Genomic DNA, 86,512 nt, shown 5'->3' with positions numbered 1-86,512 from the left:
CCCATCATGGATCGACCTCGCCGAGATTCGCGTCAACACAACGGAATCACGGTTCGTGACTTGTCTCAACCGACTTTTGCAACAAAATCGGCCAACAGCCGAAATGCGGGTGGAGACGTGTCAGGTCGGCTGTCAGAGGCAAATCAGACGCCGAGCCCGCTTTAAGTTCACCGCCTCCTCTGGCCCATTGCAGACGTTCTCGGAGGGATCAGGCGACGCCATACGTGGTGCGCCATGCGCTTTGCTCAACGGACAGCGCAAAGGCCCGGTGTGATGGGGTTCTCTCCGGGCCTCTGGCTCCGCTTCGTCGCGCGCCGGTTCGGGATCGAGAACCGTCACAGACGAGACGCCGGCACAAATACAACCACAGCCTGAGTCGGATGGTGAAATTGAGGCGCAGACAGCGCCGCGCTCTGCACTGCGATCCGCGATGGCGTGCGGAGCACCTGAGTGGGACCTGAACACTGCTACACTTGGCAGATCTAAGGTTGGGCATTCCCTTCGCATTAACGATGCGAATGGGAATTGATAACAACGAACGCGGCTGAAACTCCAATTTCAGCAGCCACGTCTATCCTGTTTTGCGAACAGGACATTCGCACCGTGCCGAAGTTGGTAAAGTCTCCCTTAACGATCATTGTCGTGCTGCTCGGATTCACGTTAGCGAGCTTTTGGGCGCTGATCGCTTGGAAGGCCACGCAGCAACGAGCGCTCGCGTTCGCCAAGGCGGGATCCGAGACCCAGGGGCTCACCCATTCGCTTGCGCAACACGCGTCCAAAAGCTTCAATGCCGTATCGCTCGCCTTGTTTGGAACGGGCCAGTACATCCAGCACTCAGACAAGTCCGCGCGAGCGTCCGCGGAGATCAACGACCTGCTCGCCCAATATGCCAAGAACATCCCTCAGGCTCGCGAACTAGGCGTGCTTGGGGAGAACGGCGACTGGTTGTTTTCGTCGTTCGAAACCGTGCCGGCGGTCAACAACCGTGATCGAGAGTATTTTCGGTACCATCGATCACACCCTGAAGACGCAACGCCCCGCATCAGCGAGCCTCTCATTTCCCGCGTCACCGGAAGACCGACTCTGCTCATGACCCAACGACTGCCGAATCCCGACGGCTCGTTCGGAGGCGTCGTATTCGCGGCGATCGATCTTGCCTATTTCAGATCGTTCTACCAAGGCTTCGAAGCCGAGCAGGACCGCACCGTTACCCTCATGACAACGAGCGGCAAAGTTCTGGTCCATCGCCGAGACGACCAGGTCGGCAAGGACGTAGCGCGAAGCTCGTTTCTGAACCACCTGAAGGATTCTGGAGCGGGCCTGTATTCTATCGTGTCGCCGTTCGATGGCCGCACTAAGCAATTTGCCTATGAAGCGGCGTCGGATTTTCCCATCGTCGTCACCGTCGCAGTCCCGGAGGACGCGATCCTCGACGGCTGGCGCAGGGACCGGAACTTCGATGTGCTACTGGGTGGCACTGTGTCATCGATCCTGATCGGGTTGGGAATTGTACTGGCCGTCCAGATCCGCAAGCGCTCGGCCATGGCCAGAATGCTGCGTGAACGGGAGCGCGGCTACCGTTTGCTGGCCGAGAACGTAGAGGATGTCGTCACCCGTTTCGACAGGACCGGTCACCGGTTGTACATCTCGCCCTCGGTCGAGAAGCTTTTCGGGTGGAGCCCCTCAGAGCTTCTGCAGCAGCCTGCATATTCAAATATGCACCCGGCCCATCGGGATCTCGTGAAGGGTTTGATAGAGGAGCTAGGACCCGAGAGACCCACGGGGACCGTCGAGTATCTGACGCGCTGCCGCGACGGCAAGTACGTCTGGGTCGAAACCCAGATGAACTATGTCGACGATCCGGAAGAGCCCGGTCCGGAAATCGTCGGCGTGATCCGCGACATCTCCAAGCGCAAGGCTGCCGAGGAGCAACTCGTCGCAGCAAACGAGCAGCTCAAGGCGCTCTCCGAAACGGACCCGCTCACCGGGATCGCGAACCGGCGACGTTTCGACCGAATGTTAGATCTCGAGTTCAAGCGGTGCCAGCGCTCAAATTCGCGCATTTCCGTGTTGTTCATCGACATAGACAAATTCAAATCTTACAACGACACCTACGGTCACTCCGCGGGCGACGACTGCATTCGGCAGGTTGCAGGGGCCGTCGCATCCTGCCTCAAAAGGCCGGCCGATCTGGTCGCGCGCTATGGGGGTGAGGAGTTCGCGGTCCTGCTGCCTGAGACGCCATCCGGCCATGCGGAGATTGTCGCCGAGAAAATCCGGAAATCGGTCGCCAACCTTTCCATCGCGCATCAGGGAAGCCCTGTCGGGAGCGTCACGATCAGCGTAGGGGCTGCAGGCGGCAAGTGCGATGCGAGAACGTCGCCGGCTTCGCTGTTAGCTGCCGCAGACGGCGCGCTGTATGTGGCAAAGGAACACGGGCGCAACCGTGTCTGCGCTGCAGCCGAAACACCCAGCGTTACGTTAGTAAGGCCTGCCGGTTGAGGTAGGACCGACCGGTTTGGCGGAGTTGGTTGCGCTGCAGCACTTAGCTTAGAAGGCCGCGCCCCCGTAGTTTCACGCTCCCTATGCTTAACCGTTTCTAAGCAAGGGAGTGCAACCATTCGTTTGAAAGTACACAATCATTTTGCATAGATAAAAATTGCGCGGAGGGAATGCATGTTCAGCTCGCCCCGTAAGAAACAGGTTGACCGCGCGTCGGCGTTGGCCGCGGCCATCGACAGGTCCCAGGCGATGATCGAGTTCAAGCTGGACGGCACCATCGTCACAGCGAACCGCAACTTTTTGGATGCGATGGGCTACTCGCTCGGCGAGATCGAGGGCAAGCACCACAGCATCTTCTTCGAGCCCGCCGAGCGCGAGAGCGCTGCCTATCGCGAGTTCTGGGCCAAGCTAGGCCGTGGCGAATTCCAGGCAGCTCAGTACAAGCGCATCGGGAAGGGCGGTAAAGAGATCTGGATCCAGGCGTCTTACAACCCAATCGTCGATGCAAACGGCAGGACGGTGGGCGTCATCAAATTGGCCACCGACGTCACCCAGCAGAAGATCAAGTCTCTTGAAGACGCGGGCAAGATAGACGCGATCAGTCGTGCCCAGGCCGTGATCGAGTTCAAGATGGATGGCACCATCGTCACTGCCAACCAAAACTTCCTTGACGCCATGGACTACTCGCTCGACCAGATTGCCGGGAAGCACCACAGCATTTTTGTGACGCCGTCCGACCGAGAGAGCGCGGCGTATGCTGATTTCTGGTCGCGGCTCAATCGGGGGCAATATGCTGCAGGCGAATACAAGCGGGTCACCAAGGACGGTCGCGAAGTCTGGATCCTCGCCACCTACAATCCGATTTTTGATGAGGCTGGAAAGCCATTCAAGGTGGTCAAATTCGCAACTGATATCACCGAGCAGAAGCTAAAGGCTGCCGACGGTAGCGGCCAGATGGCCGCAATCACGAAGTCGCAGGCCGTGATCGAGTTCAACATGGACGGCACTATCCGCTCCGCCAATCAGAACTTCCTCGATGCGATGGGCTATACGCTCCACGAGATCAAGGGCCAGCATCACTCCATGTTCGTGGAGCCCAAAGAGCGCGATTCGGCGGCATATCGTGAATTCTGGCAGAACCTCAACCGAGGCCAATTCCAGGCCGCCGAATACAAGCGCATTGCAAAGGGCGGCCGGGAAATCTGGATCCAAGCGTCGTACAATCCCATTCACGACCTCAACGGCAAGCCGTTCAAAGTCGTAAAATACGCCACTGACATCACCGCTCAGGCGATTGGACGAAAGAAGGCTGAGGCGGCGCGGGGCCTTATCGATGCGGTCGCCGCCGGTAGCGAAGAGATGAGCGCCTCCATCCGAGAGATTTCTGAGACCATGAGCAAGTCGCGCCAGACGGCGGGCACGGCGACCTCCAGGGTGGAAGCAGCCGATCAGCAGGCGGAGCGGCTCAATGCGGCAGCTCAGGCTATGAGCGGCATCGTCGAGATGATCGGCAATATCACTGGCCAAATCAATATGCTCGCGCTCAATGCGACCATTGAGTCAGCTCGTGCAGGCGAAGCCGGACGCGGCTTTGCTGTGGTTGCGTCCGAGGTGAAGAACTTGGCCAATCAGGCCAAGACCGCGACCGACACGATATCTCGCGAAATCGCATCGCTGAACAGCATCGCGGGCGATGTCTCGGGTTCACTCACTGCCATCAAGGCCGCGATAGAAAGCGTCAACGAGTTCATCGCTTCCACGGCCGCTGCAGTGGAAGAACAGAGCATTGTCACATCTGACATGGCTTCCAACATGCAGCGTGCATCCGCCGAGTTGGCTGCCTGATCCACGGGATGGCGGCGTTTCTTGCAGGGCGGACCGCTTGAGCAGGCTGCTTCCTTGCTTCTCGCGGGCCCGTACTGAATGACTGCAAGTAAGCAAAATCATCATAATTTTTGCGGACGCGGCTTGCGTTGACCTCATTCATGACTCCGACGCTAACCCCGGATTCAACACTCCAAGCAAACTCCAATCCTGTACTTCAGGACCAAGTTCGAAGGCTGAATTGCAGTTTTATTGTCTCGTCAGCGGCGCCCCCAAACGCCGTGACACCAACCCAGCCCCCCCCCATGCCGCCCCAGTTTCCCAAACGTTGGGGCGGCACCCCCTTCTTTTTGGCTGTGCGCATAATCTTGGACGTTGCGCTTCCTACGCCCCGGCGCGTTGACGTCATTAGATCATTTGTCTGTCAATCGTCTGGTGGAGCCGTTATGATTTCTTAGGGAGATCGGAGCGCGGAGTAGGATGGGGGCGACCGTACTATCCCGAGCTATTTCGGCGCGGATCTTCAGCGCCGCGCTCGTCATCGCATTGTTGCTGGCGGCGCCTGGTCAAAGTCGGGCGGCCGGTCCGGAGCCTAAGCGCGTTCTGGTGCTGCAATCATTCGGCCTCCGCTTCAAGCCGTGGACCGATTTCGCAGAGTACCTTCGGTCGGAAATGAGCAAGCAATCGAAAGTCCCAATAGACTTTCAGGACCACTCGCTCGTAAGCGCTCGGCTGGATGATGACATAGCGCTAGCGCCATTTGTGGATTACCTACGCGCATTGTACGGAGTAAGGCCTCCTGACCTCATTCTCGCCCTTGGCGCGCCAGCCGCGGAGTTCGTCCAGCGGTATCGGTCCCAGCTTTTCCCCAAAACGCCAATGATGTTTACTTCCGTCGAGGCGCGCCGGGTCCAATACGATAAGCTGACGGAATACGACACCGTGGCTGCTGCGGCACATGATTTTCCAGCAGCTATCCAAACTATCCTGAATGTTTTGCCCGACACGAAAGTGATCGCGGTGGTAAATGGGGCCTCTCCCAATGAAGCTTTTTGGCAGCGGGTATTCGAACAAGAACTCGCGCAGTTCAGCGGGCGTGTTGAACTGCGCTGGTATAACAAGCTGTCGTTTGAGGACATTCTGAAGGACGCGGCCCATCTTCCACCTCACAGCGCCATCTTCTGGCACTTAATGAGCGTCGATGCAGCCGGTGTTACGCACGAGGGCACAGCGTCCTTGCACAGGCTCTCAGCTGCTACGAATGCCCCGATTTTTTCTTATCTTGATGGATTTTTCGATGGCTCGATTATTGGCGGCTCGATGCATTCTATTGAGAAGGGGATGGCCAACGCCGCCGCAGCGGCAATTCGTATTTTGAACGGGGAAAAGGCAGGTGACGTGAAGGTCGCGCCGAGCCGATTTGAATTACCAAGATTCGACTGGAGCCAGATGCAGAAGTTTGGAATCAGCGACAGCCAATTGCCGCCGGGTAGCACGGTCTACTTCCGCGAACCATCGGTGTGGGAACGATATTCCTGGCAACTTGCGTTCATTCTTGCAGTTATCCTGACACAAGCCGGGCTCATCTCAGTGCTTTTGCGCGAGCACCGGAAGCGTCAATTCGCGGAAGTGCAGTCGCGGCAGCGCATGACAGAGCTTGCTCACGTCAACCGCTTCTCGACGGCAGGCGAACTGACGGCTTCAATCGCGCACGAAATCAACCAGCCGCTCGGTGCTATTCTCACCAATACCGAAACCGCGCGGGCGATCTTGAAATCTCCAGACCCAGACATGACCGAACTTGACGAGATTTTGAGCGATATTCTACAGGATGATCAGCGCGCCTCGGAAGTTATCCGGCGGATGAAAAGCCTCTTGAAAAAGGCCCCGTTCGAGCTGAAGCAATTCGACCTTAACGAAATCGTTCGAGAGACCATCAGATTTCTTTCGGCGCTGACCGCTAGCCGAAAGTTCGAAATGGAGAGCGTGATCACAACGGAAGCGCTGCCGGTTCTCGGTGACCGCGTTCAGCTTCAGCAAGTCCTTCTGAACCTTGTGATGAACGGGGTCGACGCGATGAAGGATATGCCTGCGGAAACTCGCGTCATCAGCATTCGGACTTCGCGCATGGAGAACTTCGCCCAGGTATCCGTGTCTGATCGCGGCCATGGCATTCCCGAAAACAAATTGAAGGCGGTCTTCGAGCCATTCTACACGAGCAAAACGGAAGGGATGGGCATGGGACTGTCCATTGCGCGCACTATTGTCGAGGCGCACAACGGGCAGATCTGGGCAGAAAATCGGGATCACGGCGGCGCAAGGTTCAGAATTAAGCTTCCGCTGCAACAGTAATTCCGGCCGTCGTCGCGTTCTGGCCCATAGTTGACCGCCGTGCAGAGCCGGTCGACCACTGCTTTGTGAGCCAGAAGCGGACTCCAGCGCATCGCACTGCCCCCTGAAGGCGGGCCATACTTGGGCGGCGGCAGCGGCAGCGCACCCGCTTAGGAGGTCTTATCGTCTGTATCGGGGGGGGGGAATTGGTTGGGCAAATACAATTCCAGCAGGAGCTTTTGCTGCTTTGCTGCGGCCATCTGATCTCGCGTGTCTTCGCGGAGGGAGATTGCGTCTTCTATGGCGCGCTGCGCGCGATCCAAGAGTTCCCGAGTTTCCGGGCTGAATTGTTCTGGCACGAGAGGCGCTCCGGGCTGAGGCGGGAGCGCTGTGGCGTCTCTCAGTCATCGACGCCCTGAATACGTGGCCGGTGATAGAAGGCAACCGACAACGGGCGAGGCAGGTCCTAAATAAGATAGGTTATGCTGGCCGGGGAAAACGCGCTAATCGTCGGCAGGCAGTTGGCTTCTCCTTAAGCGGTCGTTCTCGTCTAACTCAGCGAGTGTAATGACCTGTTCGGCGCGCCGAGCCAGCTCGGCATAGTTATTTTGCAATTTGGCGAAGCGTTTCTTTTGTCTGCGGAAATTGGCAGTTGTCGGCTTTGATCCGAGATTCTTCCTCCCGCATTTGCCAGTACTTGGAGGAGAGCAATCGCTCGATGCCCATCGCCGATCCTCACCTGAACGGTTCATGGTGATTAAGGACATTCAGGCAGGCTGGTTCCAGAAACGCAGGCGGTTATTGCAGAGGGGCGACTACTGTGACGGCCTCACTCTTGCTCTGGTTCGCAATGGAGGGCTGCCTTTTTTGCAAGCGCTTGCTCTATCAATTCGGCTATGCCGTCGAGTGCAATTCGGTCGTTGATACGTGATGCAATGAATTTGTAGCGCGCAATACGGAGGTCGATCTCGTCACACTTCTCACACATAGCTCACCGCGAATCTTGAGGCGGGAGCGTGCAGAACTCTCAGTCGCCGACAAAGGCCAAGGTGCGCGCGGCGATCAGGCGGTAAGGTGAAGCCACGGGAACCGAATCAGGCTATCTCTACAGGGAGGCCTAGGCTCCACGCCAGACGCGCAACACGCCTTCGCGAAAGCCGCCCACGAAATGATCTGCCACGTCCGCTGGCAGCATTTGGCTGAGGTCGTCGAACGAGCCGCTCACCATGGTGGCCAGCTCGTGTGCCGAAGCGTGCTCCGCCCACCGGCGGCCCAACTCCAAACCACGTTGCCGCTCAGCCTCAGCGTCCATCGTCTTGAGCTATCCTGCGTTGACCGGCCCCGGCGAAGCTGACCACGCCGGGGCCATCGACGCGCTCGCCAATCGTCGGAAGCTTGGGGGCTTTGAAAGACTGGCAAGGCGCAACTTAGACAAACAGACCGCCCGTGTTTGGCTAGTGCACTATGTGCCAATGCCGGTCATGCTCCCGCCGAGCGAGAGAGGTACATCAATCTTTCACCGCCGCCGCCTTGACTCAATGTTCTCTCTTTGTTCTAAGTGTGGAAAATTCAGGTCTGTCCATGCCCACACTCGAATATCTCCGCTCGGAAATCGAGCGGATGCGCTCGCAGGTAAGCCGCCAGCGCAAGGAAATCCTCCAGCTTCAACGGGCTGGGTTGTCGACCGCGTCGGCTGAGACCTTGCTTCAAAGGATGCTGAGTAAGGTTGATGACCTGTGCGCTGAGCGAGACCGGCAGGTGCGGGCGGCTAAGGAAGGCCCGACCTATGAGTCCGGCAAGCCGATAAGGGGCACTCCGGCAAACCGAAGGATGTAATGGACAACCTTCGGCGGTTTCCTGCGCCGTGGGTGATGGTGGAGGAGGGGCAATGTTTTCGCGTGAAGGACGCAAACGGCTTTTCCGTCTGCTCTGTGCCCCACCGCGAAGACCTTCACCAGCGCCCCGTACCAATACGCGGAGCAATTCCTTACCCGTGACGAGGCGAGGCGGATCGCGAAGGCAATCTCACGGCTGCCGGAGCTTTTGAAGAGGCCGCATTACTGAGGACGCTGCTTTATCGCACCGCGTTCCCCGGCTGTTCAGCTGCTATTCTAGTTGACGTTGAAAATACAACCTGGAATCTCAATTGCGGTTGTATGTGAGAACGCCTGGGAACGGAGCATGAGCCTTGCGGTTGGAGAGTCCTAAATAAGGTAGGTAGACTGCCCCGCCGTCGGCTCCCCCACCGACGGCGGGCTTTTTGTGAGTTGCGTGAGTGGCAAAGCGTACCCGAGCACCGGCCAAGAAGCCGCGCGTTTCCATGCCGGGCTTTATCAGCCCCCAGCTTGCGACCCTGAAGATGAAAGCTCCTTCGGGGGCTCAGTGGATTCACGAAGTCAAATACGACGGTTACCGCATTCAGCTCCACATCGACGGGGACAGCCGCAAGGCCTTCACCAGGAACGGCCATAACTGGATCAACCGGTTCGCTGTCATCGCCGGCGCGTTCGACATCAACGGGCAAGCCATCGTGGATGGTGAGGTAGTCGTCATACACGAAGGCCGCACCAACTTCTCTGAGCTGCAGTCCGACCTCGGCAGAGGCGACCAGGACCGCCTCGTTTTCTTTGCCTTCGATCTCCTGTGGCTGGACGGCGTAGACCTGCGCAAACATGCGCAGCTTGCCCGCAAGGAGCTGCTGAAGCAGCTGATAGATGAGAACGGACTGGAAGCACCCATCTTCTACAGCGAGCACCATGAAGGCGACGGGCAGGCACTGTTCGAGGCGGCGAGCAAGCTCAACTACGAGGGCATCGTGTCCAAGCGGGTCGATGCGCTGTACCGCTCGGATCGGGTTGAGGCCTGGCAGAAGATCAAGACGGTGCAGCGCGAAAAATTCCCTGTCGTTGGTTTCGTCAAGGACCCGTCCGGCGTTGCCGCGCTCTACCTCGGCAAGCAGGAGGGGAAGGAGCTGCGCTACATGGGCAAGGTTGGCACGGGCTGGAGCCGGACGAAATCGGCGGAGATCCGCAAGGCTCTCGATACCGTCGTCAGCCCGAAGCAGAAGCTCACCAAGCCTGTCAGGAAACCGAAGGCCACCTGGGTCGAGCCGAAGTTCTATGCCGACATCGAATATCGGGACATCACCTCCGAAGGCCTGCTGCGGGCCAGCTCATTCAAGGGGCTTAGCAAAGGAACGCGGCGTTCCTGACAGCGTTTTCTCCACCAGTGAGTGGAGTACCGGCATGCCGGATCGCGTAACCCGAGCGGTAAAAGAAGCCCAGGCCATCCTGGCTCGCTATGTCGAGCCTGGGCCAAGGGACTCCGAAAACAAGATCAATGACCTGTTGGCCGTTCTCGATGATGAGCGGCTTGTACAGGCGATGGAAGAGGAAGATGAGCGACAGTCTCACCAAACGGGACCAGCGCGACCGTAGCAAGATCAACATGCATGAAGACTTCGAGGTCAAGTATTGGACCAAGGCGCTTGGTGTCTCCAGAGACGAGCTGCAAAAGGCCGTCGACAAGGTAGGCAATTCGGCCGCCGCCGTTCGCAAAAAATTGGCGGTGTAACCGAGGCGCGCGGTATGCTTGCGATCTTTGGAGCAAGGCCCGCGCGCTTTTTCACGCCATGATCAATCCCAACTGTCCCATCTGCGATAGTCCTTCATCAGCAGGTGTCACCGGGTTCGTTCGAATCATCCACCTGCTTGAAGAAGTCGCGGACCACGGGCACCGCGTCTTTGATCTGATAGCAACAGAAGCTGTCGACAGATGTTTTGGTGCTGTGATCGATCAGCTCCAGCCAAAACAGCGGCGTACTATCAACATCAGCCGCCGGATTCGCCAACATCCGGATCTCATAGCTGCCAATCGAAGCGACCGAGACCGAAGCTTGAGAACCACCCTCGGGAAGGGAGCAGAGTCTGACGTAGGCTTGGGAAATTCTCAACTCAATCAGCGTCGACGCGGACGTGTTGCAATCTGTCAAAACTCAAGATCCCTAAAAGTTGGCGTTGCGCATTGGATGCATATGTGCGGGCCGCGCCGATGCCGCGGCGCTGCACTTCGCCGGAATAGGCGTTTGCAAAGAGATGTGCTTGTTAAAGGGGGCCAATTATTTGTTAGGGTGAGCCACCTTCACGGCACATGACCGAACTTCGGCCCGGTTCGATCACGTCCGCTTTTTGTAATTCCGGTTACGCTCCCACTCGTCGGGCTTGAGGCCGTCCAGCCAGTTCAGGAACGGAGCCTGCGCAAGACTAATCTGGCCCGGCTGCTCGCGCGCCGCGTTGACGGCATCCACCTCGCGCCGTTTGAACCAGGCGAGGTCGGGCCAGACCTATCCGTCATACTTGCAAGCTCGGCCTGGAGGGTCTGGTGTCGAAACATCGCGACAGCTGGTACCGCACTGGTCGCAGCGAGCAATGGATCAAGGTGAAGAGTCGATCTCATCCGGCGTTCAGCCGGGTGATGGAGCCCTAGGTAGCGGCGGTTTCGATTCCGAAGGATCGCCCGTGAAGGCGTTCCGGGACGTTGCGCTAACCCACCAAAGACGCGCGGTCCGTCCTTAACAAGCGATGAGCGCCCAAGCTAAAATTCATCAAGAAGGGGCGAAGCGCCCCGAGTTTGGCACCCGTTTTCTTAACCCGCAGCACGTAATGTTTTCGCTATCCGCTGACTTTTTGGCGGTCCTAGAAATGAGCCCCGCCACATTCCCAGGGTGGCGGGGCCTCATCCTGATGGAGGCTAATCCGGCCGATGGACGACAAAGTCAAGATTAGGTGCCCGGGCTGCACCCGCGTTTTTGGGGAGAAGATGAACCGAGTCCGAGATGGATTGCAGGTTAACTGCCCGAATTGTTGCAAGCTGATTACACTGTCCAAAGAGACCGAAGACCCGTTCCTTCGGCGGGCATTGAAGACGGCGCGAGAGATGCGAGCCGCAGAGCAGGACCGGATAGCCAGTCAGGTTTACAAGGGTACAGCTTCCGAGCCGCCCCGCGAAAGGTAACGGGTGAAGAGCGACACTTCTGCTCTTAGGTGTACAATGAGACGAAACGCATTTCGGAGAACAGCTCGATTTCGTGAGCCAACTGTTCGGGAGTTGGCACCTTCGGTTTCACTCAGCCCCAGCGCGCTTAAAACGCATTGGCGTCTCGACCTCATCTGCAAGCTGGTTCAGAGCGTCGCCAGCTCGTCGAACACGTCTCGCTTGAGCATAGCCAGTCGTCCCGTCGTCCCAGAATATATTGGCAGCCTTGGGTGCCATCATCCGCAGGCTCAATGGGCAGCCGTTGAACTGATCGCCACGGTCCTTCCAGCCTCGACAATTGGCTCGCCAAGCCGCTGAAGAGTTCTTCATGATGCCTGCCGTTCGCGCCGGGGTACCTGATGCAGCGGCCTTGCATCGGAACGCAGCCGCGAATTTCCGGCACGAGCGTACTGCGGTGGCTCTCTTGGAGGTCTCTGCTTCGAAAATAGCGCATTGGCTGTTCCTCGCCATTTGCACGCGGGAGCTGAACGTAAATTGTTTCATGCTGATGGTCATCTGCAAGGGTGAACTAAAAACCTCCGAGCTTCTGTATCGGCGCAGACGAGCCTGCGCTCTTGAGGGGCCGGTCGTGGGACACGCCGCCCAAAGATGGACGATCAGTGTTTGTCGGGGACGGGGGACAGCAGGAAATTGATGAGAGGTTTAGTCGGCATCGTTTTGGGCTGGTGCCTAGTCGTTGGTGCCAACCTTTCCGCCACGTCGGCAGTGGCCGCCGTCCCGAACATGACGTGTAGAGCCGAGGGGAAGGCCGTGGGAGGACCGGTGCTGCAACAGTACGACGCCACCGATGTCTTCCGTTTCACAGCGGGAAAGCTGTACCATCGGTGGAGCGGCCGAGAAGAATACTTTTACAACGACGTCTCGGAAGTCCAACTCGGCCGCTACGTCTCGGGCCATATGACGTTCGTGCTGGATTACGACAATCGCAGTGGCTACGTCGTCATCGCAGGCAATCCCGATTGGACGGTTTACAACCTGAACTGCAAGCCCTAACCGGTCCCCATCTTCGCCGGTTCGTAGTTCGGCCTGATCTCGGCACCGGGCCGGGCGTATCGACAGCACAAAGGCCCGGCTGGCTGGGGGGCTGATCCGGGCCTTTGAAACTCCGCTCGCGAAGGTGGCTAGTGGGTCAGGTCGCCACCCGGCGAGACGCCGGCTGCACGTCAGAAGAAGCACCTGAGTCGGATGTCGGAATTGAGTCAACATGGCGAACAGTTCACGGCGGGGCACGGTCACGGCTTGTCGCGCAGGTTCATAGCAACAGGCCGCCTCTGTGGGTATGGGCATATCAAGTCGCTTATGGAGTTCTGATGAGGGCGAGCATTTTTTTATGTGTAGCAAGTCGTTCAGCTCCTCCTGATTCCAGTAAGCCTCGAATTGAGGAGGGCTGCGGATGTCGTGGCTTGCCGCAAACGGGTTTCGAAGCTTAACCGCCGGTCCCCATCTTAGCAGGTTCGAAGTTCGGCCCTCATTTCGGCGCCGCGCCGACCGCAGCGTTGGCACACGAAACGCGGCTCGATGTCGGAGAGCCTGACGTCATCGGCCCAGCCGTCGGCGCTGATCTCGGCGTGGTGGCCACAGCGGTGACGGGAGTAGACCAGGACGCCGCGCACGCCCGTCTCGCGCATCTCGCCGAGTCGAGTGGCTTTAAGAATTAATTCGGAGGGCAATATTCCTTTGATTTCAGCAAAACCGCCCTTGGACGTATCCGAGGGCAATTTGTGTATTTAGCGCCTGGAGTTTTTCACCTTCTTCTTCGGCATCATCTTCTTGACGGCCACCTTGGCTGATTTCGCAGCCGACTTTGCAGCGCCGACAACGCGCTTCGTGACTGACTTCTTTGCCTTCTTTGCCTTCTTAGCCATGCTTCTCTCCCTAGCGTTTGGATTTCTTCTTTGCGGTGTTCTTCCCTGCCTTCTTCGCGGTCTTCTTTGCCGATTTCTTAGAAGTTTTCTTCGGGCTCTTCTTCGCGGACTTCTTTGGGCTCTTCTTGGCTGCGGATTTCTTGCTCTTTGCAGCGGCTTTTTGAACGGTCTTGGCAACCTTCTTTGCCGATTTCGGCATCCGCTTAGCAATCGCTGCAGTGGCTGCTTTCGCTGTCGTCTTCACGGCGCTCTCCGCGAGCACACCGGCGGCGCCCGCCAGCATGTCCGTCATTTGCTCGATGACTGGCTTTTGACTATCAGTTTTTTCAGTATCCATAGCGTCCTCCAGAAAATGCCCTGGGAAGGCTAGCCGATTCGGCCATGGTGCCAAGTGCAAAAACCCCAAACTCAGGCTATTTTCGGCGTTGGCCCTCCAGCGGGGCGAAGCTGTTCACCTCTCCGGTCCCTTCGAAGCGCGGGCAAGGACCAAAGCTTAGAAGGCGCTGGCGGTTACCAGGACGCCGTAGACGGCCTGACAGTACCCAAGGTCCACCAGCGTGGTGTAGATCCCCGCTCCTGCCAAAGAGAGGGCTACCAGAGAGTAGGGTCTCGAATTCAATGGTGGGGCCTTATGCTTCCTTGAGACTGCCCCGAACTGTACGGCGCCAAGAAGGTCATCGGCTTCAGCAATGAGATCGTCAGGCCTTCGAGAATAGTCGCGTTGCCTGCGCGCCCCTCAGCCACAGCCTCTCTCCCCCGCGAATCACGGCGCTTGCGGTGACACAATGCAGAGTAGCAACGCGACGATTGGGACCTTTGTCCCGGTTATCACAGGGCTGTTTGAACCCTCACTGCATCATCGGTCGCGCCCGGCTGCTCGACCCCGATCTTCTCCGACCGGCGGTAGTAGAAAAGCGATGCGGATCTTGCCTGTGGCGCGGCGCAAGGATCAGGCCATTTGTTTGAATGCCTCGAAAGACACACGCGCCTGTGCCAAGGCTTTCGTCATGCGAGCGCGGTGTCCGTCGGTGAAATGAATATTTGGACGGCCTTGGGTCGTCGTGAGAAATTCGAAGAGGTTTAGTGCAATCGGCATGATGTCCAGCATGTAGTTGAGTTCAATCCCCCAACCAGTCGGATGGAAGTGGGCGAATTGACGTCGCAGGTTATCGTTCAGTCGTTGAAGGTTCCGATGATCCTCCGCCGACAGCTCGGGCACAGGGCCCTCCATCAGTTCAGGTTTTCCGATCCGCTCAAGTAAAACATTATAGTCGGCCATGATCGTGCGTGGTCGATCCGAGGTTGGGTTGTCCAGCCACACACGATTCTGTCGTCGAGATTTATCGGTTAGCGCGCCACAACCATCTGTGCCGCTGAGTGCGATCACCATTGCACCCTGTACGGCGTTTTGCATGGCAGTGATAACCCACTTCCACTGCGACGGCCGTTTCTGAAGGTCGATAGATTGTGAGGCAACTAGCTCGATGGCGGCTACTGCGTCCTCATACTCGTCGAAGTGGATGAACTCGTTTCCTTGTGTCGCGTCATCCAGCAACCAATCGTCGCCGCGGCCGCAATCGTCTTCATCTTCACTCATCGGTCTGTCCCCATTCGCGAGTCTGAAAACATCGACCGGACATTGCACCGCAGAGCGAGAGCGACATCCCAGTCAGGTCTCATAGATCGCTCGCCCTGTGTTCATAATGAGCGGGTCGTCCGCGGCCTGGATTGCGCGACGCGCAATCGTGAAGATCGCGTCAACATCAGCTTCAGTGAACTGATCGGCATGCAGCGATGCATCCGTCAGCCAGTCGTCGCGGTAAAGGCCGATCTGCTTCGCCTTGTCGAGGGCACCTACGTGAACATTGGACATGAACTGTCCTTCGCCGCTCCGCCTGAAGGCCTCAGCGACGCGATGGACAAGCTCTTCATTGTCGACTTCGGCGCTAAACTCTCGGGCCGCGACTGAAGCGAGCAGCAGTGAACTGACGGCAGCCTGCTTTCGGATGTGCGCGCTACGCCGAGCAACGGGCTTTGAGAGCGGCGCAGTGCTCGCCCAAATATCGAGGATCACCTTTCCGATTTCTTCGACGCCCAGCACGGCAAGCGCAAAGGCGCTGGCGAAGCGGGTATGGTCGAACAACAGTTTTGCATCCTGCAAGAGCCGCGCAGCATTTGCGATGACCGCCGTGCGTTCGTTTGCTTCCATACTGCAATATCGCAGCACATCAAGGACCGCGCCAAGCGAAGTCGCCCGTTGCGGGCGTATTTTCCACCGCTTGCTCGTGCGCGCAGGAAAGCCCTGCAGCGCGCCGCCAGCGCCGGGCTATAGACAAGGGGGCAGGGTCGAGCCAACTCACGGGCAGCGCCCACCTCTTGCAAGATGGGCGCTTCGCTTAAAAATCAGTCTTTCTTGGGTGGGTTTGGAGCTGCTGTCAGCATTCGCACCTTCCATTTGCCGTCTTCCTTGACATAGACGCCGGTCCAAGTACCTGCTGCATCCAGCGCATCGCCCTTGTCGTTCTTGCCGGTGATGTGGAATTTGCCCATCGCGGCCGGGGTATCATTATCGACCTGCCACACCTCATCGACCGTGGCATCGAGCTTGTTAAAGCCTGCCTTGAAAGCACCGGCATAAGCGGTCGCAATGTCATGCTTCCCGGCCGGGTTGATAAAAACGCCGTCCTTGGTGTAGAGCGCCGCGACGCATGCCGGGTCCTGCTTGGTGTAACAATCCGCGTAGGACAGGACGATCCTGCTGACTTCCTGCTTGAAGTCATCCGCAGACGCTGGAGCCGTAAACATAAAGGGGATGAACAACGCCATTAAAACTGGACGTTTCATTTCCATTCCCTCCTTTAGTGGTGCTTAATTGCACCGTGACGACCACCGCAATGGGCGCTGCGTTGCAATCCTGTAGTTTTTTAGCCGACTTCACGGGTACGCCGGTTGGTGTCGGAGAAAGGTCCCGACCGACCGTCACTATGATGTTCGCCGTGCGTGGACTTGAGGCAGGTCAAGACAATGGGAAGTCAGGGGTAATGGCGTGTTGAAAAGTTCGATGGTAGCAATTCAGTGACGGCCGAAGGCTATCGCATCCCTACCTTGACGTAGACGAAGACTGCGGATGCCTCGAACTGCGGTTCGCGGACGGCCCGAAATCGGTCAGGTTCTAGCCTCGACTGGCGTCGATTAAGCGAGCCCACGGACAGCAGGCCACCGAAAAAGCCACGTCGCTGGCGAGAGCGAGATCGACAAGCTCCGAACTAAGCCCCGGACAGGCACACGGGGTCGCCGTCGCCCCGCCTGTGCCTTTTTCAAGGTGGAATTGCCATACACCCGGCACCCGCATCGCACCCAAGGGATTAGTTGCTGAAAAGCTAAGCGCGCCGATCGCGACACAAATGTAGAAACGCCGGCGTCAGTACATTGATATATCTACGGTTTTACCCCTATACTCCCTGCGCAGGGGATAGCCTAGCCCGCGGGACATGTGATTGGGTTCAGGGTGCTCGGAATGGCAGCCGTTGCACTTCATGCTCCAAGGCGTTGGCGGCAGGCGCGCCGACGATCCGCCGCAGATCGGCAGCGACGCCCTCCAACACGTTGCGCTTCTCCTTCATGCGCTTGGAGTGGTTGTAGACCTTGCCCGTGACGGTCGGCACGATGGTGTCACCCTTCTTTGTCACGGCGTGGTCAAGGCATTTAGCAATGGCAGCATCGTCAAAGCCGAGATCGCCAGCCAGCGTCGCGGCTGTTCGGCGGAGGTCGTGGGGTGTGAACGGCTTCAGGCCCAACAGCTCACAGAGGCCAGCCGTCTTAGTCTTGTCCTCGTTCTTCTCGTGTTTGGTGCCGCGCAGCGCGTCGGCCATCGCTTTGCGGTGGATCGGCCGGCCCTTGTATATCGGGCTCTCGAATACGAACTGCTGATCATCCGAGGTCAGCGCCTCCTTGATGATCTCGAGAGCCAGATCCGACAGCGGCTGCTGGATCACCCTCCGCTTCTTGACCCGCTTGAGAGGCACGTCCAAGCGCGCATGTTTGCCGTCGAGGTCGAACAGCTCATTCCGATGCGCACCGAGCAGTTCGCGTGAGCGCAGCATGGTGACCAGCTCGAACTTGAGGGCGAGGCGGGTGCGGCGGTCATAGGGCAGATCATTGCGGCCGAGACCACGCCAGAAGATCCTGATCTCGTCCTCAGACAGGACCCGCGTGCGGGGATGCTCAGGGTCGAGCTTCGGCAGGTTGACGCAGGGGCTGGCGGTCACGTAATCGCGGCCTGCCTCGGCCGCCCATTTGAACAGGCCTGAGGCCGCTTTGCGCATATGACGTGCGTTGCTGACGGAGGGCTTGCCGAACTTTCCCTCGACGATGTCGTTCGACAGCGTCGCGATGTCGTGCTTGGTGACGTCTCTCGCGAGCGTTTTGCCAAGCCTCGCACCGAGGAAACGGCGCAGGTGGCTCTCCGTATTTTCCCAAGCCTCCAGCCGGGGCCGCATCTCGCCATCCGGCTTCTTGACTGGCGTCTTCATCCAGTCGATCCGCTCCTCAATGATCTCGGCGACTGTCTTGCCGCGCTTTGCCGCCTTGGCCTTCTGGTCCCGGAAATTCTCGGCGAGGGCCCCGGCAGCCAGTCCCTTGAGACCGTAGACCTTGCTGCGGGCGTCCTCGACCGTAAAAGTCTCGGGATTGTAGACGCCGAGCCAGCCGGTGCGCTGCTTTCCGGTCTGCCGGTCGGTGAACTTGAACGAGAAGGTCGCCACGGCTGCCGTGGTGATGCTGACGTAGAGGCCGGGGCATTTGCGGTCGTAGAACTTGGTACGCTTGGCAACCCGCTTCTCGCACAGGCGGTCTGTCAGGATGACGCTGCTGTTGCGGCCGCGCTTGTCAGCGGGGTCTGCGATGATGGTAGTATCCATGTGGTTTCGGCTCCTAAGGCTTGGGACCAAAGGGCTCGGCTTTGAGGCTTTCAGTTTGTCGTGCGGACGCTGAAAGACTTAGGGCCGGGCCCTTAATTTGGTGAAGCCCGCTGAAACAGCCTGCATCAGGGTAGTAGAAAAGCGCTTGTTTTAAAGTCTTTTGTTAGTTTCGGCGTGTTTCACCGTGTACCAAAATATAGACGTGTGGTCCTGGCCGTCGTTGCTACGGTCAAGCTTTCGCGGAGGTGTGTGCGAGCCCAACCGGGCAGACAGCATCATCCAATTCGCGAGGCGAGGGAGGCCAGAAGGAAAGTTCGGCTCCCGGGAGAGCACGGCATAAGCCGTCCAACCATCGCGCAGGGAAGGCCGAGTGATTGGCTACACCTGTATGCTGCTGTGCGGTTTCCTTGCGCTACATCTTCGCGCAGCGGACCGCGGGTGCCAGCCGGCACCCGGCCTTCCCTGCGCCCTCTTGGATAAGAGGGTGGAATGACGAAGCAAAACTCGGGCGAAATGCGCCGCGAGGCTGCGAAGGTGTGTCTGCGGCTACACACTCCCTGTCATCGCCCGGCTTGACCGGGCGATCCAGTACTCCGAGACAGTTATGATTGAACCGCGAAGCCGCGGCGTACTGGATTCCCCGCTTTCGCGGGGAATGACAGTGGTGCTGGAGGACGAAGCCGTCACTTCATACTCCGTCATTGCGAGCGCAGCGAAGCAATCCAGTCTGCCGCCGCGGAGGGATTCCGGATTGCTTCGCTGCGCTCGCAATGACGATGTAGAGAGAGTGTCCGCCAAACCCACCCTGGGGTAATGGGTCCTGGCCTTCGCCAGGACGACGCTGGAGTTGGTGGCGATCAGTTCGACCCAAACCCCATCACAACCAAGTGTCTTTCGACGGTCTTTATTCGGGAACAATCATTCCCTATTATCCCGCAATGCAAAAAGCCGCCCGCAAATCCCGTTCCGTCGTCCGTCCGCCCGGCCGTCCCCGGGAGTTCGACATGGACACTGCGCTCGACAGGGCGGTCCGCGTGTTTTCCGAGCGGGGTTATCATGCCACCTCGATCGGCGATCTCACCGCGGCGATGCGGCTGGCGACCGGCAGCGTCTACAAGGCGTTTCGCGACAAGCATGCGGTGTTTCTCGCCGCCTTCGAGCGCTACGTCGCGTTGCGCCAGGAGCAGACCCGCAGCGCCGCGGCGCAAGGCGGCACTGGCCGCGAGCGGCTCCGCAACCTGCTGCTGTCGTATGTGGAGCACTCCCAGGGCAGCGAGGGGCGGCGCGGCTGCCTCGTGGTCGGCAGCGCGGTCGAATTGTCCGCGGTCGATCCGGTGGTCGCCGCGCTCGTCAGCGCGCGGCTCGAGACCAACGAAGGCTTCATCGCCGGGCTCATTCGCGAGGGGCAGGCCGACGGATCGATTCCCCGCCATGTCGCCGCCGACGACACCGCGCGGCTGATGATCTGCATCACGCAGGGCCTGCGCGTCGTCGGCAAGGCGCGCCTTTCGCTCGACGGCAAGCGCCTGGTCGCCGTGGCGATGAAGCTGCTCGCCTGAATTTTTTGTAATATTAGGGAACAATCGTTTCCTATATCTGGAGACCGTGTGAATGACGATGAATGCCACGATCGAGACCGCGCCCGAGCCGGATGCGGTGTCGCAGCGACTGACCTTTGTGCTTGCCGCGGCCTGTGGCATGGTCGCCGCCAACATCTATTACGCCCAGCCGCTGATCGCTCCGATCAGCGTCGCGCTCGGCCTGTCGCATGCGGCAGCGGGGCTGATCGTCACCATGACGCAGATCGGCTACGGCGTGGGGCTTCTCTTCATCGTGCCGCTCGGCGACCTCCTCGAGAACCGTACCCTGATCTGCTCCGTCATCACGCTCGGCGCGGCAGCCCTGCTCGCTGCGGGGTTCTCGTCCCACGCGCTGCCGTTCCTGATCGCCGCGCTGTTCATCGGGCTCGGCTCGGTCGCGGTGCAGATCATCATTCCCTATGCGGCGCATCTCGCGCCGGCAGCCATTCGCGGCCGCGTCGTCGGTAACGTCTCGACCGGCCTGATGCTCGGCATTATGCTGGCGCGGCCGGTGTCGAGCTTCGTTACGGCGATGCTGTCCTGGCACGCGGTGTTCTTCTGCTCGGCCGCGCTGATGATCGTGCTCGCAGCCGTGCTCTGGATGACGCTGCCGAAACGCAAGCCGGTCGCGCGCATGCACTATGGCGAGTTGCTGCTGTCGATGCCGCATCTGGTGCGGACCACGCCGCTGCTGCGCCGCCGCGCGCTGTACCAGGCCAGCCTGTTCGGCGCCTTCAGCCTGTTCTGGACCGTGACACCGCTGCTGCTCGCGAGCGAATTCAGATTCACGCAGGGTGGCATCGCGCTGTTCGCGCTTGCCGGTGTCGCCGGCGTGTTCGCGGCCCCGATCGCCGGGCGGCTTGCCGATCGCGGCCATAGCCGCATGGCAACATTGGTCGCGCTGCTGCTCGCGGCCGTTGGCTTCCTGATCACGCATGTCGGCGCGGCTGGATCGGTGTTGAACCTCGCCTGCCTGGTCGTGGCCGCGATCGCGATCGACATCGGCGTGCAGGGCAACGTCGTGCTCGGCTTCCGCGCGATCTTCGCGCTGGGGCATGAGCATCGCAGCCGCCTCAACGGCCTCTACATGGCGACGTTCTTCACCGCGGGCGCGGCGGGCTCGGCGGTCGGCGCCTGGGCGTTTGCGCAAGGCGGCTGGACGCTCGCATCGGCCATTGGCCTCGCGCTGCCCATCGCAGGCCTGATCTATGCGGCCACCGAGTAGGGGGCGCGGTGGTCCAAATTGTGCGATCCGGCCCGTTTACCACGGCCGTCCGGCCCGCAATTTCCGCCTCGCAGTTTCGCTGCCGGTGTAGTACTTTGGTCGCAAGCGAGCCTGATTAACGGGCGGCAGGGGGAGGCTGATGAGGCGTGCGGGGCTGGTTGGCGTAGCGCGGGTACGACCGTGGTCGTGGCAGGCGTTCCTGCTTGGATTCGTCGTTGTCGCAATGTCGGCTGCGCTCCAGGGCGTCTGTGTCTCGCTCGGCGCAAAACTCTATTTCGCGGCGTTCCTGCCCGGCCTCTTTGTGCTCGGTCTTGTCGCGGGCGCACCGGCGGCGGCGTTCGCCACGGTGCTCACCATTCCGCTGGTGTGGTGGGCGTTCATGCCGCCTTTCTTCGAGTTCAATTTGCTGACCAGCGCGCATGCCGATTCCATCAAGCTGTTCTGCCTGCTCGCCGTGCTGGTGATCGGCCTTGCCGATCTCTGCCGCGCGACGATGGCGATCATCAGCCGCGGCGGGTTGAAGCCGCGAAGCGAAAGCGCGGCAACGAATTCGCAATAGATCGGCACTGCGCGGCCGCGCGCGTTGCGCGCGGGCAACAGTCCGGAAACCATTCGCGCGCTTGCTGTGCGGCGCTAACTTTTCGAAAAAGATTTGGCCGCAATTTCTCCCCCGGGAATGACGAGGGAGTTTTCGGACATGAACGGCCAAATCACCGGCCACGCCATCTTGGAGAACGTGCGCCGCTACCGCGGCATCGCATCGCTCTATCGCCAGACCGCTGCATTCCGCCCGGACCAGAGCTGGTCGCTGCTGGAGCAGGCGAGGGATTGGGAAGCGCGGGCGCTGCTGGAGCTGGAAGCCTATTTCGCCGCGCGGATGGATTACGCCGCGACGCGTGCGGCCTGATCGTTAACCATCGGCGCGGCCTTGGGCAGGCCCGCCGAAGGCTCGGTCGTGGGGGCGTGCACGGAAAACACGGGGCGATTACGGAGTTATCTCGACGCCCGCTTATGCTAGCAACGTCCCGACCGAGACATCCCAATTCGGCCGGGGCAAGCGATGACCACCTTCAACCGCATCTTCACGACCGAGCGCCTGCTCCAGATCATCGTCATTCTGGCGGCCACGGTCGCGATGAAGCTGATGGGCTGAATCTCGACGGGCTATCGCGCGCCGAATTCGGGCAATTCGGGCAGATAGTTCGCCCCCTCCGAGCCCAGAAAATCGAACATCGCCTGCGCCGGCGGCAACAGCACCTTGTCGCTGCGGCGGATCACGTACCATTGCCGCACGATCGGCAGGCCCGCGACGTCGAGCACGACGAGCCGGCCCTCGGTGAGCTCGTGCGCCACCGTGTGGGCCGAGATGAAGGCGATGCCGAGCCCGGCGATCACCGCCTGCTTGATGGTCTCGTTGCTGCTCATCTCCATGCCGATGATCGGCTCGAGATCCGACCTCTGGAACATGCCTTCCATCAATGTCCGCGTGCCCGAGCCGGGCTCGCGGGTGAGGAAGGTCTCGTGCACGAGGTCGGTCAGGTTGAGGCCGGAATCCTTCTCCAGCCAGTGCCCCTTGCGTGCGACGATGATATGCGGATTACGCCCGAGCTGACGGACGTCGACGCTGACATCGGCCGGTGGCCGACCCATCACCGCGAAGTCGAGGTCGTAGCCGTGCATGGCCTCGCGGATCTCCTCGCGATTGCCGATGGTGAGCTTGAGCTCGATGTTCGGATACCGCTTCGAGAACGCCGCGATCGCGTGCGGCACGAAATATTTTGCGGTCGAGACCGCGCCGAGATGCACCGTGCCGCCGGTCCGCCCCGCAAGCAGGTCGAGCGCGCCCTGGCAGTCGGCAATTGCGGCTTCGACGCGCTCGGCGAGGGTAAGCACCTCCTTGCCCGCCTCCGTCAGCAGCATGCCATCGCCGGTCCGCTGCAGCAGCGGCAGTCCGGCGAGATCCTGAAGCTGGCGCAGTTGCTGGGTCACGGCCGGCTGCGTCAGGCCGAGCTGGGTCGAGGCTGCCGTGACGCTGCCCTTCGCCGCTAGCGCCGCAAGCGATCGAAGCTGCCGGATCGTCAGATGCCGGAGCTGTGCCGCTGAATGGGCATTATAAGACATTTCTTTGGCGCTCATTATGAATAGAAATTTTCCTTATTAAACCGCCCCTGTCAATCTCGTCGTTGTTGGCACTGACCGCACCGACCTCCAGCGAGGAGGGAACTGGATACGGCACCAGCAAAGGGATGGACGCAGATGACCGGGCAATTCAGGCTGGACGACCACCTTCAACGGTATTCGGAGACGGCGCCGCATGCGCTGGCCGTGGCAGCCGCGGTCGACGCCATCGCGGCGGCCGCGATCGAGATCGCCGATCTCATCGCCACGGGAGATCTCGCCGACGCATCGGGCCTGACCACCGGCCGCAATAGCGACGGTGACGTCCAGCGCGATCTCGACGTGCAGGCGGATGCGATCCTGCGCCGCTGCCTCGGCAAGCTGCCCATCGCGGCACTGGCGTCGGAAGAGATGCGCGAACCCCAAATCGGTGACCGCGCGGCGAAGATCTGCGTTGCGATCGATCCGCTCGACGGCTCCTCCAACATCGACATCAACATGACCGTGGGCACGATCTTCTCGATCCTGCCTGCGCCCGATGATCTCGCGCTCGCCTTCCACCAGCGCGGCTCGGCGCAGCTCGCGGCGGGGTTCGTCACCTACGGCCCGCAGACCTCGCTGGTGCTGACGCTCGGCGACGGCGTCGACATCTTCACGCTTGACCGCAAGTCCGGTTGCTTCCGTCTCGCCCGCAGCGCTGTGCAGATCTCCGAGACCTGCGAGGAGTTCGCGATCAACGCCTCGAACCGCCGGCATTGGGAACAGCCGGTGCGCGCCTTCGTCGACGAATGCCTCGCCGGTGTGGAGGGGCAGGCCAACCACAATTTCAACATGCGCTGGGTCGGCTCGCTGGTTGCCGAGGCCTATCGCATCCTCACCCGCGGTGGCGTCTTCCTCTATCCCTCCGATGCACGGCCCGGATATGGCGACGGCCGCCTGCGCCTCGTCTACGAGGCGCACCCGATGGCTTACATCATCGAGCAGGCCGGCGGCTCTGCTTCGACCGGGCGCGAACGCATCCTCGAACTCTCGGCGCAGAGCCTGCATCAGCGCGTGCCGCTGATCATGGGTTCGAGCAACGAGGTGCAGCGCGTCGAGGAACTGCATTGCGATCCCTTGCTGGTCGCCAGCGTCTCAGCACCGCTGTTTGCGCGGCGCGGCTTCTTCCGGCTGTAAGCGAGGCATCCCATGTCCAGGAAGCATCCGATCATCTCCATCACCGGCTCCTCCGGCGCCGGCACGACCTCGGTCAAGAAGACCTTCGAACAGATCTTCTTCCGCGAGAAGGTCAACGCCGCCTACATCGAAGGCGATGCCTTCCATCGCTACGATCGCGCCGAAATGCGCACGCAGATGGCCAAGGAGGCCGATCGCGGCAACAGGCATTTCAGCCATTTCAGCCCCGAGACCAACCTGTTCGAGGAGCTGGAGCGGGCGTTCCGCGACTATGGCGAGACCGGCACGGCGACGACGCGACACTATGTCCACGATGCCGAGGAATCTGCGCTGCATGGCGCCGCACCCGGCACCTTCACCGAATGGAAACGGCTGCCGGAGAGCTCCGACCTGCTGTTCTACGAGGGCCTGCACGGCGCTGTCGTTACCGACAAGGTCAACGTCGCACGCTACGCCGACCTCAAGATCGGCGTCGTGCCCGTCATCAATCTCGAATGGATCCAGAAGCTGCACCGCGACCGCAGTGCGCGAGGCTACTCGACCGAGGCCGTCACCGACACCGTTCTGCGGCGGATGCCCGACTACATCCACTACATCTGCCCGCAGTTCTCCGAGACCGACATCAACTTCCAGCGCGTGCCGACGGTGGACACCTCCAATCCGTTCATCGCGCGCTGGATCCCGACGCCGGACGAATCGATGGTCGTGATCCGCTTCAAGAACCCGCGCGGCATCGACTTCCCGTATCTGCTCTCGATGCTGCCGCAAAGCTGGATGTCCCGCGCCAATTCGATCGTGTGTCCCGGCGCGAAGCTCGATCTTGCCATGCAGCTCATCCTGACGCCGCTGATCATGCAGCTGATCGAGCGCAAGCGAAACCTGAAGTGAACAAGGAGAGTATCCGATGAACATCTCCGTCCACGCCGAAGCCGACCTTACCGCGGTCACGCACAACGATCTCGCCAACGCCGTCCGCTTCCTCGCGGTCGACGCCATCGAGACCTCGCAATCCGGCCATCCCGGCCTGCCCATGGGCATGGCCGATGTCGCGACCGTGCTGTTCTCGCGCTTCCTGAAGTTCGACTCGGCTCACCCCAATTGGCCGGATCGCGATCGATTCGTGCTGTCGGCGGGCCATGGCTCGATGCTGCTCTATGCATTGCTCCATCTCACCGGCGGCGACCTCAGCCTCGATGACATCAAGGCCTTCAGGCAATGGGGCTCGAAGACGCCGGGCCATCCGGAATATGGCCATACGCCGGGCGTCGAGACGACGACCGGTCCGCTGGGGCAGGGGATTGCGACCGCGGTGGGCATGGCGCTCGCTGAGCGGATGGGCAATGCGCGGCATGGCGACGGCCTCGTCGATCACTTTACGTATGTGATCGCCGGCGACGGCTGCCTGATGGAAGGCATCAGCCAGGAAGCGATTTCGCTCGCCGGCCATCTCGGGCTCGGCCGCCTGATCGTGCTGTTCGACGACAACGGCATCTCCATTGACGGGCCGACGTCGCTTGCGACCTCCGACGACCAGCTCGCGCGCTTCGCTGCCTCCGGCTGGTCGGTGCGCCGTGTCGATGGGCACGATCCCGAAGCAGTTGCGCAGGCGCTAGCCGAGGAGCGTGAGAGCGCAAGACCGTCGCTGATCGCCTGCCGCACCATCATCGGCTATGGCGCGCCGGATCGTCAGGGCACGGAGAAGGCGCATGGCGCGCCGCTCGGCATCGAGCAGACGGCGGCGGCGCGGCGAACTCTCGGCTGGGACTATCAGCCCTTCGTGGTGCCCGTCACGATCATGAAAGCATGGCGGATGATCGGGCAGCGCGGTCAGGTCGCGCGTCTTGCCTGGCTCGATCGCTATGAATGCGCGACGCCCGAGCAGCGCGATCTGTTTGTCGAGGGCAAGGCGGTTGCCCTGCCGAACGCCTATGCCCAGGCCTCGGCAAAATTGCGCGAACGCTTTGCCACCGAGCGTCCCAAGCTTGCGACGCGGCAGGCTTCGCAACAGGTGCTCGACGGCATCGCAGGAACGATTCCGGGATTTGTCGGTGGCTCGGCGGACCTGACGCATTCAAACCTGACGCATGCCAAGGCGCAGATCCCGGTCAAGCGCGACGCGTTCGCCGGCGATTACATCCATTACGGGATCCGCGAGCACGGCATGGCGGCCGCGATGAACGGCCTCGCGCTGCACGGGGGCTTCATTCCTTATGGCGGCACCTTCCTCGCCTTCTCCGATTACAGCCGGCCGGCGATCCGCCTTGCGGCCTTGATGCGGATCCGCGTCATTCATGTGATGACCCATGATTCCATTGGGCTGGGTGAGGATGGCCCCACGCACCAACCGGTCGAGCATCTCGCAGCGCTCCGCGTCATTCCGAACCTGCTTGTGTTCCGGCCGGCCGACGCGGTCGAGACGCTGGAAGCATGGGACTGCGCGCTCCAAGCTGAAAATCGTCCCTCCGTGCTGTGCCTGTCCCGCCAGGCCCTGGCGACTTTCCGCAGCGATGTGCGCGGTAGAAACCGGGTCGCGCGCGGCGCCTACCTCATCGTCTCGCCCGAGGGCGGCCGCGACGTGACGCTCATCGCAACGGGTTCGGAAGTGTCCATCGCGCTGGAGGCGGCCCGCCTGCTCGCCACCGAGCACGTCCGCGCGGCCGTGGTCTCCGCGCCGTGCTTCGCGTTGTTCGAGGAGCAGCCGGAGGACTACCGCGCTGCCGTGCTCGGCACGGTGCCACGGGTAGGTATCGAGGCGGCTGTCGCCGGCGATTGGCATCGATGGATCGGCACTGACGGCGAGTTCGTCGGCATGCGCGGCTTCGGTGCTTCGGCGCCCGCGCCAGTGCTGTACCGCGAATTCGGCATCACGCCGCAAAGCGTTGCGGAAGCCGCCCGGCGGGCGATTGCCCGCACAGGCAAGCAATAACAGGAGGATTTGTCGTGGCCCGTATCACCCTTCGCCAACTGCTCGACCACGCCGCCAGTCACGGCTACGCGGTGCCGGCGTTCAACATCAACAACATGGAGCAGGGCATCGCCATCATGCAGGCGGCGGCCGAGGTCGATGCACCCGTCATCATCCAGGCTTCGCGCGGCGCGCGCAGCTATGCCGGCGACCTCATGCTCTCGCACATGATCGACGCGTTGGAGCGGACCTATCCGGACATCCCGCTCTGCATGCACCAGGACCATGGCAATGACGAGGCGACCTGCGCGTCCGCGATCGCCCATGGTTTCACCTCGGTGATGATGGACGGCTCGCTCAAGGCCGACGCCAAGACCGCGGCCGATTACGACTACAACGTTGCGATCACCCGCCGCGTCGTCGATCTCGCGCATTGGGTCGGTGCCTCCGTCGAAGGCGAGCTCGGCGTGCTCGGCTCACTCGAGCATGGCGGTGGCGAGCAGGAAGACGGTCACGGCGTCGAAGGCACGGTCAGTCACGACCAGCTGTTGACTGATCCCGACCAAGCGGTCGACTTTGTCCGCGCCACCAAGGTCGATGCGCTCGCGATCGCGATGGGCACCTCGCACGGCGCCTACAAGTTCAGCCGCAGGCCGGACGGTGACATTCTGGCGATGCGGGTGGTCGAGGAGATTCATCGCCGGCTGCCGAACACGCATCTCGTGATGCACGGCTCTTCCTCTGTGCCGCAGCCGCTCCAGGACATGTTCAACCAGTTCGGCGGAGAGATGCCGCAGACCTGGGGCGTGCCGGTCGAGGAGATCGTCCGTGGCATCAAGAGCGGCGTGCGCAAGGTCAATATCGACACTGACTGCCGGCTGGCAATGACCGCGGTGTTCCGCAAGGTCGCCGCGCAAACGCGATCCGAGTTCGATCCGCGCAAATTCCTCAAGCCCGCGATGGATGCGATGCGCGAGCTCTGCCGCGACCGCTTCGAGCAGTTCGGCACCGCTGGCCACGCCAGCAAGATCAAGGTCATTCCCTTGAGCGAGATGGCGCGGCGCTACCGCGCCGGAGAACTCGATCCGCGCGTCGACGCCCGCGAGCCCGTCGCAGCCTAATCATTCAGAGAGAGAAGAGCAGGAGAGAGCCATGAATGCACATGCAGGAACCGTCCGCGGCAAGGAAAGATATCGCTCGGGCGTCATGGAATACAAGCGCATGGGCTATTGGGAGCCTGACTATGTGCCAAAGGACACCGATGTCATCGCGTTGTTCCGCGTCACGCCGCAAGAGGGCGTCGACCCGATCGAGGCGTCGGCCGCAGTCGCCGGCGAATCCTCGACCGCAACCTGGACGGTGGTGTGGACCGACCGCCTGACCGCCGCCGAGAAGTATCGTGCGAAATGCTACCGCGTCGATCCGGTGCCGGGCACGCCGGGCTCGTATTTTGCCTACATCGCCTATGACCTCGACCTGTTCGAGCCTGGCTCGATCGCCAACCTCTCGGCCTCGATCATCGGCAACGTGTTCGGCTTCAAGCCGCTCAAGGCGCTGCGGCTGGAGGATATGCGCTTCCCGGTCGCTTATGTGAAGACGTTCCAGGGACCGGCAACCGGCATCGTCGTCGAGCGCGAGCGGCTCGACAAATTCGGCAGGCCACTGCTCGGCGCGACCGTGAAGCCGAAGCTCGGGCTTTCCGGCCGCAATTACGGTCGCGTGGTCTACGAGGCGCTGAAGGGCGGGCTCGACTTCACCAAGGACGACGAGAACATCAACTCGCAGCCCTTCATGCACTGGCGCGACCGCTTCCTCTATTGCATGGAGGCGGTGAACCGCGCGCAGGCGGCTTCCGGTGAGGCGAAGGGCACCTACCTGAACATCACCGCGGGAACGATGGAGGACATGTACGAGCGCGCCGAGTTCGCGAAGGAGCTCGGATCGTGCATCGTCATGATCGATCTCGTGATCGGCTACACCGCAATCCAGTCGATGGCGAAATGGGCGCGGCGTAACGACATGATCCTGCATCTGCATCGCGCCGGTCACTCGACCTACACGCGGCAGAAAAGCCATGGCGTGTCGTTCCGCGTCATCGCAAAGTGGATGCGGCTCGCCGGCGTCGATCACATCCACGCCGGCACGGTTGTCGGCAAGCTCGAAGGCGACCCCAACACCACGCGCGGCTATTACGATGTCTGCCGCGAGGACTTCAACCCGACCAAGCTCGAACACGGCCTGTTCTTCGACCAGTCCTGGGCGAGCCTGAACAAGATGATGCCGGTCGCTTCCGGCGGCATCCACGCCGGCCAGATGCACCAGCTGCTCGACCTGCTCGGCGAGGACGTCGTGCTCCAGTTCGGCGGCGGCACCATCGGCCATCCCATGGGCATCGCGGCCGGCGCGATCGCCAACCGCGTGGCGCTGGAAGCGATGATCCTCGCCCGCAACGAGGGCCGCGACTACGTCCATGAAGGTCCCGAAATTCTGGCCAGGGCGGCCGAGACCTGCACGCCGCTAAAGGCTGCGCTCGAGGTCTGGAAGGACGTCACCTTCAACTATGAATCCACCGACACGCCGGACTTCGTGCCGACCGCGCTCGAAACCGTTTGAGGAGATTTGTCATGAAGCTGACCCAAGGCTGCTTCTCGTTCCTGCCGGATCTGACCGACGATCAGATCACCAAGCAGGTGCAGTATTGCCTGACCAACGGCTGGGCGGTGAACATCGAGTTCACCGACGATCCGCATCCCCGCAACACTTATTGGGAGATGTGGGGCCTGCCGATGTTCGATCTCCAGGACGCCGCCGGCGTGATGATGGAGCTCGCCGAATGCCGCAGAGTGTATGGCGACCGCTACATCCGCCTCAGCGGCTTCGACTCCAGCCATGGCTGGGAATCGGTGCGGATCTCGTTCATCGTGAACCGCCCGCCGCAGGAGGCCGAGTTCGAGCTGGTGCGGCAGGAGGTGGGCGGACGCGCGATCCGCTACACCACCGTGCGCCGGCAGCCCGCGCACGCGCCAACCTAAGTCATTCTCCTCCGCGCGGAGCACTCCCTGCTCCGTTTCCTTGGCGGACCACTGCTTCGCCGCTCCCCCGCGGCGAAGCCCTTTTCTTCGAGGTGCCGATGCTGGATGTCCCCCACCCCTTGACCACTGAACCCGGCGAGACCAGTTTCGATCTCCGCAAGGAGGCCGAAGCGGCTGGAATTACCGGCACGCTGCAGCAGCTCGAGCTGGAGCTGATCGGATTGAAGCCGGTGAAGAACCGCGTGCGCCAGATCACGTCGCTCCTGCTGATCGAACGTATCCGGCAGCGTGCGGGATTGGCTTCCTCGCCGCCGACGCTGCATATGTCGTTTACCGGAAATCCCGGCACCGGCAAGACGACCGTCGCGCTGCGCATGGCAAAGATCCTGCACGGCCTCGGCTTCGTGCGGCGTGGGCAGGTGATCTCGGTGACGCGCGACGATTTGGTCGGCCAGTATATCGGCCACACCGCGCCGAAGACCAAGGAGATACTGAAGAAGGCCATGGGCGGCGTGCTGTTCATCGACGAGGCCTATTATCTGCACCGTCCGGACAACGAGCGCGACTATGGCCAGGAGGCGATCGAGATTCTGCTTCAGGTGATGGAAAACCAGCGCGAGGACCTCGTCGTGATCCTTGCCGGCTATGGCGAGCGGATGACGAACTTCTTCGCCTCCAATCCCGGCTTCCGTTCGCGGATCGCCCACCACATCGACTTTCCGGACTATGCGGAAGCCGAGCTGCTCGTCATCGCCGAGCTGATGCTGAAGGAACGGGGTTATCGCCTCTCGGCGGCGGCGCGTGAGGCGTTCGAGAAATACATCGCGCTGCGCCGGACCCAGCCGTTCTTCTCCAATGCGCGCTCGATCCGCAACGCCGTCGACCGCATCCGCCTGCGGCAGGCCGATCGCCTGGTGTCCGATCTCGATCGCATGCTCGAGATCGCCGACCTCGAAACGATCGATCCCATGGACGTCCTGGCGAGCCGCGTGTTCAGCGGCGGTGCGGACGCGCAGAGGAGTGCGAAGCCATGACGAGAGAAATCCTCATCGCGCCGTCGATCCTGGCCGCGGATTTCGCGCGCCTCGGCGAGGAGATCGTAGCGATCGACGCTGCGGGCGCCGACTGGATTCATTGCGACGTCATGGATGGGCATTTCGTCCCGAACATCAGTTACGGCGCGGACGTCATCAAGGCGATCCGGCCCCTGACGAATAAGATGTTCGACGTGCATCTCATGATCGCGCCGGCCGATCCCTATCTGGAGGCGTTCGCGAAGGCCGGCGCGGATGTGATCACGGTTCATGCCGAAGCCGGTCCGCACCTCGATCGCTCGCTCCAGGCCATCCGCGCGCTCGGCAAGAAAGCCGGCGTCAGCCTGTGTCCCGCTACTCCCGAAAGCGCGATCGAGTATGTGCTCGATCGTCTCGACCTCGTCCTGGTGATGACGGTCAATCCGGGTTTTGGCGGCCAGTCCTTCCTCGAGTCCCAACTCGAGAAGATCGGGCGCATCCGAAGCATGATCGGCGACCGGCCGATCCGGCTCGAGGTTGACGGCGGCATCACCCGCGACAATGCCGCTGCCGTGGCCGCTGCGGGCGCCGATACGCTTGTGGCGGGGTCCGCCGTGTTTCGCGGCAGGGGCAGCGCGGACTATGCCGGCAACATCGCGGCCATCCGCGCTGCTGCGGAGGCCGGCAGGGTTCGAAACCTGCAACATAGTTCGGCGCGGACGCTCCGAGCCGGTGAGCCCGCGCTCATCCGATGACCCACAACGCCTGGCCATTTGGTCCGCGGTAAGGTTCCCAAGCGTTGAGTCCGCGCTGATTGGAACTTTCCCCTGAATGCGCGTTTGCCTAAAAACAGGCGAGTCGAGGCGCGTGGCGGGCGCAGCAAATCTTTTGCATAGCCGCCATCGCCCTGACGCAAATAAGGGCAATAAGCTCTCTGTGAATGCGAGGGAGGGTCTCATGGATAACGTACGTCGCTACCGTGCGCTGGCGTCCCTCTGTCGTCAGCAGGCCGCCTATCGGCCGCTCCAGAGCTGGGAACTGCTCGGCCAGGCCGAACATTTCGAATATCTCGCCGAAGTCGAACTCAAGGCGCATTTCGACGCGTGCAATGCGCCACACGACAACGACGGCGTCGAGGCCACGGCGTGGGAGAGGCCCGCCGCGGCGTGACGGTGCAAATTGTTCGAATATGACCTGAACTTGCCGATCCGGCACCGCTCAAGGACGGGGTTGTCAGCCCGAACGACAGGGCTTGTGGCCGGCCCGACCTGGGTCAGCCCTCGATTAATGCGACATCAGCGTCGGGACGGTCATGGCTTCCAGCATGGCGCGGGTGACGCCGCCGAGGAACCGCTCCTGCAATCGCGAATGGCCGTAACCGCCCATGACCAGAAGATCGAGGCTCTCATCGGCTGCCAGCGACAGCATGGTCGGCTGAATGTGAGAGCGCGCGGCCCACAGGTTGACCGTGCGGGTCGATAGTCCACGCCGACCGAGATGCCTTGCCAGATTGCGCGTCGAGACCTCGTCGGGAATCGTGTCTGTTTCGTTGATCGCAATGATCACGATCTCCTCGGCGCGAGCCAGGAATGGTGCGGCGTCGCGCATGGCGCGCGCGGCGAGGCGGCTGCCATCCCAGCAGATGCCGATCCGTTTCGCCTTGAACGCTCCATGGAAAGTGTAGGGCAGGAAAAGCACCGGCCCGCCCGCCTGAAACAGGATCTCGCGAGGCACATCGTTGTCGAGTGAGCCTTGCGCCGGGTCCGGCTGAAGCACGATGCTGAGATCGTGCAGCCGCGCCATCTCGCCAAGCAAGCCGACCGCATCCCCCGGCATCGCCCCGAGCGAGTGGCATGTGTAGGAAATGCCGGCGTTCATCGCTTCGATCTTGAACACCGCGAGCGCCGCCTCGGCGCGCTCCACTGCGCTTTCGCGCTCCATCTCGAACACCGCCGCCACGGCAGCGCCGCCCTCCATCACGTAGGCCGCACTGGTTGCCACATAACCAACCGCGACTGCGTCGAGGTGGGCGTTGAGGCCCGCTGCGAGCGAGATCGAGCCATCGATCACCGGTCGCATCGGGCGCTCAGTGGGGATGTGGACGAGAATATCTTTGTACATGACGTGCCTCCGATGGACATCATCCGGTGGCCGCAGTCTTTCACGGTGCGCAGGGCTCGCGTTGAGCTGCATCAAATGTGCAGCCTCGACTTTTGTCGACGGCCCCGGCCACTTTGCCAAGATTTACAAGATTTAATCGTATGGACGGGACGCTGTAAGGTGGCGACCGCCATGTTGGGTGCAAGGCGACTTACCCGACATGGACATATCGACATGAACGATCGCGTCAATTCCGACACCACCGCGTCCCGCAAGATCCTGAGACCGCGCCGGCTCGCGCTGCTCGGCACCGTGGCCGCGCTTGGCCTGGCCGTGCTGGCGACTGCCCCCGGCTCTTCGCCGTTCAGCGCGACCTCGTTCATCGCGCCCGCCCAAGCCGCAGAGAGCGCCGCGACACCGCCGGGCTTCGGCGACCTCGTCAGCAAGGTCAAACCCGCCGTCATCTCGGTGCGGGTCAGGATCGACCAGGACAACGACAAGAGCGCGATGCTGCAACAGAACCGGATGGATTCCGACGAAGCATCGCCGTTCGACCAGTTCTCGCGGCAATTCGGCTTCCGTGGCCCGGGCGGCATGGACGGCATGCCGCGCCAGCGCCGCCAGATGATCACGGGTGAGGGCTCCGGCTTCTTCATCTCCGCCGACGGCTATGCCGTGACCAACAATCACGTCGTCGATCACGCCGAGTCGGTGCAAGTGACGATGGACGACGGCACGATCTACAGCGCGAAAGTGGTCGGTACCGATCCGAAAACGGATCTCGCGCTGATCAAGGTCGAGGGCAAGAAGGATTTTCCGTTCGTCAAATTCTCTGACCAGAAACCGCGCATCGGCGACTGGGTGGTCGCGGTCGGCAATCCCTTCGGGCTCGGCGGCACCGTGACCGCCGGCATCGTCTCGGCCAGCGGCCGCGATATCGGCAACGGTCCCTATGACGACTTCATCCAGATCGACGCGCCGATCAACAAGGGCAATTCCGGCGGTCCGGCCTTCGACATGAACGGCAACGTGATCGGCGTGAACACCGCCATCTTCTCGCCCTCCGGCGGCTCGGTCGGCATCGGCTTCGACGTTCCGGCCTCGACTGCAAAGCTCGTCATCGCACAGCTGAAGGACAAGGGTGCGGTCACACGCGGCTGGCTCGGCGTGCAGGTGCAGCCGGTGACGTCGGATATCGCCGACAGCCTCGGCCTCAAGGAAGCGCGTGGCGCGATCGTCGACAATCCGCAGGACGGCAGCCCGGCGGCGAAAGCGGGCATCGAGGCGGGCGACGTCATCATCGCCGTCAACGGCACCGCGATCAAGGATTCCCGCGATCTCGCCCGCACTATCGCCACCCTGGCGCCGGGCACGTCCGTGAAGCTCGATGTCGTCCACAAGGGCGACAGCAAGACGGTGACACTGGCGCTCGGCGAGTTGCCGAATGAGCGGCAGGTGAGAGCCGACGAGGGCAAGTCGCAGCCAGATGCCGGCATGCCGCCGCGTCTCGGGCTCAGCCTGGCTCCGGCCAGCGACGTGCAGGGCGCCGGCCAGAAGGGCGTCGTCGTCACTGAAGTCGATCCGCAAGGGCCGGCCGCGCAACGCGGCATCCAGACCGGCGACGTCATCCTCAACGTGGGCGGCAAGGCCGTCGCCAATATCGGCGATGTCCGTTCGGAGCTGGCGCAGGCGAAATCGTCCGGCAAGCGCAGCGTGCTGCTGCAGGTCAGAAGCGCACAGGCGACCCGGTTCGTGGCGGTGCCGCTCGCATAGGGCGAACGTCGATCGGCGCAGATCCAAAAAGGCGGCCCACGGGCCGCCCTTCCTGTTCGCCTTCAGGATTCCGGATGCCCGCCGATAACATTCTCGTTAACGGCAGGGAGGATGACCCGGTTCGTCCGAAAAAGCCGTGTTCGCTCGTCACAGTTGCGGATGTTGTGGACTCGACGGCAATGAAGCCGCCGGGACGATTGCAAGCGTGGAACTTCGAACTTGCCGCCGCTGAGCCGGCCGGCAATTCGTATTTGATCGGTGCCGACATGGATCGATTGAAGCTCTCGCTGAGGACTGCGCTGCTCGTGGCGCCCCTCGTGCTATGGGGTGGAAACGCTCTCGGGCGCGACGACGGCCGCTACGCGGACTCACCTCTCAAGCCGTGGTTCGACGGCCTGCGCAGCCATCTCGGTCCGTGCTGCTCGGATGCGGATGGGTTTGCCGTCGCCGATCCCGACTGGGACTCGCACAATGGACATTATCGCGTACGGCTCGACGGCGAATGGGTCGAGGTGCCGGACGAAGCCGTGATCACTGAGCCGAACCGAGCCGGCCGCACCATGGTGTGGCCGGTGAAGACCGCGTTCGGCGTTTCGATCCGCTGCTTCATGCCGGGCAGCATGATCTGACGGAGGTCAGCGCGACCGTTTGGAGGATTTGCGCTTCGACGTTTTCTTCGAACTCTTCTTTGAAGTCTTCTTGGATGTTTTCCGAGTTGTCTTCTTGGACGATTTCTTCGACGTTTTCTTTGACGTTTTCTTGGACGTCTTCCGCTTTGCGGCTTTCTTCGGGACCTTCTTGCCCTTCTTGCGCGCTTTCGACAGGCCGATCGCGATTGCCTGCTTGCGGCTCTTCACGCGTCCGCCTCGACCGCCCGGTCCGCTTTTCGCGGTACCCTTCTTGTAGCGCTTCATCTCGCTTTCGACATCGCTGCCGGAGCTGCGCGAGTAGCGGCGCTTCTTTGCCTTGCGTGCCATGCATGTTCTCCCTTGGCCGGGGAAAACCATCCGGGACAGGCATAGTTCCGAAGCGCGCATGCAACGGGGATACGCGACCTACCTAGAACGAATCCGCCAACTCGATCTCCGCTTCCAGCACCTGAATGCGCCGTGCTGCCTCGCTGGAGGACAGATCCCGCGCATATTGCGCGGGTTGATACGCCTCTTCGCTCAGCCGTTTCAGCCGGAGGCCCTGCGCCCGCGTCATCTGCTCGGTGAGGAAAGCCTTGGCGGTGAGGGAAGTCTTGTCGGTTAGGAAAGTCTTGGCGTCGTATTTACCTTGAACCTGCATGTCGCTTCTCCCTTCTGAAATCGTGACTTGACTATATGTTCTTATTTTGTTCTAACAAGTCATGGACAACAGAATTAATGAAATTCGACGTAAAATCAGCGCCTTGAGGCTGGAAATGGCCGATATCGAGGTGTCCGTCCGCGAACTCGTCGACCGCGAGCACGACTGCACAGAGAAGGCCCTGGCGCAGATGGATCTGCGCCGGAAAATCAATCTGCTGATCTGCGAATGGAAGGCTGCGGGTGGCGGCGATGTCTTGCCGAATGTCCGCGACAGGATGCGCCTTCGTTCCGCGAAGACGTCAGGTAGTCCTCTGCGCGTGATCGCGCGCCGCTGAGAGCTTTGGGAGCGCACGGTGGAGGAAGACCCGGATGCGTACCGGATTCTCAAGCTGCGCGCCGAGATTCTCGAACTGGGCTCTGCGATCCGGCAGCTGCAACGCGAGGGGCTCGACGACGCCGCGGCCCAGCTCTTGATCGCGCGCAAGCGAGCGCGACTCGATCATCTGGTGAAATCCGATCCCGCCGGCGTTCATCCTGACATCCTGGGCAGCCATCGTAGCTGAAGCCTGCGCGCAGCGCGACATGCGGGGCTCCTCGATACCGCATGTTGACGAACCGGCCCGAGAAAAGTTCGTTCGAACGCCAAAGCAAAAAGGCCCCGCGGTAGCGGGGCCTCCATGAGTTCGACGAACAACACCTACTTGGTGTTGCTCATGCCGCTCTTGTTGTTCGTCATGGTGCCGCCCTGGTCGGAGCCGGGGCCAGAGCCGCCCTGACCGGAGGGGTCAGCCCCCTTGGAGGACTTGGTGTTGGCGCCCGTGGTGGTCTGCGACGATGACATCGAGGATCCGTGTTTCGCCTTGTGCGACTTGGCCTGCACGGCGAACGGTGCGGCGGCGAGGCCGGTTGCCAACATCACGGCAAGAGCGAGCTTGGTGTTCTTCATGCGCGGGAACTCCCTGAGTTGAATTGACGCAGGCAGCCAACCGCTATTCGTCGCAGGAGTTCCGAACAAAGGAGTTCCGGCAAATCACCAGACTTCAAGATTGCTTGTCTTCTGTGAGGATGAATACGAGGCCGGTGAGTGTCGCGCCGATCGCGAACGTCGTCACCAATGTGAAGGCGAAAACGGCAACGGCCTGTCTTCCGCCGTGGCTCAGCAAATTGGCGACGTCTGGATTAGACAGCACGAGCAAGAGACTGAAAGCCAGCCCTAAGGCTGCGCCCATCATCGCGTGCGTCATCAGCTGGACGAGCCCGCTGGGAGAGATCAGGTCCGACGACTTTTTCGTGCGCATGGAACTCTATCCCGATCTCGCATCCAACGCGTGCGACACGCACCGGTTCCACCCGCATGAAGGAATTGTCATCGCCCGCTTCATCCGACGTTCATGCCGGGCCTGCAAGAATGAGCGCGCAACACGGGAACATTCGATATGGGTAAGGTGGTCTTTCTCTATCGCTCTCTGGCTTATCGCAACGCAGCCGCGGACATCCTCCGCAAAGCGCGCAAGCTGCCCCGCGGCGCGGAGCGAAGCGCGGCGCGCCGCTATGCCAAGGCGCTGCGCGATCTCGCCCAAACGGAAGCCTGGCTCGAAGGACGCGTCGCGCGCGAAGCACGAACGACGCAACGCAGGAAGAGTGTGGCGTCCGCTTAACCGGATGCGCGCTGCAATTCGGCGGAGCTGGCGGCTTCAAAGTTGCCGGGCCCGGTTGTCGCGGCAGTCTTGCGGACCAACGGCACCTCGAGCCGGCACAACAGACCCTCGGCGCGCCAATCGAATCGCGCCTGCCCGCCGAGCTGGGACTCGACGCTCGCAAGCAGGCTCCGCGTACCAAAGCCGCGGGATTTCGGCGTCATCACGAGCGGGCCGCCGGATTCCTCCCAGGTCAGCGTGAGCAGCTCTTCCTCGACCTGCCAGCCGATCGCGAGCCGTCCCGTCCGCGTCGAGAGCGCGCCATACTTCGCCGAGTTGGTGAAAAGCTCATGCAGCGCCAGCGCGAGCGTCTGGGCCGTTGCCGGCAGCAACTGAACTTCGGACCCCGCCAATTTGATCTGGCCGCCGAGGGAATAGGGCGCTAGCTCCTCGTCGATCAGCTTTGAGAGTTCGGCACCCTGCCAGCTCGACAGCGACAGGATCGTATGCACGCGCGCCAGTGCATTGATGCGTCCCTCGACGGCGCTGACATAGGCTTTGACCTCGTCGGCGCGGGTGAGGCGCACGATCGATTGCGCCAGCGCCAGCGCATTCTTGGCGCGATGATCGACTTCCCGCGCCAGGAGAGTCTGCCGTTCCTCGGCGCGCTTGCGTTCGGTGATGTCCACCGTCACGCCGCTGACGCGCATGACCCGACCGCTATCGTCAACCGTGGCGGCGGCCGTGCCGACACACCAGCGCACGTCGCCGTCGGGCCGCACGATCCGGAACTCCGTTTCATAGGAGCGTGTGCCCTTGTTGAATTCGGCGATCGCCTTGCGCAACTGATCGACGTCATCCGGATGCAACAGCGCCTGAACGTTGGGCGGATTCACCTCGAAGCTCTCCGGGCCAACACCAAAGATGCGGTATTGTCCCTCGTCCCACATCCAGTCGCCGGTGATCCAGTCCCAGTCCCAGGAGCCCATCTTGCCGGCGGCGATCGCCATGCTGCGCCGCTCTTCGCTCTCGCGCAGCTTTGCGGTGGAATTCTCCAGCTCGGCAGTACGTGCACGCACGCGGTCCTCGAGATCCTGGTTCAGCCGTTCGAGTTCGCGCGTCTTGCGATAGAGCTCTGCAAACACCTTGACCTTGGCGCGCAGCACCTCCGGCACGACCGGGACCGGGACGTAGTCGACCGCGCCCATCTCGTAGCCGCGCAGACGGTCGATGTCGCTGACTTGAATGGCCGAGATGAAGATCATCGCGGTCTTCTGGAAGCGCGGGTGCTCGCGGATCATCGCGGCGAGCTCGAAGCCGTCGAGCTCGGGCATGCAGACGTCGACCAGGATCACCGCGATCTCGGTCTTGAGCAGCACCTCCAGAGCCTCGCGACCCGACGAGGCGATCACGAGGTTCTGGCCGAGATCCTTCAGGATCACCTCATAGGCGAGCAGCTTGGCCGGCTGGTCGTCGACGAGGAGGATGTTGACCTTTTCGTGGTCCATACGGGCATCCAACTCAGCGGTGCAGCCACATGCGGATTGCAAGCAGCAGTTGATCGGTGTTGACGGGTTTGGCGAGGTAGTCGGACGCGCCGGCCTCGAGGCATTTCTCGCGGTCGCCCTTCATGGCCTTGGCTGTCAACGCGATGATCGGAAGACGGGCGAAGGTCGGATTTTCACGAATGACGCCGATGGTCTGATAGCCATCCATCTGCGGCATCATAATGTCCATCAGCACGATGGCGATCTCCGGGTTGGATTCGACCAAGGTCACCGCCTCGTTGCCGGTCGTGGCCGTCAGCACCTTCATGCCGCGCCGCTCCAGCACGCTCGACAGCGCGAAGATGTTGCGGGCGTCGTCGTCGACGAGCAGGGCGGTCTTGCCGATCAGGTCCTCGTCGGAACTGTTCAGCTTCTCGAGCATGCGCTGCTTCTCCACCGGCAATTCCGTGATCACGCGATGCAGGAACAGCGCGGTCTCGTCAAGCAGGCGCTCCGGCGATTCCACGCCCTTGACGACAATGCTCCGCGCCATGGTGTGGAGTTCCGCATCTTCCTCGGCCGACAGCTCGCGGCCGGTGAAGACGACGACCGGGACATTCGACAGCGCGTCGTCGTTGCGGATCTGGTCCAGCACCTCGAAGCCGGTCATGTCGGGCAGGCGCAGGTCGAGCACAACGCAATCACAGGGGTTCTCACGCAGCATCGAGAGTGCGTCGGCACCGGTGCCGGTCGTCACGATCTCGATGTCGTCGTGGTGCAGGAGCTCACGGATCGAGAGTTGCTCGGCCTCGTTGTCCTCGACGATCAGCAGCCGCTTGCGCCGCGGCCGCGCATATTCCTTGATCTGCGTCAGCGCGGCCGAGACGCCCTCGGTCGTCGTCGGCTTGTTGACGAAGGAGAAGGCGCCGCGCGCCAGCGCATGCTGGCGGTCCTCATCGAGCGTGATGATCTGCACGGGGATGTGGCGTGTCAGCGGATTGTGCTTGAGCTGGCTCAGCACGGTCCAGCCGAGCATATCAGGCAGGAACACGTCGAGCGAGACGGCCCTCGGCTGGTACTGCTTTGCAAGCTCCAGCGCCTCCGCGCCGCGGGCGGCGACCAGCACCTTGAATCCCTTGTCGCGGGCGAGGTCGACCAGCACGCGCGCGTAGTGCGGGTCGTCCTCGACGATGAGGAGGATGCTGTCGCCGGGTTCGAGGTTGAGCCGGTCGTCGGGGAGCTGCTCGATGACGCGCTGCGGTTCGGCTGTCGCGGGCTGCAGCGCCGGCGGCTGGCTCTGTTGTTGGGGCGCCGCGCGGGGCGCGAGCGTCGGGCCGGAATATTTCAGCGGCAGGTAAAGCGTGAAGCACGAGCCTTTGCCCGGCAAGCTGCGCAGGTGGATCTCGCCGCCGAGCAGGCTTGCGAGCTCGCGGCTGATCGCAAGGCCGAGGCCGGTGCCGCCATATTTGCGGCTAGTGCCGGCATCCGCTTGCTGGAACGCCTCGAAGATCAGCTTCTGCTTCTCCAGGGGGATGCCGATGCCGGTATCGGACACTTCGAATGCGATGACGGCCGGCGCCGAGTTGAGCACGGGATGATCCGTGCCCCAGCCGCCGACCGCGGCGGCGACCTTCAGGCGCACCTCGCCTTCGGCGGTGAACTTGAAGGCGTTGGAGAGCAGGTTCTTCAAAACCTGCTGTAGTCGCTTGGAGTCGGTGACGAGGCTGCGTGCGAGATTCGGATCGACGTCGATCTTGAACGAAAGGTTGCGGTTCTCCGCCTCGTGACGGAACGGTCGCCCGACCGTATCGAGCAGGTTCGCGGTCAGGATTTCCTCGGCGTCGACCGTCACCGTACCGGACTCGATCTTGGAGAGATCGAGAATGTCGCTGATGAGATTGAGCAGGTCGGTGCCGGCGCCATGGATGGTGCGGGCGAATTCGACCTGCTTACCGGTAAGATTGCCGTCCGGGTTGTCGGTGAGCTGCTGGCCGAGGATCAGGATCGAGTTCAGCGGCGTGCGCAGCTCGTGGCTCATATTGGCCAGGAATTCGGACTTGTACTTCGAGGTCAGCGCGAGCTCGGTCGCCTTTTCCTCCAGTGCGCGGCGGGCCTGCTCGATCTCCTGGTTCTTGCGCTCGACTTCGACGTTGCGCTCGGCGAGCTGCTGGGCCTTCTGCTCGAGCTGGTCGTTGGTCTGCTGCAATTCGCGCTGCTGGGTCTGGAGTTCGCCGGCGAGCTGCTGCGACTGCTTGAGCAGGCCCTCGGTCTGCATCGTCGCCTCGATCGAGTTGAGCACGATGCCGATCGAGTCCGTAAGCTGCTCCAGGAAGGTCATCTGCGAGGTCGTGAAGGAGGTGAGCGAGGCGAGCTCGATGACCGCCTTGACCTGGCCTTCGAACAGCACCGGCAGCACCACGAGGTTCTTCGGCGCGACGCGAAGCAATGCCGAATTGATCGGCACCACGTCGGGCGGAATGTCCGCAATCACGCGCGGGCGCCGGTCGAGCGCACATTGGCCGATCAGGCCGTCGCCGAATGGCAGCACCCGCGGGTACGGATAGACGCCGTCGCCGGCATAGGAGGCAAGCAGCAGGAGCCGCGGACTGTCTTCGTTCTCGACCTGATAGATCACGCCGGTATGCGCGTTCACCAGCGGCGACAATTCGGTCAGCAGCAGGCGACCGACGGTGGTGAGGTCGCGCTGGCCCTGAAGCATGTTGGTGAATTTCGCCAGATTGGTCTTCAGCCAGTCCTGCTCGGTGTTCACGTCCGTCGTGAGGCGGAGGTTCGTGATCATCGTGTTGATGTTGTCTTTCAGCTCGGCGACCTCGCCGCGGGCGTCGACCTGGATCGACCGCGTCAGGTCGCCCTTGGTCACGGCGGTCGCCACTTCCGCGATCGCGCGCACCTGCGAGGTGAGGTTGGCTGCCAGCAAATTGACGTTGCCGGTGAGATCCTTCCAGGTGCCCGCGGCGCCGGGCACGTCGGCCTGACCGCCGAGCCGGCCCTCGACGCCGACCTCGCGCGCCACCGACGTCACCTGGTCGGCGAAGGTCGCGAGCGTCTCGGTCATGTTGTTGATGGTGTCGGCGAGCGCCGCGACCTCGCCCTTCGATTTCACGGTGAGGTTCTGCTTGAGGTCGCCGTTGGCGACCGCGGTCACCACCTTGACGATGCCGCGGACCTGCTCGGTCAGGTTCGCCGCCATGAAGTTGACGGTGTCGGTGAGATCCTTCCAGGTGCCGGCGACGCCGGGCACCTGGGCCTGGCCGCCGAGTTCGCCTTCGGTGCCGACCTCGCGGGCAACGCGCGTGACTTCGCCGGCGAACGCATTGAGCTGGTCCACCATGGTGTTGATGGTATTCTTGAGCTCGAGGATTTCGCCCTTCACGTCGACGGTGATCTTGCGCGACAGGTCGCCGCGCGCGACGGCGGTGGTGACTTCGGCGATGTTGCGGACCTGGGTGGTGAGGTTCGCGGCCAGCAGGTTGACGTTGTCGGTGAGGTCCTTCCAGGTGCCGCCGACGCCGGGCACGACGGCTTGGCCGCCGAGCCGCCCCTCGGTGCCGACCTCGCGCGCGACGCGCGTCACTTCCGCGGCGAAGGAGCGGAGCTGCTCGACCATGGTGTTCAAGGTGTCCTTGAGCAGCAGAATTTCACCGCGCACGTCCACCGTGATCTTCTTCGACAGGTCGCCGCCGGCGATCGCGGTCGCGACCTCGGCGATGTTGCGGACCTGCGCGGTGAGGTTCGAGGCCATGAAATTGACGTTGTCGGTGAGGTCCTTCCAGGTGCCGGCAACGCCGGGCACCTCGGCCTGGCCGCCGAGCTTGCCTTCGGTGCCGACCTCGCGCGCGACGCGGGTGACTTCACCGGCAAAGCCGTTGAGCTGGTCCACCATGGTGTTGATGGTATTCTTCAGCTCCAAAATCTCGCCACGGACGTCGACGGTGATCTTGCGCGAGAGGTCGCCGCGCGCCACGGCGGTGGTCACTTCGGCGATGTTGCGGACTTGGGCGGTGAGGTTGCCCGCCATCGAGTTGACGCTGTCGGTGAGGTCTTTCCAGGTGCCGGCGACGCCGGGCACGTTGGCTTGGCCGCCGAGCCGACCTTCGGTGCCGACCTCGCGCGCGACGCGCGTCACCTCGCCCGCGAAGCGGTTGAGCTGGTCGACCATCGTGTTCAGCGTGTCCTTGAGCTGAAGGATCTCGCCGCGCACGTCCACGGTGATCTTGCGTGACAAGTCGCCACCGGCGATCGCGGTCGCGACTTCGGCGATGTTGCGGACCTGGGCGGTGAGGTTGCCCGCCATCGAGTTGACGCTGTCGGTGAGGTCCTTCCAGGTGCCGGCGACGCCGGGGACTTCGGCCTGGCCGCCGAGCTTGCCTTCGGTGCCGACTTCGCGCGCGACGCGCGTGACTTCGCCGGCGAAGGCATTGAGCTGGTCCACCATGGTGTTGAGCGTTTCCTTCAGCTGAAGGATTTCGCCTGATACGTTGACGGTGATCTTCTTCGACAAATCGCCCTTGGCCACCGCGGTCGCGACTTCGGCGATGTTGCGGACCTGGCCGGTCAGGTTCGAGGCCATCGAGTTGACGCTGTCGGTGAGATCCTTCCAGGTGCCGGCCACGCCGCGCACCTGGGCCTGGCCGCCGAGCTTGCCTTCGGTGCCGACCTCGCGTGCGACGCGCGTGACCTCGCCGGCAAAGGCGTTGAGCTGGTCCACCATGGTGTTGATGGTGTCTTTCAGCTCCAGGATTTCGCCGCGGACGTCGACCGTGATCTTCTTCGACAAATCGCCGCCGGCGACCGCGGTCGTCACCTCGGCGATGTTGCGGACCTGCGCGGTGAGGTTCGAGGCCATCGAGTTGACGCTCTCGGTCAGGTCCTTCCAGGTGCCGGCGACGCCGAGCACGTTGGCCTGGCCGCCGAGCCGGCCCTCGGTGCCGACTTCGCGCGCGACGCGCGTGACCTCGCCGGCGAAGGCGTTGAGCTGGTCGACCATGGTGTTGAGCGTTTCCTTCAATTGAAGGATTTCGCCCGAGACGTTCACCGTGATCTTTTTCGAGAGGTCGCCGCTCGCGATGGCGGTGGCGACATCGGCGATGTTGCGGACCTGCGCGGTGAGGTTCGAGGCCATGAAGTTGACGTTGTCGGTGAGGTCCTTCCAGGTACCGGCGACGCCCGGCACCTGGGCCTGGCCGCCGAGCTTGCCTTCGGTGCCGACCTCGCGCGCGACGCGCGTCACTTCCGAGGCGAACGAGTTGAGCTGGTCCACCATGGTGTTGATGGTGTCCTTCAGCTCCAGGATTTCGCCGCGCACGTCCACCGTGATCTTGCGCGAAAGGTCGCCGCGCGCCACGGCGGTGGTGACGTTGGCGATGTTGCGCACCTGCGCGGTGAGGTTGCCGCACATCGCGTTGACGCTGTCGGTGAGATCTTTCCAGGTGCCGGCGACGCCGGGCACGATGGCCTGGCCGCCAAGCTTGCCGTCAGTGCCGACCTCGCGCGCCACCCGCGTCACTTCCGAGGCAAAGGAGCGGAGCTGGTCCACCATCGTGTTGATGGCTTCCTTGAGCTGAAGGATCTCGCCGCGGACGTCGACCGTGATCTTCTTCGAGAGGTCGCCGTTCGCAACCGCGATCGTCACCTCGGCGATGTTGCGAACCTGGTTGGTCAGGTTGTTCGCCATCGAGTTGACGCTCTCGGTCAGATCCTTCCAGACGCCGGTCACTTCCGGCACCTGGGCCTGGCCGCCGAGCTTGCCTTCGGTACCGACCTCGCGCGCCACGCGCGTCACCTCGGAGGTGAACACGCCGAGCTGCTTGATCATGGTGTTGACGATGGTCGCCGACTGCAGGAATTCGCCGCGCAGGGGGCGGCCATCGACGTCGAGCTTGACGGTCTGGAGCAGGTCGCCCTGCGCCACGGCTGCGACCGCGCGCGTCACCTCGCGGGTCGGCCACAGCAAATCGTCGATCAGCGTGTTGACCGAGCCTTCCATGTCAGCCCAGGAGCCGGAGGCGAGCCCAAACTTCACGCGCTGGCGCGTCTTGCCCTCGCGGCCCACGACTTGGCCGACCAGCTCGAGCTGCTGCGCCATGCGCTGATTGGCGGCGATGATGTCGTTGAAAGTGTCGGCGAGCTTGCCGTCGATGCCGAGATAGTCGCCGCTCATGCGCACGGAGAAATCGCCGTTTCGCATGGCCTGCAGGGCGAGCAGCAATTCTGCCCGGGAATCCGGCTCCGACATGCCGTTGGTCTTTGGCTTTGGAACGCGACGACCGGAGCGTGATGCAGATCCGGGATCGAGGTCGCTCATACTGATTCCCCCGCAGGCGTCGGCCGAATCCCAGGCAAGACGCGATTATCAAAATAGAGCGTCAGCCAAATTCGAAATCAAGCGCCAACGTCGAGGCGCCCGGAAGTGGAACCTGCTTTGCTCAGCCCGATTAACATAATCGCGACTGTCCGGAATGGTTCCATCGGGTTCCTTTTTTTCCCGGGCGGGAGATGCGTCGGGGGGCTCTTGTGGACCTCGGTCATCGCCTTCCGGAACGGACCGCCAGGCCTGCTGTTAAGCCCGCAAGTACAGGGAGAGCGCACATGAAAGCAGGATTTGCCGTCATCGGGACCGTGATGTTGTTGGCCGGATCGGCGTTCGCGCAGGGCGGGGCCCCCAGCGGCCGCGGGGCCGTCACCGGCGATCCCGCCGCAAGCTCCGCGACCCCACGCGCGGACACACCAACCACGGGTACGTCAGCCCGGTCCAATCCCAGCGGTAGCGGCACGTCGAGTTCGGGCGGCAAGGATGACAATGGGGATGCCGGCCGCGACAAGATGCTGGAGGGCAGCCGCAGCGCGCAGCCGGAGAGCCGACAAAAGTAAGGGATTGCTTGGCAGCCCTACTTGTCCGCCATGGTGCGCTCGGCGTCCTTGACCTGCGAGCGCAACATCGGGAGCTGCTCACGCGCGAACGCTGCAAGCGCGGCATTGTCTGGCGCCTTGAGATAGCGTTCGAGCAGGTCGATCACCGCTTCATACTCGGGGATCTGCGCGGCATAGAAGCTTCTGACGAAAGTGGGTCCGTCCGAGGTTTCGGGCTCGACCAAGCTCGCGCTCGCCGGGGTCGTCTTGGTGACGCGCGGTTCGGTACCGATCGCCTCCTGAATCTCCTTTAAGGCCTTGTCCCGGCGGGCCGCTTCTTCGGCGCGCAGGGCGGCGAGGTTCTTGACCTCGGCATTGCCCTTGAGGTCGGTGCTCTCCAGCAGGCCCTGCTGGAAGCGGCTGAAGGTGTAGAGTTCGCTGATGGCCTCGGTTGCGGTCGGCGTGCGGCCGGCCGGCCGTCGCTCCCCGGTGCTGTCGGCAAGCGCTGCCGTGCTGATGAACGCCAAAACGATCGCGAGATGAATCCGCATGGATATCCAATGGCGGACGGAGGTGGAAAGTTCCGCAGAGGTTACGATCCGGTAAGGCCGGTTGCGACGTGACGGTTCCGTCCCCAATTCATCTTCATGAAACAGTCTGAGATCTTCAGGGATAACGCCGACAACTGCCTCCAGCTCGCCGAGCGGTCCGAAGGACAGCCGGCGCACAAGCGTTTTCTGCGCATGGCAAACGCGTGGACGGCACTCGCCAACGAGCAGGATTGGCTCGACGGCGAGGTCCCGCCCGTTCCAGCCCGCGTCCTTCAAAAGCAGGATGCGTAACGCTCTCGTTTCGTGGATCTGCGTGTGAGACTGCTCACGGACGGCAAGCAGGATCATTCGTAACAGTCGATCGCGTTGATTTCCTATCCAGGAGGTTTTTGCAATGGCTCCACGTCTGGCTCTTCTTTCGCTCATTCTTGCCTTTGGCGTGTCGGTCGCGTTCGCCACGGTGACGACGGTGCGGCAGGTGCATCATGAGAACGCATCGGCCCCGGTGCACTCGGCGCACAGTTAGCCGCAGTCTCGTCTCGCGCGTCCGGAACCTTCGACGCTCCGGCGCGTAAGCGCTTCGAGACAGCAAAGAGGCGAGAGATATCATGGCGCATTCCGACCAAGGCATCATCAGAGATCAGCGCGGTGAACAGCAGCCGCGGGACAAGCAGCGCGCGCAGACCGTGCACAAGTCGGAGCCAAAGGGCTCGTCCTCTCGTGAGGCCACGCGCGATCCCAAACTGAACGACAACAGCAAGACGCCCGGCTCCGGCATGGCGCCCGATGATTCCGGCGACGCCCCGAGCGGCTAATTCCATCAGGAACGAATCGGCGCGCAAAGAGTCGAGGGATTGCTTCCGGTTGTCATGCCCCCGGTGATCCGGAAGTAATCTCCAAGGACGGCCCTGGCACCCGTGCCGGGGCCGTTTTGTTGAGCATCAGGCTGGACTAATCTTCTGTGTCGCGCTGCGGATGCGGTTGTGTGTGGCCGTCCGGGCCGCGTCCGAAAACCCCGAACCTGCTCGATTTGACATTAGGCCCTGCATCGACAGCGGCGGTGGCCAGTCCGAGCTTGAGGAGCTCGCGCACAGCCGCGGCTCGCGTCGGCATGCGATGTTTGAACCGGAAGTCGTCGACCGCCGCCAGTTCTTCCGGTGACAGCATGACCTGGAGCCGCTCGGCGCGAAGGTCGTTCATGATCAATCATCCAAATGAGCAAGTTGAGTAGTTTACTCAACGAACTCATTCCACCGCGGTTCCATAAGATGCTTCTATGGCGCCAAGTGAGTAAAATAATAGAATGAAATTAATAAGTTATATGATGCAGAGGTCGTTGGGCAGGTGTATGCTTCCCGCAAATGGGAGAGACGTCATGACCAACGAAGTCAGATTGCCCCGCAAACATGTCGAAGAGAGCGACGCACCCAAACCGGTGCGCCCGAGCCACCAGAAGGTCATCGAGCAGGTCGAGCGCTGGGCCAACAGCCCGGGCCTTCAACCGCCGAGATTGCAGCCGTCGACGCAGGCCAAAGCGGGCTAGCGCTTCGCCAGGGGAGAGCCTTTTGCCGATAGCGAATGAGCTGATCGGTGCGGTTTGCGGGAGACGCTGCGCAGCTTGCGCCTGAGCCACCAGGCCGATACCGAAACGACGGCCCAGGCTATCAACGCGGCAGCGAAAGCGCCCGTAACGCTGGCAGCCACGGTGAAATGAAAGACGGTGGCGAATGCCAGGAGACCGATGCTTCCCCAGGCGGCACCCGCTGCGTCGAGCCCGGCGGCCTCTTGCCCGCGGCGCGTGCCGCTGAGGCCGGCCTTCTCCTTGGTGCGGCGTTCATGGCTTTCGACCAGCGTGGCGCTGGCGCAGAAGATGGCGGGAAGCGCAAGGAAAAGTCCGCCGACGGACACACCGAAGCGCGCTCCCAGAACCCCCGTGAGCACGGTCGCCAGGCCGCCGAGCAGGAAACGAATGCCGTATTCGTACCAGCGTGTCTGCTTGAGTGCGGAGAGCGACAGCTTGACCGGCATCAGGCCGCACCTCCGAAGCCGGCGAGCAGGCCGAAGGCGACCGCAAGCCACACGATGAGAGCGAGGACGGTCGCGGGCAGCGCGGACACACGGTATCTGATCAGCAGATGGCAGACGACGACGCTGTAGCAGCCGAGCGCGACCGCGCCATAGATCATCGTCCAGCTTTCGGCCGCGGCATATTGCGGTCCGTGCTGGACGACGGCGATGCCGAGCGTCGCCAATGCGACTGACGGTGCTGCGCCGAGCAACCCCGCAAAGCTTTTGGGTTTGAGCATATCGCCCAGGATCGCAAAAGCGGAGACGATGATGCCACCGGCGATGAAGCGCACGATATATTCGGTCACGGCTTTTCCCGCCGATTGACTTGCTTGCGGAACGATTGCGTCAGTGTCCATGGCCGCAAGAGTCTCTCTACGGCCGCGCCAAGCGCAAAGCCTGCGATCACGTCGCTTGCCCAATGCGCGAGTACTGCGATCCGGGTCAGCGACAGCGCGATCGCGACCGTGCGCAGCAATCGGCGCGGCGTCTTCGGCAGCAAGCCCGCCGCCGAGGCAAGGGCGCCCATATGGACGGCGTGACCGGACGGGAAGGCGTCGCGCGCCCGTCCTGAGACGGGTACTCCATGCCCGTGCCCGCGTACGGTCAGCCGGTCTGGCCTGGTCTGATCGAACACGGATTTCAGGAGATGCGGCAGGACGGCCGTTGCCAGCGACACGGCCAGCATGTGATTTGCCACGGGCCGCTGTTGCGGCTGCCGAATGTGAGTATAGAGCCACCCTATTGCGGCCAGCACGAGCAGCACGTGCTCGTCGGCGGCCCAGGTTAATGTCTGCGCCGTGTGCTCGACGCCTGAATTGGTGTGATCAGCGATCGTATCCGCGATCGCGGTGTCGATCCGGCTGGGTTTGACCTCTACCAATGCCATCTGTCTGCAAGCGTGATGTCCTTTGTGACAGTTTTGTAAAGCCCGGAGACTAAGAAGGTTCCTGGGCTCAACTTTGCGGCATCAGCCTGCGGCCAGACCAAAGCGCCGTTTACGGCTGTCCCGAACCGCCAGCGGACCCATACACTTGGCCGGTCGCATAGCTCGCGTCGGCCGCGGCAAGCTGCACGTAAATGGAGGCCAGTTCGGCGGGCTGGCCGGGACGGCCGAGCGGCGTCATGCCGCCGAATTTTTCGAGCTTCTCCATCGTGGCGCCGCCGGAGACCTGGAGCGGCGTCCAGATCGGTCCCGGTGCGACGCCGTTGACCCGGATGCCCTTGGAGGCGAGCTGCTTCGCCAGCGACTTCACGTAGTTCATCGTCGCCGCCTTGGTCTGCGCATAATCGTAGAGATCGGGCGAGGGGTCGTAAGCCTGCTCCGACGTCGTGCCGATAATGCACGAGCCGGGCTTCAAATGCGACAGCGCCGCCCTGATGATCCAGAACGGCGCGTAGATGTTGGTCTTCATGGTCGCGTCGAAGTCTTCCGAGGAGACGTCGAGAATGGACGCACGTGTCTGCTGCCGCGCCGCGTTGCAGACGACTATGTCGAGTCCGCCGAGACCTTGGACGGCCTGCTCGACCAGCGTCTTGCAGAAAGCCTCATCCTTGAGGTCGCCGGGAATGGCGAGCCCGGTACGCCCTTCCTTCTTGATCAGCGCGATGACGTCCTGCGCATCCGGCTCTTCCGCCGGCAGATAGTTGATGGCGACGTCGGCGCCTTCGCGTGCGTACGCTATCGCGGCGGCGCGGCCCATGCCGGAATCGCCTCCGGTGATCAGCGCCTTGCGTCCGGCGAGCCGGCCGGAGCCCTTGTAGCTGGTCTCGCCGTGATCCGGAGGCGGCTCCATCTTGCCGGCGAGGCCAGGCCAGGGCTGCGACTGTTTTTTGAACGGCGGCTTTGGAAAACGGCTGACGGGATCGACGAGTTTCTGCTCGGCCATGGATGTGTCTCCTTTCGCTGTCGAAGAGGCCAGCGAAGCAGCAGCAAGCGTTGCGCTCGCCGCTTGGACGACGTGCCGGCGGGATATGGAAGCCTTGTCTTGATGTGTCATGACGGTCTCCGCGATCTCGCGATCCCAATGCGCGGAGAGAGGCATCGTTGCAAAACGGGAGGACGCCGACCCACGAGCCGGCGTCCTCGGAAGATGTTTACTTGGTCTGACCGACGCTCGGCGCCTTGCCGAGCTCCTTGGCCATGTCGAGGTGGTGCTTGAGCGCCGGCAGCGTCTTGCCGGCCCAATCCTTCAGGTCGGAATTGTCGCCGCCCTTGGCGTAACGCTCGAACAGCGAGACCGCGTCCTCATGGGCGCTGACCTGGTACGAATTGTAGTCCGAGCTGAAGTCCTTGCCGTTCGCGCTCTTGAGCTTGTCGAGCTTGCTCTGATGCGAGCTGTCGAGTGCTGTCGGCAGGGTCGCCTGCACCTTGCCGCCGCTGACGAGGCCCTTGAGTTCGCTGCTGGTCTTGGTGTGGTCGGTCACCATTTGCTGCGCAAAGGTCTTCTCCTGCGCGTTGCCTTTCTGCTGGGCGAGCTTGCTCGACTCGATTTCGAACATGTCGCTGATGGCGACTTCCTTGACGAAGTCGGCGGTAGCGGGCGCGACGCCGAGCGCCGAGTTGACGCCGGTCTTCTCGCCAAGCGACTGGGCGAGCGCGGGGCCTGCGAGAAGCACGCAAGCAGCTGCGATGATGGTACGTTTCATGGTCCGATCCCTCCGAATGGGCGCGCAGCCTCTCGCCGCGCGACGTTGCGCCCACCAACACGTTGCAGCGGCCGGAGTTCCTAACGGCTAATCCGTCGGTCTCCTCCCGCTCCGTGGGTTGATTGGATCGGTCGGCTTGCGCCGAAGCCGTTCAGGCATGAACGGCTCGGTCGGCGTGGCGGTGGCCTCGGCACGTACGTCTGCATGGCGTTGTGCCCGCTCGTGCGGCGTCCGGTTGTCGTTGATCTGCCGCTTCACGTCGAGGCCATCGACGGGATCGTTCACGCCATGCTGGATATCGCGGAAATCGCTCATGCTTCACCTCATTCACTTCCAGGCAGGATCTTTTCCAACACCTGCCGCGCCGCGCCCTTGATTACTCCGCTCTCGTTGGGGTCGCCCTTCAGCAGCGCAAGAGAGAAGTTCTTGGCCTGCTGCAAGGTGATGTGCGGCGGCAGCGGCGGCACTTCGGGGTCGGTCTTGACCTCCAGTACCACCGGCATTTCGCTCGCCAGCGCCTGCTCCCAGGCCGAGCCCAGTAGCCGCGGGTTGTCGACGTAGATGCCGGAGAGGCCGATCAGTTCGGCAAAGCGCGAATAGGACACGTTTGGGATGCGCTGCGATGCCTCGAATTTCGGATCGCCGTTGATGACGCGCTGCTCCCAGGTCACCTGGTTGAGGTCTTCGTTGTTGAAGACGCAGACGATGAAGCGCGGATCCTTCCAGTCGCGCCAATACTTCGCGGCGGTGATCAGTTCGGCCATGTTGTTCATCTGCATCGCGCCGTCGCCGACGAGGGCAATCACCGGGCGGTCGGAATGGGCGTATTTCGCGGCGAGTGCATAGGGCACCGCCGCACCCATCGAGGCGAGGCCGCCTGAGAGCGAGGCCGTCATGCCGCGGCGCATCTTCAGGTCGCGCGCGAACCAGTTGGCGCAGGAGCCGGAATCGCTGGTGATGATGGCACGGTCCGGCAGGCGCGGAGACAGCTCCCAGGCGACGAGCTGCGGATTGACCGGTGCTGCGGGCTGATGTGCCCGATCATCTAGCGTCTTCCACCATTTCGCGACGTCGTCCTGGATGCCCTGGCGCCAGGCGCCGTCGGTCTTGGGTGCGAGCCGCGGCAGCAGGGCGCGCAGCGTCTCGGCGGCATCGCCGACCAGGCCAACCTCCATGGGGAAGCGGATCGACATCATGCTGGCGTCGATGTCGATCTGCACGCCGCGCGCCGCGCCTTCCTTCGGCAGGAATTCGGCATAGGGAAAGGCGGAGCCGACCATCAGCAGCGTGTCGCATTCCATCATCATGTTGTAGCTGGGTTCGGTGCCGAGCAGGCCGATCGAGCCGGTGACCCAGGGCAGATCGTCGGGGAGCGCTGCCTTGCCGAGCAGCGCCTTGGCGCAGCCGGCTGACAAGCGGTCGGCGACCGCGATCACCTCCTCGGTGGCGTGGAGCGCGCCGGCGCCGACGAGCATCGCGACCTTTTTGCCAGCATTGAGCACTTCGGCGGCACGGTCGAGGTCAGCGTCACGAGGCCTGATGCTTGGCGCGCTATAGCCGATGCCGGAGTGCAGGGTACCATGAGCACGCGGCGGATCCTCGTACGGCTCCTCCTGGATGTCGTTAGGCAGGATGATCACCGTTGGCGTCCGCCGTGCCAGCGCGATCCGGATCGACCGATCGATCAGATGCCGGATCTGCGCCGGCGAGGAGGCCTGCATGACATAGGCGCCAGCCACATCCTTGAACATCGAGACCAGATCGAGTTCCTGCTGATAGTGTCCGCCCAGTGCATTGCGCGCCTGCTGACCGACGATCGCGAGCACGGGCTGGTGATCGAGCAGGGCATCATAGAGCCCGGTGATCAGATGCGAGGCGCCGGGGCCCGAAGTTGCGATACAGACCCCGAGTTGGCCGGAGAACTTCGCATAGGCGGTCGCCATGAAGGCGGCCATCTCCTCATGCCGCGCCTGGACAAAGCCGATCTTGCCCTCAGCGCGCTGAAGGGCCCCGAACACGCCGTTGATGCCGTCGCCGGGATAGCCAAAGAGGTGGCGCACGCCCCATTGATGCAGACGTTGAACGATGAAGTCGGAGACGGTCTGGGACATCGAGGGCGGCCCTTCGTTTTCCGGTATTTGGTTTCCGGGATTTGAATTTGAGAGAACCGCCCGTTTCCGGCGATGTTCCTCAAGTCTGGCGGAACATGCCGGAACGATCGAGCACCTCTTCGGGTTGTCTCCACACTGGCTGAGTGGAGAATTGAGATGTTGAATCAGGGTGAACTGGACAGAGACGAGATGGGTCGGTTGATCGGCAGCGACAAGGTCGAGGGAACATCGGTCTATGGCGCCGATCGCAACAAAATCGGCTCGATCGAACGCGTGATGATCGACAAGATCAGCGGCAAGGTGTCCTACGCCGTGCTCGGCTTCGGCGGATTTCTGGGCCTCGGCAACGACCATTACCCGCTGCCGTGGCAGTCGCTGAAATACGACACGGAGCTCGGCGGCTATGTCACCGGCATCACCACCAAGGAGCTGGAAGGCGCGCCGAAATACGGCGAACGGAGCGATTGGAACTGGGGTGATGACGCCGCGGTTCGCGGCATCAACTCCTATTACGGCGTCCCCTTCGCGTAAGCGTTTCCACCGAAAGGAAGCTCGATGAGCAAGGAACGGCCTAACGACGATCCCCGGCAGCAGAGCGACTGGGGTTCGCACAAGCAGACGGACAAGCCCTGGAAGGGCACTCCGGAAAAAGAGCAGGGATCGGACGAGGTGAAGCCCGATCTCGAGAAATGGCAAGCGACGAAGACGCACTAACTCCAGGTGCACTTCCCATGAGATATCGATGCGGGCGCGGCACGTATTGTGCCGCGCTTCCTTTTTGGGCAGGGCGTTCACGAACGCGATGGTGCTCGCAACAAGCGGAACCATGATCAGGAGTTGCAGTTGGGCTCGCGGCGCGTGTGCCGGCTTTGGCGGCTCTGCCGCCAGTTTGATCCCCGAGAAAGGTGTTCACCGTGGATGCTCAAACACGGGAGCGTGGACCGTCCGCGGAGCAGCCGCAGAGGGCAAAGCAAGCTCCGAAGACATCTCCTGATCAGGCCCGTGACGCCGAGGACTCGAGGCCGGCGAAGGCGCCGTCACTGCGAGACCGGATTCGCGAGCATTGGTTGCTGGCAACCGTTGGCGCCATCCTCTTGCTCGCGGCCCTGATCGGCGGAGTGCTCTATTGGCTCCAGGTGCGCCACTATGAATCCACCGACGATGCCTTCGTCGCGGCGCGCAGCTTTTCCGTGGCCTCGAAGGTCGGCGGCTACGTGACCGACATCCCCGTCACGGACAACCAGCATGTCAACGCCGGGGACATTCTTGCCAAGATCGACGAGCGCGACTATCGCATCGCCATCGATCAGGCCAATGCTCAGGTCGCGGTCGCCAGGGCGAACATCGCCAATGTCGAGGCGCAGATCGTTTCGCAGCAGGAGCAGATCAAGCAGGCGGAGGCGCAGCTCGAACAGGCCCAGGCCCAGCTCCAGTTCTCGCAGGAAGAATTCGCGCGCGCCCAGGATCTGGTCGAGAAAGGTGCCGGCACCGTGCAGCGCCAGCAGCAGACCCGCTCCGATCTTCAGGCGCAGCAGGCCAACACCGAGCGCGCGAAGACCGCGGTGACGGCCGCGCAAGTCGGCATCAAGACGCTGCAAGCGCAGCTCGAGGGTGCCCAGGCGCAGCTCGAGCAGTCGCAGGCGCAGCTCGATCAGGCCAAGCTGAACCTGCAATATACCAGCGTCGTTGCGGCGCAGTCCGGCCGCGTCGTCAAGCTCAGCGGCGCCAAGGGCACCTTCGTCAACGCGGGCCAGAGCTTGATGATGTTCGTGCCCGACGAAGTCTGGATCGTCGCCAATTACAAGGAGACGCAGCTCAATGACATGCGGCCTGGCCAGCCGGTCGAGATCCGCATCGACGCCTATCCCGGGCGCAAGCTGACCGGCCATGTCGAGTCCGTTCAGCCGGGCTCCGGCACTGCGTTCAGCCTGCTGCCGGCAGAGAACGCCACCGGCAATTACGTCAAGGTGGTGCAGCGCGTGCCGGTGAAGATCGTGGTCGACAGCTGGCCGGCCGATTTGCCCGTTGGTCCCGGCATGTCGGTCGTGCCCTGGACCAGGGTGCGATGACCGACACGGCGCAAGGCGGCGCGTCCGCAGGCGGCTGGTCGCCGGAGCGCTCGGCGGCGGGCGGTCATAATCCCTATCTCATCGCGTTCGTCGTCTCGATCGCCACCTTCATGGAGGTGCTCGACACCACCATCGCCAACGTCGCCTTGCGCCACATCGCCGGTGGGCTAGCCGTCGGCATCGACGAGAGCACCTACGTCATCACCAGCTATCTCGTCGCCAACGCCATCGTGCTGTCGATCTCGGGATGGCTGTCGACCGTGATCGGCCGCAAGCGCTTCTACATGATCTGCGTTGCGATCTTCACGGTCTCCTCGCTTTTGTGCGGCTTTGCCTGGAATTTGCAGTCGCTGGTGCTGTTCCGCATCCTTCAGGGCCTTGGTGGCGGCGGCATGGCGACCAGCGAGCAGGCGATCCTCGCCGACTCCTTCCCGCCGCACAAGCGCGGCCAGGCCTTCGCAATCTATGGCGTGGCCGTCGTGGTCGCGCCCGTGGTCGGTCCGACGCTCGGCGGCTGGATCACCGACACCTACACGTGGCACTGGGTGTTCCTGATCAACGTCCCCATGGGATTGCTGTCGCTGTTCCTGGTCGGCACGCTGGTCAAGGAGCCCTCGGGTGCGGAGGAGGAGAGGGAGAAGCTGCTGAGCAAGGGCCTGCGCGTCGACTATGTCGGCTTCCTGCTGGTCGCGAGCGGGCTTGGCTCGCTCGAATACGTGCTCGACGAGGGCCAGCGCAACGACTGGTTCGGCTCGAACATGATCGTGTTCTTCGCGGTGCTTTCGGCCGTCTCGCTGGTTGCGCTGATCCCGTGGGAGCTGACGCGCGAGGATCCCATCGTCGATCTCCGCCTGCTCGGCCGCCGTCAGTTCGCCGCTTGCTTCCTGGTCATGCTTGCGACCGGCGCGGTGCTGATCTCGACGACGCAGCTCTTGCCGCAACTCCTCCAGAGCGACTTGAACTACACCGCCATGCTGGCGGGGCTCGCGTTGTCACCGGGCGGAATCGCGACCCTGGTGCTGATGCCGGTGGTCGGCCGTCTCGTCAGCAGCGTGCAGCCGAAATACCTCATCATGCTTGGCGCCACCATCGTCGCGTTCTCGATGTGGCATCTCACGGGCCTCACCGGCGATATCACCTACGGCTATGCCGCGATGTCGCGCATCTTCCTCGCGCTGGGTCTGCCTTTCCTGTTCCTGCCTGTCACGACCGCGTCCTATGACGGTGTGCCGCCCGACAAGACCAACCAGGCCTCGGCGCTGATCAACGTCGCCCGCAATATCGGCGGCTCCATGGGCGTCGCATTGGCGCAGACCATTCTGGCGCAGCGCCAGCAATTCCATCAGAGCCGCCTGATCGAGCACGCCGCGCCGTCGGACCTCGGCTACCAGCAGACCATCGAGACGATGACCCGCTTCTTCCAGGCTCAGGGCTCGAATGCGAGCGATGCGGCCGCGCAGGCGGTCGCCTGGGTCGGCCGCACCTTGCAGCATCAGGTCGATTTGCTCGCCTATATCGACGTGTTCTGGACGCTCGCGATCATCGCGGTGCTGATGATCCCGACCGCCGCGGTGCTGCGCCCGATCAAGCTGGGCGCCCCCGCGCGGGGGCATTGAGCCAACGGCCGTTCGGAGAGAAATGGTGACCGCGGCGCAAAAGTCCGGCTAGACTGGGTCCGAACGTCAAGCAAAAGCCCGGGAGGTAATTTAAGTGAAGACCGCGATCACCGAACTGTTCGGCATCGAGCACCCCATCATCCAGGGCGGCATGCATTTCGTCGGCTTTGCCGAGCTGGCGGCTGCCGTCTCCAATGCCGGCGGGCTCGGCATCATCACCGGTCTCACGCAGAAGACGCCGGAGCTGTTGGCCAAAGAGATCGCGCGCTGCCGTGACATGACCGACAAGCCGTTCGGCGTGAACCTCACCTTTCTGCCGACCTTCGCCGCGCCGCCTTATCCGGAATACATCGCCGCCATCGTCGAAGGCGGCATCAAGTCCGTGGAGACCGCGGGCCGCAGCCCGGAAGCCTACATGCCAGCGCTGAAGGCCGCCGGGATCAAGGTCATTCACAAATGCACCTCGGTGCGCCACTCCCTCAAGGCCGAGCGCATCGGATGCGACGCCGTCAGCGTCGATGGTTTTGAGTGCGGCGGCCATCCCGGCGAGGACGACATTCCCAACATGATTCTGCTGCCGCGCGCGGCAGAGGAATTGAAGATTCCGTTCGTTGCCTCCGGCGGCATGGCCGACGGCCGCAGCCTCGTCGCGGCACTGTCGCTGGGGGCGGCCGGCATGAACATGGGCACGCGCTTCATCGCCACCAAGGAAGCCCCAGTGCATCAGAACGTCAAGAACGCGCTGGTCGCCGCGACCGAGCTCGACACCCGCCTGATCATGCGGAGCCTGCGCAACACCGAGCGCGTGCTGAAGAACGCCAATGTCGACCGTCTGCTCGAGATCGAACGCGAGAAGGGCGACAAGCTGAAGATCGACGACATCCACGACCAGGTCGCGGGCGTCTATCCCAGGATCATGCTGGATGGTCAAATGGACGCGGGCGCGTGGAGCTGCGGCATGGTCGCAGGCCTCATCCACGACATCCCCACCTGCAAGGAACTCGTCGACAGGATCATGGCTGAGGCGGAAACCATCATCCGTACCCGCCTGATGGGGTTTCTTGAAGGGGCGGGTGCACCGCGAAAGGTCGCCTGACACCGCCAAACTTCTTAACCACGGCGGCAGTTGACCGCTGGAATTGCGCGCGACGCCTCCTAAATAGAGGTAAATTACCTCTTAACAATCAATTTCAGGAGGCGTCCGTGATTCCAAAGAGCGCTCCTTTTGCAATTGCCGTTGCCCTCGTGCTCGCATGGGCCGGCGTCGCGCGCGCTGACGACTACAAGCCCGACGAATATCTCGGCCTCGATCTTTCCAAGGCGGTGCTGTCGCCGAAGCGGCTCGGGCCCGAAACCCAATTCGCGCCGGTCGCGCTGGAGGCGCGCGGCAGCAACGAGGCGCAGGCGCGCGCCGAGCCGGTCGACGTGCCGAAGAAGGTCGCCGCCGAACGCGTGCGCGTGCCGGTGCCGAAGGTCGCGCACGCCAAGCCCGCGCAGCCACGCGGTGCGGCACGCACCAAGCTCGCGCATCGCCACGGCAATCCGCTCGACGCGCAGGCGATGGACACCCGCATCCAGACCTGGCCCTGTCGCACCGGCGGCATCTGCAACTGGAAGCATTAGCTCAGTTCCGAGCCGTCATCCGTACGTCGCAAAACCGTAGGCCCGCGGTCAAGAAACCGTAAGCCGGGGGTCAAACGACGCAGGCACCTTCCGTCGCGATTCGACGAAGGTTTCCTGAATGGTAGCGCTCCGCGCCTCGCGCGCCTGGACCCGGCGGCAATTCCTGGTCCGTTCCACCTCGAGCCTCGCCGTCGCCGCGCTCGCAACGCCACATCTCAGCCGTGCCGCGGATCGTCCGCAGATCGCAGGCGGCATCCAGTCCGGCGACGTCTCGGCTGGCTCCGCCGTGATCTGGGCGCGCGCCGACCGGCCGGCGCGGATGCAGGTCGACTATTCGACCGTGGAAAGTTTCAAGACCGTCATCGCGTCGGCTTCGCGCGATGCGTCGCCCGATGCCGACTTCACCTCGAAATTGCTGCTGGAAGATCTGCCGCCCGGGCAGGACATCTTCTATCGTGTGCGCTTCGACGACATCGCGACCGGCATCGCCGGCGAAAGCCGCGTTGGCCATTTCCGCACTGCGCCGGCTGCCGGCCGCTCGATTTCGTTCCTGTGGTCCGGCGATACCGCGGGGCAGGGCTGGGGCATCGACACATCGCGCGGTGGCTACCGCAGCTATCGCACCATGCTCGAAAATCGCCCGGACTTCTTCATCCACTCCGGCGACCACATCTATGCCGACTGCACGATTCCCTCCGAGCAGACGCTGCCGAACGGCGAGATCTGGCGCAATGTCGTGACCGAGGAGAAATCCGAGGTCGCGCACACGCTGGCGCAGTTCCGCGGCAATTACAAATACAACCATCTCGACGAGCACTTCCGGTCCTTCCATGCCGAGGTGCCGATGTTTGCACAATGGGATGATCACGAGGTCACCAACGACTGGTCGCCGACCGGCAGCTATGACGGGGCCGGCCATGAGGATGACGGCACCCCGCGCCTGGTCTCGCGCGCCCGCCGCGCCTTCTTCGACTTCATGCCCATCCGCGACATCGGCGCGCGAAAGGGGCGGGTCTATCGCAAGATCGCTTATGGTCCGTTGCTCGACGTGTTCATGATCGACATGCGCAGCTATCGCGATGAAAACTGGAACAAGGGCGACGATCACCGCGGCTGGATCCTCGGTGCCGAACAGCTCGCCTGGGTGAAGCGTGAGCTCGCCGCCTCGCGCGCGACCTGGAAGGTGATCGCGGCCGATCTGCCGATCGGGCTGGTCAGCCTCGATGCGGTCGCGCTGGGTGATGGGCCGCCCGACCGGCGTGAGCACGAGATCGCCGATCTTCTCGCCTCCATCAAGCGCGCCGGACTCCGCAACATCGTCTGGCTCACCGCCGACATGCACTACACCGCCGCGCACTATTACGATCCGAACAGGGCGCAATTCCAAGACTTCGAACCGTTCTGGGAGTTCGTCTCGGGGCCCTTGCATGCCGGCACCTGGGGGCCGGGCGAGCTCGACAACACCTTTGGTCCGGTCGCGATATACCAGAACGGATGCAGTGAAGCGCAGGGCGAGAATTTGGCCCCCTGTTTCGGACTCCAGTTCTTCGGCAAGGTCGACATTGAAGGCCGAACCGGCGTGATGACAGTGACGCTGAAGGACGTCGACAACCGGGACCTCTGGTCGGTCGATATCGTGCCGCAACCGCAGGTGCGTCCAGCCGTGGTGGCGCAGCATTCGTAGGTCGCTAACCCGATCTTGATTGGCCGCCGTGCACCTGCCGCGCTATGCTGTCCATTCCCGCCACCTCTTTTCCATCCCCGAAGAGTCTGCTCACGCAGCATCGCTGCTGGCCTCCGGCGGGCTGAACGACGTCAGGAGCCTTTTCATGGATACTCTCAAGACACAGGGCATCAGCATGCCCAAGCTCGGCCTCGGGACCTTCCGCATGCAGGGCGATGCCTGCCGCGCGGCGGTCGAGAGCGCGCTCTCGATCGGCTATCGCCATATCGATACCGCTGAGATGTACGGCAACGAAGAGCCGATCGGCGCGGCGCTCGCTGCGGCCCGGCTGCCGCGCGGCGAGCTGCACGTCACGACAAAAGTCTGGCACGAGAACCTCAGCCCCGACGCCATCCGCCGCGCCTTCGACACCAGCCTGAACAAGCTGCGGCTCGACCATGTTGACCTCTATCTCGTGCACTGGCCGTCCAGGGCCGCGAACTGGGGTGCGGTGTTCGAGACCTTGATGACGCTGAAGGAGGAGGGGCGCACGCGGGCGATCGGCGTTGCCAACTTCACCACGGCGCTGCTCAAGATCGCGGTCGAGGACATCAAGGCGCCGATCGCCTGCAATCAGATCGAATATCACGCCATGCTCGATCAATCGAAGGTGCTGGCCTATCTCAACGCCAAGTCGATCCCGCTGGTCGCCTATTGCCCGCTGGCACAGGGGCGCGTCGCCTCCGATCCGGTGCTGGCCGAGATCGGCGCCAAGCACAATGCAAGCGCCGCGCAGGTCGCGCTGAAATGGCTGCTCGACCAAGACGGTGTCGCCGCGATCCCGAAAGCCTCACGCCGCGAGAGCCAGCAGGCCAATCTCGACGCGCTGAAGATCACGCTCGACGATGCCGACCGCAACAAGATCGCCGCGCTGCCGAAGGACAGGCGCTGCGTCAATCCCGGCTTTGCGCCGGCATGGGACTGACCTCGCCGACCGTTTCGTACACGCAAAGAAATGGCCCCGTGAGGGGCCATTTCCGTATTGCGTTGCGCATTAGTCCCAATGATGGCGGTGACCACGCTTGATCACGACGACTCGGTCGCGATGGCGCCAGCCGCGATGCCAGCCGTGATCGCGATGCATGCCGTATTCGGCGCGGGCGCCGTACGCGCCGTGATGATGACCTCCGCGCTTGATCACCACCGTCTCCGCGCTGGCGAGCGTCGGCAATGCAACCGCGAGCGCGCCGACAGCGGCAAGCACATAACCAAACTTCTTCATGATGTCCTCCTCCAATGGAATGCAAATCTAAACGGCGCATTCGCGTGAACGTTCCGGAGGAATCGCAGGAGAATTCTGAACGCCTGTTCAGGTGGGTTAATCGCAGCGCTGTTGTGCGGGTGTTGGCGCGCCTGTCGCGACGTATTTGCCGTCCCTGATCGTGTACTCGCCGCGCTCACTGCGATTGTAGATTGCGCGCAAGCTGCCTTGCTTTGAGAGTAGCAGACCGAACTCGCGCGTCTGCTGCAGCAAGGGGAAGTACACCATCACATTGAGCAGGCCGTCGGCGTTGACCATCGCCGATACCACTTCGTTTTCGTCCTTGGCCTCGCCGAAATTGCGCCGGTACATCACCCTTCCGTCCTTCCGGATCTCGTAAGTCAAGAGCGCGCCCTTGTCGCGGTCGGGCCGGGCCGCGCAATTGACCGCCCATGAGCCGAGCAGTCCCCATTGCTCGATGGTCGCCGCGAGCGACTCGGCACCGGCTGCGGGCGCGAACGCAGCCCACAGCACTGCTGCCGCGATCCAGCGGCTCAAACAACTCGTCATGTCCTGAAAAGCCCCACCTCCGAATAATTCCGAAGTGTAGCATCCCGCGCGCGATCGTCCACGCTGGCCGCCATTCGCGCGCGAATTTGATCCGCGTCAATGAGGCAGCCGGTTTCCCCGGTAGGATGGCGCTCCCGAAGGCGAAATTGGATAGACCGATGCTGAATCAAGTCAGGGATTTCGCAGGCGAGGTGCTGCCGGGGAGCTGTGCCGTGCCGCCTTATTCCGAGACCGCGTTTTTGGCCGAGCTGGGCGACCGCTTGAAGTCCTCACGCATGCGCTGCGTCCTGTCGCGCCGGGAGCTTGCCCGCCGCTCCGGGATATCCGAGCGCTACATCGCCCAGATCGAGGCCGGCAAGGGCAATGTCTCGATCGTGCTGCTGCTGCGGCTGGCCTCCGCGATCCACGGCAGCCAGCCCCAGGCGGCTTGACGCTTGAGGTGAGCACGATGGGGCAACTCGTACTGGCAGCCAAGGTCACGCATGTCCCATCGCTGATGCTCTCGGAAAAGCCCGGCAGTCATTTGCGCTCGGCGCGCGAGGCGGCCGTGGACTCCTTGCGCGAACTCGGTCGGCGGGCGAAAGCGCGCGGCGTCACCACCTTCGTGGTGTTCGACACCCACTGGCTCTCCAATTTCGGCTATCACATCAACGCCAACGCGCGGCATCGCGCCTCGTTCACCAGCCACGAGGCGCCGCACATGATTCAGGATTTGAGTTATGATCTGCCGGGCGACACGAGGCTCTCCGAAGCGATCGCCGCCGAAGCCGGCGTTGCAGGGCTCGATGTCAACGCGCATCAAGTGCCGAGCCTCGGGCTTGAATATGGCACGATCGTGCCGATGCACTACATGAATTCGGACGGCTTCGCGAGGGTGGTTTCGATCGCCTCGCCGCTGTTCACGTCGTTCGAGGAAAGCCGGACTCTCGGCGAGGCGACGCGACGTGCCATCGAGAAATCCGGCGAACGGGTTGCGATCTTGGCCAGCGGCTCGCTCTCACATCGGCTCTGGCCCAACAAGAAGCTGGGCCCAGAGGCGTGGACGAGCGTTGCCAGCGAGTTCAACCGCCAGGTCGACCTGCGCGTGCTCGAGCTTTGGCAGAGCCGTCGCTACCGCGAATTCCTCGACATGCTTCCGGATTACGCAACCAAGTGCAACGGTGAGGGCGGTATGGCCGACACCATCATGCTGTTCGCCGCGCTTGGCTGGTACGAGTACCATGACAGGGCCGAGCAGCTCTGTGAGTACTTTCCGTCATCCGGCAGCGGCCAGGTGAACGTGGAGTTTCACGTCGCGGCTTAAGGCATCGCCCTCACATTTGCGCCTTCTCCACATTGGCGCTGCGGGCCGGCACACCGAACTCTTTGCGGCAGATCTCGGCCAGCACGGCGACGCCCTCGCGGATCTGCTGATGTGAGGGGCTCGCAAAGCACAGCCGCAGGCGCGATCTGGAATGATTCTTGTCGGTCGACCATTCCGGCCCCGGATTGATCGAGACGCCGGCGGCAAGCGCGGCCTGGTACAGCTTCAGCGTATCCACCTGATCGGGCAGTTTCATCCACAGGAATATGCCGCCCTTGGGCTCCTCGAACTCGGCGGCCGTCCCGAACTGCTCGTTGAGAGCTTCCATCAGCGTGTCGAGCTTGGTCCGCAGCGCCTTCGTCAGCGCCGGCACGTGGGTTGAAAAATGCGGCTTGCAATAGGCGGCAAGCACCATCTGCTCCAGCGCGCCCGAGCCGGCGTCCGTCTTCAGCGCCAGCATCCGCGACATCACATCCCACGGCGCGACGATGAAGCCGACGCGCAGCGCGGGCGCGATCGACTTCGAGAACGAGCCGATATGGATCACGCCGCCGTTCGGGCTCATCGCGTGGATCGCCGGCGGCCGCTGTCCTGACCAGACCAGATCGGCATAGCAATCGTCCTCGAATACAGGCACGCCGTAGTCTGCCGACAGCCGCAACAGCTCGGTGCGGCGACCCTCCGGCATGATGCTGCCGGTCGGGTTCTGCACGGTCGGAATGGTGTAGATGTATTTCGGCCGGACGCCGCGAACCTTGAGGTCGGCCAGCGTCGTGGCCAGCACGTCCATGCGCATGCCGTCCTTGTCGAGCGGGATGCCGACCACGTTGACGCCGAGCCGTGCCAGGCGGGTGAGCGAACCCTGATAGCTATCCTGCTCGAAGATCACGGTATCGCCGCGCGTCAGCAGCGTGGCGTTGACGAGGTCGAGCGCCTGCAGCGAGCCGGACACGATCAGGAGATCGTCGACCGTGCAGTTGATGCCGGCATCGCGCTTCAGTTTCGTCACCAGGAATTCGCGCAAGGGCAGATAGCCCTGCGGACCATGTGCCAGCCCGTAGGTGGCGAGCGAGCGGCCTTCGCGTTGCAGAGCCAGGTTGGCGGCCTCGATCAGATGAGCGAGCGGCAGCTGTTCGGAGTCGTTGTTGCCACCGACAAAACTGTATTTGGCGAGGCCCGTCCAGCGCGCAGAAGGGGCCGGCAGCCCTGCGGGAAACAGGGGCGCAAAATCGAAGCTGGACGTCATGGGAGCGTTCCTCGTTCTATTCTTGTGAGGCTGCCGGCTTTGCGCCGGTCAGTCGTATTTCTTGCTTATTTCTTGCCGACCGTCCGAGTCGGACGCCCCTGGCTGATGAAAGCGTAATGCGCATTGGCGACGCCGCCAACCATCAAGGCCTCGACAGCAGGCTCGGCGATTTCGCTTGTTGCAGCCCAATCGACGAGGAAATTGGCTCCGGTCCCGCCGCGTACGTCGTCGGTCGGAATGAAGATCGAGACGGTGGCGAGGGGCTTCAACGCGACCGGTGCCTTCAGATAGCTCTCGACTTGCTTGCCCGCGGTATCGAAATAGGCGATGCGTTTGACCACCAGCGGCTGGGTCTCGGAGGCGTTGTGCACGCTCAGGGTCACCGAGAAGTCGACGCGCAGCTTGCCCTGGCTCATCGCGACGCTGGAATAAGCCGGCACGTAGAACCCGCCGGAGACGGCGAGTTCTTCCTTCGGCAGCGCGGTGAGGGAATCGGCAAAGCTTTGTTCGATATTGACCTTGGATTGAGCGGATGCGGGGCTGGCGGAGGCGAGGGGGCATAGCAGCATTGCAATGGCGAGCCCGATCCGCATGTGACGAATTGCTCGCTTGCCGCGCCGCACTCGATCACTAGGGTGCGGCAAAACGGACCAATCTGGCATGCACGAACTCATTCGCGACATCACTCTCTGTATCCTGTTTGCCTGGATGCTGGGCCTGCTTGCCCACTTTTCCAGGCAACCGTTGATCCTGGCCTATCTTATCGCCGGGTTCTGCATAGGTCCATTTGGCGCCGGCTGGGTCAAGTCGCAGGAATCGATCAGCGTCATCTCCGAGCTCGGCCTGATCTTCATGCTGTTCATGATCGGCCTGGAGATCGACCTGAAGAAGATCGTGCGGGCGGGAAAGGTCATCCTGTTCGCGGCGGGCGGCCAGCTGATCGGCGGCTGCCTGCTCGGGGTGCTGTTCTTCGCCGGCATTGGCCTGTCGTTCGGTGGGGGCCAGTTCGACGCGGTTTATCTCTGCGTGGCCTGCGCGCTGTCGAGCACCGTCATCATCGTCAAGGTGCTCTACGAGAAGCGTGAGCTCGACACGCTGCCGGGCCGCATCACCCTCGGCGTGCTGGTACTCCAGGACATCTTCGCGATCCTGTTCCTGGCGGTGCAGCCGAGCCTTGCCAATCTGGAAATCAGCGTCATCCTGCTCTCGATCGGCCGCGTCGCGGTGCTGGTCGCCGCCGCGCTGCTGGTGAGCCGCTATGTACTGCCGCGCCTGTTTCACCAGATCGCCCGCCGCCCCGAGCTGATCCTGCTCGGCGCGCTCGCCTGGTGCTTCCTGGTCGCCGAGACCGCCGAGCGGCTGTCGCTGTCGCGCGAGATGGGCGCCCTGATCGCCGGCGTCTCGCTCTCGACCTTTCCCTACGCGCTCGACGTCACGGCCAAGGTCACCACGCTTCGCGATTTCTTCATCACGCTGTTCTTCGTCGCGCTCGGCATGACCATTCCCGTGCCCGGCCTCTCCGTGATCGGGCTTGCCCTGATGATCGCGGCATTCACGGTGGCGAGCCGCCTCGTCACTACCTTCGCCCCGCTCTATCTGATGAAGCAGGGGCTGCGCGCCAGCCTGTTGCCGGCACTTAACCTGGCGCAGATCTCCGAGTTCTCGCTGGTGGTGATCCAGACCGGCGTCGCCGCCCACCACATCGCGGCCGAGACGGCGAATGCGGCCTCCTTCGCCTTCGTGGTGCTGGCGGTGCTGTCGACCTTCGTGATGACCCGCAGCGACGAGATCACCCGCTGGGCGATCGGCCCCCTGAAGCGGATAGGCCTGCGCGATCTCGACCACGGCAATGGCCATGGTGAGGAAGGGCACGAAGGCCATGGCGAGGCCCGCCGCATCGTCATCCTCGGCTTTTTCCGTGCGGCGAGCGCGCTGCTCGCCGAGATCGAACGGCAGGCACCGGTGCTGCTCGAGCAGATCACCGTGATCGACTTCAATCCCAATGTGTACCAGACGCTGCTATCGCGCGGCCTGCACGTGATCTATGGCGATATCAGCAGCGCCGACACGCTGCTCCATGCCGGCGTCGGCAAGTCCGAGATGATCATCCTCAGCGTACCGGATGCGCTTCTGAAGGGGGCCAGCAACGAGAAGCTGGTCCGCCACGTCCGCACCCTCAACCCGACCGCCATGATCATTGCCACGGCCGATCTGTTGTCGGATGTGGATGAACTCTACGCGGCTGGCGCCAGCTATGTCACCGTGACCCGGCTCAGCGACGCCCATGAGTTGTTCACGGTGATCGAGGCCGCCCAGGCCGGCCTGTTGGCCGACAAGCGTGCCGAGCTCGATCAGCGGCTCGGCGAACGGCGCGAAGTGCTGCCCTGACCGCGCCCGGCCGGCTTCTCGCCGGGCTTCTCCGCGCCCATATCGCTGGCATGCCCGGTGCAAGTCGCCCCCGGGCAGGGCTGCGGTCCGGCATATGCGGTTGCGCCGGGGACACTAGCGCCCCGGCCCAAGTCCGGCTAAGCCTCCGGGCCATAACCGTCAGAGATTGGGAAATGCCGGATAACGTCCAGGAAGTCTTGCAGGCCTTTGCCCGGGGTGAGCTCGTGGTCGTCACCGACGACGATGACCGCGAGGGCGAGGGCGATCTGATCGTCGCCGCCTCGTTCTGCACCGCCGAGAAGATGGCGTTCATCATCCGCCACACCTCCGGCATCGTTTGCGCGCCGATCACCACCGAGGATGCGCGCCGCCTGCGGCTCGATCCGATGGTGGCCCACAACGATTCCGCGCACACCACCGCATTCACGGTCTCGATCGACTACAAGCCCGACGGCGGCACCGGCATCTCGGCCGAGGAGCGCGCCTCGTGCTGCCGCGCGCTGTCCAATCCCAACGCCGGTGCCAACGACTTCGCCCGTCCCGGTCACATCTTCCCGCTGATCGCCAAGGACGGCGGCGTGCTGCTGCGCTCCGGCCATACCGAGGCCGCGGTCGATCTGTGCAAGCTCTCCGGCCTGCCGCCGGTCGGCGTCATCAGCGAGTTGATGAACGACGACGGCAGCGTGATGAAGGGCGAGCAGGTCGCCCGCTTCGCCGCCCAGCACAAGCTCAAGCACGTCACCATCGCCGACATGATCGCCTACCGGCAGGTGCGCGAGAAGCTGATCGAGCGGGTCTCGACCTTCGTCACCGAGAGCCCGATCGGGCCGCTGCAGGGCTATGCCTACCGCTCGCCGTTCGATTCCATCGCCCACGTTGCCTTCGTCTACAACGGCGTCGGCGACGGCAAGAACGTCCTGACGCGCTTCCACAAGCCGAACATCGTCAAGGACATCTTCACCGGCCACAAACGCATGGCGGCGGTGCTCGAGCACTTCAAGAAATCCGGCCGTGGCGTTCTGGTCTATCTGCGCGACGGTGCTGCCGGTGTCCCCGTGGCGCCGCTGCCCGATGAGAGCGCGACCGAGGCCGACCGCAACCGCCAGTGGCGCGAAGTCGGTGTCGGTGCACAGATCCTGCGCGATCTCGGCGTCACCTCGATCCGGCATCTCACCTCCTCGGTGCACGACTACAAGGGCCTTTCGGGTTTCGGCATCGAGATCGTCGCCAACGAACAGCTCGAAAGCTAGCGCTGTCATCTCGGGTGCGCGAAGCGCATCCCCCGAGGTGCGCCTCGCCGGCCCCCGGGATTCACGCAGACCCATACATCTGCAACGCAATTGCACTTGTTGCCGCGGCGCTTTACTTTGTCGGGCAAATTGACGGAACCAGACGAAAGGACGTTTCATGACCGCGCGCCCTCAGGCCAAGGACAAGCCGAGTTCGGCTTCTTTCCAGTGGGACGATCCGTTCCTGCTCGACGAGCAGCTCACTGAAGACGAGCGCATGGTGCGCGACACCGCGCGCGCCTACGCCCAGGACAAGCTGCTGCCGCGCGTCGCCAAGGCCTATCTCGAAGAGAAGACCGATCGCGAGATCTTCAACGAGATGGGCGAGCTCGGCCTGATCGGCATCACGTTGCCGGAGGAATATGGCTGCGCCAATGCAGGCTATGTCGCCTATGGTCTGGTCGCGCGCGAAATCGAACGGGTCGATTCCGGCTACCGCTCGATGAACTCGGTGCAGTCCTCGCTGGTGATGTATCCGATCTACGCCTACGGCGACGAGAACCAGCGCAAGAAGTACCTGCCGAAGCTCGCCAGCGGCGAGTGGGTCGGCTGCTTCGGGCTGACCGAGCCTGACGCCGGCTCCGATCCGGCCGGCATGAAGACCCGCGCCGAGAAGGTTTCGGACGGCTATCGCCTGACCGGCAGCAAGATGTGGATCTCGAACGCGCCGATCGCCGACGTGTTCGTGGTCTGGGCCAAGTCGGCCGCGCACGACAACCAGATCCGCGGCTTCGTGCTGGAGAAGGGCATGAAGGGCCTGTCGGCACCGAAGATCGGCGGCAAGCTGTCGCTTCGCGCCTCCATCACCGGCGAGGTCGTGATGGACGGCGTCGTGGTCCCGGAAGACGCGCTGCTGCCCAACGTCTCCGGCCTCAAGGGCCCGTTCGGCTGCCTCAACCGCGCCCGCTACGGCATTTCCTGGGGCGTGCTCGGCGCGGCCGAGGACTGCATGCACCGCGCCCGCCAATACACGCTCGACCGCAAGCAGTTCGGCAAGCCGCTCGCCGCGACCCAGCTCGTGCAGAAGAAGCTCGCGGACATGCAGACCGAGATCGCGCTGGGCCTTCAGGGCTCGCTGCGCGTCGGCCGGCTGATGGACGAGGGCAAGTTCGCGCCCGAGATGATCTCGATCATGAAGCGCAACAATTGCGGCAAGGCGCTCGACATCGCCCGCGTCGCGCGCGACATGCACGGCGGCAACGGCATCTCGATCGAGTATCACGTGATGCGCCACGTCCATAACCTCGAGACCGTCAACACCTACGAGGGCACCCACGACGTCCACGCCCTGATCCTGGGCCGCGCGATCACGGGCATTCAGGCGTTTTTCTGAGCAAACCGCCTGAATGGGCGATGCGGCTGAACTCTCGAATTGCGTCATGGCCGGGCAGAAGCGCGAAGCGCGTCTTCGCGCTAGACGTCCCGGCCATCCACGTCTTAGACCACGCGAAGAACGTGGATGCCCGGCACAAGGCCGGGCGTGACGAAGTCAGCAAGGTATGAGCAAGCCATGTCCGACAACGACGACGTCCCGTTCAACCGCGACTTTCCGCTGAAGCCCGGCATCGTCGAGGAAGTCCGCCCCGGCGTGCGCCGCGTGCTCTGTAACAATCCTAGCCCATTCACTTTCACCGGTACAGTCAGCTACATCGTGGGCCGCGGCAACGTCGCGATCATCGATCCCGGTCCGGACGACGAGGCGCATGCAGCGGCGCTGCTCGATGCCGTCAGCGGCGATACGGTGAGCCATATCTTCGTCACCCATACCCACCGCGACCATTCGCCGAACACCGCGCGGATCAAGCGGGCGACGGGCGCGCCAGTTTACGCCGAAGGCCCGCACCGCGCCTCGCGCCCGCGTTTCGAGAGCGAGAAGCACAACCCGGAATCCGGCGCAGACCGCGACTTCGCGCCCGATATCAGGATCGCCCACGGCGACGTGGTCGAAGGCGACGGCTGGCGGCTCGAGGCCGTGGCGACACCTGGCCATACCGCCAATCACCTCGCGTTTGCCTGGCCCGAGCGGAAATTCAACTTCGTCGGCGATCACGTGATGGGGTGGTCGACTTCGATCGTGGCGCCGCCGGACGGCTCGATGATCGACTACATGGAATCGCTGGATCGTCTCGCCGCACGCGAGGAGGATGTGTATTTCTCCGGCCACGGCCCCGAAATTCCGGACGGTCCGCGCTTCGTGCGCTTCCTGATCCGTCACCGCAAGGCGCGCGAGGCCTCCATCCTGCACCGCCTTGCCAAGGGCGAGACCGACATCCCGACTATGGTCCGGGCGATCTATATCGGCATCGATCCGAGGCTCACCACTGCGGCGGGCTATTCCGTGCTGGCGCATCTGGAAGACCTGGTCGCCCGCGGCGTGGTGGCGACGGACGGCGATCCCGTGATCGGCGGGACGTATCGGATGGCGAGCTAGTCTCTCGTCATTCCGGGGCGCGCGTTTTCCGGGCTCGCCGCTTCGCGTCGCCCCGGAATGACAGAACCCTACTTCTTTACAGTTTTCGCCGGCGCCTTCGGCGGCGCCACCGGCGTCTTCTTTACCGGCTTGAGTGCGTCGGCATCGGCGGCGGTGTTGAGATCGTCGATGAATTTCTTCACACGCGCGGCGTTGCTGCCGAGGTCGCTCTCGAAATAGCGCGAGGCGGACCGGATATCGACGCGGGAATCCTCGCCGTCGGGCACGACGCGGATCGCGATGTCCTCGCGGAACCCCATGATCGGCGAGCGCGCCACCGCCTCGATACGGCCGATGCGGCGCGGCGGCTGCGGCGCGCGCTCGTCGATCACCAGCCATTTGCGCTTGTTGACGAGCTGAAGCGCGATCGCATAGGCGCGGTCGACCGAAATCTCGAGCTCGATCGGCTCGATATCAGGATAGAATTGACGCTGCTGCTCGGCCGAATAGAGGCCGGCATACACAGCGGTGTTGGCACCATCGCCGGTGCGCAGGCGGGCCAGTGCGTCGAAGCGCGGCGGGTCGATCGGGTCGGTGGTGATGTCGTGGATCGCCGGCAGCTTGCGGTATTGCAGGCCGAGATAAGCGGGATAGGCGAGGATCGCGCCGTCGATCAGGAAGGCAAGCAGGATGCGCGCCATGCCGCGCGAGCCGTTCTGCCAGATCGCGGCAAAGCCGGCGAGCCCGAACAGGATCGAGAGTGCGGCAATCCCGAGTCCGCCGAAGAAGGTCGCGAGCGCCGGCTTCATTTCCAGGAAGCCGAACCGGACGATGATGATCGAGACCACCACCGCCACCACTGCGAACACGGCCAGATTGCGCGCCCAGCTCGCGAGGCTGGACACGGGCTCCGACTGGTAGGGAGCGGAAAACCTGCGGGCCATCGGGTGAGCTCTGCCGGGTATTGGGACGGTGCCGGCCGATCTGGCACGACTATGGGCCGTTGAGATCACGGCCCCGAGGCAAATTCAAGGGTTCCCGGGATGTTACGGCCTGTCATTCCGGGCTCGATGCCGTTGGCATCGCCCGGAATGACGGTGTTTGGTTTGGCCGCCTACGCCGCCGCGTTCGGGAAGCGGTATTCCTTGAACTGGTCGCGTAGCGCGGTCTTCAGGATCTTGCCCGTCGCCGTATGCGGGATGCCGTCGACGAAGGCAACGTCGTCGGGCATCCACCATTTGGCGATCTTGCCGTCCATGAACTTCAGGATGTCCTCACGGCTGGCTTGCTGGCCCTGCTTCAACTGCACGATCAGCAGCGGACGCTCGTCCCATTTGGGATGGAACACGCCGATCACGGCGGCTTCCGCCACCGCGGGATGGCCGACGGCGAGGTTCTCCAGCTCGATCGAGGAGATCCATTCGCCGCCGGACTTGATCACGTCCTTGGAGCGGTCGGTGATCCGCATGTAGCCGGCCTCGTCGATGGTCGCGACGTCGCCGGTGTCGAAGAAGCCGTCCTCGTCGAGGATGTCAGTGTCGACCCGGTAATAGGCCTTGGCTACGGCGGGGCCGGCGACCTTGAGGCGGCCGAAGGTCGTGCCGTCCCACGGCAATTCCTTGCCGGCATCGTCGGTGATCTTCATCTCGACGGCGAACGGCGCGTAGCCCTGCATCTGGAGCACGTCGAGCCGCGCCTCGCCCGTCGCATTCTGGAACGGCGGCTTCAGCGCCGCGACGCTGCCGATCGGGCTCATCTCGGTCATGCCCCAGGCGTGGCGGACGTTCGAGCCCATGTCGAGGAAGGCCTTGATCATCGAGCGCGGCATCGCCGAGCCGCCGCAGATCACCATCTTCAGGTCCGGCAGTTTCAGATTGTTGGCGCTCATGTGCTGGAGCAGCATCAGCCACACCGTGGGCACGCCGGCGGTATGTGTCACCCTCTCGGTCGAGAGCAGCTCATAGACCGAGGCGCCGTCGAGCTTAGCGCCGGGCATGACGAGCTTGGTGCCCTGCGAGGGTGCCGAGAAGGCGATGCCCCAGCTGTTGGCGTGGAAGAGCGGCACCACGGGAAGCATGGTCTCGGAGGCGCTGGTACCGAGCGCGTCGACATTGTTGGCCATCAGCGCGTGCAGCACGTTGGAGCGATGCGAATACAGCACCCCCTTGGGATCGCCGGTGGTGCCTGACGTGTAGCACATCGCGGCCGCCGTGTTCTCGTCAAAGTCCTTCCATTTAAACTTGCCGTCGGCCTCCGCAATCCAGTCCTCGTAGGCGACCACGTTCTTCAGCGTCGTCTGCGGCATGTGCGCCTTGTCGGTGAGCACGACGTAGCGTTCCACGCTTGTCAGCTTGTCGGCGATCTTCTCCAGGACCGGAATGAACGTGATGTCGGTCATCACGATGCGGTCCTGCGCATGGTTGATGATCCAGGCGATCTGCTCGGGGAAAAGGCGGGGATTGACGGTATGGCAGATGGCGCCGATCCCCATGATGCCGTACCAGACCTCGAGATGGCGCCAGGTGTTCCAGGCGATCGTTGCGACACGGTCGCCAAGCTTGATGCCGTCGCGCTCCAGCATCTGCGAGACCTTGAGCGCGCGCTTGTGGATGTCGGCATAGGTGGTGCGATGGATCGGTCCCTCGACCGAGCGCGTCACGACCTCCTGCTTGCCATGAATCCTGGCGGCGTGTTCGATGATCCGGTGGCAGAGCAGGGGCCAGTCTTGCATCAAACCAAGCATTCCGTCGTTCCTCCGAGAAGCCGCTGGGCGGATTGTCGCTCTCAGCGTTGGGCCAAAGAATTGTCATGAGTTTTAGCCTGCCCGCCTTTCGCCGCAAATGGTCTTGTCGCGGCTATATGTCCGTCGGCGCGGCAATGGTTACCGTCGCGCTCGGGCTCGCGGATCGGGCAGAGGCGCGCAAATATGGGTCCCCACTCGATATCTTTGGTATTGCTGCACCACGGCCCCGCGCGACGGTTCATTCTGCCAAGATATCTGGCAAGGTCCCGCTCCCAAGGTCTCGCCCCGAGGAGGCCCCCAAGGCGTCGGACGATGCTCCTGCGGAGACCGGCGGCAAGCCTTCCGCGGACAAACCTGGCACCACCAAGCCTGCCGAGACGGCGCCGCCGGCCGAGAAGCAGGCCTCGGCGTGCCGCCTCGCGCTGACCGAGGAGATCGCTATCGCGCCCTCGATCCCGGATATCCGGGGGCCCGGCGCCTGCGGCGGTGAGGATCTGGTGCGGCTCGAAGCCATCGTGCTCCCCGACAAGCGCAAGGTGGCGGTCAAGCCGGCGGCGATCCTCCGCTGCACCATGGCGTCCGCGATCGCCGATTGGGTGCGCAAGGACGTGGTGCCGCTGGCCGCGAGCCTCGGCTCGACCATTAGCGATCTCGACAATTTCGACAGCTTCGAGTGCCGCGGCCGCAACCGCGTTGTCGGCGCCATGCTGTCCGAGCACGGCAAGGCCAACGCGATCGATGTCCGCGCCATCAAGCTCGCTAACGGGCAGTCGATCGGCCTGACCGATCGCACCATGCCCCGCGAGGTGCGGGAACGCGTGCTGCATTCGGTCTGCTCGCGCTTTTCGACAGTGCTCGGCCCCGGCTCGGATTGGTACCACGAGGACCATATCCATCTCGACCTTGCGCAGCGGCGCAACGACTACCGGATCTGCCAGTGGAACGTCTGGGATCCCCTGCCGCAGATTGCTCCGCTGCTGCCGGCGGAACGGCCCGAGGAGGCGCCGCCGCGTGAGGTCGCGGCCAAACCTGAAACGAAGCCCGAGGCCAAGCAAGGAACTGACGACGAAGCGGAGAAATCTCCTGCGCCTGCGGACAAGTCGGCGGCCGACGGCAACAAAACCCAGGCGCACAAGCCGGCAACAAAAAAGCGCCGGTAAAACCGGCGCTTTTGAGTATCTGAGATCAGGAACCTGATCAGTAGCTGCCCGCCTGGCCGGTCTGGCTGCCGCCGAGCGCAAGCCGTGAATTGTAGGGCGAATCACCGTGCTTGGGCTCGAGCACCACAACGAGGGTGCCGACCTTGACGCGGTCATAGAGATCGATCGCGTCCTCGTTGGTCAGGCGGATGCAGCCCGACGAAATCGAGGCGCCGATATATTCCGGCTGATTGGTGCCGTGAATGCGGAACAATGTGTCCTTGCCGCCGGAGTAGAGATACATCGCGCGCGAGCCCATCGGATTGTCCGGGCCGGGTGCGACATAGGTCGGTACGCCCAGGCGCGAAATCTCGCCGGGGGTGGGGTGCCAGGCCGGCCACTCGGTCTTGCTGCCCACCTTGGCGATGCCCGACCAGGCCATGGCCTCTTCGCCAACCGTGATGCCGTAGCGGATCGCCTTGCCGCCATCCAGCACGTAATAGAGATAGTGGTTGTCGGAATCGACCACGATCGAGCCCGGCGTTTCCTTGCGGTGGTAATCGACAATAGCGCGGCGGAAAGGCTCTGCGACCGCAGTCTTCTCGTACCTGACCTTGGCGAGGAGTTCCTTGTCCTTCGGCTTGAAGGCCTTGGTGTCGGTCGCTTCAAAATGCGTGGCTTGCATGCAGCCCGACAGCATCAGGCCAGCGGCCAAAATACCCAGCGTAACTTTCAGCGACGACATGATTTGGTTCCAATCGACAACAACAAGCTTTCGTGGGGCTTGAGCAAGCCCAATTCCACGATTCCGATGGCTCCATTATCGTTGAAATCTGCCACAATTCCAGCCTTGCGAAGCTTCTCCCGCGCTGCAAGACCTTACCTGTGGCTTTTCTGTCGCAAGTTTTGCGGGCAAGCGTCGGTTTCTGGACAAAACGGGGGCATGTGTCGATCCTCTGCCACAGTTGGGCCATGGCGCCGCCACAAATGCAAACGCTCCGTTAATGTGCTTGTCATCATCAACTTGTCAGAATCGCGCTAAGGGCTGTCCGTTCTGTCGCAGGCCCTTGCTGGAGTAGTGCATGTTTTCTGTGTTCGTTCCCTCCGAGTCCTCCCTCAAGAAGGCCATCGTCGAGGACCTTGCGGCAGTGCCGGAGCATGCAGTGTGGATCGACCTGGTCAACCCGACCGCGGCCGAGGACAAAGCCGTCGAGAAGCTGTCGGGGATCGCGATCCCGACCCGGGAGGACATGCAGGAGATCGAGATCTCCAGCCGTCTCTATATGGAGAACGGCGCGCGCTACATGACCGCGACGCTGATGTGCCACTCAGATACCGACATGCCCCGGACCACGGCGGTGACCTTCATTCTCGGCGACCACCGCCTGGTAACGGTGCGTTATGATCAGCCCAAGCCCTTTGCGCTGGTCGAGGCCAAGCTGGCCCGTTCCTGCACGCCGGCCATCACCGGCGAGATGGTGCTGATGGAGCTGCTCGATGCCGTGATCGACCGCTGCGCCGACATCCTGGAGCGCTGCGGCGCCGAGATCGATCAGGTCTCGCATGACATCTTCGAGCCGGAGAGCGAGCGCCACGGTCACGCCAAGCAATATTCCCAAATCCTGATCTCGATCGGCCGCAAGGGCGATCTGACCTCCAAGGTTCGCGAGAGCCTGGTCTCGATCGGCCGCGTCGTCGCCTTCCTCTCGGCGGTGGTGGAGGGCGTGAAATGGTCGAAGGACATGCGCGAGCAGCTCAAGACCATGCAGCGCGACGTCGTCTCGCTGACCGATCACGCCTCCTACCTCTCCAGCAAGATCACCTTCGTGCTCGACGCCATGCTCGGCGTCGTCAATCTCGAGCAGAACAACATCATCAAGCTGTTTTCGGTCATGGCGGTCGTCCTGATGCCGCCGACGCTGATCGCCTCGATCTACGGCATGAATTTCAAAGCGATGCCGGAACTCGAATGGGCGCACGGCTATCCGTACGCGCTGGTCCTGATGCTGATCGCGGCGATCGTCCCGTACTGGATCTTCAAGTGGAAGAAGTGGCTGTAATAGCTACCGAGACCTTACGCGGGACGTAGAGACATGGTGTCTGGTGTCGCAGAATAGAGCGGGATTGCGGCTGCACGGCGATGTGTGCTCGCCGCCCCAATTCCTCCGGTAAAATTTGAGCGGTGGGCTGAACGTTTGCGCGAAACTTGTCTGCGATAAGCAGAGTGTTAGCCGCGAGGAACAGCCATGGTTGAAAAACACATAACGTCGCCCCGCAACGTCATCGATCTGGCGAACTATCGTCAGGTCCTGGCGAGCGGCAAGGCGTCGTCGATGTCGGCACGCATGTGCCGGCACTGTGGTGCTCCGCTGCTCGACGGCGAGAACGACGACGATTGCTCGACTGCAATCAGCACGGCCGCTCCGCAGCCACGCGAGAGGTCACGTCGGATTCGACTCGATTGAGGAACGGAAGCTAAGGGCGATCCAGGTCTTGCGGCGGCGTTGTCTGGATCGCCTTGCTTCCCCGGCGTTGTTTCCAACACCGTCATTGCGAAGAGCGCTTGCGCTCGCAAGGGGCGGAGGTAGCCTACACGTGCTGGCCGCCGTTGATGTGGATCTCGGCGCCGTTGACGTAAGACGAGGTGTCCGTACACAGCACGTAGATGATCTTGGCGACCTCGTCGGGCGTGCCGAGGCGGTGCATCGGGATCTGCTGGTCGACGATCTTCTCGGTGCCCGGCGACAGGATCGAGGTGTCGATCTCGCCCGGCGCGATCGCATTGACACGCACGCCGACGCGGCCGAAGTCGGACGCCATCTCGCGCGTCAGGGATGCCAGTGCGGCCTTCGAGGTGGCATAGGCCGCGCCCGCGAAGGGATGCACGCGCGAGCCCGCGATCGAGGTGACGTTCACGACAGAGCCCTTGGCCGTCTTCAGTTCCTCGATCAGCCCGCGCGCCATCATGATTGGCGCGAAGAAGTTGACGTTGAACACGTGCGTCCAGGTGTCGAGGTCGGTGTCGATCGAGCCGAGCCTGGAGCCGCCGGCGCCCTTCGGTGAGATCGCGGCGTTGTTGACCAGCGCGTGCAGCATGCCGCCTTCGAGACGGTCGCGGATGTCGGAGATCGCGCGGGTGGTATCGGCGGGGGTGGCGAGGTCGACCTGGATATGGTCCTCAGGGCCTGCGTCCCACGGACAATCCTCCGGGAATGGATGCCGCGAGCAGGTGATCACGCGCCAGCCGGCCGAGGAGAAACGGATGACGGTGGCATGCCCGATGCCGCGGCTCGCCCCGGTCAGGAGCAGCGTGCGGCGCGGCGCGTTGGAAGGCTGCGGCATGAAGGTCTTTCAGGCTGGAGCATGATCCGGACCCGGAGGGCCGCGTTAGCGCAAAGCGTGCAGCGGCTTTCCGAAAGGATCATGCTCGAACAAAATACTAAGGATACATCCGCGTCTTGGACCATTTCTGGCCGGCCGCGTCACGGCGAAATTCGATGCGGTCGTGCAAGCGGAATGGGCGGTCGTGCCAGAACTCGATACGCGACGGCGTGATACGCCAGCCGCTCCAGCCCGGCGGACGCGGCACCTCGCCGATGATGTGCTTGGCGGCAACCTTGGCGATCGCCTGCTCGAAGGCGAAGCGGCTCTCGAGCTCTTGCGACTGCTTGCTCGCCCAGGCGCCGATCTGCGCCTGCTTCGGGCGGGTGGCGAAATAGGCGTCGGCTTCGGCCTCGGTCACCGGCGTCACGTTGCCGCGGATGCGGACCTGACGGCGCAGCGACTTCCAGTGAAAAAGTAACGCCGCCTTAGGATTTGCGGCGAGCTCGCGGCCCTTCTGGCTGGCGATGTGGCTGTAGAAGACGAAACCATCGGTATCGAAGCCCTTCATCAGCACCATGCGCACGTCCGGCAGGCCGTCGGCATCGACGGTGGCGAGCGCCATGGCGTTCGGATCGTTCGGCTCGCTCTTGATGGCTTCGTTCAGCCAGGCCTCGAACAGCGCAAACGGCTCGTCGGCGGCGGTGAAATCACCGGATGTTAAGGGTGTCTGGTGTTTCATCGAGGTCGTGTCGGTCATGTCTGGGGTCCGAGTTGCGTTCTGCGGTCCAAAACGCGCTGTTGTCTGCTACCGCCCTATATAGGGTATGGGGACGCGTTGGCCTATCGGCGATCCGGCCGTCCGGCTTCGTCATGACGATCATTCTGATCGGGCTCGGCACCGGCGGCTGCAGCTTTTCCCGCAATGACAAGAGTGCCTACGCCAAGGCCGAGGACAGCGACCTCACCGGCTCGATCGCAATGCCGGCCAGGGCACCGACCGAGACCGATCTCGCCTTCGCCCGCAACGCCGCCTCCGACGTCCTCAGCAAGAACGACAAGGATTCCAGCCAGCATTGGGAGAATCCGGACACCGGGGCGCGCGGTTCGGTCACGCCGATCGCGCAATCCTATGCCGCCGAGGACGGCCGCAAGTGCCGCGACTTCCTGGCGAGCTACGTCAACGGCAGCACCGAAAGCTGGCTCCAAGGCGCCGGCTGCCAAAGCAGCCGTGGCAGTTGGGAGATTCATACGCTAAAGCCGTGGCGGAGCTAGGAATCGCTTCACCAGGCTAGTTGCAAAAATACCACTCGCCCCCCACATGAGGCTCAAGTGGGGCGGGGAGCCCTTTGAACAATTCGATTTCTTGAAGGAGACGTGACGGATGCGCGACCCCTATGAGGTCTTGGGGGTGCCGCGGAGCGCCAACGCTGCCGCGATCAAGAGCGCCTATCGCAAGCTTGCCAAGAAGCACCATCCCGACAGCAACAAGAACGACCCGAAGGCGGCCGAGCGCTTCGCTGAGCTCAATACGGCCAACGAGATCCTCGGCGACGAGGACAAGCGCAAGCAATTCGACCGCGGCGAGATCGACGCCGACGGCAAGCCGCGCTTCCAGGGCTTTCCGGGCGGCGGCGGGCCGCGCGGTCGCGCGGGTCCCGGCGGGTTCGAAAGCTATACGTTCCGCGGTGGCGGCGCGGGCCCTGGTCCGGGCGGCGGCGCGTTCGAGGACATCCTCAACAGCATGTTCGGCGGTGCGCAGCGTCCGCGCCCTGGAGCTGGCGGCGGTGCCCAGTTCGAATTCGACACCGGCGGGATCGGGCTCGATCTCGACGTCAATGTCGCCATGACCGTCTCGCTGGAGGAGGCGGTCAAGGGCGGCGAGAAGCGCGTCCGGCTGCCGAACGGCAAGGAACTCAACGTCAAGATTCCGGCCGGAGTCACCGAGGGCCAGCAGATCCGGTTGCGGGGACAGGGCGAGAGCGCGCAGGGCCATCCGCCCGGCGATCTCCTGATCACGATCGGCATCGCGCCGCATCCGTTCTTCAAGATCGAGGGCGCCGATCTCAGGATCGACCTGCCGGTCACGCTTTATGAGGCGGTGCTTGGCGGCAAGGTCCGCGTGCCCACCCTCGGCAATGCCGTGGAGCTTTCGGTCCCGCAGAACACCTCCAGTGGCCGGACCTTCCGCCTCAAGGGCAAAGGATTGCCAAAAGCTGGCGGAACCGGGGATCTCTTCGTCACCATCAGGATTATGCTACCGGACGGGAACGACGCCGAGCTTGAAGCATTGATGGAGAAGTGGCGGGACCAGCACCCCTACAATCCACGTAGCGGGCTTGGTTGACGCGTGGTCCGGAAAAGTGCGTAGCGGTTTTCCGAAAAGATCACGCACGAACAAGAGCTAAAGCGCGACTGATCGCGCTTTAGGGCGAGATCGGTAGCTGAAGGGGTTCTCCTAAAGACTGAGAGCGTCGTCCATGGAGATGATGCTCATCATATGCCCGAGGCGTGGTAGCCCTTCTTGGCTCACGTGCTCGACATGTCGGCTGTCCGGCGGGGCAGCCGATAAAAAGGTGCGGCCTCGAGAGGGGGACCAGCGCGGTACCAAAAACCCCAATCGAGGCCGCCCGCGTCGATCGGCGGATCGAACGCTGCTCATTTTCGCGTGATCATCTGGTGCGATAATGAGACGCGCCGATGTCTTCATTCCAAATTTTCAATGTCGGAATCGAGGCACCGCGGTTGCGTGGTTGTCTAGGTGCCATTTTTCTCTGCCTGGTCGTACACCGCCTGCGCCACTTTGGTCAGCCGGTCGCGGTCGCCGCCACCGCTGACGACGTAGCCGACGTTTCGCTCCGACCAGAACAGCGCCCCATCCTTGTCCGTTCTGGCGTAGCGCATCTGCGTCGCGCCGTTCTCGGTCTTGGCGGTGTAGATCGTGTACCGCTCGCCTGAGGCGCCCTCATACATCAGGAACGACGCCGGGCCGTTCGGCCCCGGTAAGAGCCGGCCACCCACGAGCTTCAGTCCACTCGCCTCCAGGTTCGGTGCAAACACCGTCCAGCCGCAGCGTCTGGTCAGCCAGGCCTGGAGGTGGTCGCGCTCGTTGCCGCCGACCTCGACCGGATGGCGAACCTCGACGACATAGAGGCGGTGGGCGTCGAGCGCGTCAGTCGTAAAGCTCTGGAAGGTCGAGGGCGCGTTGGCGGCACCATGCGCCAGCCAGCCGGCGGAGCCGCCGGCAACGAAGGCCACCAGCACGGCCGCGGCGGCCCCATAGAGCCAGTGCCGCGGGCGGCGCTCCAGCCGCTCGAGCTCCAGCCGCGCCGGCACCGGCTCCTGGGCGACGGAATCGTAGCGGGCGTGCAGCATCTCGGCCATGGCGCGCCAGGACTGCACGCGCTCGCCATCCTCAGGCTGCGCGGCAAGCCAGGCCTCGACGTCGGCGCGGCGCTCGGCCGGCAGCTCGCCGTCGACATAGGCGTGCAGTTCGTCCTCGGTCACTGGAATCTTGCGGTCGTTCATATCGATCGTCTCTGGCTCTGCGGCCCAAAATGTTCTTCGTGGTTCAACTGCGCCGCTCCAAACGCCATGCAGGAGAAACGACCGGCGCGATGCATTAATCCTGCCATCATTTCACCCGCCTGAGCGCCGGGCGCTCACCCTCCAGCGAGGCTTTAACGTGGGCGCGGGCGCGTGCCAGGCGCGACATCACGGTGCCGATCGGCACGGCCTGGATGTCGGCGACCTCGCGGTAGCTCATGCCCTCCAGCATCACCAGGAGCAGCACCGAGCGTTGCTCTTCGACGAGCGTCGCCAGCGCCCTCTCGATATCGCGCCCTTCGGCTTCGGTCCCGCTGGCATCGGGATTGTTCTCCGTCAGCTGCATGAATTGCGGGCGCCGTGCCAGCGAGCGCCGCCGGTTCTTGTTGAGGTTGGTCAGGATCGTATAGAGCCAGCTCCTGACGTCGCCCCCGAGGAAGAGGCGCTCCGAACGCAGCGCCCGCACCAGCGTATCCTGCACCAGATCGTCGGCCGCATCCGCCTCGCGCGTGAGCGCACGGGCGTAGCGGCGCAACGCCGGGATCATGGCTTCAACACTCTGGCGAAACGCACTCATTGCGATCTTGACGTCCTGATGTTCGGCGCGAGCGCCACAACGATCATAACACCCGAGCGGAACGGCTATTCCGGAGCTTGAAACAGCGTTAACGCCGCGTATTAGGACTGTACCGCAACGGAGGGCTGGTGTACCTCCAAACCTCACCGGGAGCTCGACGGGACGTTAGCAAAATGGCGCAGAATTCAGGTCTGATGCAGGGCAAGCGGGGCGTGGTCCTCGGCGTTGCCAACAACCGCTCGATCGCCTGGGGCATTGCCAAGGCATGCCACGCAGCCGGTGCCGAGCTCGCCTTCACCTATCAGGGCGATGCGCTGAAGAAGCGCGTCGAGCCGCTCGCCGCTGAGATCGGCGGGCTCGTGCTCGGCCATTGCGACGTCACCGATGCCGCGACCATCGATGCGGCCTTCGCGGTGCTGAAGGAGAAGTGGGGCAAGATCGACTTCCTGGTGCATGCGATCGCCTATGGCGAGCAGCTCGATGGGCGCTACGTCGACACCACGCAGGAGAATTTTTCGAAGTCCCTGCTGATCTCCTGCTATTCGTTCACGGCCGTGGCGCAGCGCGCCGAGAAGCTGATGACCGACGGTGGCTCGCTCATCACGCTCAGCTATTACGGCGCCGAGAAGTGGATGCCGCATTACAACGTCATGGGCGTCGCGAAAGCGGCGCTCGAAGCGAGCGTGCGTTATCTCGCCGCCGATCTCGGCGAGAAGAACATCCGCGTCAACGCGATCTCGGCGGGGCCGATCAAGACCCTCGCGGCGTCCGGCATCGGCGATTTCCGCTATATCCTGAAGTGGAACGAGGCCAATGCGCCGATGCGGCGCAACGTCTCCACGGAAGACGTCGGCGGCAGCGCGCTGTATTTCCTCTCCGACCTCTCGCGCGGCGTCACTGGCGAGGTGCACCACGTCGATTCCGGATATCACGTGCTCGGCATGAAGCGCCCGGACGCGCCTGACATTTCGTTCGGCGGGAAGGACTAGTTTCTGAAACTGGAATGCCCGTGCCCACGATCTATTATCTGCGCCACGGCGAGACCGAGTGGAATGCGCTCGGCAGGCTTCAGGGCACCAGGGACATTCCGCTGAACGCGCGCGGTCGCGGTCAGGCCGTGCAGGCCGGCGGCATTCTCGCCGATCTGTTCAAGCGCGAAGGCCGCGACAAGGCAGCATTACCCTACGTGTCGAGTCCGCTTGGCCGCGCGCGAGAGACCATGGAACTGGCGCGGAGCAAGCTCGAACTGCCGATTGCAGACTATGCGCTCGACGACCGCCTGCGTGAGATCGGTTACGGCGTCTGGGAGGGGCTGACGCTGGCCGAGAGCGAGGCCTCCGATCCCGAAATCTACGCCCGGCGCCTCGCCGACAAATGGACGGTGGGCCCCGCGGGCGGGGAGACCTACGCCGATGTGCAGGTCCGCGTGCGCGCCTGGTACGACCAGCTCCGGACCGACACCGTCGCGGTCGCCCATGGCGGGACCTGCCGGGCCCTGATGGTTTCACTTGGCCTGGAGACGCCGGCGAGCGCCGCCGAACTCTATATCGAGCAGGGCGCCGTCTACGTGTTCCGCGACGGGCGGCTGGAGAAGTTTAGTTAAGCCGGTTCGCGTCCCCGTCCTCCGCCGTCATGCCCGGGCTTGTCCCGGGCATCCACGCCCTTTTGCCCTGCGGGGCCAAGAACGTGGATGGCCGGGACAAGCCCGGCCATGACGACAGTGTCGGCATTTGACCCCAATTTCAGGGCGAGTTAAGTCAGCCCTGACTTACGAGCTAGAGACGGATGTCCTTCAACACCTTCGGCCACATGTTCCGCGTCACGACCTTCGGCGAGAGCCATGGGGTGGCGATCGGCTGCGTGGTCGACGGCTGCCCGCCTATGATCCCGCTCGTCGAAGCCGACATTCAGGGTGATCTCGATCGCCGCCGGCCCGGACAGTCCCGCTTCACGACCCAGCGTCAGGAGCCGGACCAGGTCAAGATCCTCTCCGGCGTGATGGCGCATCCGGAGACCGGCGTACAGGTGACGACGGGCACGCCGATTGGGCTCCTGATCGAGAACACCGACCAGCGCTCAAAGGACTATTCCGAGATCAAGGACAAGTTTCGCCCTGGTCATGCCGACTTCACCTATGAAGCGAAGTACGGCCTGCGCGACTATCGCGGCGGCGGCCGCTCCTCGGCGCGCGAGACCGCGACGCGCGTTGCCGCCGGCGCGATCGCGCGAAAAGTATTGCCCGACGTGAAGGTGCGCGGCGCGCTGGTGCAGATCGGGCCCCACAAGATCGACCGCGCGAAGTGGGACTGGGACGAGATTGCGAACAATCCGTTCTTCTGTCCCGACAAGGACAAGGCCGCGTTCTTCGAGACCTATCTCGACGGCATCCGCAAGAGCGGCTCCTCGATCGGCGCGGTGATCGAGGTCGTCGCCGAAGGTGTGCCGGCCGGCCTTGGCGCGCCGATCTACGCCAAGCTCGACGCCGAGCTCGCCTCCGCAATGATGAGCATCAATGCGGTGAAGGGCGTCGAGATCGGCGCCGGCTTCGGCGCGGCCGAACTCACCGGCGAAGAGAACGCCGACGAGATGCGCACCGGCAATGACGGCACGCGTTTTCTGTCCAACCACGCCGGCGGCGTGCTGGGCGGTATCTCCACGGGACAGCCGGTGGTGGTGCGTTTCGCGGTCAAGCCGACCTCGTCGATCCTGCAGCCGCGCCTCACCGTCGATCGCAACGGCGCCGACACCGAGATCATGACCAAGGGCCGCCACGATCCCTGCGTCGGCATCCGCGCCGTCCCCGTCGGCGAAGCCGTGATGGCTTGTGTGTTGGCCGATCATTTCCTGCGCGATCGCGGTCAGGTCGGGCGCTAGCGTTGCGCGAGGCGCTTGTATCGCGCCACTAGCCCACCGCGCAGCTTGACGATCCCACAACTTCGTCCGCAAATGCGGACATGGAAAGCTCCGAGCTCCAACGTATCACCAGCTGGCTGATCGACGGCGCCTGGTCGTCGAAGGCCCCGGCCGAGATGACGGCGGAAGCCTGCGAACGGATGGTCGCAGCCGGTCTGCCGCTATGGCGGTTCGGCATCTTCATCCGCACGCTGCATCCCGAAATTTTCGGTCGCAACTTCATCTGGCGGGAGGGCGAGGAGGTCGAGATCGGCACGGTCGATTTCGCGATCCTGGAGACGCCGGAATTCGCCAGAAGTCCGCTGCGGGTCGTGTTCGAGCAGGGACTTGAGGTGCGGGGACGCATGGACGATCCCGGCAGCAAGCATTTCCCTTTTTTCGACGATATGCGTGCCGAAGGCGTAACCGACTACGTCGCGACGCCAATGCAGTTTCTCGACGGCTCGGTCCACGCGACGAGCTGGACCACGCGCCATCCAGGCGGCTTCACCGATGAACACATCGCGGCGATTCACGCCATCGTCAAACCGCTCGCGCGCATCACCGAGATCATCAGCCTGCGCCGCACTGCCGAGATGCTGCTGGACACCTATGTCGGCAATCGCGCGGGCGCGCGCATCCTTGGTGGTCAGATCCGCCGCGGCCACAACGACACCATGCAGGCTGCGATCTGGCTCTCCGATCTGCGCGGCTTCACCGCACTGTCGGACCGGCTGCCGGCCGAGACGGTGGTCGAGATCCTCAACCATTATT

Annotated in this window: 90 protein-coding genes (1 of these 90 running past the window's edge); 53 read left to right on the top strand and 37 right to left on the bottom strand. The window is 62.9% G+C overall.

Annotated features, from left to right (window positions below):
• The first annotated feature begins 603 nt into the window (after window positions 1-603).
• The 3 genes from ABIB66_RS36695 (at window position 604) to ABIB66_RS36685 (ending at window position 6,678) form a co-directional block, all read left to right on the top strand.
• Window positions 604-2,502, top strand: a complete 1,899-nt coding sequence (locus ABIB66_RS36695) for a diguanylate cyclase (RefSeq protein WP_354258024.1) — start codon at window positions 604-606, stop codon at window positions 2,500-2,502.
• 174 nt (window positions 2,503-2,676) lie between these two features.
• A complete protein-coding gene (locus ABIB66_RS36690) occupies window positions 2,677-4,347 on the top strand; it encodes a methyl-accepting chemotaxis protein (RefSeq protein ID WP_354258021.1) in 1,671 nt (556 codons plus the stop codon).
• 459 nt (window positions 4,348-4,806) lie between these two features.
• On the top strand, window positions 4,807-6,678 hold the full coding sequence (locus tag ABIB66_RS36685) for an ATP-binding protein (RefSeq protein WP_354258018.1): 1,872 nt from the start codon (window positions 4,807-4,809) through the stop codon (window positions 6,676-6,678).
• A gap of 1,096 nt (window positions 6,679-7,774) precedes the next feature.
• On the opposite strand, the gene ABIB66_RS36680 is transcribed toward ABIB66_RS36685, so the two are convergent.
• Window positions 7,775-7,969, bottom strand: coding sequence for a hypothetical protein (locus tag ABIB66_RS36680; RefSeq protein WP_354258015.1), 195 nt, complete (start codon window positions 7,967-7,969; stop codon window positions 7,775-7,777).
• A gap of 963 nt (window positions 7,970-8,932) precedes the next feature.
• Here ABIB66_RS36680 and ligD point away from each other — a divergent pair.
• Both ligD and ABIB66_RS36670 read left to right on the top strand, forming a co-directional pair.
• Complete coding sequence (gene ligD / locus ABIB66_RS36675; RefSeq protein ID WP_354258012.1) at window positions 8,933-9,868, top strand: non-homologous end-joining DNA ligase; 936 nt, start codon at window positions 8,933-8,935, stop codon at window positions 9,866-9,868.
• 185 nt (window positions 9,869-10,053) lie between these two features.
• Window positions 10,054-10,230: a DUF3606 domain-containing protein gene (locus ABIB66_RS36670; protein ID WP_354258009.1), complete on the top strand. Its 177-nt coding sequence runs from the start codon at window positions 10,054-10,056 to the stop codon at window positions 10,228-10,230.
• A 97-nt stretch (window positions 10,231-10,327) separates the two neighbouring features.
• Here the strand turns inward: ABIB66_RS36670 and ABIB66_RS36665 are convergent, their stop codons facing one another.
• On the bottom strand, window positions 10,328-10,648 hold the full coding sequence (locus tag ABIB66_RS36665; RefSeq protein ID WP_354258006.1) for a hypothetical protein: 321 nt from the start codon (window positions 10,646-10,648) through the stop codon (window positions 10,328-10,330).
• A gap of 770 nt (window positions 10,649-11,418) precedes the next feature.
• Between ABIB66_RS36665 and ABIB66_RS43715 the strand changes: the two genes are divergently transcribed.
• Window positions 11,419-11,670 (top strand): hypothetical protein, encoded by a 252-nt coding sequence (locus tag ABIB66_RS43715; RefSeq protein ID WP_502918349.1) that lies wholly within the window; start codon window positions 11,419-11,421, stop codon window positions 11,668-11,670.
• An 804-nt stretch (window positions 11,671-12,474) separates the two neighbouring features.
• On the top strand, window positions 12,475-12,705 hold the full coding sequence (locus tag ABIB66_RS36660) for a hypothetical protein (protein WP_354258003.1): 231 nt from the start codon (window positions 12,475-12,477) through the stop codon (window positions 12,703-12,705).
• A 452-nt stretch (window positions 12,706-13,157) separates the two neighbouring features.
• Here the strand turns inward: ABIB66_RS36660 and ABIB66_RS36655 are convergent, their stop codons facing one another.
• From ABIB66_RS36655 to ABIB66_RS36625, 7 genes are all read right to left on the bottom strand, one after another.
• Window positions 13,158-13,430, bottom strand: coding sequence for a hypothetical protein (locus ABIB66_RS36655; RefSeq protein ID WP_354258000.1), 273 nt, complete (start codon window positions 13,428-13,430; stop codon window positions 13,158-13,160).
• Window positions 13,431-13,439: 9 nt separating this feature from the next.
• Window positions 13,440-13,577, bottom strand: a complete 138-nt coding sequence (locus ABIB66_RS36650) for a hypothetical protein (RefSeq protein WP_354257997.1) — start codon at window positions 13,575-13,577, stop codon at window positions 13,440-13,442.
• A 10-nt stretch (window positions 13,578-13,587) separates the two neighbouring features.
• Window positions 13,588-13,914: a hypothetical protein gene (locus ABIB66_RS36645; protein ID WP_354257994.1), complete on the bottom strand. Its 327-nt coding sequence runs from the start codon at window positions 13,912-13,914 to the stop codon at window positions 13,588-13,590.
• Between the two features lie 612 nt (window positions 13,915-14,526).
• Window positions 14,527-15,174, bottom strand: a complete 648-nt coding sequence (locus ABIB66_RS36640) for a hypothetical protein (protein ID WP_354257991.1) — start codon at window positions 15,172-15,174, stop codon at window positions 14,527-14,529.
• Window positions 15,175-15,246: 72 nt separating this feature from the next.
• On the bottom strand, window positions 15,247-15,786 hold the full coding sequence (locus ABIB66_RS36635; protein ID WP_354257988.1) for an AbiV family abortive infection protein: 540 nt from the start codon (window positions 15,784-15,786) through the stop codon (window positions 15,247-15,249).
• A 194-nt stretch (window positions 15,787-15,980) separates the two neighbouring features.
• Complete coding sequence (locus tag ABIB66_RS36630; protein WP_354257985.1) at window positions 15,981-16,421, bottom strand: YybH family protein; 441 nt, start codon at window positions 16,419-16,421, stop codon at window positions 15,981-15,983.
• A gap of 659 nt (window positions 16,422-17,080) precedes the next feature.
• Entirely contained in the window at window positions 17,081-18,496 is a 1,416-nt protein-coding gene (locus tag ABIB66_RS36625; RefSeq protein WP_354257982.1) for a tyrosine-type recombinase/integrase, read from the bottom strand.
• 938 nt (window positions 18,497-19,434) lie between these two features.
• Here ABIB66_RS36625 and ABIB66_RS36620 point away from each other — a divergent pair.
• From ABIB66_RS36620 to ABIB66_RS36605, 4 genes are all read left to right on the top strand, one after another.
• A complete protein-coding gene (locus ABIB66_RS36620; RefSeq protein WP_473319700.1) occupies window positions 19,435-20,055 on the top strand; it encodes a TetR/AcrR family transcriptional regulator in 621 nt (206 codons plus the stop codon).
• Between the two features lie 52 nt (window positions 20,056-20,107).
• Window positions 20,108-21,301, top strand: a complete 1,194-nt coding sequence (locus ABIB66_RS36615) for an MFS transporter (RefSeq protein ID WP_354209053.1) — start codon at window positions 20,108-20,110, stop codon at window positions 21,299-21,301.
• Between the two features lie 139 nt (window positions 21,302-21,440).
• Window positions 21,441-21,860 carry a DUF4118 domain-containing protein gene (locus ABIB66_RS36610; RefSeq protein WP_354209052.1) on the top strand — a complete coding sequence of 140 codons (420 nt, stop codon included), beginning with the start codon at window positions 21,441-21,443 and terminating at the stop codon, window positions 21,858-21,860.
• 138 nt (window positions 21,861-21,998) lie between these two features.
• On the top strand, window positions 21,999-22,208 hold the full coding sequence (locus ABIB66_RS36605; RefSeq protein WP_063996623.1) for a hypothetical protein: 210 nt from the start codon (window positions 21,999-22,001) through the stop codon (window positions 22,206-22,208).
• 257 nt (window positions 22,209-22,465) lie between these two features.
• Here the strand turns inward: ABIB66_RS36605 and ABIB66_RS36600 are convergent, their stop codons facing one another.
• On the bottom strand, window positions 22,466-23,437 hold the full coding sequence (locus ABIB66_RS36600) for a LysR family transcriptional regulator (protein WP_354209051.1): 972 nt from the start codon (window positions 23,435-23,437) through the stop codon (window positions 22,466-22,468).
• Between the two features lie 120 nt (window positions 23,438-23,557).
• Between ABIB66_RS36600 and ABIB66_RS36595 the strand changes: the two genes are divergently transcribed.
• The 9 genes from ABIB66_RS36595 (at window position 23,558) to ABIB66_RS36555 (ending at window position 32,715) form a co-directional block, all read left to right on the top strand.
• Window positions 23,558-24,595, top strand: coding sequence for a class 1 fructose-bisphosphatase (locus tag ABIB66_RS36595; RefSeq protein WP_354209050.1), 1,038 nt, complete (start codon window positions 23,558-23,560; stop codon window positions 24,593-24,595).
• Window positions 24,596-24,607: 12 nt separating this feature from the next.
• A complete protein-coding gene (locus ABIB66_RS36590; protein ID WP_063993396.1) occupies window positions 24,608-25,483 on the top strand; it encodes a phosphoribulokinase in 876 nt (291 codons plus the stop codon).
• Between the two features lie 16 nt (window positions 25,484-25,499).
• Window positions 25,500-27,521 carry a transketolase gene (gene tkt, locus ABIB66_RS36585; RefSeq protein ID WP_354257979.1) on the top strand — a complete coding sequence of 674 codons (2,022 nt, stop codon included), beginning with the start codon at window positions 25,500-25,502 and terminating at the stop codon, window positions 27,519-27,521.
• Window positions 27,522-27,535: 14 nt separating this feature from the next.
• The gene (fba, locus tag ABIB66_RS36580) at window positions 27,536-28,621 is read left to right on the top strand and encodes a class II fructose-bisphosphate aldolase (RefSeq protein ID WP_354209047.1); all 1,086 of its coding nucleotides are present in this window, start codon (window positions 27,536-27,538) and stop codon (window positions 28,619-28,621) included.
• Window positions 28,622-28,652: 31 nt separating this feature from the next.
• Window positions 28,653-30,113: a form I ribulose bisphosphate carboxylase large subunit gene (locus ABIB66_RS36575; RefSeq protein WP_007594836.1), complete on the top strand. Its 1,461-nt coding sequence runs from the start codon at window positions 28,653-28,655 to the stop codon at window positions 30,111-30,113.
• Window positions 30,114-30,124: 11 nt separating this feature from the next.
• Window positions 30,125-30,532 (top strand): ribulose bisphosphate carboxylase small subunit, encoded by a 408-nt coding sequence (locus tag ABIB66_RS36570; RefSeq protein ID WP_007594833.1) that lies wholly within the window; start codon window positions 30,125-30,127, stop codon window positions 30,530-30,532.
• 98 nt (window positions 30,533-30,630) lie between these two features.
• Window positions 30,631-31,566 (top strand): CbbX protein, encoded by a 936-nt coding sequence (gene cbbX / locus ABIB66_RS36565; RefSeq protein ID WP_354209046.1) that lies wholly within the window; start codon window positions 30,631-30,633, stop codon window positions 31,564-31,566.
• Window positions 31,563-32,300: a ribulose-phosphate 3-epimerase gene (gene rpe / locus ABIB66_RS36560; RefSeq protein WP_354209045.1), complete on the top strand. Its 738-nt coding sequence runs from the start codon at window positions 31,563-31,565 to the stop codon at window positions 32,298-32,300. The genes cbbX and rpe overlap by 4 nt, the downstream gene beginning before the upstream one ends.
• A gap of 202 nt (window positions 32,301-32,502) precedes the next feature.
• Window positions 32,503-32,715, top strand: a complete 213-nt coding sequence (locus ABIB66_RS36555; RefSeq protein WP_354057101.1) for a hypothetical protein — start codon at window positions 32,503-32,505, stop codon at window positions 32,713-32,715.
• 114 nt (window positions 32,716-32,829) lie between these two features.
• Here ABIB66_RS36555 and ABIB66_RS36550 read toward each other — a convergent pair whose 3' ends face one another.
• Window positions 32,830-33,666, bottom strand: coding sequence for a universal stress protein (locus tag ABIB66_RS36550; protein WP_354209044.1), 837 nt, complete (start codon window positions 33,664-33,666; stop codon window positions 32,830-32,832).
• Window positions 33,667-33,879: 213 nt separating this feature from the next.
• On the opposite strand from ABIB66_RS36550, the gene ABIB66_RS36545 reads away from it, so the two are divergent.
• Both ABIB66_RS36545 and ABIB66_RS36540 read left to right on the top strand, forming a co-directional pair.
• A complete protein-coding gene (locus ABIB66_RS36545) occupies window positions 33,880-35,418 on the top strand; it encodes a Do family serine endopeptidase (RefSeq protein ID WP_354209043.1) in 1,539 nt (512 codons plus the stop codon).
• 266 nt (window positions 35,419-35,684) lie between these two features.
• On the top strand, window positions 35,685-36,047 hold the full coding sequence (locus tag ABIB66_RS36540) for a hypothetical protein (protein ID WP_473303181.1): 363 nt from the start codon (window positions 35,685-35,687) through the stop codon (window positions 36,045-36,047).
• Window positions 36,048-36,053: 6 nt separating this feature from the next.
• Here the strand turns inward: ABIB66_RS36540 and ABIB66_RS36535 are convergent, their stop codons facing one another.
• Together ABIB66_RS36535 and ABIB66_RS36530 are read right to left on the bottom strand one after the other, a co-directional pair.
• A complete protein-coding gene (locus ABIB66_RS36535; RefSeq protein ID WP_354209042.1) occupies window positions 36,054-36,395 on the bottom strand; it encodes a DUF6496 domain-containing protein in 342 nt (113 codons plus the stop codon).
• An 82-nt stretch (window positions 36,396-36,477) separates the two neighbouring features.
• Entirely contained in the window at window positions 36,478-36,708 is a 231-nt protein-coding gene (locus ABIB66_RS36530) for a DUF3072 domain-containing protein (RefSeq protein ID WP_275171690.1), read from the bottom strand.
• 115 nt (window positions 36,709-36,823) lie between these two features.
• Here ABIB66_RS36530 and ABIB66_RS36525 point away from each other — a divergent pair, with 115 nt between their 5' ends.
• Both ABIB66_RS36525 and ABIB66_RS36520 read left to right on the top strand, forming a co-directional pair.
• Complete coding sequence (locus tag ABIB66_RS36525) at window positions 36,824-37,045, top strand: hypothetical protein (RefSeq protein ID WP_275171691.1); 222 nt, start codon at window positions 36,824-36,826, stop codon at window positions 37,043-37,045.
• A gap of 18 nt (window positions 37,046-37,063) precedes the next feature.
• A complete protein-coding gene (locus ABIB66_RS36520) occupies window positions 37,064-37,273 on the top strand; it encodes a hypothetical protein (protein ID WP_039799669.1) in 210 nt (69 codons plus the stop codon).
• A gap of 134 nt (window positions 37,274-37,407) precedes the next feature.
• Here the strand turns inward: ABIB66_RS36520 and ABIB66_RS36515 are convergent, their stop codons facing one another.
• Both ABIB66_RS36515 and ABIB66_RS36510 read right to left on the bottom strand, forming a co-directional pair.
• On the bottom strand, window positions 37,408-37,656 hold the full coding sequence (locus ABIB66_RS36515; RefSeq protein ID WP_354209041.1) for a hypothetical protein: 249 nt from the start codon (window positions 37,654-37,656) through the stop codon (window positions 37,408-37,410).
• A 94-nt stretch (window positions 37,657-37,750) separates the two neighbouring features.
• Window positions 37,751-38,008: a hypothetical protein gene (locus ABIB66_RS36510; protein WP_354257976.1), complete on the bottom strand. Its 258-nt coding sequence runs from the start codon at window positions 38,006-38,008 to the stop codon at window positions 37,751-37,753.
• A gap of 138 nt (window positions 38,009-38,146) precedes the next feature.
• On the opposite strand from ABIB66_RS36510, the gene ABIB66_RS36505 reads away from it, so the two are divergent.
• Entirely contained in the window at window positions 38,147-38,368 is a 222-nt protein-coding gene (locus ABIB66_RS36505; RefSeq protein WP_354209040.1) for a hypothetical protein, read from the top strand.
• Here the strand turns inward: ABIB66_RS36505 and ABIB66_RS36500 are convergent.
• Both ABIB66_RS36500 and ABIB66_RS36495 read right to left on the bottom strand, forming a co-directional pair.
• Window positions 38,365-39,855, bottom strand: coding sequence for an HWE histidine kinase domain-containing protein (locus ABIB66_RS36500; protein WP_354209039.1), 1,491 nt, complete (start codon window positions 39,853-39,855; stop codon window positions 38,365-38,367). The genes ABIB66_RS36505 and ABIB66_RS36500 overlap by 4 nt on opposite strands.
• Before the next feature lie 13 nt (window positions 39,856-39,868).
• Window positions 39,869-46,159, bottom strand: coding sequence for a HAMP domain-containing protein (locus ABIB66_RS36495; protein ID WP_354209038.1), 6,291 nt, complete (start codon window positions 46,157-46,159; stop codon window positions 39,869-39,871).
• 284 nt (window positions 46,160-46,443) lie between these two features.
• Between ABIB66_RS36495 and ABIB66_RS36490 the strand changes: the two genes are divergently transcribed.
• The gene (locus ABIB66_RS36490; RefSeq protein ID WP_354209037.1) at window positions 46,444-46,725 is read left to right on the top strand and encodes a hypothetical protein; all 282 of its coding nucleotides are present in this window, start codon (window positions 46,444-46,446) and stop codon (window positions 46,723-46,725) included.
• A gap of 17 nt (window positions 46,726-46,742) precedes the next feature.
• Here the strand turns inward: ABIB66_RS36490 and ABIB66_RS36485 are convergent, their stop codons facing one another.
• Window positions 46,743-47,255, bottom strand: coding sequence for a DUF4142 domain-containing protein (locus ABIB66_RS36485; protein ID WP_354209036.1), 513 nt, complete (start codon window positions 47,253-47,255; stop codon window positions 46,743-46,745).
• Between the two features lie 96 nt (window positions 47,256-47,351).
• Between ABIB66_RS36485 and ABIB66_RS36480 the strand changes: the two genes are divergently transcribed.
• The 3 genes from ABIB66_RS36480 (at window position 47,352) to ABIB66_RS36470 (ending at window position 48,070) form a co-directional block, all read left to right on the top strand.
• Window positions 47,352-47,546, top strand: a complete 195-nt coding sequence (locus ABIB66_RS36480; protein WP_354209035.1) for a hypothetical protein — start codon at window positions 47,352-47,354, stop codon at window positions 47,544-47,546.
• Window positions 47,547-47,649: 103 nt separating this feature from the next.
• Window positions 47,650-47,781 (top strand): hypothetical protein, encoded by a 132-nt coding sequence (locus ABIB66_RS36475; protein ID WP_256379041.1) that lies wholly within the window; start codon window positions 47,650-47,652, stop codon window positions 47,779-47,781.
• Between the two features lie 82 nt (window positions 47,782-47,863).
• Window positions 47,864-48,070 carry a hypothetical protein gene (locus tag ABIB66_RS36470; RefSeq protein WP_354257973.1) on the top strand — a complete coding sequence of 69 codons (207 nt, stop codon included), beginning with the start codon at window positions 47,864-47,866 and terminating at the stop codon, window positions 48,068-48,070.
• A 136-nt stretch (window positions 48,071-48,206) separates the two neighbouring features.
• Here the strand turns inward: ABIB66_RS36470 and ABIB66_RS36465 are convergent, their stop codons facing one another.
• Window positions 48,207-48,455: a hypothetical protein gene (locus ABIB66_RS36465; RefSeq protein ID WP_275171708.1), complete on the bottom strand. Its 249-nt coding sequence runs from the start codon at window positions 48,453-48,455 to the stop codon at window positions 48,207-48,209.
• A gap of 175 nt (window positions 48,456-48,630) precedes the next feature.
• Here ABIB66_RS36465 and ABIB66_RS36460 point away from each other — a divergent pair, with 175 nt between their 5' ends.
• Window positions 48,631-48,798 carry a hypothetical protein gene (locus tag ABIB66_RS36460; protein ID WP_275171710.1) on the top strand — a complete coding sequence of 56 codons (168 nt, stop codon included), beginning with the start codon at window positions 48,631-48,633 and terminating at the stop codon, window positions 48,796-48,798.
• On the opposite strand, the gene ABIB66_RS36455 is transcribed toward ABIB66_RS36460, so the two are convergent.
• From ABIB66_RS36455 to ABIB66_RS36425, 7 genes are all read right to left on the bottom strand, one after another.
• Complete coding sequence (locus ABIB66_RS36455) at window positions 48,795-49,283, bottom strand: DUF3147 family protein (RefSeq protein ID WP_275171712.1); 489 nt, start codon at window positions 49,281-49,283, stop codon at window positions 48,795-48,797. The two genes, ABIB66_RS36460 and ABIB66_RS36455, sit on opposite strands and share 4 nt — an antisense overlap.
• On the bottom strand, window positions 49,283-49,630 hold the full coding sequence (locus ABIB66_RS36450) for a DUF3147 family protein (protein WP_275171714.1): 348 nt from the start codon (window positions 49,628-49,630) through the stop codon (window positions 49,283-49,285). Before ABIB66_RS36450 ends, ABIB66_RS36455 begins: the two co-directional genes overlap by 1 nt.
• A complete protein-coding gene (locus ABIB66_RS36445; protein WP_275171716.1) occupies window positions 49,627-50,211 on the bottom strand; it encodes a phosphatase PAP2 family protein in 585 nt (194 codons plus the stop codon). The genes ABIB66_RS36450 and ABIB66_RS36445 overlap by 4 nt, the downstream gene beginning before the upstream one ends.
• Window positions 50,212-50,320: 109 nt before the next feature.
• Window positions 50,321-51,211 carry an SDR family oxidoreductase gene (locus ABIB66_RS36440; protein ID WP_275171718.1) on the bottom strand — a complete coding sequence of 297 codons (891 nt, stop codon included), beginning with the start codon at window positions 51,209-51,211 and terminating at the stop codon, window positions 50,321-50,323.
• A gap of 208 nt (window positions 51,212-51,419) precedes the next feature.
• Window positions 51,420-51,971, bottom strand: coding sequence for a DUF4142 domain-containing protein (locus ABIB66_RS36435; RefSeq protein ID WP_354209033.1), 552 nt, complete (start codon window positions 51,969-51,971; stop codon window positions 51,420-51,422).
• A gap of 87 nt (window positions 51,972-52,058) precedes the next feature.
• Window positions 52,059-52,286, bottom strand: coding sequence for a hypothetical protein (locus tag ABIB66_RS36430; RefSeq protein ID WP_354209031.1), 228 nt, complete (start codon window positions 52,284-52,286; stop codon window positions 52,059-52,061).
• Between the two features lie 8 nt (window positions 52,287-52,294).
• Window positions 52,295-54,082, bottom strand: a complete 1,788-nt coding sequence (locus ABIB66_RS36425) for a thiamine pyrophosphate-requiring protein (protein WP_354209030.1) — start codon at window positions 54,080-54,082, stop codon at window positions 52,295-52,297.
• A 156-nt stretch (window positions 54,083-54,238) separates the two neighbouring features.
• Between ABIB66_RS36425 and ABIB66_RS36420 the strand changes: the two genes are divergently transcribed.
• The 8 genes from ABIB66_RS36420 to ABIB66_RS36385 all read left to right on the top strand — a co-directional run bounded on the left by ABIB66_RS36420 (window position 54,239) and on the right by ABIB66_RS36385 (window position 62,038).
• Window positions 54,239-54,613, top strand: coding sequence for a PRC-barrel domain-containing protein (locus ABIB66_RS36420; protein ID WP_275171722.1), 375 nt, complete (start codon window positions 54,239-54,241; stop codon window positions 54,611-54,613).
• Between the two features lie 24 nt (window positions 54,614-54,637).
• Window positions 54,638-54,796, top strand: a complete 159-nt coding sequence (locus ABIB66_RS36415; RefSeq protein WP_275171724.1) for a hypothetical protein — start codon at window positions 54,638-54,640, stop codon at window positions 54,794-54,796.
• Between the two features lie 200 nt (window positions 54,797-54,996).
• Window positions 54,997-56,151, top strand: coding sequence for an HlyD family secretion protein (locus ABIB66_RS36410; RefSeq protein ID WP_354209027.1), 1,155 nt, complete (start codon window positions 54,997-54,999; stop codon window positions 56,149-56,151).
• Window positions 56,148-57,767: a DHA2 family efflux MFS transporter permease subunit gene (locus tag ABIB66_RS36405; protein WP_354209025.1), complete on the top strand. Its 1,620-nt coding sequence runs from the start codon at window positions 56,148-56,150 to the stop codon at window positions 57,765-57,767. The genes ABIB66_RS36410 and ABIB66_RS36405 overlap by 4 nt, the downstream gene beginning before the upstream one ends.
• A 94-nt stretch (window positions 57,768-57,861) precedes the next feature.
• A complete protein-coding gene (locus ABIB66_RS36400; protein WP_275171730.1) occupies window positions 57,862-58,863 on the top strand; it encodes an NAD(P)H-dependent flavin oxidoreductase in 1,002 nt (333 codons plus the stop codon).
• A 107-nt stretch (window positions 58,864-58,970) separates the two neighbouring features.
• A complete protein-coding gene (locus ABIB66_RS36395) occupies window positions 58,971-59,390 on the top strand; it encodes a hypothetical protein (protein ID WP_275171732.1) in 420 nt (139 codons plus the stop codon).
• 118 nt (window positions 59,391-59,508) lie between these two features.
• Complete coding sequence (locus ABIB66_RS36390; RefSeq protein WP_354209021.1) at window positions 59,509-61,074, top strand: alkaline phosphatase D family protein; 1,566 nt, start codon at window positions 59,509-59,511, stop codon at window positions 61,072-61,074.
• Window positions 61,075-61,219: 145 nt separating this feature from the next.
• The gene (locus ABIB66_RS36385) at window positions 61,220-62,038 is read left to right on the top strand and encodes an aldo/keto reductase (protein ID WP_354209019.1); all 819 of its coding nucleotides are present in this window, start codon (window positions 61,220-61,222) and stop codon (window positions 62,036-62,038) included.
• Between the two features lie 69 nt (window positions 62,039-62,107).
• Here ABIB66_RS36385 and ABIB66_RS36380 read toward each other — a convergent pair whose 3' ends face one another.
• Window positions 62,108-62,335, bottom strand: coding sequence for a hypothetical protein (locus tag ABIB66_RS36380; protein WP_275171737.1), 228 nt, complete (start codon window positions 62,333-62,335; stop codon window positions 62,108-62,110).
• A gap of 96 nt (window positions 62,336-62,431) precedes the next feature.
• Window positions 62,432-62,884, bottom strand: a complete 453-nt coding sequence (locus ABIB66_RS36375) for a hypothetical protein (RefSeq protein WP_354209017.1) — start codon at window positions 62,882-62,884, stop codon at window positions 62,432-62,434.
• 158 nt (window positions 62,885-63,042) lie between these two features.
• On the opposite strand from ABIB66_RS36375, the gene ABIB66_RS36370 reads away from it, so the two are divergent.
• Window positions 63,043-63,315 (top strand): helix-turn-helix domain-containing protein, encoded by a 273-nt coding sequence (locus ABIB66_RS36370; protein ID WP_354209016.1) that lies wholly within the window; start codon window positions 63,043-63,045, stop codon window positions 63,313-63,315.
• A 17-nt stretch (window positions 63,316-63,332) separates the two neighbouring features.
• Window positions 63,333-64,187: a 3,4-dihydroxyphenylacetate 2,3-dioxygenase gene (hpaD, locus tag ABIB66_RS36365; RefSeq protein WP_354209014.1), complete on the top strand. Its 855-nt coding sequence runs from the start codon at window positions 63,333-63,335 to the stop codon at window positions 64,185-64,187.
• Window positions 64,188-64,197: 10 nt separating this feature from the next.
• Here hpaD and ABIB66_RS36360 read toward each other — a convergent pair whose 3' ends face one another.
• Together ABIB66_RS36360 and ABIB66_RS36355 are read right to left on the bottom strand one after the other, a co-directional pair.
• Complete coding sequence (locus tag ABIB66_RS36360) at window positions 64,198-65,433, bottom strand: aminotransferase-like domain-containing protein (protein WP_354209012.1); 1,236 nt, start codon at window positions 65,431-65,433, stop codon at window positions 64,198-64,200.
• Between the two features lie 65 nt (window positions 65,434-65,498).
• Entirely contained in the window at window positions 65,499-66,026 is a 528-nt protein-coding gene (locus ABIB66_RS36355; protein ID WP_354209183.1) for a DUF3124 domain-containing protein, read from the bottom strand.
• 67 nt (window positions 66,027-66,093) lie between these two features.
• Between ABIB66_RS36355 and ABIB66_RS36350 the strand changes: the two genes are divergently transcribed.
• The 4 genes from ABIB66_RS36350 to ABIB66_RS36335 all read left to right on the top strand — a co-directional run bounded on the left by ABIB66_RS36350 (window position 66,094) and on the right by ABIB66_RS36335 (window position 71,541).
• Window positions 66,094-67,821: a cation:proton antiporter gene (locus tag ABIB66_RS36350; protein ID WP_354257969.1), complete on the top strand. Its 1,728-nt coding sequence runs from the start codon at window positions 66,094-66,096 to the stop codon at window positions 67,819-67,821.
• Window positions 67,822-67,994: 173 nt separating this feature from the next.
• Window positions 67,995-69,071: a 3,4-dihydroxy-2-butanone-4-phosphate synthase gene (gene ribB / locus ABIB66_RS36345; RefSeq protein WP_007594722.1), complete on the top strand. Its 1,077-nt coding sequence runs from the start codon at window positions 67,995-67,997 to the stop codon at window positions 69,069-69,071.
• 157 nt (window positions 69,072-69,228) lie between these two features.
• The gene (locus tag ABIB66_RS36340) at window positions 69,229-70,443 is read left to right on the top strand and encodes an acyl-CoA dehydrogenase (RefSeq protein WP_354057047.1); all 1,215 of its coding nucleotides are present in this window, start codon (window positions 69,229-69,231) and stop codon (window positions 70,441-70,443) included.
• A 177-nt stretch (window positions 70,444-70,620) separates the two neighbouring features.
• Entirely contained in the window at window positions 70,621-71,541 is a 921-nt protein-coding gene (locus ABIB66_RS36335; protein ID WP_354209008.1) for an MBL fold metallo-hydrolase, read from the top strand.
• 68 nt (window positions 71,542-71,609) lie between these two features.
• Here ABIB66_RS36335 and ABIB66_RS36330 read toward each other — a convergent pair whose 3' ends face one another.
• Both ABIB66_RS36330 and ABIB66_RS36325 read right to left on the bottom strand, forming a co-directional pair.
• Window positions 71,610-72,464, bottom strand: coding sequence for a DUF1499 domain-containing protein (locus ABIB66_RS36330; protein WP_007594716.1), 855 nt, complete (start codon window positions 72,462-72,464; stop codon window positions 71,610-71,612).
• A 170-nt stretch (window positions 72,465-72,634) separates the two neighbouring features.
• A complete protein-coding gene (locus ABIB66_RS36325; protein ID WP_354209006.1) occupies window positions 72,635-74,263 on the bottom strand; it encodes a fatty-acid--CoA ligase in 1,629 nt (542 codons plus the stop codon).
• 65 nt (window positions 74,264-74,328) lie between these two features.
• Between ABIB66_RS36325 and ABIB66_RS36320 the strand changes: the two genes are divergently transcribed.
• A complete protein-coding gene (locus tag ABIB66_RS36320) occupies window positions 74,329-75,423 on the top strand; it encodes an extensin family protein (protein WP_354257966.1) in 1,095 nt (364 codons plus the stop codon).
• Window positions 75,424-75,460: 37 nt separating this feature from the next.
• On the opposite strand, the gene ABIB66_RS36315 is transcribed toward ABIB66_RS36320, so the two are convergent.
• Window positions 75,461-76,147, bottom strand: coding sequence for a L,D-transpeptidase (locus tag ABIB66_RS36315; protein ID WP_275171749.1), 687 nt, complete (start codon window positions 76,145-76,147; stop codon window positions 75,461-75,463).
• Window positions 76,148-76,484: 337 nt separating this feature from the next.
• Here ABIB66_RS36315 and ABIB66_RS36310 point away from each other — a divergent pair, with 337 nt between their 5' ends.
• Both ABIB66_RS36310 and ABIB66_RS36305 read left to right on the top strand, forming a co-directional pair.
• Entirely contained in the window at window positions 76,485-77,462 is a 978-nt protein-coding gene (locus ABIB66_RS36310) for a magnesium transporter CorA family protein (protein ID WP_275171750.1), read from the top strand.
• Window positions 77,463-77,648: 186 nt separating this feature from the next.
• A complete protein-coding gene (locus ABIB66_RS36305; protein ID WP_247290985.1) occupies window positions 77,649-77,867 on the top strand; it encodes a hypothetical protein in 219 nt (72 codons plus the stop codon).
• Window positions 77,868-77,991: 124 nt separating this feature from the next.
• Here ABIB66_RS36305 and ABIB66_RS36300 read toward each other — a convergent pair whose 3' ends face one another.
• Window positions 77,992-78,744 (bottom strand): SDR family NAD(P)-dependent oxidoreductase, encoded by a 753-nt coding sequence (locus ABIB66_RS36300; protein ID WP_007607375.1) that lies wholly within the window; start codon window positions 78,742-78,744, stop codon window positions 77,992-77,994.
• 97 nt (window positions 78,745-78,841) lie between these two features.
• The gene (gene pdxH / locus ABIB66_RS36295; protein WP_247399758.1) at window positions 78,842-79,483 is read right to left on the bottom strand and encodes a pyridoxamine 5'-phosphate oxidase; all 642 of its coding nucleotides are present in this window, start codon (window positions 79,481-79,483) and stop codon (window positions 78,842-78,844) included.
• 113 nt (window positions 79,484-79,596) lie between these two features.
• Here pdxH and ABIB66_RS36290 point away from each other — a divergent pair, with 113 nt between their 5' ends.
• Together ABIB66_RS36290 and ABIB66_RS36285 are read left to right on the top strand one after the other, a co-directional pair.
• Complete coding sequence (locus tag ABIB66_RS36290) at window positions 79,597-79,998, top strand: RT0821/Lpp0805 family surface protein (protein ID WP_275171752.1); 402 nt, start codon at window positions 79,597-79,599, stop codon at window positions 79,996-79,998.
• A 109-nt stretch (window positions 79,999-80,107) separates the two neighbouring features.
• Window positions 80,108-81,070: a DnaJ C-terminal domain-containing protein gene (locus tag ABIB66_RS36285; protein ID WP_275171753.1), complete on the top strand. Its 963-nt coding sequence runs from the start codon at window positions 80,108-80,110 to the stop codon at window positions 81,068-81,070.
• Window positions 81,071-81,480: 410 nt separating this feature from the next.
• Here ABIB66_RS36285 and ABIB66_RS36280 read toward each other — a convergent pair whose 3' ends face one another.
• Together ABIB66_RS36280 and ABIB66_RS36275 are read right to left on the bottom strand one after the other, a co-directional pair.
• The gene (locus ABIB66_RS36280) at window positions 81,481-82,251 is read right to left on the bottom strand and encodes an anti-sigma factor family protein (RefSeq protein WP_275171754.1); all 771 of its coding nucleotides are present in this window, start codon (window positions 82,249-82,251) and stop codon (window positions 81,481-81,483) included.
• Between the two features lie 106 nt (window positions 82,252-82,357).
• Window positions 82,358-82,846 (bottom strand): sigma-70 family RNA polymerase sigma factor, encoded by a 489-nt coding sequence (locus ABIB66_RS36275; protein WP_354209001.1) that lies wholly within the window; start codon window positions 82,844-82,846, stop codon window positions 82,358-82,360.
• A gap of 173 nt (window positions 82,847-83,019) precedes the next feature.
• Here ABIB66_RS36275 and fabI point away from each other — a divergent pair, with 173 nt between their 5' ends.
• The 4 genes from fabI to ABIB66_RS36255 all read left to right on the top strand — a co-directional run.
• Entirely contained in the window at window positions 83,020-83,835 is an 816-nt protein-coding gene (gene fabI / locus ABIB66_RS36270) for an enoyl-ACP reductase FabI (RefSeq protein WP_354208999.1), read from the top strand.
• 14 nt (window positions 83,836-83,849) lie between these two features.
• Window positions 83,850-84,449: a histidine phosphatase family protein gene (locus ABIB66_RS36265; RefSeq protein ID WP_354208998.1), complete on the top strand. Its 600-nt coding sequence runs from the start codon at window positions 83,850-83,852 to the stop codon at window positions 84,447-84,449.
• Window positions 84,450-84,631: 182 nt separating this feature from the next.
• Window positions 84,632-85,720 (top strand): chorismate synthase, encoded by a 1,089-nt coding sequence (gene aroC, locus ABIB66_RS36260; protein WP_354208996.1) that lies wholly within the window; start codon window positions 84,632-84,634, stop codon window positions 85,718-85,720.
• 80 nt (window positions 85,721-85,800) lie between these two features.
• On the top strand, window positions 85,801-86,512 hold the 5' portion of the coding sequence (locus ABIB66_RS36255; RefSeq protein WP_354208994.1) for an adenylate/guanylate cyclase domain-containing protein. The gene runs 479 nt beyond the window's last position; the window shows 712 of its 1,191 coding nt (coding positions 1-712); the start codon lies at window positions 85,801-85,803; its stop codon lies beyond the right edge, outside the window.

The sequence above is a fragment of the Bradyrhizobium sp. F1.13.3 genome (assembly GCF_040548265.1).
Lineage (GTDB): Bacteria > Pseudomonadota > Alphaproteobacteria > Rhizobiales > Xanthobacteraceae > Bradyrhizobium.
The sequence above is the reverse complement of the archived record's forward strand: the minus strand, read 5'-3'. Positions and strand labels throughout refer to the sequence as shown.

Coding starts and splice junctions, on each gene's coding strand:
- ABIB66_RS36690 (WP_354258021.1), top strand. CDS start 2,677: ATGTTCAGCTCGCCCCGTAAGAAACAGGTTGACCGCGCGTCGGCGTTG.
- ABIB66_RS36685 (WP_354258018.1), top strand. CDS start 4,807: ATGGGGGCGACCGTACTATCCCGAGCTATTTCGGCGCGGATCTTCAGC.
- ABIB66_RS36680 (WP_354258015.1), bottom strand. CDS start 7,969: ATGGACGCTGAGGCTGAGCGGCAACGTGGTTTGGAGTTGGGCCGCCGG.
- ABIB66_RS36670 (WP_354258009.1), top strand. CDS start 10,054: ATGAGCGACAGTCTCACCAAACGGGACCAGCGCGACCGTAGCAAGATC.
- ABIB66_RS43715 (WP_502918349.1), top strand. CDS start 11,419: ATGGACGACAAAGTCAAGATTAGGTGCCCGGGCTGCACCCGCGTTTTT.
- ABIB66_RS36650 (WP_354257997.1), bottom strand. CDS start 13,577: ATGGCTAAGAAGGCAAAGAAGGCAAAGAAGTCAGTCACGAAGCGCGTT.
- ABIB66_RS36645 (WP_354257994.1), bottom strand. CDS start 13,914: ATGGATACTGAAAAAACTGATAGTCAAAAGCCAGTCATCGAGCAAATG.
- ABIB66_RS36640 (WP_354257991.1), bottom strand. CDS start 15,174: ATGAGTGAAGATGAAGACGATTGCGGCCGCGGCGACGATTGGTTGCTG.
- ABIB66_RS36635 (WP_354257988.1), bottom strand. CDS start 15,786: ATGGAAGCAAACGAACGCACGGCGGTCATCGCAAATGCTGCGCGGCTC.
- ABIB66_RS36630 (WP_354257985.1), bottom strand. CDS start 16,421: ATGAAACGTCCAGTTTTAATGGCGTTGTTCATCCCCTTTATGTTTACG.
- ABIB66_RS36625 (WP_354257982.1), bottom strand. CDS start 18,496: ATGGATACTACCATCATCGCAGACCCCGCTGACAAGCGCGGCCGCAAC.
- ABIB66_RS36620 (WP_473319700.1), top strand. CDS start 19,435: ATGCAAAAAGCCGCCCGCAAATCCCGTTCCGTCGTCCGTCCGCCCGGC.
- ABIB66_RS36615 (WP_354209053.1), top strand. CDS start 20,108: ATGACGATGAATGCCACGATCGAGACCGCGCCCGAGCCGGATGCGGTG.
- ABIB66_RS36610 (WP_354209052.1), top strand. CDS start 21,441: ATGAGGCGTGCGGGGCTGGTTGGCGTAGCGCGGGTACGACCGTGGTCG.
- ABIB66_RS36605 (WP_063996623.1), top strand. CDS start 21,999: ATGAACGGCCAAATCACCGGCCACGCCATCTTGGAGAACGTGCGCCGC.
- ABIB66_RS36600 (WP_354209051.1), bottom strand. CDS start 23,437: ATGAGCGCCAAAGAAATGTCTTATAATGCCCATTCAGCGGCACAGCTC.
- ABIB66_RS36595 (WP_354209050.1), top strand. CDS start 23,558: ATGACCGGGCAATTCAGGCTGGACGACCACCTTCAACGGTATTCGGAG.
- ABIB66_RS36590 (WP_063993396.1), top strand. CDS start 24,608: ATGTCCAGGAAGCATCCGATCATCTCCATCACCGGCTCCTCCGGCGCC.
- tkt (WP_354257979.1), top strand. CDS start 25,500: ATGAACATCTCCGTCCACGCCGAAGCCGACCTTACCGCGGTCACGCAC.
- ABIB66_RS36575 (WP_007594836.1), top strand. CDS start 28,653: ATGAATGCACATGCAGGAACCGTCCGCGGCAAGGAAAGATATCGCTCG.
- ABIB66_RS36570 (WP_007594833.1), top strand. CDS start 30,125: ATGAAGCTGACCCAAGGCTGCTTCTCGTTCCTGCCGGATCTGACCGAC.
- cbbX (WP_354209046.1), top strand. CDS start 30,631: ATGCTGGATGTCCCCCACCCCTTGACCACTGAACCCGGCGAGACCAGT.
- rpe (WP_354209045.1), top strand. CDS start 31,563: ATGACGAGAGAAATCCTCATCGCGCCGTCGATCCTGGCCGCGGATTTC.
- ABIB66_RS36555 (WP_354057101.1), top strand. CDS start 32,503: ATGGATAACGTACGTCGCTACCGTGCGCTGGCGTCCCTCTGTCGTCAG.
- ABIB66_RS36550 (WP_354209044.1), bottom strand. CDS start 33,666: ATGTACAAAGATATTCTCGTCCACATCCCCACTGAGCGCCCGATGCGA.
- ABIB66_RS36545 (WP_354209043.1), top strand. CDS start 33,880: ATGAACGATCGCGTCAATTCCGACACCACCGCGTCCCGCAAGATCCTG.
- ABIB66_RS36540 (WP_473303181.1), top strand. CDS start 35,685: ATGGATCGATTGAAGCTCTCGCTGAGGACTGCGCTGCTCGTGGCGCCC.
- ABIB66_RS36535 (WP_354209042.1), bottom strand. CDS start 36,395: ATGGCACGCAAGGCAAAGAAGCGCCGCTACTCGCGCAGCTCCGGCAGC.
- ABIB66_RS36530 (WP_275171690.1), bottom strand. CDS start 36,708: ATGCAGGTTCAAGGTAAATACGACGCCAAGACTTTCCTAACCGACAAG.
- ABIB66_RS36525 (WP_275171691.1), top strand. CDS start 36,824: ATGGCCGATATCGAGGTGTCCGTCCGCGAACTCGTCGACCGCGAGCAC.
- ABIB66_RS36515 (WP_354209041.1), bottom strand. CDS start 37,656: ATGAAGAACACCAAGCTCGCTCTTGCCGTGATGTTGGCAACCGGCCTC.
- ABIB66_RS36510 (WP_354257976.1), bottom strand. CDS start 38,008: ATGCGCACGAAAAAGTCGTCGGACCTGATCTCTCCCAGCGGGCTCGTC.
- ABIB66_RS36505 (WP_354209040.1), top strand. CDS start 38,147: ATGGGTAAGGTGGTCTTTCTCTATCGCTCTCTGGCTTATCGCAACGCA.
- ABIB66_RS36500 (WP_354209039.1), bottom strand. CDS start 39,855: ATGGACCACGAAAAGGTCAACATCCTCCTCGTCGACGACCAGCCGGCC.
- ABIB66_RS36495 (WP_354209038.1), bottom strand. CDS start 46,159: ATGAGCGACCTCGATCCCGGATCTGCATCACGCTCCGGTCGTCGCGTT.
- ABIB66_RS36490 (WP_354209037.1), top strand. CDS start 46,444: ATGAAAGCAGGATTTGCCGTCATCGGGACCGTGATGTTGTTGGCCGGA.
- ABIB66_RS36485 (WP_354209036.1), bottom strand. CDS start 47,255: ATGCGGATTCATCTCGCGATCGTTTTGGCGTTCATCAGCACGGCAGCG.
- ABIB66_RS36480 (WP_354209035.1), top strand. CDS start 47,352: ATGAAACAGTCTGAGATCTTCAGGGATAACGCCGACAACTGCCTCCAG.
- ABIB66_RS36475 (WP_256379041.1), top strand. CDS start 47,650: ATGGCTCCACGTCTGGCTCTTCTTTCGCTCATTCTTGCCTTTGGCGTG.
- ABIB66_RS36470 (WP_354257973.1), top strand. CDS start 47,864: ATGGCGCATTCCGACCAAGGCATCATCAGAGATCAGCGCGGTGAACAG.
- ABIB66_RS36465 (WP_275171708.1), bottom strand. CDS start 48,455: ATGAACGACCTTCGCGCCGAGCGGCTCCAGGTCATGCTGTCACCGGAA.
- ABIB66_RS36460 (WP_275171710.1), top strand. CDS start 48,631: ATGACCAACGAAGTCAGATTGCCCCGCAAACATGTCGAAGAGAGCGAC.
- ABIB66_RS36455 (WP_275171712.1), bottom strand. CDS start 49,283: ATGCCGGTCAAGCTGTCGCTCTCCGCACTCAAGCAGACACGCTGGTAC.
- ABIB66_RS36445 (WP_275171716.1), bottom strand. CDS start 50,211: ATGGCATTGGTAGAGGTCAAACCCAGCCGGATCGACACCGCGATCGCG.
- ABIB66_RS36440 (WP_275171718.1), bottom strand. CDS start 51,211: ATGGCCGAGCAGAAACTCGTCGATCCCGTCAGCCGTTTTCCAAAGCCG.
- ABIB66_RS36435 (WP_354209033.1), bottom strand. CDS start 51,971: ATGAAACGTACCATCATCGCAGCTGCTTGCGTGCTTCTCGCAGGCCCC.
- ABIB66_RS36430 (WP_354209031.1), bottom strand. CDS start 52,286: ATGAGCGATTTCCGCGATATCCAGCATGGCGTGAACGATCCCGTCGAT.
- ABIB66_RS36425 (WP_354209030.1), bottom strand. CDS start 54,082: ATGTCCCAGACCGTCTCCGACTTCATCGTTCAACGTCTGCATCAATGG.
- ABIB66_RS36420 (WP_275171722.1), top strand. CDS start 54,239: ATGTTGAATCAGGGTGAACTGGACAGAGACGAGATGGGTCGGTTGATC.
- ABIB66_RS36415 (WP_275171724.1), top strand. CDS start 54,638: ATGAGCAAGGAACGGCCTAACGACGATCCCCGGCAGCAGAGCGACTGG.
- ABIB66_RS36405 (WP_354209025.1), top strand. CDS start 56,148: ATGACCGACACGGCGCAAGGCGGCGCGTCCGCAGGCGGCTGGTCGCCG.
- ABIB66_RS36390 (WP_354209021.1), top strand. CDS start 59,509: ATGGTAGCGCTCCGCGCCTCGCGCGCCTGGACCCGGCGGCAATTCCTG.
- ABIB66_RS36385 (WP_354209019.1), top strand. CDS start 61,220: ATGGATACTCTCAAGACACAGGGCATCAGCATGCCCAAGCTCGGCCTC.
- ABIB66_RS36380 (WP_275171737.1), bottom strand. CDS start 62,335: ATGAAGAAGTTTGGTTATGTGCTTGCCGCTGTCGGCGCGCTCGCGGTT.
- ABIB66_RS36375 (WP_354209017.1), bottom strand. CDS start 62,884: ATGACGAGTTGTTTGAGCCGCTGGATCGCGGCAGCAGTGCTGTGGGCT.
- ABIB66_RS36370 (WP_354209016.1), top strand. CDS start 63,043: ATGCTGAATCAAGTCAGGGATTTCGCAGGCGAGGTGCTGCCGGGGAGC.
- hpaD (WP_354209014.1), top strand. CDS start 63,333: ATGGGGCAACTCGTACTGGCAGCCAAGGTCACGCATGTCCCATCGCTG.
- ABIB66_RS36360 (WP_354209012.1), bottom strand. CDS start 65,433: ATGACGTCCAGCTTCGATTTTGCGCCCCTGTTTCCCGCAGGGCTGCCG.
- ABIB66_RS36355 (WP_354209183.1), bottom strand. CDS start 66,026: ATGCGGATCGGGCTCGCCATTGCAATGCTGCTATGCCCCCTCGCCTCC.
- ABIB66_RS36350 (WP_354257969.1), top strand. CDS start 66,094: ATGCACGAACTCATTCGCGACATCACTCTCTGTATCCTGTTTGCCTGG.
- ribB (WP_007594722.1), top strand. CDS start 67,995: ATGCCGGATAACGTCCAGGAAGTCTTGCAGGCCTTTGCCCGGGGTGAG.
- ABIB66_RS36340 (WP_354057047.1), top strand. CDS start 69,229: ATGACCGCGCGCCCTCAGGCCAAGGACAAGCCGAGTTCGGCTTCTTTC.
- ABIB66_RS36335 (WP_354209008.1), top strand. CDS start 70,621: ATGTCCGACAACGACGACGTCCCGTTCAACCGCGACTTTCCGCTGAAG.
- ABIB66_RS36330 (WP_007594716.1), bottom strand. CDS start 72,464: ATGGCCCGCAGGTTTTCCGCTCCCTACCAGTCGGAGCCCGTGTCCAGC.
- ABIB66_RS36325 (WP_354209006.1), bottom strand. CDS start 74,263: ATGCTTGGTTTGATGCAAGACTGGCCCCTGCTCTGCCACCGGATCATC.
- ABIB66_RS36320 (WP_354257966.1), top strand. CDS start 74,329: ATGAGTTTTAGCCTGCCCGCCTTTCGCCGCAAATGGTCTTGTCGCGGC.
- ABIB66_RS36315 (WP_275171749.1), bottom strand. CDS start 76,147: ATGTCGTCGCTGAAAGTTACGCTGGGTATTTTGGCCGCTGGCCTGATG.
- ABIB66_RS36310 (WP_275171750.1), top strand. CDS start 76,485: ATGTTTTCTGTGTTCGTTCCCTCCGAGTCCTCCCTCAAGAAGGCCATC.
- ABIB66_RS36305 (WP_247290985.1), top strand. CDS start 77,649: ATGGTTGAAAAACACATAACGTCGCCCCGCAACGTCATCGATCTGGCG.
- ABIB66_RS36300 (WP_007607375.1), bottom strand. CDS start 78,744: ATGCCGCAGCCTTCCAACGCGCCGCGCCGCACGCTGCTCCTGACCGGG.
- pdxH (WP_247399758.1), bottom strand. CDS start 79,483: ATGACCGACACGACCTCGATGAAACACCAGACACCCTTAACATCCGGT.
- ABIB66_RS36290 (WP_275171752.1), top strand. CDS start 79,597: ATGACGATCATTCTGATCGGGCTCGGCACCGGCGGCTGCAGCTTTTCC.
- ABIB66_RS36285 (WP_275171753.1), top strand. CDS start 80,108: ATGCGCGACCCCTATGAGGTCTTGGGGGTGCCGCGGAGCGCCAACGCT.
- ABIB66_RS36280 (WP_275171754.1), bottom strand. CDS start 82,251: ATGAACGACCGCAAGATTCCAGTGACCGAGGACGAACTGCACGCCTAT.
- ABIB66_RS36275 (WP_354209001.1), bottom strand. CDS start 82,846: ATGAGTGCGTTTCGCCAGAGTGTTGAAGCCATGATCCCGGCGTTGCGC.
- fabI (WP_354208999.1), top strand. CDS start 83,020: ATGGCGCAGAATTCAGGTCTGATGCAGGGCAAGCGGGGCGTGGTCCTC.
- ABIB66_RS36265 (WP_354208998.1), top strand. CDS start 83,850: ATGCCCGTGCCCACGATCTATTATCTGCGCCACGGCGAGACCGAGTGG.
- aroC (WP_354208996.1), top strand. CDS start 84,632: ATGTCCTTCAACACCTTCGGCCACATGTTCCGCGTCACGACCTTCGGC.